This window comes from Marinifilum sp. RC60d5, from assembly GCF_052400665.1.
Classification (GTDB): Bacteria; Bacteroidota; Bacteroidia; order Bacteroidales; family Marinifilaceae; genus JBQTGK01.
This window is the reverse complement of the sequence record NZ_JBQTGK010000006.1, coordinates 1-115,343: the sequence shown is the minus strand read 5'-3', so window position 1 is coordinate 115,343 and position 115,343 is coordinate 1. Positions and strand designations below refer to the sequence as shown.

General features: G+C 34.6%; 96 protein-coding genes and 1 tRNA gene (1 of these 97 running past the window's edge). 54 read left to right on the top strand and 43 right to left on the bottom strand.

The window, feature by feature from the left end; genetic code table 11:
- The 15 genes from ACT3CE_RS14120 to ACT3CE_RS14050 form a co-directional block, all read right to left on the bottom strand.
- Window positions 1-778, bottom strand: the 5' portion of a protein-coding gene (locus tag ACT3CE_RS14120) for an electron transfer flavoprotein subunit alpha/FixB family protein (protein WP_444710412.1). Its footprint begins 215 nt before the window's first position; only the first 778 of its 993 coding nucleotides appear in the window; it begins with the start codon at window positions 776-778; its stop codon lies beyond the left edge, outside the window.
- A 9-nt stretch (window positions 779-787) separates the two neighbouring features.
- Entirely contained in the window at window positions 788-1,573 is a 786-nt protein-coding gene (locus ACT3CE_RS14115) for an electron transfer flavoprotein subunit beta/FixA family protein (protein WP_444710411.1), read from the bottom strand.
- Between the two features lie 59 nt (window positions 1,574-1,632).
- A complete protein-coding gene (locus ACT3CE_RS14110; protein WP_444710410.1) occupies window positions 1,633-2,772 on the bottom strand; it encodes an acyl-CoA dehydrogenase in 1,140 nt (379 codons plus the stop codon).
- 77 nt (window positions 2,773-2,849) lie between these two features.
- Window positions 2,850-4,055 carry an acetyl-CoA C-acetyltransferase gene (locus ACT3CE_RS14105; RefSeq protein ID WP_444710409.1) on the bottom strand — a complete coding sequence of 402 codons (1,206 nt, stop codon included), beginning with the start codon at window positions 4,053-4,055 and terminating at the stop codon, window positions 2,850-2,852.
- 90 nt (window positions 4,056-4,145) lie between these two features.
- Window positions 4,146-4,808 carry a 3-oxoacid CoA-transferase subunit B gene (locus tag ACT3CE_RS14100; RefSeq protein ID WP_444710408.1) on the bottom strand — a complete coding sequence of 221 codons (663 nt, stop codon included), beginning with the start codon at window positions 4,806-4,808 and terminating at the stop codon, window positions 4,146-4,148.
- Between the two features lie 100 nt (window positions 4,809-4,908).
- Window positions 4,909-5,697, bottom strand: coding sequence for an OAM dimerization domain-containing protein (locus tag ACT3CE_RS14095; protein WP_444710407.1), 789 nt, complete (start codon window positions 5,695-5,697; stop codon window positions 4,909-4,911).
- 103 nt (window positions 5,698-5,800) lie between these two features.
- Window positions 5,801-7,369, bottom strand: coding sequence for a lysine 5,6-aminomutase subunit alpha (locus ACT3CE_RS14090; protein ID WP_444710406.1), 1,569 nt, complete (start codon window positions 7,367-7,369; stop codon window positions 5,801-5,803).
- A 66-nt stretch (window positions 7,370-7,435) separates the two neighbouring features.
- Entirely contained in the window at window positions 7,436-8,845 is a 1,410-nt protein-coding gene (locus ACT3CE_RS14085; RefSeq protein ID WP_444710405.1) for a MutS-related protein, read from the bottom strand.
- The gene (locus ACT3CE_RS14080; protein WP_444710404.1) at window positions 8,832-9,854 is read right to left on the bottom strand and encodes a hypothetical protein; all 1,023 of its coding nucleotides are present in this window, start codon (window positions 9,852-9,854) and stop codon (window positions 8,832-8,834) included. Before ACT3CE_RS14080 ends, ACT3CE_RS14085 begins: the two co-directional genes overlap by 14 nt.
- The gene (ablA, locus tag ACT3CE_RS14075; RefSeq protein ID WP_444710403.1) at window positions 9,841-11,103 is read right to left on the bottom strand and encodes a lysine 2,3-aminomutase; all 1,263 of its coding nucleotides are present in this window, start codon (window positions 11,101-11,103) and stop codon (window positions 9,841-9,843) included. Before ablA ends, ACT3CE_RS14080 begins: the two co-directional genes overlap by 14 nt.
- Window positions 11,103-12,137, bottom strand: coding sequence for a zinc-binding dehydrogenase (locus tag ACT3CE_RS14070; RefSeq protein WP_444710402.1), 1,035 nt, complete (start codon window positions 12,135-12,137; stop codon window positions 11,103-11,105). The genes ablA and ACT3CE_RS14070 overlap by 1 nt, the downstream gene beginning before the upstream one ends.
- A 60-nt stretch (window positions 12,138-12,197) precedes the next feature.
- A complete protein-coding gene (locus tag ACT3CE_RS14065) occupies window positions 12,198-13,022 on the bottom strand; it encodes a 3-keto-5-aminohexanoate cleavage protein (RefSeq protein WP_444710401.1) in 825 nt (274 codons plus the stop codon).
- Window positions 13,023-13,078: 56 nt separating this feature from the next.
- Complete coding sequence (locus ACT3CE_RS14060) at window positions 13,079-13,462, bottom strand: hotdog domain-containing protein (RefSeq protein ID WP_320117280.1); 384 nt, start codon at window positions 13,460-13,462, stop codon at window positions 13,079-13,081.
- 13 nt (window positions 13,463-13,475) lie between these two features.
- The gene (locus ACT3CE_RS14055; protein WP_444710400.1) at window positions 13,476-14,126 is read right to left on the bottom strand and encodes a CoA transferase subunit A; all 651 of its coding nucleotides are present in this window, start codon (window positions 14,124-14,126) and stop codon (window positions 13,476-13,478) included.
- Between the two features lie 467 nt (window positions 14,127-14,593).
- Window positions 14,594-15,274 carry a zinc metallopeptidase gene (locus tag ACT3CE_RS14050; RefSeq protein WP_444710399.1) on the bottom strand — a complete coding sequence of 227 codons (681 nt, stop codon included), beginning with the start codon at window positions 15,272-15,274 and terminating at the stop codon, window positions 14,594-14,596.
- Window positions 15,275-15,566: 292 nt separating this feature from the next.
- On the opposite strand from ACT3CE_RS14050, the gene ACT3CE_RS14045 reads away from it, so the two are divergent.
- The 4 genes from ACT3CE_RS14045 to ACT3CE_RS14030 all read left to right on the top strand — a co-directional run bounded on the left by ACT3CE_RS14045 (window position 15,567) and on the right by ACT3CE_RS14030 (window position 17,827).
- Window positions 15,567-16,739 (top strand): 1-acyl-sn-glycerol-3-phosphate acyltransferase, encoded by a 1,173-nt coding sequence (locus ACT3CE_RS14045; protein ID WP_444710398.1) that lies wholly within the window; start codon window positions 15,567-15,569, stop codon window positions 16,737-16,739.
- Between the two features lie 103 nt (window positions 16,740-16,842).
- On the top strand, window positions 16,843-17,064 hold the full coding sequence (locus ACT3CE_RS14040; RefSeq protein ID WP_444710397.1) for a hypothetical protein: 222 nt from the start codon (window positions 16,843-16,845) through the stop codon (window positions 17,062-17,064).
- A 169-nt stretch (window positions 17,065-17,233) separates the two neighbouring features.
- Complete coding sequence (locus ACT3CE_RS14035) at window positions 17,234-17,428, top strand: hypothetical protein (protein ID WP_444710396.1); 195 nt, start codon at window positions 17,234-17,236, stop codon at window positions 17,426-17,428.
- A gap of 132 nt (window positions 17,429-17,560) precedes the next feature.
- Entirely contained in the window at window positions 17,561-17,827 is a 267-nt protein-coding gene (locus ACT3CE_RS14030; RefSeq protein WP_444710395.1) for a hypothetical protein, read from the top strand.
- Between the two features lie 118 nt (window positions 17,828-17,945).
- Here ACT3CE_RS14030 and aspS read toward each other — a convergent pair whose 3' ends face one another.
- Window positions 17,946-19,703: an aspartate--tRNA ligase gene (gene aspS, locus ACT3CE_RS14025; RefSeq protein WP_444710394.1), complete on the bottom strand. Its 1,758-nt coding sequence runs from the start codon at window positions 19,701-19,703 to the stop codon at window positions 17,946-17,948.
- Between the two features lie 329 nt (window positions 19,704-20,032).
- On the opposite strand from aspS, the gene ACT3CE_RS14020 reads away from it, so the two are divergent.
- Together ACT3CE_RS14020 and deoD are read left to right on the top strand one after the other, a co-directional pair.
- Window positions 20,033-20,500 carry a nucleoside deaminase gene (locus ACT3CE_RS14020; protein WP_444710393.1) on the top strand — a complete coding sequence of 156 codons (468 nt, stop codon included), beginning with the start codon at window positions 20,033-20,035 and terminating at the stop codon, window positions 20,498-20,500.
- 262 nt (window positions 20,501-20,762) lie between these two features.
- Window positions 20,763-21,479 (top strand): purine-nucleoside phosphorylase, encoded by a 717-nt coding sequence (gene deoD, locus ACT3CE_RS14015; protein ID WP_444710392.1) that lies wholly within the window; start codon window positions 20,763-20,765, stop codon window positions 21,477-21,479.
- Between the two features lie 138 nt (window positions 21,480-21,617).
- On the opposite strand, the gene aroA is transcribed toward deoD, so the two are convergent.
- Entirely contained in the window at window positions 21,618-22,844 is a 1,227-nt protein-coding gene (aroA, locus tag ACT3CE_RS14010) for a 3-phosphoshikimate 1-carboxyvinyltransferase (RefSeq protein ID WP_444710391.1), read from the bottom strand.
- Window positions 22,845-22,947: 103 nt separating this feature from the next.
- Window positions 22,948-23,478, bottom strand: a complete 531-nt coding sequence (locus tag ACT3CE_RS14005; protein WP_444710390.1) for an adenine phosphoribosyltransferase — start codon at window positions 23,476-23,478, stop codon at window positions 22,948-22,950.
- A 312-nt stretch (window positions 23,479-23,790) separates the two neighbouring features.
- Between ACT3CE_RS14005 and ACT3CE_RS14000 the strand changes: the two genes are divergently transcribed.
- The 21 genes from ACT3CE_RS14000 to ACT3CE_RS13900 all read left to right on the top strand — a co-directional run bounded on the left by ACT3CE_RS14000 (window position 23,791) and on the right by ACT3CE_RS13900 (window position 49,483).
- On the top strand, window positions 23,791-24,258 hold the full coding sequence (locus ACT3CE_RS14000; protein ID WP_444710389.1) for a hypothetical protein: 468 nt from the start codon (window positions 23,791-23,793) through the stop codon (window positions 24,256-24,258).
- 57 nt (window positions 24,259-24,315) lie between these two features.
- Window positions 24,316-24,906, top strand: coding sequence for an outer membrane beta-barrel protein (locus ACT3CE_RS13995; protein ID WP_444710388.1), 591 nt, complete (start codon window positions 24,316-24,318; stop codon window positions 24,904-24,906).
- A gap of 46 nt (window positions 24,907-24,952) precedes the next feature.
- On the top strand, window positions 24,953-26,056 hold the full coding sequence (gene dprA, locus ACT3CE_RS13990) for a DNA-processing protein DprA (RefSeq protein WP_444710387.1): 1,104 nt from the start codon (window positions 24,953-24,955) through the stop codon (window positions 26,054-26,056).
- A 205-nt stretch (window positions 26,057-26,261) separates the two neighbouring features.
- Window positions 26,262-27,596 carry an NADP-specific glutamate dehydrogenase gene (gene gdhA / locus ACT3CE_RS13985; RefSeq protein WP_444710386.1) on the top strand — a complete coding sequence of 445 codons (1,335 nt, stop codon included), beginning with the start codon at window positions 26,262-26,264 and terminating at the stop codon, window positions 27,594-27,596.
- A gap of 101 nt (window positions 27,597-27,697) precedes the next feature.
- Window positions 27,698-28,465, top strand: coding sequence for a TatD family hydrolase (locus tag ACT3CE_RS13980; protein ID WP_444710385.1), 768 nt, complete (start codon window positions 27,698-27,700; stop codon window positions 28,463-28,465).
- Window positions 28,466-28,476: 11 nt separating this feature from the next.
- Window positions 28,477-29,511: an asparaginase gene (locus tag ACT3CE_RS13975; protein ID WP_444710384.1), complete on the top strand. Its 1,035-nt coding sequence runs from the start codon at window positions 28,477-28,479 to the stop codon at window positions 29,509-29,511.
- Window positions 29,512-29,761: 250 nt separating this feature from the next.
- Window positions 29,762-30,532, top strand: a complete 771-nt coding sequence (locus tag ACT3CE_RS13970; RefSeq protein WP_444710383.1) for a MotA/TolQ/ExbB proton channel family protein — start codon at window positions 29,762-29,764, stop codon at window positions 30,530-30,532.
- Complete coding sequence (locus tag ACT3CE_RS13965; protein ID WP_444710382.1) at window positions 30,533-30,991, top strand: hypothetical protein; 459 nt, start codon at window positions 30,533-30,535, stop codon at window positions 30,989-30,991.
- 44 nt (window positions 30,992-31,035) lie between these two features.
- Window positions 31,036-31,617, top strand: a complete 582-nt coding sequence (locus tag ACT3CE_RS13960) for a biopolymer transporter ExbD (RefSeq protein WP_320117300.1) — start codon at window positions 31,036-31,038, stop codon at window positions 31,615-31,617.
- Complete coding sequence (locus ACT3CE_RS13955) at window positions 31,617-32,090, top strand: ExbD/TolR family protein (RefSeq protein ID WP_444710381.1); 474 nt, start codon at window positions 31,617-31,619, stop codon at window positions 32,088-32,090. Before ACT3CE_RS13960 ends, ACT3CE_RS13955 begins: the two co-directional genes overlap by 1 nt.
- Before the next feature lie 390 nt (window positions 32,091-32,480).
- A complete protein-coding gene (locus tag ACT3CE_RS13950) occupies window positions 32,481-33,491 on the top strand; it encodes an L-rhamnose/proton symporter RhaT (protein WP_444710380.1) in 1,011 nt (336 codons plus the stop codon).
- Between the two features lie 35 nt (window positions 33,492-33,526).
- Window positions 33,527-34,660: a mandelate racemase/muconate lactonizing enzyme family protein gene (locus ACT3CE_RS13945; RefSeq protein ID WP_444710379.1), complete on the top strand. Its 1,134-nt coding sequence runs from the start codon at window positions 33,527-33,529 to the stop codon at window positions 34,658-34,660.
- Between the two features lie 5 nt (window positions 34,661-34,665).
- Entirely contained in the window at window positions 34,666-36,102 is a 1,437-nt protein-coding gene (locus ACT3CE_RS13940; RefSeq protein ID WP_444710378.1) for an NAD-dependent succinate-semialdehyde dehydrogenase, read from the top strand.
- 3 nt (window positions 36,103-36,105) lie between these two features.
- Complete coding sequence (locus tag ACT3CE_RS13935) at window positions 36,106-36,786, top strand: bifunctional 4-hydroxy-2-oxoglutarate aldolase/2-dehydro-3-deoxy-phosphogluconate aldolase (RefSeq protein ID WP_444710377.1); 681 nt, start codon at window positions 36,106-36,108, stop codon at window positions 36,784-36,786.
- Between the two features lie 42 nt (window positions 36,787-36,828).
- The gene (locus tag ACT3CE_RS13930; RefSeq protein ID WP_444710376.1) at window positions 36,829-37,920 is read left to right on the top strand and encodes a sugar kinase; all 1,092 of its coding nucleotides are present in this window, start codon (window positions 36,829-36,831) and stop codon (window positions 37,918-37,920) included.
- 147 nt (window positions 37,921-38,067) lie between these two features.
- A complete protein-coding gene (locus ACT3CE_RS13925; RefSeq protein ID WP_444710375.1) occupies window positions 38,068-39,531 on the top strand; it encodes a sulfatase family protein in 1,464 nt (487 codons plus the stop codon).
- Window positions 39,532-39,558: 27 nt separating this feature from the next.
- Window positions 39,559-42,792, top strand: a complete 3,234-nt coding sequence (locus ACT3CE_RS13920) for a glycoside hydrolase family 2 TIM barrel-domain containing protein (RefSeq protein WP_444710374.1) — start codon at window positions 39,559-39,561, stop codon at window positions 42,790-42,792.
- Window positions 42,793-42,833: 41 nt separating this feature from the next.
- Complete coding sequence (locus tag ACT3CE_RS13915; protein ID WP_444710373.1) at window positions 42,834-43,154, top strand: hypothetical protein; 321 nt, start codon at window positions 42,834-42,836, stop codon at window positions 43,152-43,154.
- A 156-nt stretch (window positions 43,155-43,310) separates the two neighbouring features.
- Complete coding sequence (locus tag ACT3CE_RS13910) at window positions 43,311-44,168, top strand: AraC family transcriptional regulator (RefSeq protein ID WP_444710372.1); 858 nt, start codon at window positions 43,311-43,313, stop codon at window positions 44,166-44,168.
- 405 nt (window positions 44,169-44,573) lie between these two features.
- Entirely contained in the window at window positions 44,574-47,720 is a 3,147-nt protein-coding gene (locus ACT3CE_RS13905) for a SusC/RagA family TonB-linked outer membrane protein (RefSeq protein ID WP_444710371.1), read from the top strand.
- Window positions 47,721-47,782: 62 nt separating this feature from the next.
- Entirely contained in the window at window positions 47,783-49,483 is a 1,701-nt protein-coding gene (locus tag ACT3CE_RS13900; RefSeq protein WP_444710370.1) for a RagB/SusD family nutrient uptake outer membrane protein, read from the top strand.
- A 445-nt stretch (window positions 49,484-49,928) separates the two neighbouring features.
- On the opposite strand, the gene ACT3CE_RS13895 is transcribed toward ACT3CE_RS13900, so the two are convergent.
- Entirely contained in the window at window positions 49,929-51,563 is a 1,635-nt protein-coding gene (locus ACT3CE_RS13895; protein WP_444710369.1) for a helix-turn-helix transcriptional regulator, read from the bottom strand.
- Window positions 51,564-51,715: 152 nt separating this feature from the next.
- Here ACT3CE_RS13895 and ACT3CE_RS13890 point away from each other — a divergent pair, with 152 nt between their 5' ends.
- On the top strand, window positions 51,716-53,341 hold the full coding sequence (locus ACT3CE_RS13890) for a sulfatase (protein ID WP_444710368.1): 1,626 nt from the start codon (window positions 51,716-51,718) through the stop codon (window positions 53,339-53,341).
- 75 nt (window positions 53,342-53,416) lie between these two features.
- Entirely contained in the window at window positions 53,417-55,351 is a 1,935-nt protein-coding gene (locus tag ACT3CE_RS13885) for an FAD-dependent oxidoreductase (RefSeq protein ID WP_444710367.1), read from the top strand.
- Between the two features lie 178 nt (window positions 55,352-55,529).
- Here ACT3CE_RS13885 and ACT3CE_RS13880 read toward each other — a convergent pair whose 3' ends face one another.
- The 6 genes from ACT3CE_RS13880 to ACT3CE_RS13855 all read right to left on the bottom strand — a co-directional run bounded on the left by ACT3CE_RS13880 (window position 55,530) and on the right by ACT3CE_RS13855 (window position 64,376).
- Window positions 55,530-56,258: a DUF6261 family protein gene (locus ACT3CE_RS13880; protein ID WP_444710366.1), complete on the bottom strand. Its 729-nt coding sequence runs from the start codon at window positions 56,256-56,258 to the stop codon at window positions 55,530-55,532.
- A gap of 627 nt (window positions 56,259-56,885) precedes the next feature.
- Window positions 56,886-57,014: a hypothetical protein gene (locus ACT3CE_RS13875; RefSeq protein ID WP_444710365.1), complete on the bottom strand. Its 129-nt coding sequence runs from the start codon at window positions 57,012-57,014 to the stop codon at window positions 56,886-56,888.
- Window positions 57,015-57,155: 141 nt separating this feature from the next.
- Window positions 57,156-58,697: a sulfatase family protein gene (locus ACT3CE_RS13870; RefSeq protein WP_444710364.1), complete on the bottom strand. Its 1,542-nt coding sequence runs from the start codon at window positions 58,695-58,697 to the stop codon at window positions 57,156-57,158.
- A 49-nt stretch (window positions 58,698-58,746) separates the two neighbouring features.
- Entirely contained in the window at window positions 58,747-60,810 is a 2,064-nt protein-coding gene (locus ACT3CE_RS13865; RefSeq protein WP_444710363.1) for a glycoside hydrolase family 127 protein, read from the bottom strand.
- A 7-nt stretch (window positions 60,811-60,817) separates the two neighbouring features.
- Complete coding sequence (locus ACT3CE_RS13860) at window positions 60,818-62,182, bottom strand: sulfatase-like hydrolase/transferase (protein ID WP_444710362.1); 1,365 nt, start codon at window positions 62,180-62,182, stop codon at window positions 60,818-60,820.
- Window positions 62,183-62,348: 166 nt separating this feature from the next.
- Complete coding sequence (locus ACT3CE_RS13855) at window positions 62,349-64,376, bottom strand: glycoside hydrolase family 127 protein (RefSeq protein WP_444710361.1); 2,028 nt, start codon at window positions 64,374-64,376, stop codon at window positions 62,349-62,351.
- A 402-nt stretch (window positions 64,377-64,778) separates the two neighbouring features.
- Between ACT3CE_RS13855 and ACT3CE_RS13850 the strand changes: the two genes are divergently transcribed.
- The 7 genes from ACT3CE_RS13850 to ACT3CE_RS13820 all read left to right on the top strand — a co-directional run bounded on the left by ACT3CE_RS13850 (window position 64,779) and on the right by ACT3CE_RS13820 (window position 77,186).
- Window positions 64,779-66,161 (top strand): sulfatase, encoded by a 1,383-nt coding sequence (locus ACT3CE_RS13850; RefSeq protein WP_444710360.1) that lies wholly within the window; start codon window positions 64,779-64,781, stop codon window positions 66,159-66,161.
- Window positions 66,162-66,163: 2 nt separating this feature from the next.
- Window positions 66,164-68,188: a glycoside hydrolase family 127 protein gene (locus tag ACT3CE_RS13845; RefSeq protein ID WP_444710359.1), complete on the top strand. Its 2,025-nt coding sequence runs from the start codon at window positions 66,164-66,166 to the stop codon at window positions 68,186-68,188.
- Between the two features lie 167 nt (window positions 68,189-68,355).
- Window positions 68,356-70,377: a glycoside hydrolase family 127 protein gene (locus ACT3CE_RS13840; protein WP_444710358.1), complete on the top strand. Its 2,022-nt coding sequence runs from the start codon at window positions 68,356-68,358 to the stop codon at window positions 70,375-70,377.
- A 162-nt stretch (window positions 70,378-70,539) separates the two neighbouring features.
- A complete protein-coding gene (locus ACT3CE_RS13835; protein WP_444710357.1) occupies window positions 70,540-72,561 on the top strand; it encodes a glycoside hydrolase family 127 protein in 2,022 nt (673 codons plus the stop codon).
- Window positions 72,562-72,818: 257 nt separating this feature from the next.
- Window positions 72,819-73,883, top strand: coding sequence for an SMP-30/gluconolactonase/LRE family protein (locus ACT3CE_RS13830; protein WP_444710356.1), 1,065 nt, complete (start codon window positions 72,819-72,821; stop codon window positions 73,881-73,883).
- A 332-nt stretch (window positions 73,884-74,215) separates the two neighbouring features.
- Complete coding sequence (locus ACT3CE_RS13825; protein ID WP_444710355.1) at window positions 74,216-75,859, top strand: sulfatase; 1,644 nt, start codon at window positions 74,216-74,218, stop codon at window positions 75,857-75,859.
- A 58-nt stretch (window positions 75,860-75,917) separates the two neighbouring features.
- A complete protein-coding gene (locus ACT3CE_RS13820) occupies window positions 75,918-77,186 on the top strand; it encodes an MFS transporter (protein ID WP_444710354.1) in 1,269 nt (422 codons plus the stop codon).
- A gap of 52 nt (window positions 77,187-77,238) precedes the next feature.
- Here ACT3CE_RS13820 and ACT3CE_RS13815 read toward each other — a convergent pair.
- Window positions 77,239-77,312, bottom strand: a tRNA-Arg gene (locus ACT3CE_RS13815).
- A 211-nt stretch (window positions 77,313-77,523) separates the two neighbouring features.
- On the opposite strand from ACT3CE_RS13815, the gene leuS reads away from it, so the two are divergent.
- From leuS to ACT3CE_RS13795, 4 genes are all read left to right on the top strand, one after another.
- Entirely contained in the window at window positions 77,524-80,283 is a 2,760-nt protein-coding gene (gene leuS, locus ACT3CE_RS13810; RefSeq protein ID WP_444710353.1) for a leucine--tRNA ligase, read from the top strand.
- An 87-nt stretch (window positions 80,284-80,370) separates the two neighbouring features.
- Window positions 80,371-81,231: a YitT family protein gene (locus ACT3CE_RS13805; protein WP_444710352.1), complete on the top strand. Its 861-nt coding sequence runs from the start codon at window positions 80,371-80,373 to the stop codon at window positions 81,229-81,231.
- A gap of 11 nt (window positions 81,232-81,242) precedes the next feature.
- The gene (locus tag ACT3CE_RS13800; protein WP_444710351.1) at window positions 81,243-82,115 is read left to right on the top strand and encodes a YitT family protein; all 873 of its coding nucleotides are present in this window, start codon (window positions 81,243-81,245) and stop codon (window positions 82,113-82,115) included.
- Between the two features lie 185 nt (window positions 82,116-82,300).
- The gene (locus ACT3CE_RS13795) at window positions 82,301-83,572 is read left to right on the top strand and encodes a peptidoglycan DD-metalloendopeptidase family protein (protein ID WP_444710350.1); all 1,272 of its coding nucleotides are present in this window, start codon (window positions 82,301-82,303) and stop codon (window positions 83,570-83,572) included.
- Here the strand turns inward: ACT3CE_RS13795 and purN are convergent.
- Window positions 83,564-84,124, bottom strand: a complete 561-nt coding sequence (gene purN / locus ACT3CE_RS13790; protein WP_444710349.1) for a phosphoribosylglycinamide formyltransferase — start codon at window positions 84,122-84,124, stop codon at window positions 83,564-83,566. The genes ACT3CE_RS13795 and purN overlap by 9 nt on opposite strands.
- Window positions 84,125-84,324: 200 nt before the next feature.
- Here purN and ACT3CE_RS13785 point away from each other — a divergent pair, with 200 nt between their 5' ends.
- The 5 genes from ACT3CE_RS13785 to rprY all read left to right on the top strand — a co-directional run bounded on the left by ACT3CE_RS13785 (window position 84,325) and on the right by rprY (window position 89,172).
- The gene (locus ACT3CE_RS13785) at window positions 84,325-84,561 is read left to right on the top strand and encodes an acyl carrier protein (RefSeq protein WP_054718918.1); all 237 of its coding nucleotides are present in this window, start codon (window positions 84,325-84,327) and stop codon (window positions 84,559-84,561) included.
- A gap of 21 nt (window positions 84,562-84,582) precedes the next feature.
- On the top strand, window positions 84,583-85,836 hold the full coding sequence (fabF, locus tag ACT3CE_RS13780; RefSeq protein ID WP_444710348.1) for a beta-ketoacyl-ACP synthase II: 1,254 nt from the start codon (window positions 84,583-84,585) through the stop codon (window positions 85,834-85,836).
- A 3-nt stretch (window positions 85,837-85,839) separates the two neighbouring features.
- Complete coding sequence (gene rnc / locus ACT3CE_RS13775) at window positions 85,840-86,580, top strand: ribonuclease III (RefSeq protein ID WP_444710347.1); 741 nt, start codon at window positions 85,840-85,842, stop codon at window positions 86,578-86,580.
- A gap of 392 nt (window positions 86,581-86,972) precedes the next feature.
- Entirely contained in the window at window positions 86,973-88,481 is a 1,509-nt protein-coding gene (locus ACT3CE_RS13770) for a sensor histidine kinase (RefSeq protein WP_444710346.1), read from the top strand.
- 4 nt (window positions 88,482-88,485) lie between these two features.
- Window positions 88,486-89,172 carry a response regulator transcription factor RprY gene (gene rprY, locus ACT3CE_RS13765; RefSeq protein WP_320117329.1) on the top strand — a complete coding sequence of 229 codons (687 nt, stop codon included), beginning with the start codon at window positions 88,486-88,488 and terminating at the stop codon, window positions 89,170-89,172.
- A gap of 261 nt (window positions 89,173-89,433) precedes the next feature.
- Here rprY and lepA read toward each other — a convergent pair whose 3' ends face one another.
- Complete coding sequence (gene lepA / locus ACT3CE_RS13760; protein WP_444710345.1) at window positions 89,434-91,221, bottom strand: translation elongation factor 4; 1,788 nt, start codon at window positions 91,219-91,221, stop codon at window positions 89,434-89,436.
- A gap of 826 nt (window positions 91,222-92,047) precedes the next feature.
- Here lepA and ACT3CE_RS13755 point away from each other — a divergent pair.
- Complete coding sequence (locus tag ACT3CE_RS13755) at window positions 92,048-92,767, top strand: DUF6261 family protein (protein WP_444710344.1); 720 nt, start codon at window positions 92,048-92,050, stop codon at window positions 92,765-92,767.
- Between the two features lie 603 nt (window positions 92,768-93,370).
- Here the strand turns inward: ACT3CE_RS13755 and ACT3CE_RS13750 are convergent.
- From ACT3CE_RS13750 to ACT3CE_RS13715, 8 genes are all read right to left on the bottom strand, one after another.
- Window positions 93,371-95,311 carry a carboxypeptidase-like regulatory domain-containing protein gene (locus ACT3CE_RS13750; protein ID WP_444710343.1) on the bottom strand — a complete coding sequence of 647 codons (1,941 nt, stop codon included), beginning with the start codon at window positions 95,309-95,311 and terminating at the stop codon, window positions 93,371-93,373.
- Between the two features lie 466 nt (window positions 95,312-95,777).
- Window positions 95,778-96,152 carry a hypothetical protein gene (locus ACT3CE_RS13745; RefSeq protein WP_444710342.1) on the bottom strand — a complete coding sequence of 125 codons (375 nt, stop codon included), beginning with the start codon at window positions 96,150-96,152 and terminating at the stop codon, window positions 95,778-95,780.
- Window positions 96,149-96,937 (bottom strand): lysostaphin resistance A-like protein, encoded by a 789-nt coding sequence (locus ACT3CE_RS13740; protein WP_444710341.1) that lies wholly within the window; start codon window positions 96,935-96,937, stop codon window positions 96,149-96,151. Before ACT3CE_RS13740 ends, ACT3CE_RS13745 begins: the two co-directional genes overlap by 4 nt.
- 59 nt (window positions 96,938-96,996) lie before the next feature.
- The gene (locus ACT3CE_RS13735; protein ID WP_444710340.1) at window positions 96,997-97,170 is read right to left on the bottom strand and encodes a bacteriocin; all 174 of its coding nucleotides are present in this window, start codon (window positions 97,168-97,170) and stop codon (window positions 96,997-96,999) included.
- A 223-nt stretch (window positions 97,171-97,393) separates the two neighbouring features.
- On the bottom strand, window positions 97,394-97,756 hold the full coding sequence (locus tag ACT3CE_RS13730; protein ID WP_444710339.1) for a CPBP family glutamic-type intramembrane protease: 363 nt from the start codon (window positions 97,754-97,756) through the stop codon (window positions 97,394-97,396).
- Between the two features lie 6 nt (window positions 97,757-97,762).
- Entirely contained in the window at window positions 97,763-98,218 is a 456-nt protein-coding gene (locus ACT3CE_RS13725) for a CPBP family glutamic-type intramembrane protease (protein ID WP_444710338.1), read from the bottom strand.
- Window positions 98,219-98,310: 92 nt separating this feature from the next.
- A complete protein-coding gene (locus ACT3CE_RS13720) occupies window positions 98,311-98,478 on the bottom strand; it encodes a class IIb bacteriocin, lactobin A/cerein 7B family (protein ID WP_444710337.1) in 168 nt (55 codons plus the stop codon).
- A 22-nt stretch (window positions 98,479-98,500) separates the two neighbouring features.
- Window positions 98,501-98,635 (bottom strand): hypothetical protein, encoded by a 135-nt coding sequence (locus tag ACT3CE_RS13715; protein WP_444710336.1) that lies wholly within the window; start codon window positions 98,633-98,635, stop codon window positions 98,501-98,503.
- A gap of 1,287 nt (window positions 98,636-99,922) precedes the next feature.
- Here ACT3CE_RS13715 and ACT3CE_RS13710 point away from each other — a divergent pair.
- From ACT3CE_RS13710 to ACT3CE_RS13695, 4 genes are all read left to right on the top strand, one after another.
- The gene (locus ACT3CE_RS13710) at window positions 99,923-100,873 is read left to right on the top strand and encodes a hypothetical protein (protein ID WP_444710335.1); all 951 of its coding nucleotides are present in this window, start codon (window positions 99,923-99,925) and stop codon (window positions 100,871-100,873) included.
- Between the two features lie 103 nt (window positions 100,874-100,976).
- Window positions 100,977-101,462 carry an RNA polymerase sigma factor gene (locus tag ACT3CE_RS13705; protein ID WP_320117338.1) on the top strand — a complete coding sequence of 162 codons (486 nt, stop codon included), beginning with the start codon at window positions 100,977-100,979 and terminating at the stop codon, window positions 101,460-101,462.
- Window positions 101,463-102,335, top strand: coding sequence for a FecR family protein (locus ACT3CE_RS13700; RefSeq protein WP_444710334.1), 873 nt, complete (start codon window positions 101,463-101,465; stop codon window positions 102,333-102,335). It begins immediately after the preceding gene.
- Window positions 102,332-104,827 carry a TonB-dependent receptor gene (locus tag ACT3CE_RS13695; RefSeq protein ID WP_444710333.1) on the top strand — a complete coding sequence of 832 codons (2,496 nt, stop codon included), beginning with the start codon at window positions 102,332-102,334 and terminating at the stop codon, window positions 104,825-104,827. Before ACT3CE_RS13700 ends, ACT3CE_RS13695 begins: the two co-directional genes overlap by 4 nt.
- A gap of 396 nt (window positions 104,828-105,223) precedes the next feature.
- Here the strand turns inward: ACT3CE_RS13695 and ACT3CE_RS13690 are convergent, their stop codons facing one another.
- A complete protein-coding gene (locus ACT3CE_RS13690; RefSeq protein WP_444710332.1) occupies window positions 105,224-105,586 on the bottom strand; it encodes a hypothetical protein in 363 nt (120 codons plus the stop codon).
- A 171-nt stretch (window positions 105,587-105,757) separates the two neighbouring features.
- On the opposite strand from ACT3CE_RS13690, the gene ACT3CE_RS13685 reads away from it, so the two are divergent.
- Together ACT3CE_RS13685 and ACT3CE_RS13680 are read left to right on the top strand one after the other, a co-directional pair.
- A complete protein-coding gene (locus ACT3CE_RS13685) occupies window positions 105,758-107,305 on the top strand; it encodes a hypothetical protein (protein ID WP_444710331.1) in 1,548 nt (515 codons plus the stop codon).
- Between the two features lie 185 nt (window positions 107,306-107,490).
- The gene (locus tag ACT3CE_RS13680) at window positions 107,491-108,129 is read left to right on the top strand and encodes a hypothetical protein (protein WP_444710330.1); all 639 of its coding nucleotides are present in this window, start codon (window positions 107,491-107,493) and stop codon (window positions 108,127-108,129) included.
- Between the two features lie 48 nt (window positions 108,130-108,177).
- On the opposite strand, the gene groL is transcribed toward ACT3CE_RS13680, so the two are convergent.
- The 6 genes from groL to ACT3CE_RS13650 all read right to left on the bottom strand — a co-directional run bounded on the left by groL (window position 108,178) and on the right by ACT3CE_RS13650 (window position 113,465).
- A complete protein-coding gene (gene groL, locus ACT3CE_RS13675; protein ID WP_444710329.1) occupies window positions 108,178-109,812 on the bottom strand; it encodes a chaperonin GroEL in 1,635 nt (544 codons plus the stop codon).
- A 32-nt stretch (window positions 109,813-109,844) separates the two neighbouring features.
- Window positions 109,845-110,123: a co-chaperone GroES gene (locus ACT3CE_RS13670; protein WP_444710328.1), complete on the bottom strand. Its 279-nt coding sequence runs from the start codon at window positions 110,121-110,123 to the stop codon at window positions 109,845-109,847.
- A 248-nt stretch (window positions 110,124-110,371) separates the two neighbouring features.
- Window positions 110,372-110,713, bottom strand: a complete 342-nt coding sequence (gene secG, locus ACT3CE_RS13665) for a preprotein translocase subunit SecG (RefSeq protein WP_444710327.1) — start codon at window positions 110,711-110,713, stop codon at window positions 110,372-110,374.
- Between the two features lie 12 nt (window positions 110,714-110,725).
- Window positions 110,726-111,670 carry a hypothetical protein gene (locus ACT3CE_RS13660; RefSeq protein ID WP_444710326.1) on the bottom strand — a complete coding sequence of 315 codons (945 nt, stop codon included), beginning with the start codon at window positions 111,668-111,670 and terminating at the stop codon, window positions 110,726-110,728.
- Window positions 111,671-111,675: 5 nt separating this feature from the next.
- Entirely contained in the window at window positions 111,676-112,188 is a 513-nt protein-coding gene (locus ACT3CE_RS13655; RefSeq protein WP_444710325.1) for an LptE family protein, read from the bottom strand.
- A 35-nt stretch (window positions 112,189-112,223) separates the two neighbouring features.
- A complete protein-coding gene (locus tag ACT3CE_RS13650) occupies window positions 112,224-113,465 on the bottom strand; it encodes a sigma-54 interaction domain-containing protein (RefSeq protein ID WP_444710324.1) in 1,242 nt (413 codons plus the stop codon).
- A 662-nt stretch (window positions 113,466-114,127) separates the two neighbouring features.
- Here ACT3CE_RS13650 and ACT3CE_RS13645 point away from each other — a divergent pair.
- Window positions 114,128-114,373 carry an ATP-binding protein gene (locus ACT3CE_RS13645; RefSeq protein WP_444710442.1) on the top strand — a complete coding sequence of 82 codons (246 nt, stop codon included), beginning with the start codon at window positions 114,128-114,130 and terminating at the stop codon, window positions 114,371-114,373.
- Between the two features lie 101 nt (window positions 114,374-114,474).
- Window positions 114,475-115,224, top strand: coding sequence for a 3-deoxy-manno-octulosonate cytidylyltransferase (kdsB, locus tag ACT3CE_RS13640; RefSeq protein WP_444710323.1), 750 nt, complete (start codon window positions 114,475-114,477; stop codon window positions 115,222-115,224).
- Window positions 115,225-115,343 lie beyond the last annotated feature (119 nt).

Genomic DNA, 115,343 nt, shown 5'->3' with positions numbered 1-115,343 from the left:
GACGATCATGTCCAATGTATCCAGCATCAACCATAGCACGAGAAGCAGAAACTTCTGCATCCAATGTATGAGCAAGGCCATCCATAGCTTCAAAGCCTTCTTTGTTACCAATACCACGACCACCAGAAACCAAAATTTTAGCTTCGGTAATATCAATTAAATCGTTATCCTCCTTAACGGTTTTTAACAACTTCACCTTGAACTTTTCAGTCTTAAATTTAACTTCATAGTTTACAATATCACCATTACGACTTTCATCGGCGTCCATAGCGAATAAAACTCCCGGACGAACAGTTCCCATTTGCGGACGATGATTCTTACAAACAATTGTTGCCATGAGATTACCCCCAAAAGCCGGACGAGTCATTAACATCTCTCCTTTTTCCCCGATCTCAATTTTAGTACAATCGGCTGTTAAACCAGTACCCACTCGAGCCGATACTCTTGGACCCAAATCACGACCCAAAGTAGTAGCACCAATCAACATCGATTCAGGCTTTCTCTCTTCAATAATCTGGCAGATTGCCTGAGCATACGGTTCTGTAGTGTAATTTTTTAGTTCGGGAGCATCCACAACAATTACTTCATCGGCACCACGAGCAATTAATGCCTGAGCCTGATTAGCAATTCCATGTCCCAATAACATTGCATACACTTTGTTGTTCAACTGATCAGCTAATTTTCTAGCCTGTCCTAACAACTCTAAAGCTACATTTTGAATTACACCTTCACGTTGTTCTATGAAAACGTATATACCTTTGTAATCTTCTAAATTCATGGCTATAAATTAGTTTAGAATGAATTTCTCTTTTAATTTCTTGATGATGATTCCTACGGCCTCATCGGTCTCTACTTCGTACAATTCTCCTGCTGGTTTTAAACCGCGGGCAAATGCTTTGTGTACACTTGTTGGAGAACCTTTTAAGCCCAGATTCTTCTCATCAACTTCAATTTCGTTGAATCCCCAAACTTCAACTTCTTTCTGGTAAGCATCAACAATTCCACCCACATTCATATAACGAGGCGTATTTGCCGATGAAAGAACAGTTACCACACAAGGTGCTTCCACCTCCAGCATTTGATATCCTTCTTCGATATGACGTTTCATAGTGAATGTCTTAACGCCATCAAATTTTAAATCTTCAAGATAAGATACCTGAGGTAAATCAAGATGTTCAGCAATTTGAGGGCCTACCTGAGCAGTATCACCATCAATTGCCTGACGACCTGTAATTAAAAGATCAAAATCGAGCTTTCTTAATGCACCAGCCAAAGCGTGTGAAGTAGCCAAAGTATCTGCTCCGGCAAATTTTCTATCTGATAAATGAATTGCACGATCAACTCCCATTGCAAAGGCCTCACGAAGAATTAAATCGGCCTGAGGTGGTCCCATGGTAATTACAGTAACATGAGCTCCTTTTTCATCTTTTAATTGAAGTGCCATTTCCAAACCACTCTTATCATCGGGATTCATAATACTTGGCACTCCATCACGAATTAAAGTACCCGTTTTTGGATCTATTTTTATTTCGGTTGTATCCGGTACCTGCTTAATACAGACAACTATTTTCATTTCTTTTGATTTTATTTAAACAATACAAACATGTCATGCCCGTACATATAATTAAATCCTTATTTCAACATGTTCGCTGAAATTACCATTTTCTGAACTTCTGATGTTCCCTCGTAAATCTCGGTAATTTTTGCATCACGCATCATACGCTCAACAGGATATTCTCTTGTATATCCGTATCCACCATGAAGCTGAACTGCTTTATTGGTAACTTCCATAGCAGTTTCGGCAGCATAAAGTTTACACATTGCAGCATCAACAGAATAAGGAATTTTAGCATCTTTTTTATAAGCAGCCTTACGAACCAACATACGCGAAGCTTCGGTTTTGGTATTCATATCTGCTAACTGGAACTGTGTATTCTGAAAACCAGAAATTGAACGTCCGAACTGTTTTCTCTCCTTCACATATTTCACAGTTTCATCAATAGCTCCCTGAGCAATTCCCAAAGCTTGAGCAGCAATACCAATACGACCACCATCAAGTGTTTTCATGGCAATACCGAACCCTTTGTTCAATTTTCCAAGCATGTTCTCTTTTGGAAGCACTACGTTTTCGAAAATTAATTCGCAGGTTGCTGAACCACGAATACCCATTTTCTTCTCTTTTTTACCGATAGAGAAACCAGGAGTTCCTTTTTCAATAATAAAAGCAGAAATCCCTCGAGTACCTTTCGATTTATCGGTCATTGCAAAAATCACGTAAACGTGAGCAAATTCGGCATTAGTAATAAAAATTTTACTACCATTAATAATATAGTTATCACGGTCCTCAACTGCCATTGTTTGTTGACCTGCAGCATCGGTTCCTGCATTAGGTTCAGTCAATCCAAAAGCACCAATCCACTCACCAGAAGCAAGTTTTGGAAGATACTTTTGTTTTTGAGCTTCGGTTCCATTCTCCATAATAGGAGCAGCACACAATGAAGTGTGAGCCGATACAATAACACCTGTAGTAGCACAAACTGCCGATAATTCTTCAACAGCCATAGAGTACATTACATTATTTCCGCCAGCACCACCGTATTGTTTAGGAATTGGAATGCCCATGATTCCAATCTTAGCCATCTTCTCTACTGTTTCAATCGGGAAACGTTCCTGTTCATCTACTTCAGCAGCCAACGGCTTTACCTCTCTTTCAGCAAAATCCTTTATCATTTGCTGAAACAACATTTGTTCTTTTGTTAAGCTAAAATCCATTCTTTAATATAGATTTGAGATGTGAGATATTAGATGTGAGATTTTCTCATTTCTCATATCTAGAATCTCATTTCTATTTATACATTTTTCAAAATAATTGCAGTTCCCATTCCTCCACCAATACAAAGCGAAGCCAGGCCATACTCATTTCCGCTTCGTTTCATTTCGTGTAGTAAGCTAACTGTAATACGAGCACCTGAAGCACCAATAGGATGACCTAAAGCAATAGCACCACCATTTACATTACATTTTTCTTTAAAGAAATCTGGATTAACAGCATGTTCTTCGCACAATTGCTTAACCACTCCTAATGATTGAGATGCAAAAGCTTCGTTCAGTTCCAGAACTTCCATTTGTTCTAGTTTCATATCAGCTTTTTTCAAAACATTAGCTACAGCAGGAACTGGTCCCATACCCATAATTGCAGGATCAACACCACCTTGGCCGGTTGCTACAATTTCGGCAAGAGGAGTTAAATTATGCTCCTTTACTGCTTCTTCTGATGCAAGTAATACAAATGCAGCACCATCGTTAATACCAGAAGCATTACCGGCAGTTACAGTTCCATCTTTCTTAAATGCTGGGCGCAATCCGCTAAGTTTTTCTTCGCTGGTTCTTCTGTTAATAAATTCATCAGCATCGAAAGTGATGGTTTCTTTTCTTGTTTTGATCTCAACAGGAACAATTTCATTTTCAAAATGTCCTTTGTCTTGAGCAGCCATTGCTTTTTGCTGTGAAGCAAAAGCAAAAGCATCCTGCTCTTCGCGAGTCAAATTATATTTGTCAGCAATATTTTCTGCTGTAATTCCCATGTGATATTTTCCAAAAGCATCAGTTAAACCATCATAAACCATGTGATCGACCGATTTCAGCTCCATCATTCTATGTCCGGTACGCACAGCTCCCGGCATTACGAAACCAGCATTCGACATATTTTCTGTACCTCCGGCAAGAATCATATTTGCTTCTCCAGCTTTAATATTTGTATAAGCTAAATTAATAGATTTCATTCCCGATCCACAGATCATATTAATTCCATAAGCTGGAACTTCCTGAGGAATACCGGCGTTAATGGAAGCCTGTCGAGCAATTCCCTGCCCCTGTCCGGCACTTAGAATATTTCCCACAACCACCTCATCTAATTTCGATGTATCGATACCTGTTTCTTCAACAATATTTTTAATAACTGTAGAAGCTAAATCAGCTGGTTTAACTGGGGTTAAAGCTCCTAAAAATTTTCCGATTGCAGTACGCTTAGCTGCAACTATATATACTTTGCTCATAATTTTTGTGATTTTGTAAATTCGTGATATTGTGAATTTGTTTCATTATGAATTTGCATTTTCGTAATTACGAATACACAAACTCATGAACTACGCCACTCTCATTTCAATTAAATCCTCAGCAATAATCAATTTTGCATCAGTAGCTTCCTGAATTTGCTCTATGGTAAAAACAGGATTGTATTCCTTTAACAGGATTCCTTCAGGTACTATTTTCATTACACCCATTTCGGTAATAATCATATCAACCTGACCGGCAGCAGTTAAAGGAAGATTGCAGTTGCTCATAATTTTATGATTTCCTCTTGCAGTGTGTTCCATAGAAAGAATCACTCGTTTGGCTCCAACAATTAGGTCCATAGCTCCACCCATACCAGGTGTCTTTTTACCAGGAATAATCCAGTTCGCAAGATTTCCTTTTTCGTCTACCTGCAAAGCACCTAAAAAAGTAACATCAACATGACCCCCTCGAATAATTCCAAAAGAAACAGAACTATCGAAACTACTAGCGCCTTTTTCACAGGTAATGAATCCTCCTCCTGCATTAATAAAATCAGAATCTTCTTCTCCTTCAGCTGGAGCGGCACCCATTCCCAGCAATCCATTTTCCGATTGTAGAATAACATTCACATCAGCTGGCACATAGTTAGGAATGATAGTAGGTAATCCAATTCCCAGGTTTACTACATCTCCATTGTTTAATTCGAGAGCAGATCTTTTAGCAATCACCTCTCTGATTTCTTTTTTATCCATGTCTTATTAGTTATTGGTCATTAGTCACCAGTCAAATCGTTAATTTGTCATTGGTCATTAAAATCAAGACAAGTAATGACCAGCGGCAAGTGACTATATACTATCCATTTATTCTTCTGCTTAATTCCTGTGCTGCATAAGATGCAACATCATCGGCATATTTGTTCATTCCGAATCCTGCATCGTAGCCCAACTCTTTTGCAAGTTCGTGAGAGATTCTTGGTCCGCCACAAATCAAGATTACTTTATCGCGTAATCCTTCAGCTTCCATAAGCTCTACCAGTTCGGTTAAATTTTTAATATGAACATCTTTCTGAGTTACTGTTTGCGATACCAAAAGAACATCAGCTTCTAACTCAATAGCTTTAGCAATAAATTCTTCGTTTGGCACCTGACTACCCATATTCAGGGCTTCCATCATTTCGTATCTCTCCAAACCATAATGACCTGCAAAACCTTTCATATTCATAATTGCATCGATACCTACTGTGTGAGCATCGGTACCTGTGCTGGCACCAAGTACACGAATAGGGCGACCAATATTTTCTTTTATAAAATCGTCGGTTTCATGCATATCCATAGTTGTAGATTCAACTTTTGGCACATGAATATCTGTATAATCAACAGTGTGAGTACAGTTTCCGTAGCAATTAAAAAAAGTAAATCCTTCCATTAATTCCTGTACCATAACCACCTGAGGGTTTTCAAAACCCATTTTACGCATCATTTGCTTAGCAGCCTCAATAGCTTCTTCGCCCTTTTCTACAGGCAAAGTAAAACTAACCTGGGTTTTACCATCGTTCATGGTATCTCCGTAAGGTTTAATTTTGGTTAGATCCAGGGTTTTATCAAAATCGTTGGAATCGGTTGAATAAAGACCTCCACTCATTTTTTTGTCTCCTTATATTTAAGAAGTATCAAGACTTTAGTGTCGAATATCTAGATAATTTATTTTCTGATATTATTACTTGATACTTTGAACTTGATACTTATTACTTTTTATGCAAAATTTCGATAAACGGATTAAAATAGTTGCTTCCTTTTTCCACAACACCATCTAATCCTTTACCCCCATCTTTCGGACGTTTTATATCCGCAAAAATTCCTTTTTCAAGGGCAGTAAACAATCCTTCTTTCTCAATTTTCTCAACTAATTCGGTTGCATCATCGAGAACCTTGGCCGCTCTTTGGCGAATAATACCTCCTTCTTTAAATTCTACTTCGTCGCCAATATTCTTCATATTATTAAAGATATATTTAGCATTTTCGATAGAAAGGTATCTGTCCGACATAAAAGGAGTATGAATTGCTTCGGTAAGCATTCCTAATAATTGAATTCCTTGTCCGGTCCAAATTGAAATCTGATTAAATAAAGCATCCTGCACCTGACCTTTAAAAATATTACCTGTCATAAATTTTGTTGGAGGCATATATTTTAGAGGAGCCTTAGGAAAAATTTCTCTGATCATTTGTGCTTGAGCAAGCTCGTAAAGGAAACCATTTTCCAAATCGGGATTCATCTCAAAAGCATGACCTAATCCCATTTGTTCTTCGGGTAAGCCTGCAACCAAAGCCAGCTGCTCGTTAATAAAATCGGAAGCCAACACGGTATGCGCCTCATCGAAAGCATCAGCAGTAGTTAAGTAGTTATCTTCTCCGGTATTAATAATCACACCCGCAAATCCATTCAATAATCTCGAAAAGTACTGATCTACAATGGTACGTTGCATGTTAATATCGCGAAAAAGGATGCCATACAATGCATCATTCAGCATCACATCTAAACCTTCAATTGCTCCCATAGCAGCAATTTCGGGCATACACAAACCAGAACAATAATTACACAAGCGAATGTAACGACCTTCTTCTTCCCCTACCTTATCTAAGGCAGTTCGCATGATTCGGAAATTCTCTTGTGTGGCAACCGTTCCACCAAAACCTTCGGTGGTAGCGCCATAAGGAACATAATCAAGCAAAGACTGACCAGTAGTACGAATTACTGCAATAATATCGGCTCCCTGACGAGCTGCCGCTTCGGCCTGAACAACATCTTCATAGATATTACCCGTTGCTACGATTACATATAAATATGGTTTTGGTCCTTCGCCAATAGTATCAATATAATTATCTCGTTTCGCTTTACGATCTCTAATTACATGAATGCTCTTTTCAACAAAAGGTTGAATTGCCTTTTCAATTTCTTCCTTAGAGTGAAGAGGAAGAGTCGTAATATCGAGCTCTCCGGCAGTAATTTTTTCGGCAATTTGCTGTGGATTCAATCCTGTTTCCAAAATAGCATTTCCTAAAAAGAACATTACTCCTTCGCTCAACACACCTTTATCCTTTAATTCGTCGACCACAATATTAGGAAGCGGCACCTCATTATTATCGACACCATCGATTCCCAAAAGACGACACAAAGTACGCTCAACAGCTACGGTTGAGTAGTTGTTTACGAAATTCTGAACATCGTCTGCAATTCGCTTCGACACCTCTTTGGCGTGTCCCACTTTTTCAAAGTCAAGACCTAGTTTACTCTTTTGCATATTCAATTTATCCATTTTTCTTTTAGATTAGAGATTTAACAAGAAGATTTACTCATGCCTTATCAATCTCATTTCTAACATCTAATTCCTATTAATACTAGCTTCTTTATTCAATTGATTTTTAGCTCCTTCTATAATCTCTTTATCAATTCCTAATAAAGATGCAATTCGAAGTGCTTCGTGAGGAACCTCCCCTGTATTGTCCTCTATCAACGAATAATCCATATAACTGTTTATATTCTTTTGGGTAATCACTTTATTACCAAAATCCTTATCCAAACCTTTTACCCGTAACTTTCTGAAATAAGAATTTAATCCACTGTAGTGAGTGGTTATTACACTTCTAATTTTATTCTGATAAAAAATATCTGCAAGAGCATTTACAATTGCTAATCCTTCTACCGGATTTGTTGTTCTTGCCAATTCATCAACTAAAATCAATACGTTGTTATTATTTTTTGACTCTTCGAGCATCTTGCTTACGTTCATCATTTCGGATGCAAAAGATGACAAACCATTTAATTCTGATTGCTCATCGCCCACCGAAATCATAATTTTATCAACCAAACTAATTTGTGCCGATGCAGCTGGAACAAAAAATCCGAACTGACATAGGTACTGACAAAGCGCCAATGTTCTTAATACAACAGTTTTACCTGCCATATTGGCTCCTGTAATTAAGCAAACTGATTTTTGAATCTCAATATCAATATCCTGATATTTCTTATTCTGCTTTTGAAGTTCATTTTTTATTAAAGGATTAAATATCCCTTTATATTTTGTAGTTCCCTGAATTAAGCGTGGGCGATTAAAATTCATATTAATAGCCTGCAATGCCTTTGCGATTAACAAATCTAAATGTGCAAGTTGTTTTAAGGCCTCTCCCAAATTATCGGCAAAACTTTTTATCTGAAAACACAGATTTTCTCTAACCTTCTGTTCTATTTCATGTGCTTTAGTAAACAAATCTTCCAACTTATCCTCGGAGTTTCCATTCTCAGATTTAGCAACTCTTAGATTCTTTCTTGCCTCGGCCAGTTCTGCTGAGTAATCATCATAAATATAAAACGAAGGAATCCCCGAATTTTGCGGATCCAATATTTTAATGAGATCTGCGAAGTTTGGTAATTTTATAATCTCTTGTTTTGATTCTCGTTGCAAATTCAATATTCGCTGAGAGTGCATTATAAAAGACTTAATTTCAAACAATTCAACATCATCTAAAATTAAATTTACTTTTAAGTTGGCCACAGTACCCCGAATATCTCTAAGGTGAGACAACTCGTTCTGAATCGCTTTACTTGTCTCAATATTTACTTTAATAAGTTGAACAAATTGCTCTAACAAAGAAAATTCAACATTTAAATCAATTTCAGAATACAGCATTTCAGTATCCAACAGGAATCTTTTTCCCATTGGCGATTTCAAGTCTAACTTTTCAGTTAAATATTGTAATCCTTTTATTTCTGATATGGCATTACGAAACTTCATTCTCAATTTTTTTAACGTCGTAAACCGGCACTTGTAATTTTGCTTCCAAAGCCAGTTTCAATTCCTCTGAATTTAATTTGTAACCATCAGGCGAAACCGGATTAATGGTAACCGCCAACAAATTGGTCTTATCTAACACCTGAATTTTTCCGCCTCTTTTTATAAAGGCATAGTAAGTTTCAGAATTTGCAAAGACTCTTGTAAAGTCTCTTACTATTAATTTTATATTTTTAACCTGCTTTTGATTTTTCAGAAAATCTAAAAACTGATCGGTAATTGCACCATGAATAAAAAACACAGTTCCGAACTTAAAAAGCTGATCTTTTTTATTTTTGATCATCAATACAGAAACAATCCCCGTATCTTTTATTTTTCCTGATTCATCAATAGCCCAAATGCCCTTTGTGATTCCTTTGAGTTTGTTTTTTAATTCAGTTTCGATTTCTGCTAACTGAATTAAATCATACGCAAATTGCGTTTTAAACACCAACTGAGGAATATTTGCCGACAAAGCTGCTCCTGTGGCCAAAATCATGGCTTCAGTAACTGTTGGAGAACCTAAACTCTTGCGAGACAATGCCCCATCTACAATAGTCAGATCAACACCTTTTTGCTTTAAATCATCAATTAACCGAATTAGTTCGCTATTATTAGCAGGTCCTGATAACATTATTTTACCCGAACAAATTGCTTTTGCTGTTACCAATCGTCCTAAACTTGTAAACTGAGAAGAAACATCGATTAACTCGGAAAATAATTTACGTTTTGCATAATGAATTTCCGAAGTCACGAACATCATTCCTTTGCTAAGCTCAATTTCCGGCTTATGCGTTTGCGAAACCTGATCGCGATTTTCTCCGTCGATACCTATGGAAGTTAAAGCAATTTGTTTATGGCTGCCCCTTAATCGGGACAGCACATAGTTTAAACACTCAGTTTTCCCGGTATTTTTCTCAAGTCCTACAATAGAAAGACTTTTATATTTTTCTATGTCATTAAGAAATGGCATCTACTTTTTTATTTCTTTCTTTACGTGCCAGGTGATCTGGTTCGATAGATAACTGATCGCCATGCAATAGAGAAGCAACACCTTCACGCTTCTTGTCATTTGTACAATCGGGACAAGTGCATTTATTATCGTAATGTTCTGGCTCGGTATAAGTGGTAATAACCCCTTCGAAGTTTCGGAGGATTACTTTTCCCGGACTCTGAGACACAACATATTGAGGCATAACCGGAGTTTTTCCGCCACCACCAGGAGCATCAACAACAAAAGTTGGTACTGCCAAACCTGAGGTATGCCCACGAAGGTTTTCGATAATCTCTATTCCTTTAGAAACCGGCGTTCTAAAATGCTCTAATCCCATTGAAAGGTCACACTGATAGATATAATAAGGACGAACACGGTTCATCACCAAATTATGCACTAATTTTTTCATAATATGAACACAATCGTTCACTCCACGAAGAAGAACCGATTGATTCCCTAAAGGAATACCAGCATCGGCCATTCTAGCCAAAGCATTTTTCGATTCCTCAGTAATTTCATTGGAATGATTAAAGTGTGTATTTAACCATATTGGATGATATTTTTTAAGCATATTCACCAAATTATCGGTGATACGCTGAGGCAATACTACTGGAGTACGACTTCCAATTCTAATAATTTCGACATGCGGAATTGCTCTTAATCGGCTAATAATATATTCTAATTTATCATCGCTAATTAATAAAGCATCACCACCAGAAAGAACAACATCTCTTACCTGAGGAGTATTGGCAATATATTCTATTGCTTTTTCGATATTATCTTGTGGAGTTGACGCATCGGACTGACCTGCAAAACGTCGACGGGTACAGTGACGACAATACATCGCACACATATCTGTAATCAGAAACAAAACACGATCCGGATAACGGTGTGTTAATCCCGGAACAGGAGAATCTTCATCTTCATGAAGCGGATCTAAAAGATCGGCATCGGCATGATGCACTTCTGCTGCAGTTGGAATGGCCTGCTTACGAATTGGACAATTTTGATTATCAGGATCAATCAATGTTAAATAGTATGGCGTAATTGCCATGCGTAAAGTTGCCAGTGATTTCTTAACTCCTTCTTCCTCTTGGTCCGTTAAACGAATATATTTCTTTAACTGATCTAAGGTCTCAATACGGTTTCTTACCTGCCATTTCCAATCGTTCCACTGTATATCAGTTATCTCTGGAAATAATTCGCTGCGTCTGTTATTATTAGTCATTATACGTATAGTTTTTCGAACAATTCTCTAATTCCTTTTGAATTTCTAATGATATTTAATGTTAGGTCGGCATGCCCAATTGCATAGCCATTACCAACAATCATGTCAACATCTTTACCAACGCCTTCAGCTCCAAGAGCGGCTTTGCTAAAAGATGTAGCCATAGAGAAAAAGTAAACGCATCCTCTGTCTTTAGTAATCAGAATAGATGACATTTCAGTAGAAGCAACATTTACATTGTTAATTACAACATCACAAGCCTGTTCGCCAGTAATTTCGGTTACTCTATTATAAACATCCATTACATCGGTTGCATCGCCAACAACAACATGAGTAGCCAATCCAAGGTCTTTAATGCGTTGTGCATTTTCTTTAGAATATTCCACAACAATAACTTTACCTTTTGGACCTACATTTTGCATTGCCTGATAGCAACACAAAACACCCGATTTACCACCACCTCCGATAATACAAACCGTGTCGCCCTCTTTCACCAGGCGATCAACCTGAGCAGGAGCTCCCGCAACATCTAAAGCTGCTAAAGCTAGTTTCTCAGGAATATCTGTCGGAAGAACAGCATACAAACCACTTTCGAATAAAATTGCTTGTGCATCAACATCAACCTGATCGTTAGAAAGATTAATGTTTTTAATTTTTTTGATCTTTAAAGGAGTTAAGGAAAGAGAAACCAATGTTGCAATCTTATCGCCTACCTTTAAATCCTGATTTGGAAAATTAGGTCCAACTTGCTTAATGGTGCCAATTAACATTCCACCCGAACCCGTTACCGGATTCTGCATTTTACCTCTTTCGCCAACAATTGAAAGAATCATTTCTTCCATTTTAGCAGTATCGGCATTACAAGCACCTTTTATTTGTGTAAAACTCGCCGAATCGATATTCAAAGTCTGAACATCAATCAACAACTCGTTGTCGTATACCGACATGGTATTATCCAACTTCTGAGCTGGTTGTGGAAGAGTACCTTTTGGTTCAAGGACTCTATGTGTTCCGTATTTATTTCCTTTGTTCATTTCCTTTTATAGATATGAGATATTAGATGTGAGAAAATCAAGTCTCTCTACAATCCAATCTTATTTTTGTTTTAATCCTAAAATTTCTCTTGCTTCAGCTGGAGTAGCAATTTCGCGACCTAATTCTTTAGCCAAACGAACAACTTTCTCAACCAACTGTCCGTTCGATTCTGCTACAACACCTTTTGCAATCATCGTATTGTCTTCGAATCCTACACGTACATGACCACCATCGATAATAGCAGCAGCAGCTAAAGGAAATTCGAAACGACCAACACCGGCAACCGTATAGGTAGCATCGGCAGGAATACTTCCTCTTAGGAAAATAAAATCACGAAGAGTACCTGAAATTCCACCGTTCACACCCATAACAAAATCGAAGTGCATAGGCGATTTAATGTATCCTTTCTTGTGCAGGCGAAGTGCCATATCAATCATCGACTTATCAAACACCTCTAATTCTGGTTTAATATTTCTTTCGATCATTTTCTCACCAAAATACTTAATTGTATTTTCGGTGTTTTCGAAAATTTCGTCTCCCCCAAAGTTTAATGTACCACAATCGAGGGTTGCCATTTCCGGATTCAACTCTGTTGGCTGTAATCTTTCATCGTTGGTCATACCAACAGCTCCTCCGGTTGATGGTTGAATAATTACCTCCGGATATTTTGCATGAATCGCATCCATTACAGCTTTAAAACGATTCTTATCCTGAGTTGGAGTTCCATCGTCTTCACGAACATGAAGGTGAATAATGCTGGCTCCTGCTTGGTAAGCCAAACCTGCTTCGCGCACACATTCCTCAATTGTATAAGGAACATTCGGATTGTGCTCTTTGGTAACTTCGGCGCCACAAATAGCAGCTGTGATGATCAATTTTTCCATGGCATTCTTTTTTTTGATCTGAGAACTTATTTTTTGAATAAGATCTCACTTCTCATTTACTTTCTTTGATTAGCTTTAGGTGTAACACAAGTTCCGGTAGCCCGGCAAACTACAACAGCCTCATCAAGAACATCAGCTGCCGATTCAGAAATATCGGTTCTGGGAACAATTACTTTTCTGGCTTCGAAAGTCATTTTACGACTTGAATTTCCTTCTTTAATTATCTCTCCAACAGCTTCGATATAATCGCCTGCATAAACAGGAGCTAAAAATTCAACATTCTCATAACCTGCAAATAATCCCTCATCACCATCACGACGGATTAATAATTCTGTTGCCACATCGCCAAATAACTGAAGCATTTTAGCTCCATCTACAAGATTTCCACCATAATGAGCATCATGAGAACTCATACGCATTCTAATCATTGCCTTTTCCATTTGTTTATATATGTTAGTTGTTGTTTACTATAAAATCCACAAAAATTGAAGGAGTTTTAATTTCCTCTGGTCTTAGAGACCCCACTTCAACTATTTCTTTTACTTCAGCAATTACCAGGTCGGCAGCAGTTGCCATTAATGGATTAAAATTTTGAGAAGTCCCTTTATAAAGAAGATTCCCCAGAGAATCACTAATACTAGCACCTATAATCGCAACATCTGCACGCAAAGGCTTCTCTAACAAATATTCCTTCCCATCAACAGTAATAATCTCTTTTCCTTCGGCAACCATAGTACCCAAACCTGTTGGTGTTAAAACACCACCCAAACCAGCACCACCCGAACGTACGCGCTCTGCCAAAGTACCCTGCGGACTAAATTCAACATGAATTTCTCTACTATTCATTTGCTCGATTGTAGCAGGATTAGTTCCAATATGAGAGGTAATTACTTTTTGAACCTGCTTATTAGCAATCAATTTACCAAGACCTTTATCTGCAAAAGCAGTATCATTACAAATAATAGTTAAATTCTTAACATTCGATAAAACGATCTGATCGATCATATTATTTGCAGTTCCTACCGATAAAAAGCCTCCAATCATGATGGTCATTCCATCTTCTAATTTTGCAACAGCTTCGCTAATTGAGATTATCTTGTTCATTGAAATATTTTTTTACAAATTTCCACTAATCCTTCTGATTACTACGATATCAGAATATTTATACTTATATTTTGAACAAAGATAATTGAATTATCAAATCATGAAAACGTTTGCAGTCTTTCGTATTAAGACTGTTTCTAAATGGAAAATCTTAAATAGGATTATTCCGTAAAATCATTCTAAATAGCTTTAGAAAATCATATTTTAGTGTTAAAAAACAAACATTTATTGTTGTATATTTAACACATATCGTATTTTTTACACTTATATCAATAAATAATACATGCTATACAACATGTATTTTACATCAAAATAAATTCATGTTATAAAACAGGAATTATGAAAACTAGACAAAACAGTATCATTCTTTTTAGAATTAATTTAAAATATTGGCGAGAGGAAAGCGTATAAAAAAATAGATTTTCCCCGAAAGCAAAATCTATTCTATAAGCAATTTTAGTATTGTACTAATCTCTTCGTCCCATATATATCATTACGTAATACAATAAAGTAGCAAGAGAAGATAAAGCAACAATTACATAAGTATAAGCTGCCCAACGCAATGCATCGCCAGCACTTTTTTGGGATTCATAAGTTGTAATTCCTGTTGTTTTTAACCAGCGCAAAGCTCTGTTACTTGCATCGATTTCTACTGGCAAGGTTATTAAACTAAATAGCGTTGTTGCAGCAAACATCACAATACCTACCAATAATAGCTGAGGAAAAGAATTTACCATTAAGATACCTGCCAACAATATCCATTGCACCCATTTTGAACTAAAGCTAACCACAGGAACAAGGGTCGATCGCATTTGCAACCAAGTATATTCCTGAGCGTGCTGAATGGCATGACCTGTTTCATGCGCGGCAACTGCAGCAGCAGACACATTACGACCATGGTACACTTCCTGACTCAAATTAATAGTTTTCTCGGATGGATTGTAATGATCTGACAACTGTCCACCAACCGATCCAATTCTAACCCCAGTTATTCCATGTTCTCTTAACATTCTTTCGGCAACCTCCCTGCCACTCTCACCATTTGCAGTTGGTATTTGTGAATATCTTTTAAATCTCGACTTTAACTGACTACTCACCCACCAACTTAATGCCGTAAAAGCAATAAATATAATCCAAATTCCTATCATACATCTAGCATATTTAATTCTTACTAAGTCTAAATAATTTATAAAAGTACCGTCAAAATGTTTGCCAAGCTTAAATAATACCTTTTTGGATGTCGATTTGTCAGAAAATAAGGCCCTCCTCATTTCAATTGTAGTACAAATGTCCAATATACAAGCAGAATAACGCATGATAAGCCTTTGAATTTAAGACAGATTAACATAGTGCTAAGGCAAAAAGTAAAGCCTTTTAAGTAGACTTTCAATATAATTTGCTTATTTTTGCCTCACCTAAAAAAACTAATTCAACCAAATAATGATCACCGAATCAGATTTTGATGACATAAGACCATATAACGATTCAGAAGTAACTGAAGTTATAGAACGTCTGCTTAACGAAGAAGAATTTATTCGCTTTGCTCAAAAATTATTCCCTAGTTTTACTAAGGAAATAATTGAGAAAACACTAAGCCAAGTGAGCAGTATTAAAGAGTTCCAGGGTAATTTTATTATTCGTTTGGCTCAACATATTATTGATAAAACCACAAAAGGAATTACAATAGAAGGGCTAGATAATCTCGACCCTAAACAAAGTTATTTATTTATATCTGATCATCGAGATATTATTCTGGATTCTGCATTGCTAAATGTAATGCTTCATTTTAATGGATTTGAGACAACAGAAATAGCTATTGGCAGCAATTTGTTAATTCAACCATGGATTGCCGATTTGGTAAAATTAAATAAAAGCTTTGTTGTAAACAGAAACACTACTGTTCGTCAAATGCTTACAAAATCGAAACAACTTTCCTGTTATATCAACCATGCACTTAACGAGAAAAAGTCGTCTATATGGATTGCTCAGCGTGAAGGAAGAACCAAAGATGGTGATGACAGAACACAACAAAGCCTTTTAAAAATGCTACAGATGAGTAGCGACAAAGAATTTGCATCTCACTTTAGAAATTTGAGAATTGTACCTGTTGCTATTTCTTATGAATATGAACCCTGCGATGGCATGAAAACGTTAGAGGTTTATTTAAAAGAAACAGAAAGCGGATACTCTAAAACTGCAAAAGATGATTTACGTAGCATGTTTTACGGATTGATTAACGATAAAGGTCGTGTTCACTTCCATATTGGAAAGCCAGTATCTGAAATGCTAGATGTTATTGAAAATTTTGACGAAGACAAAGATAAATATAAAGCCCTAGCCGAAATTATTGATTATAGAATTCATAAAAACTATAATCTGTGGCCAGATAATTATATTGCTTACGACATTGTACATAAAAGCAATGATTTTTCAGATAAATATTCGCTGGAAGAAAAGGAATTATTCTTAAAACATATGGAAAAGAAACTTGCCACAATTGAAGACAAAGGTGGCGATAGAACAAGGTTAAATCAGATTTTTCTAGATATTTATTCCAATCCCGTTAAAAATAGATTAGAATTAACTAGACCGGATTTTATACCCGAATCATAATTTCAAAGGCTTTCAGTAAGAAAGCCTTTTTTATTGAAATCAAACAAAATTTTTTATTGATCCGATTTTTTAATAATTTCAATCAACAAAAAAATACATACCGATGAAACTAATAAAGTTCCTACTAATTATGTCTACCTTTTTAATAATGGTAGCTGCCATATTCAATCTTTTAGGTGCAAGTGCCGAAAATCCGGATAGAACTGGCGTATACATCGAATTGGTTGTAATGTTTATTCTTACCCTTTCCATGGTACTACTAAACAATGTAGAGAAAAAAATGAAAAAACTGGAAAGTAACCAAGAACAAGAAGAGGAGCTATAAGCTCCTTTTTTTATGTCCTGAATCTGAAAAAAAAAGAATTGTAATTATTAAAAAAAAACAAATTATCCTAAATGATAAATAATGTTAAGGCTTGTTAATATTCTTACTATTAAAAAAAGAATTAAGTAAATTCGTAAAACAAGCTTCATCATAAATAAAATAAAAACTCATGCTTGAACAAACAAAAATAGTTTTGTCTAATGTTAGTTTTGACTTAGGCCTATTCAAAAAAGAATTGATTAAAGCAATTAAATGGCTGCAACCATCAGAAATTCTTGACTTGAAAAATTGGTGCTCCAATAACTTCTCAGGACAATACGACCAACTCGTATCTGAGGTAATGCAGGCACAACTATCTAATTAAGTATTTAAATTATTTTTATATAGAGAGAATCGCTAAAGTGATTCTCTTTTTTCATGCCCTTTTAAATCCGAATCTTAGCTATATTTCTTTCAAAAAATAAGCTTAACTTTGCAATTGAAAAACACATAGAAAATGATAAAATTTAAGCGACATATTAAAGTAGATGAACAGGTTTTTGAAACCTGGTTCGGTATGGAAATAAAAAAGAAAGGAAATAGACCCAGTGTTAGCATTTTTTACTACACCAATGACCCCAACGACGAACTTAGCGTTCACCAATTAATTAAAGGGAACTTTGCAAGTAAGGATGAAGCTGTTCGTTTCGGCACTAAATATATGCGAAGCATGTATAAGGACATGATTAAAAGAGAAAAATCGGTTCCTGCTGAAGAAAAGTAGCAACACAATTCCACAATAGTGAGAATAAAAAACTTTAATCCTTTCTTAAGATGTAATGCACAAAGAAGAGGGTGTCCAAAACAAAGGACACCCTCTTAATATTTACTTTAATAGGTATTTACTTAGAGTTTTTTCTATAGTCAAGACCTAATTCAATCATTTGTTCTTCGGCAATTGTAGATGGTGAATCAATCATCACATCGCGACCCGAATTATTTTTAGGAAATGCAATTACATCACGAATTGATTCGATTCCTGCAAATAATGAAGCTAAACGGTCGAATCCAAAAGCAATTCCTCCGTGTGGAGGTGCACCATACTGGAATGCATCCATTAAGAAACCAAACTGAGCTTGTGCTTCCTCATCGGTAAATCCAAGATGTTTGAACATTTGTGCCTGAAGATCGGTATCGTGAATACGAATAGAACCACCTCCAATTTCAACACCATTAATAACCAAATCGTAGGCGTTAGCACGAACTTTTCCCGGATCTGTATCCAGCATGTGAAAATCTTCTTGCTTAGGTGAAGTAAATGGGTGGTGCATTGCATGAAAACGTTCTGAATCCTCATCCCACTCCAAAAGAGGAAAATTAACTACCCAAAGAGGAGAAAATTTATTGTTATCGCGCAAGCCCAACTGAGACCCCATCTCTAAACGTAATTCGCTTAGTTGTGGTAAAGTTTTAGCTTTTTCACCAACTAATACTAAGATCAAATCGCCTGGTTTCGCACTACAAGCTTCTGCCCATTTCTGCAGTTGCTCAGCTCCGTAAAATTTATCAACTGATGATTTAAATGAACCATCTTCATTATATTTAACGTAAACCAAACCTTTAGCACCAACCTGTGGTTTTTTCACAAAATCAGTTAATCTGTCTAATTGCTTACGAGTATAGTTTGCACATCCGGTAGCACAAATTGCTCCGATATATTCTGCTTCATCAAAAACTTTGAAATCATTTCCCTTGGCAATTACGCTAAGATCAACAAATTTCATATCAAAACGAATGTCAGGCTTATCATTACCATAAAATTCCATGGCATCAGCATATTCCATTCTTGGGAAACTATAGTCAATATCTACATTCTTCAATTTCTTGAATAAATGTTTTGTTAGTCCTTCAAATGTGTCTAAAATATCATCTTGCTCAACAAAAGACATTTCGCAATCAATCTGAGTAAACTCAGGCTGACGATCGGCACGTAAATCTTCATCGCGGAAACATTTTACAATTTGATAGTAACGGTCGAAACCAGAAATCATCAACAATTGCTTAAACACTTGTGGTGACTGAGGCAATGCATAAAACTCACCTGCATTCATTCTCGATGGGACAATAAAATCTCGAGCTCCTTCTGGAGTAGATTTTATTAAAACAGGAGTTTCTGTTTCGATAAAATTTAATTGATCCAAATAATTACGAACCTCGATACCCATTTTATGACGCAAAACTAGATTTTCACGAACACAAGAACGACGCAAATCAAGGTAACGATATTTCATTCTCAACTCATCACCACCATCAGTATTATCTTCAATGGTAAAAGGAGGCAAAACCGATTTGCTTAAAACTTCCAACTTCTCGGCAATAATTTCAACTTCTCCCGTTGGGATTTTATTATTTTTACTTTGTCTCTCGGCAACTTTTCCTGTAATAGCAACAACGAACTCACGACCAAGTTTTCGGGCCAATTCGCAAAGCTCTGCATTGTTTTCCATATCGAAAACAAACTGGGTAATTCCGTAACGATCTCGAAGATCGACGAAAGTCATTCCACCTAAATCGCGTGCTTTTTGCACCCAACCGCTTAGTGTTACCGTATTGTTTACATTCTCAATTCTTAATTCTCCACAAGTATGAGTTCTGTACATTTTTTACCAAATTAATAATTTAACAAGCTATCTATCAATCAGTTAGCTTTCTTATCCTCTAAAAAACCACATATCACTGCAAGGAATAAATTTTCGGTTTTTAAAACAAAAAGCCTTAATCATTCACCATCAGTCTTATTGCAGGTTTTCTTAACTTTGCGAAAATACTAACAATTTGTGAAACAGAATAACGTTTCTTTAACAGATTTATAAAAAAGATATTACACTTAATAGTATTTGATAAATCACATTAAATTGAGACTGTAATTTGATTAAATCAGATATCTTTCGAAATAAATTATAGACTTTTATTTTTAACACAACTTTAAATGGACCAAAACACAAATATATCACCTTTCTCCGACGAATATTTTATGAAACAAGCCATGCAGGAAGCACACAAAGCTTTCGAAGCAGATGAAATTCCTGTAGGCGCAATTATTGTATGCAATAATAGAATAATTGCACGTGCTCACAACCTTACCGAACGATTAAATGATGTTACAGCACATGCCGAAATGCAGGCAATTACTGCTGCTGCCAATTATCTAGGTGGAAAATACCTTATCGATTGTACTTTGTACGTAACACTTGAGCCTTGCAACATGTGCGCAGGAGCCCTGGCTTGGTCGCAAATATCAAAAATCGTTTATGGCGCAAGCGATGAGAAAAGAGGATACAGTCGCCTCACTCCCAACCCACTTCACCCCAGAACAGAAGTTGTTACGGGGATTATGGAAGATGAAAGTACCGACTTAATTCGTAGTTTTTTCGCTAAAAAAAGAAAATTACGTTAACTCATACCATTCAATTCCCCAATAAATGCAAAATTGCAAATTTTAACACCTCTTGTTTTGTTCTTAAATAAAATTATTACTTTTGTTGTGACTTATTCAGAAATTCAATCAGAATAGTGGATAATAAAGTCAACTACCATCCAACCAATTTTACCATCCAATCTCTTTTTATAGAAAGCGAGCAAAGCGTAATGCTTTTAACAGGTATTGCATACGCATAAATATGTTATCTTTATTTGTAAATAACTAAATTAAATATATCATGAGCGCACACAACGAAGCTAAAATGGGCGATATTGCCGAAACCATTCTATTGCCAGGAGATCCTTTAAGAGCAAAATATATTGCAGACAATTTTCTTGAAGATGTAGTATGTTACAATAAGGTAAGAAACATGCTTGGTTTTACAGGTACTTACAAAGGAAAAAGAATTTCGGTTCAAGGTACAGGAATGGGAGTTCCTTCCATTTCAATTTACACTCATGAATTAATTACTCAATATGGCGTAAAAAATCTAATTCGTATTGGAACTTGTGGTTCTTTTAACGATGATGTACACGTACGCGACGTAATTTTAGCAATGACTTCATGTACCGATTCCGGCATTAACAAAAATCTTTTTAGAGGTATGGATTATGCTCCATGTGCTAATTTTGGCTTATTAACTGATGCTCACAAAGCCGCTGAAGAACAAGGTGTAAACATTAAAGTGGGAAGTACTTTAACTTCTGATATCTTTTACCATGATCTTGACAATAATCCTGAACCATTTAAAATTTGGGCCGACTATGGAGTTTTAGCTGTAGAAATGGAAGCAACTGCACTATATACAATTGCAGCAAGAAATAAAGCAAAAGCATTAGCTATTCTTACAGTTAGCGATCATATTTTAACAGGAGAAGCAACTAGCGCAGAAGAGCGACAAACGACTCTTCATACCATGATTAAAATTGGTTTAGAGACTGCTATTAAGCAATAAGCTTAAAATATTACACATTATTATAAAGAGGAACTTTTCGAGGTTCCTCTTTTTTTTTGTAAAAAATATCAAAGGGTAACTAACTTACAAAATGTAAATAATTACCCTTTGATTTACTACAGAATATCTTTATCAGAATTATTTTACTTCAACAGTAAAGCCCAATTCTTTTAGTTGCGCCCAAAAATTTGGGTATGATTTATTAACTACATCAGGAGTGTCGATTACAACATTAGCCCTAAGCATAGCCACAGGAGCAAATGCCAATGCCATTCTATGATCATGATAGGTATCAATCACCACATTTTCATCTTCTTGTTTTCGTTCCCCATTCCAGGCCAATTCTCCCTGCGCCGGCTCACTTAATACATACCCCAACTTCGCTAGCTCGGTAATTAATGCAAAAATCCTATCGGTTTCTTTAATTTTAAGAGTCTCTAATCCTGTAAAGTGGAATGGAATATTTTTTAAACAAGCACAAACTGCGAAAGTCTGAGCTAAATCGGGCATCTGATTAAAATCAAATTTCAATTTTTTACAATCTGTTGAAACTTTCTCGATAAACATACCACGTTTGGAAAGCTGAGTTTTCACACCCAATTTTTCGAAAACCGGAACCAATCCCGAATCTCCCTGAAAACTATGTTTTTTCAATCCATCCAAATACAATTTTCCTTCTTCGGCCAAAGCCATAAAAGACCACCAGTACGAGGCTCCCGACCAATCTCCCTCTACGGTATAAGGAATGCATTTATAGGCTTGATTTGCCACAAATATTTCCTGTCCTTTAAATTCCGATTTTACCCCAAACTCTTCCATTATTTTCAGAGTCATTTCTATATAGGAACGCGAAACAATTTTTCCTTTCAATTTTATTGTCAGGCCATTTTCTAAAGTAGGTGCTATTAAGAGCAATGCTGATATATATTGCGAACTCGTATCGCCTTGTAATTCTACCTCTTTACCTGTAATATTCGAACCAAAAATTCTAAGCGGAGGATATCCATCCTTCTCTAAATATGAAATTTGTGCCCCAATAGAATTTAAAGCATCAACCAAAACACCAATGGGTCTTTCTTTCATTCGATGCGAACCAGTTAATGTCCACTCTCCAACAATTTTAGAAAGATAAGCAGTTAAAAATCGCATTGTGGTTCCAGCATGCCCAACATCAAAAGTATTGGTATTCGAAAAAAGAATATTCTGCATCGCTTTCGAGTCATCACAATCCGATAAATTCTTAATTGGCTCAAAACTATTGCTTAATGCATTAATTATTTGTACTCTATTCGAAATACTTTTCGAAGAAGGCAATACAACTCTTCCTTCAATAACTTTACCAGATTTAGAAATAGAATATTTCATCTAACTTAAATTTTACAAGAATGAAAAACAGGAATAGCACAAAACAGGTTATCAAAAAACCATAATTGGTATTGATAACCCGATTAAACAGTTCATACTTTAATTAAAAGTGAAACAAAGAATCAACATCATACTTAGTCGCCAGTTTATCACGACCGTTCAGAAAGTCTAATTCCACTAAAAAATTTAAGTATACATTCTTAACAGCAAAACGATCCAACAAATTAATTGTTGCTTTTGCCGTACCACCTGTTGCTAACAAATCGTCGTGTAACAAAACCACATCTTCTCTATCTAAAGCATCCTGATGAATAAAAATTTCATCTTCTCCGTATTCTAAAGAATATTTCTCAGAATAAGTAGGTGCAGGTAACTTTCCTGGCTTACGAACCGGAACAAATCCTGCTCCCAATTTATAGGCCAAAACAGTTCCTAAAATAAAGCCACGGCTTTCTAAACCAACTACCTTAGTAATTCCTTTGTCTTTATATTGATCGTAAAGAGAATCAACTAAAGTTGCAAGATGTTTCTCATCTTTCAACATCGTAGTGATATCCTTAAATACAATTCCCTCTTTGGGAAAATCAATAACATCTCTTATCGAATTTTTTGCTTCCTGAAGTCTTGCTTCCATCTAATTTTCTTTTTCTGAGAGACTAAATTCCTAAACCTTCAAACTTGTTAATAAAACACAACAAGCCGGAAGAAGTGGAACGTTCACCCCCTCATCACTAATTATTCAAAAATATTTACTTGATCTAAGTGTGGGATAATTCCGGGTAAAAATAGGAAAGTCAAAACAAATAACAATTATTAATTGTGAAAATATCAAACTCTTTTTACTGACAACTCAATTATTTATGCGAATCGACAAGCTCAAATAAAATAATCGTTGTTCAACTCTAGATTAGTTTTTACCTTTGATCAAACAAAATATTCAAATATCATGACAATTAACAATCAAAACAAAGCTGCCTGGATTAAGTTTGCTTATTACTTGTTTACATTTCTTTACCTAGCAGCAATTGTTCTATTTTTATATTTAGATATCGATAATCAATACATTGTTATTGGGTTAATGAGTGCAGTATTTGTAGCTGCCATTATTATTTCGTTAAGCCTAAGCCTTAATTATATTATTTATAAGGTATCTGATAACAAAATTATTCTCAGATATTACCCCCTTCATCCTTTTCACGAAAACTTCAAATCGATCGAAATTCCTAAAAGCAGTTTTGCTTATTTCGAAATCAATTCAAAAATTATGGGACTTAAACCCGAACTTATTCTATTTCAGCAAACAAAAAATGGAATTGCAAAATATCCTCCTATCTGCTTATCGGCCTTAGCAAAAAAAGATGTTAAAAAAATAACAAATTCACTACAACATCTTAGCACAATAAAAAAGCATTAATTAAGGAGTTATACATAAGGTATAAACCTTATCCAATTACACACTAATATCTACAATATGAAATTAAGAACTCTTGCTCTAGTACTATTATCAGTACTGTCTTTTTCTTCTCTTGCACAAACGAAAAATTTAAAACTAAACATAGGTATTCCCTTAGGAAAGTACGGTAAATTCGACCACAATTTTTCAGGTTCAGATGTTACTAACAATCCGTCCTTATTAATACAGTTAGAAAAAGAATGGCAAGATAACTTTAGCATAGGTGCATATATTGGATACACAGGACAGAAGCATGAATACAACTTTGGTCAAAACGAAGCAAAATACAATTACTACCGAATAGGTGCATCCTTAACTTATGAACTAAACGAAAGCTTGGCACAAATGAATATTTCACCGGGAGCTGACATACAAATCTACACAAGTATAAAAACAGGACTTTCTCTTGAAAATAAAAAATTTGAATCCTTACAAGCCAATTCGAGTTTAAACCCAGTATACTCAAGTAAAAATAAAAACAATCTGCTTCTAGATCTGGGAATTATCTTAGGATCAAGATATTATTTTACAAATCAGTTTGGAATATTTTCGGAACTTGGCTGGGCTAATGCAGGATTTTTTACCATCGGAACTACGTTTACTTTATAGATATTTTGTAAATTCATTTCCAGACCTTATTTACCATTTATAATGTATGGAAACAATTTATAAAGTTGCCCTTAGTTTTATTACAGGCTTAGGTCCTGTTAATATTAAAAAAGTTATAGCCTACACTGGTGGCCTGGAAGGATTCTTTAAAGAAAATAAGAATAATTTGTTAAAAATTCCAGGCATCGGAAAAGTTGTAACAGATAAACTCGATCGACAATCGGCATTAATACAGGCCGAAGAAGAATTAAAATTCATTGTAGATAACAACATTAACATTTGCTCCTATTTAGATGACAATTATCCGCAAAGACTATTAAACTGCTTCGATTCTCCTTGCACCTTATACTATAAAGGGAATGCCGATTTTAACACTACACGCAATATTAGTATTGTAGGAACACGAAATGCTACCGAAAACGGACGCGAATTGTGTAATCAGCTTATTGCAGATTTGTCTCACAAGAAAATTAAAACTACAATCACCAGCGGCCTTGCTTATGGAATCGACATTTGCGCGCACAAAGCCGCACTTAAAAACACACTTCCAACCATAGCCGTGATCGGACATGGATTTCATCAAATGTATCCAGCCCAACACAAGCAACATGCTGCAGATATAATACACCGCGGAGCATTAATCAGTGAGTTTACATCTAAAAGCAAGTTCGATCCCAAACATTTTGTACGACGAAACAGAATAATTGCAGGAATGTCGGACGCTACAATAGTTATCGAGTCGGCTATTAAAGGCGGATCACTTGTAACAGCCAATATTGCCAACTCATATAATCGCGATGTATTTGCATTTCCAGGACGAGTAGGCGATAAATTCTCCATGGGCTGCAATCATCTAATCAAAACAAATCAGGCAAATTTAATCGAAAGCATAAAAGATTTGGAATATATTTTAGGATGGAAAGACGGTAGCGAAAAAATAAAAGAAATACAAACAAAGCTATTTGTTGAATTATCAACAGAAGAAGAGAAAATTGTTAATTATTTAAAAAAGGAAGGAAAAACCCCAATCGATCTACTTTGCATTGGAACTTCTTTTCCCATGAGTAAGGTTTCATCTCTACTCTTAAAATTAGAATTTGATGGCATTGTTAGGTCACATCCGGGCAAAATTTACTCCCTAAATTCATAAATTTTACCATTTTTTATCGATTCATGTTGTAGAGCAGATCTAAAGCCAATTCAAACCACTAATTATTAATGCTTTACAAATAACGAAAACGTTGTAAAAAAAATCGACTTTTAATTTGTGATTATGAAAATTTGCCTACATTTGAAATCAAGAACTAATAATAAAAACACAACAAACAAATTTAATTTCATAACATAGTTTGGATATGGAAGCAAAGATTAATGAATTCATGGATGGCCTTAAGGCCAAGACTCCGGGTGAAGCAGAATTCCATCAGGCAGTACAAGAAGTAGTAGAAACAATTTGGGAAACCTATGATGCAAATCCTAAATATAAGGCTGCTAAAATTCTTGATAAAATGTGTGAACCAGAACGTACAATTATGTTCCGAGTTCCATGGATCAACGATAACGGAGAAGTTGAAATCAACCGTGGATACCGAGTTGAATTCAATAGTGCTATCGGACCATATAAAGGTGGACTACGTTTTCACCCATCGGTAACATTAAGTGCATTGAAATTTTTAGGTTTCGAGCAAACGTTCAAAAACTCTTTAACTACACTTCCAATGGGTGGTGGTAAAGGAGGTTCTGACTTTAATGCAAAAGGAAGATCTGACAATGAAATTATGCGTTTTTGCCAAAGCTTTATGACTGAGCTTTGCAAGCACATAGGTCCTAACACCGATGTTCCTGCTGGAGACATAGGAGTAGGTGGTCGTGAAATTGGATACCTTTTTGGACAGTATAAAAGAATCCGCAACGAATTTACAGGTGTATTAACTGGTAAAGGACTTGAATTTGGTGGTTCATTAATTCGTCCTGAAGCTACTGGTTTTGGTTCTGTTTATTTCGCTCAACACATGTTAGCTGAACTTAACGAAACTTTAAAAGGCAAAACTGTTGCTCTTTCTGGTTTTGGTAACGTAACCTGGGGTGCTGCTCTTAAACTTGTAGAACTAGGTGCTAAAGTAGTTACAGTTTCTGGTCCTGACGGATACATTTACGACAAAGAAGGTTTAAATGCTGAAAAGATCGATTACTTATTGGATCTTCGTGCTTCGAACAATGATGTTGTTGCTCCTTATGCAGAGAAATTCGGTGCTGAATTCTTCGCAGGTAAGAAACCTTGGGAATGTAAAGTTGATATCGCTTTCCCATGTGCTATTCAAAATGAGCTTAACCTTGATGACGCTAAGCAATTAGTTAAAAATGGATGTAAATTTGTAGTAGAAACCTCAAATATGGGTTGTACTGCTGAAGCTTGTACTTATTTAATCGAGCATGCTTCATTTGCTCCTGGAAAAGCTGCTAATGCTGGTGGTGTTGCAGTGTCAGGGTTGGAAATGTCTCAAAATTCAATGCGTTACAACTGGTCGGCTGAAGAAGTTGATGAGAAATTGGGTCGTATCATGAAAGATATTCACCATACATGTGTACGTTTTGGTAAAGAAAACGGAAAAATCAACTACGTAAAAGGTGCGAATGTTGGTGGATTTGTAAAAGTTGCCGAAGCTATGCTAGCTCAAGGTTGCGTATAAGAAAATACAATCACGCCTAAATATAAAAAGCCGGCAAATGCCGGCTTTTTTTGTCAATCTTTTTTCCTTTCTCTAAGTTTGTGATTTAAAATTAAATCTACATGAAACTAATCGATACACATTCACATATTTACGCCAAGGAATTTACTGATGATATTAACGATGTCGTAAAAAGATCCCAAAAAGCAGGAATAGAAAAAATTCTATTGCCAAATATCGACTCTGAATCAATATCGGCAATGCATAAATTAGTAACCTCTTTTCCAGGCTACTGCATTCCTATGATGGGCTTACACCCAAGCTCGGTTAAAGAAAACTATAAAGAAGAACTTGCGATATGCAAAAAATGGCTTGAAACAGAAAAATACTGTGCCATTGGTGAAATTGGCATCGATTTATATTGGGATAAAACATACATAAAAGAACAACAGATAACATTCGAAACACAAATTAACTGGGCTTTAGAAAGCAACTTACCAATTGTGATTCATGCCAGAGAATCATTTAATGAGATTTTTGAAGTCCTTGAAAAATATCAGAACTCAAACCTGAAAGGTGTATTCCATAGTTTTACGGGCAATCTGCAACAAGCAGAAAAAGCAATTGAACTTGGATTCCTATTGGGGATAAACGGCATTGTAACATTTAAAAATTCGGGTTTGGATAAAACCGTAAGTCAAATTTCTTTAGATAAACTATTACTGGAGACCGATGCACCTTATCTGGCCCCTGTTCCTAAACGAGGCAAAAGGAACGAAAGTTCATTTATTCTGCACACAGCAAACAAAATTGCAGATATTTTTCAGGTAGATTTATCTGAAGTAGCCGAAAAGACAGGTAGAAATGCAGAAAAATTATTCAAACTGTAACTCTCTCTAAAATGACAACTCCTAAAACTTCAATTCTACTAATATACACTGGTGGAACCATTGGAATGGTAAACGATCCTTCAACAGGCTCGTTAATACCTTTTGATTTTGACCACATCATAAAACAGGTTCCTGAATTAAGAGAATTTGGATATGAACTAAATTCTATTGCTTTTACTCCTCTTATTGACTCATCGAACTTAAATCCTTCTGTTTGGATAAAAATAGCAGAGCTCATAAAACAAAACTATGAGAAATATGATGGTTTTGTGGTATTACATGGAACCGATACAATGTCTTTTTCGGCATCCGCATTAAGCTTTATGCTCGATAACCTTCAAAAACCTGTAATATTTACCGGCTCACAGTTACCAATTGGTACCTTAAGAACCGACGGTAAAGAAAACCTAATTACTGCAATAGAGATTGCTGCAGCATATAAAAATGGGCAGGCAATGGTACCCGAAGTATGCATAGTATTCGAGAACCAATTACTAAGAGGCAACAGAACAACCAAACACAATGCAGAACACTTTAACGCTTTCTATTCCTATAACTATCCTGACCTGGCAAAAATAGGAATCAATATCAATTACAATTATTCCGCAATCCATTATCCTAGTCATACCCGTGAACTTGAAATTACGACCAAAATTGACACTAATATTGCTATTTTAAAGATATTTCCTGGAATCACAGAACAAGTAGTAAATTCAATATTAAATATTCCAGATTTAAAAGGAGTAGTAATGGAAAGTTATGGAGCCGGAAATGCCCCGACAGACAAATGGTTTATTAATTCAATAAAAAAGGCAATTAATAAGGGTATTATTATATACAACATTACTCAGTGTGCAGCAGGTAGTGTTAAAATGGGGCTCTATGAAACAAGTATAGAGCTACTTAAAGCAGGAGTTATAAGCGGACGAGACATTACAACAGAGGCTGCAATAACAAAACTAATGTTTATACTCGGGAAGCAGCTGAATAACGAACAAATCAAATTGCTTTTAAATAAATCTCTAAAGGGAGAATTAAGCCAATAGAATATTTGTTTTTCACATTTTTTTTGTAATTTGGTGCACTGTTTAGAAAGCTCTATATTACATAAAACACTTCCAGCAAGAACTCAAAAGGCAGATAAATAAAGACTTTTTAAATAATAATAAGCAGACAACTAAGAAATTAGTTGTTTATAAGGTCGCAATCGTTTAATTTTGTAAAAAATAATTTCGTTAATTAAAATTTGAAAAACAGACTATGAAAAAGTTATTTGCATTTATAGCAGTTATTGGGATGCTAACTTTAGGAGCATCATCTTATGCAGTTGCTCAGGATGAGACTACGACTGATACTACTCAAGTTGCTGAAGAAGCTACTCAAGAAGTTGAAGAAGCTACTCCTGTAATGGAAGAAGAAGTTGTTGAAAGCACTTCATTCCATAAAATTGTTAAAAAGCAGTTCATCCAGGGTGGTGCTATGTTTATGAGCTTTGTATTATTAGCTCTTATTTTAGGTTTAGCTCTTTCTATCGAAAGAATTATTTACCTTAACATGTCAACAACTAACACTAAAAAGTTATTTGCAAATCTTGAAGATGCATTGAACAATGGTGGTGTTGAAGCAGCTAAAGAAGTTTGTAGAAACACTCGCGGTCCTATCGCAAGCATTTTCTATCAAGGTCTTGACCGTGTTGATGAAGGAATCGAAGTTGTAGAAAAATCAGTTGTTTCTTACGGATCTGTTCAAATGGGTCTTTTAGAAAAAGGTCTTTCTTGGATTTCTTTAATGATTGGTTTGGCTCCTATGTTAGGATTTATGGGTACTGTAATTGGTATGATTGGAGCATTTGACTCTATTCAATCTATGGGTACTATTTCTCCAGCAGCTGTAGCAGGTGGTATTAAAGTAGCATTGATTACAACTGTATCTGGTTTGATCGTAGCAATGATCCTACAGGTATTCTTTAACTATTGTACTGCTAAAATCGATAGCATTGTAAACAACATGGAAGACGCATCAATCACTCTTCTTGATATCCTTGTAAAACACAACTTGAAAAAATAATTGAAGACTATGTCAAATACATTGAGTAAATATTTAAATATTCTTACCTATGTAATGATTGGTCTTACAGCTGTTTTTGTGATCATGTTTTACCTAGGTGGAGAAATTCCAAACCAAGCATACACTACGCCTGTTTATAGCGATCTTTTGATCCGTTGGGCGACAATTTTGTTTTTCGCAACAGCTGCATTAGCAATCATTTTTCCAATTATTCAATTGATTGTTAACCCTAAGGGTGCAATTAAAGGTCTAATGGGATTGGTAGGACTTGGATTGATTATCCTTGTATCATACGGTATGTCTGATGCAACATTGTTAAACTTACCTGGTTATGCAGGAGCTGACAATAACCCTGACACTCTACAATTTGCAGATACAGTATTGTACACCATGTATATTTTAGGTGTTGGTGCTATTGTAGCAATTGTAGGTACTGAGATTATTAGAAGATTACGTTAAGAATATGATCCGAATTTAAGGATTCGGATCGCAATACAATTATTATGGCAAGACAAAAAACACCAGAGATTAACTCTAGTTCGATGGCCGATATTGCATTCTTGTTGTTAATTTTCTTCTTGGTTTCAACTACTATGGATGTGGATACTGGTATCTATAAAAAGTTACCTCCAATTCCAGAAGACCAAACAGTTGATGACGACATTAAAGTTAAGAAACGTAATGTTTTAGCTATATTGGTAAATCGTAACGACGAGTTGTTGGTGAATGGTGAATTACTTGATATTTCACAATTACGTGAAAAAACCAAAGAATTTATCCTGAATCCTACAAACGATGAAAATCTTCCTGAGAAAAACATAAAGACTGTCCCATTTTTTGGAGATGTTCCGGTTTCAAAAGGATTAGTTTCATTACAGAATGACCGTGGTACGAGTTACGAGATGTATATTAGAGTTCAGGATGAACTTGCAATTGCAGCTCGTGAGTTAAAAGACCAAAAAGCAATGCAAAAATGGAATAAAAAATTTAACGAGCTTGATGAAGATCAACAAGCAGCAGTTAGAAAATATGTTCCAATGGCAATTTCTGAAGCAGAACCTAAAAATACGGGAGGGAAAAGATAATGTCAAAATTTAAAAAAGGCGGAAAAAAAGAACTTCCTGCAATTTCAACAGCATCTCTTCCTGATATCGTGTTTATGCTTTTATTCTTCTTCATGGTTAGTACAACCATGCGTGATGTAGAACTAAGTGTAACATACGTGCAGCCAACTGCTAAAGAATTAGTAAAACTGGAAAAAAAGGACTTGGTAAGTAACATCCATGTTGGTGTTCCATTACCAAAATACCAAAAAACTTTTGGTACTGAGCCAAGAATCCAGTTAAATGATCAATTTGCAACAGTTGACGATATTCAGGCTTTTATTGCTTCTGAAAGGGAATCAAGAAAAGAAGAACAACGTAACAAGTTGACAACATCTCTAAAAGTTGACAGATACACTAAAATGGGTATCATTGTTGACATTAAACAAGAACTAAGAAAAGCAAGTGCTTTAAAACTGAACTATTCAGCTTTACAAGCAGCCGAAGAAAAATAAAACTTTTAAGCTTTTTTTTAAGATATAAAGGAGTCCTAATTGGACTCCTTTTTTTATACTCCCCTTTTTAAGTACCAAAAAAAATCGGAGAAACATCCCTTCCGTCTACACATTATATTCCATTTACACATCTAAATCATTACAATAAGGATAAAATAGAAGAATAAAGCTCTCCAAAATTTCTTCATATTTAGTGTAAGGATCATATTACCAAAACAGACATAATCATTACAATAATAGTTACCCTAAAAAATCAAACTGTAAATTCTATTACTAGGAAATTACCTCTGATTAATTAAACAGGGTAATATAATGTAAATGCAAGGTAAATTTCAAGAATCTTGCACGCACACGATTCCTTTACTTTGTATAAAATAAATAGATTATATTATGGAATTTGTATTTATACCCTTCGTTTTAGTATTAATTGCAAGTATTTTTCAAGGCTCATTTGGACTTGGAATGAAATTTATGGCACCTCTTAAATGGGAAGCCTGGTGGTTAGTTCACGCTACAATTGCAATGTTATTATTTCCATTAGCCTGGGCATTGTTTGTTATTCCCGATTTATTTGGGGTAATTTCGCAAGCACCAACACAAGCAATTATTATTGGAATGTTATTTGGTTTCTTATGGGGAATTGGAGGAATCATGTTTGGAAAAAGCATTCCTTACATAGGAATATCCTTAACCTATGGCATTGTTATGGGTGTATGCTCGGCTGTAGGTAGTCTTATTCCCTTCTTTCAACTCGATAATGTAACAGATCTTACAGCCTTCCCTTATGTTATTTCTGGCGTAGCAATAATGTTAATTGGTGTTGCCATAACTGCGTATGCTGGCATTCAAAGAGACAAACAAACTCAATCTGAGAACAGCACAAAAATTAACCTTAAAGCCGGACTAACAATTGCAATTATCAGTGGAATACTATCAGCATTATTAAATGTTGGCTTTGTAAATGCTCAAGCAGTTGGAAAAGCAGCAGAAGCTTCAGGAGCAATTGCAAGAAACAGTAGTTTGGCTATTTGGGTAGTAGTTTTAATGGGAGCCTATATTATGAATGCAGGCTATGCAATTACCCTTCTTTTTAAAAATAAAACCTGGAATTCATTTTCTGTTCCAAAATCTGGCAAAGCATACGCATGGTCTATTGCCGCCGGATTATTATGGTTTGGTGCATTAGGCGTATACGGACAAGGAGCAACACTAATGGGAAAAATGGGACCTGTAATTGGGTGGCCTATTCTATTGGGAGTTTCTCTTATTGTTAGTAATATTTGGGCATATAGCAATAAAGAATGGAAAGGTGCTAAACAAGCTTTTTCATATCTATTATTAGGACTGTTTGTGCTAATAATAGCAACAATTATATTAGGTTATTCCAATGCTTTAAATTAAAAAAAATCAATCAACAATATTGATACCATATAGTTATGAAGATTAAATCAATTGAGAGTTACATTCTTTCAGACAAATTAAAAGAAAGCTTTTATTTTTCACAATGGGAATATTCAGAAAGACGAATTTGCATTGTAAAAATTACAAGTGATACTGGTCATGTTGGTTGGGGCGAAGGTTATGGTCCTGCAGGTGTTATAAAAGCTGGCATAGAAAACCTTACTCCATTTTTGTTGAATCAAAATCCACTTGAAACAGAAACAATATGGAGTATTATGTATCGACGCACCTTAGACTATGCCAGAAGAGGTGTTCTTGTGGCAGCTATGAGTGCTATTGATGTGGCTCTTTGGGATTTAAAAGGAAAAATATTGCAACAACCCGTTCATTTACTACTAGGTGGCAAAAAACGTGATTATATTATCCCATACGCAACAGGACTTTACTTTACCAAGTGCGACAATCTATGTGAAAAACTAATAGATGAAGCCAAAGAGTATGTAAAACTCGGATACAAGGCTATGAAAATGAAAGTTGGCCTAAGTATAGAAGAAGATATTCATCTTGTAAAAAACATACGTAAAGCAATTGGACCTGATGTAAAATTAATGATTGATGCAAATCACGCTTATAATTTAAGGGAAGCAATACAATTATGTAAATCGGTTGAGAAATATGATATCGGATGGTTTGAAGAACCTATTTCTCCTGAATACTATGGCCAATACGCCGAATTAAGAGAAAAAACCAGCATACCTATCTCAGGTGGAGAATGCGAATATCTTCGCTTTGGTTTTCAAACCCTCTTACAATCAAAGTGCGTAGACATAGTACAACCCGACATTTGTGCAAGTGGAGGACTTACCGAAGCAAAAAGAATAGCAGCACTGGCTTCTACTTATGGAGTAGAATTAGTTCCTCACACTTGGGGTACAGGTATTGCAATATCGGCAGCTTTACACTTTGTAGCTAATCTAGATGTTCTTCCAGGTCGATTAAGAACACCACAATGCTTTATCGAATATGATCGAACAGAAAATGGCTTACGTGAGGAATTAACTTCTACAAAAATGATAGCCGAGAAAGGTAAAATATTTATTTCGGACGATCCTGGCCTTGGATTTGAATTTAATGAAGATGCATTACACAAATACGCCTTAAAAGAATAATAATTATGAAATTCGGATATAAAAAATTATACATCAACGGACAACTAGTTGATGCAACAGAAAAAACCAAATCAAAAGTAATTTGTCCCGGAACAGAAGAAGCTGTAGCCGAAATCGCATGGGCAGGAAAAAAAGATGCTGAATTAGCCCTCGATGCAGCTCAGCAAGCTTTCAAAAAATGGTCCAAAATGAGTGTAAACACTCGTAAAATGTGGATGGACAAATTACGCAATGCGGTTATAGAAAAACAACACGAAATACGCGAAAGCGTAATGTACGAAATGGGGAAAACTTATAACCAAGCAGTAGAAGATTACGAAACGGTTATTAATGCATTAGAATGGTACCCTCAGGAAATGTTGCATAGAAGAGATGAAATACTACCAGATCCTGATGGTTCACATTCTCATCAAATTATTAAACAAGCAGCAGGTGTTGCAGTTGGATATCTAGCCTGGAATTTCCCTTTATTAAATTTAGGATTTAAAATTGGCCCGGCATTAGCCGCAGGTTGTACTCTTATTTTAAAACCTTCGGCCAACGCTCCTCTTTCGGCATACTTAATAGGAGAAATAATGGAAAGTATTAATTTTCCAAAAGGTGTTGTTAATATTCTTGCCGGATCTAACGAAGAAGTGGCCTTAACTCTTTCTTCGAGTAAAATACCAAGAATTATTACCATGATTGGATCTTCCACATCTGGAAGAATGGCAATGCAACAAGCCGCAACTTCTATAAAACACTTTAGCATGGAACTTGGAGGTAATGCTCCTGCTATAGTTTTTGACGATGCAAATATATCTCAGGCTGTTAACGACTTATCGGCATTAAAATTTGGTAACTGCGGACAAGTTTGTGTATCTCCAAACAGAATATTTGTTCATGAAAAAATCTATAAAGAATTTGTAGACCGTTTTGTTAAAAAAGCTAAAAACTTACAACTAGGTTTTGGCAAGGATTCTAAAATCGATATGGGTCCTATAGTTGATGCCCGTTCCAGAGATAGAGTAATAAAATTAGTAGAGACAACTATTTCAGAAGGTGCCAAGCTCGAATGTGGAGGTAAAATTCCTGATGATAAAAAGAAAGGATTTTTCTATGAACCAACAGTATTCACAGGGCTAAACCGTAATATGACAATCTTTAAAGAAGAAATATTCGGTCCTATAGCTGCAATTTATCCATTTAAAACAGAAGAGGAAGTTCTGGATATGGCTAATGATTGCGAAGTAGGCTTATCTAGCTATCTATATACAAATGATATTAAGCGTGTTCAAAAATTCTCTAATGAATTAGAAGTTGGTGAAGTTCATGTCAACGGTTTTAAGTATGCAATTTACCTGCCTCATGGTGGAGTTAAAGAAAGTGGCTTAGGTCATGATTGTTCATATCTGGCCTTAGATGATTATCTAGAAAGAAAACGTATCACAGTAAGAATTTAAGAAATGCAACCTATAGCTCAGAAGGCGATGACGCCTGAAATTATAAAAAAAATTGACAACAGCGGAGTAATCGCTGTTTTGGTAATTGACAACGCAAATCATGCTGTTCCTCTGGCCGAAGCATTACTCGAGGGTGGTGTTGATTCCATTGAATTAACACTTCGCACACCTGCTGCAATTGAATCAGCACTGGCAATAAAAAAAACGTTTCCACAAATGAACTTAGGTTTTGGAACAGTTTTAACTGTTGAACAGGTAAAAGCAGTAGTAGATGCAGGAGCTGATTTTGCAGTAGCACCCGGTTGTAACCCCACTGTACTCGCAGAAGCAGGAAAACAAAGTTTATCTTTCGCACCTGGAATAATGACTCCAAGTGATATTGAAATTGCAATTGAACATGGATGCAGAGTGTTAAAATACTTTCCTGCCGAAACATCAGGAGGTATGAATCACCTTACAAATATGGTTGCTCCATATCAATATCTGGATTTAAAATTTATTCCTCTTGGAGGATGTAATATGAATAATGCTGCCTCATATCTTGAGTCTCCACTTATTACAGCTATTGGTGGATCCTGGATTGCAAAACGTCCATTGATTCAGACTGAAGATTGGAAAACAATCACTCAAAATGCAAGAGAAATTCATGATTTAATTCAAAAAATCAGAACAAGTAGAAAATAAATAGTACGAATTAGCTATCGTACCCTCAAACATCAAATTTAAATGAAGACAATAATAACATTTGGCGAAATAATGGGGCGAATTTGTCCTGAAAACTTTCAACGATTTCATCAAAGCATGCCCGGTAAACTTGATATGACATTTGCCGGTGCCGAAGCAAATGTTGCTGCTTCGATAGCAATGCTTGGTGGAAAAGTAAAATTTGTTACTGCCCTTCCCGATAATGAAATGACAGAAGCCTGCTTATCAGTACTTAAAGGCATTGATGTCGATGTATCTGGAATTAAAAAAACTAAAAATGGAAGGTTCGGACTCTATTTCGTAGAACGCGGAGCAAACCAGCGTCCGAGCCGTGTAATGTACGATCGAGATTTTTCTGCAGTATCGATGACACGTGGCGAAGACTACAATTGGGATAAATTATTAGTTGATGCTGGATGGTTACATACAACAGGTATTACTCCTGCTCTATCTGAAGTATCAGCTACAGCTACCGAAATTGCAGTTAGAACAGCAAAAGCAAAAGGTTTAACCGTTTCCTGCGATCTAAACTTTAGAAAAAAATTGTGGCAATGGCAATCGGGTACTTCGGCAGCAGATCTGGCTCAAAAAACAATGCGTGCAATTCTACCTTACGTTGATGTTGTAATTGCCAACGAAGAAGATGCTCATGATGTTCTGGGAATATCTGCTGAAAATACTGATATTGAAGGTGGAAAACTTGATGTTGCAAAATACGTTGATGTTGCAAAAGAAATTATTCGCCAATTTCCGAACGTTAAAAAAGTAGCAATTACTTTACGCGAAAGTATTTCGGCAACCCATAACAATTGGGGAGCTATGTTGTACGATGCAAAAAGTGAAACAGCTCACTTTGCTCCATTAAATAATGGGGAATATGCTCCTTATCAGATAAAAGCGATTGTTGACCGAGTTGGAGGTGGTGATTCTTTTGGAGCTGGTTTGGTTTATGCTATGAATACTGCTGAATTTACAAATCCTGAAGATACCATTCGATTTGCAGTTGCATCTTCTTGCTTATGCCACTCTATTAATGGAGACTTCAATTACACATCAAGAGCCGAAGTAGAAGCGTTGATGGGTGGTTCCGGATCTGGTCGGGTTGTCCGTTAAAACACACTCTGAATCATTCAATCATTGGATAGTCATTTGTTATCCAATGATTGTTTTTACAATCTAATTTAATCGTTCTTATAATTATTTCTCGCTATTCTTTCGACAACTAACCACAAAAGCAGGAAATAAAAAATAAAAAGCGAAATGAACTTATTTAAATCAATACAACTTACTTGTTGTGCAATTTTATTAATACTCGCTAGTTGTAATACAAAAAAATCAACACAAACGAAGTCTTCAGATACACGTCCAAACATTCTTGTTGTTTTATGCGACGATTTAGGATATTCCGATGTTGGATTTAACGGCGCCAAGGATATCACAACTCCTGCTTTGGATAAATTAGCTAACGACGGTACCATATTTACTTCAGCCTATGTAACACATCCATTTTGCGGTCCAAGTAGAGCTAGTTTAATGACAGGTCGTTATCCTCATCAAATGGGAGCTCAATTCAACCTTCCTCCTAATTGCGAAACAATAGGAAAAGGAATATCTGTTGATGAAACTTTTATCAGTAAAGTACTTCAGGATAATGGATATTATACCGGAGCCCTTGGTAAATGGCACTTAGGTTCAGTTTCAAAATATCATCCTAATAACAGAGGTTTTGATGATTTTTATGGATTTCTTGGAGGTGGTCATGAATATTTTCCTGAAATTTATCGTAAGAAATTCGAAAAGCGTAAAAAAGCAGGTGATAACGTTATTTTTGAATATTTACATCCTCTAGAACACAATGGAGAAGACGTTAAAGAGACAGAATACATTACTGATGCTCTTTCTCGTGAAGCTGTTCGTTTTGTTTCTGAGGCATCAGAAAAAGAAAAACCATTCTTTTTGTATTTAGCTTACAATGCACCACACGTTCCGTTGCAGGCTAAAGAGGAAGATCTTGCCAAATTCGCTCATATTAAAGATGAAAAAAGAAGAACTTACGCAGCAATGGTATATGCTGTTGATAGAGGTGTTAATAAAGTTGTGAAAAGCTTAAAAGAAAACAAACAGTTCGAAAACACTTTAATTGTATTTCTAAGCGACAATGGTGGTAAACTAACCAAAGGAGCAACAAATTATCCTCTTCGCGAAGGAAAAGGTAGTGCATGCGAAGGAGGATACAGAGTACCTATGTTTTTCCACTGGCCAAAGAATGTTCCTTCCGGTCAACGTTTTAATCAACCAGTTTCATCAGTAGATTTCTACCCTACTTTTGCCAAACTTGCCGGTGCAACAATACCAGCAGGCAAAGTGCTTGATGGAAAAAATATGTGGGATAATTTTCAAAATGGCAAAGGCTCGCACACAGGAGAGTATATTTACTGTTTACGTCATAGAACAGGATATACCGATGTAGGTGCTCGTCGTGATTCAATGAAAGTATTGAGAGTTAATCAAGAATCATGGAAATTGATTAATTTAGATAAAGATATTAATGAACAGCATGATTTAAGTGCTAAATACCCTGATTTGCTGAAAGAAATGGTTGCAGATGCTGAAAAATGGAGCCAAACTCATGCACAACCACTTTGGTGGCACGATGAACAAACTGGCGTGGAATGGAAAGAATACAAAATGCCTAGATTTGATGAAACTTTTAAACTTGACTAGCCTTAAATTAGACTAAAAAAAATTAAAATGAAGAAAACACTTTCAATTATAGGATTAATTTTATTTGCTTGTTCGCATTTATCCATTGCCCAAAATGACTGGGAGAATGAGATTATGTTTGAACAAAATAAAATGAATGCTCGTGTTCCATCTTATTCTTACAAAAATGTAAAGGATGCATTAAATGGAAATAGAGATAAGGCGAGAATAAAATCTTTAAATGGGATTTGGAAATTTAATTACGTTGGAAAATCGGAAGATCGTCCAAATGATTTTATGAAAGAAGATTTTGTAGGGAAAGATTGGAATGATATTGAAGTGCCTTCTAATTGGGAATTGAAGGGATTTGGTCAGCCAATTTATTCAAATATTATTTATCCATTTACACCCAATATTCTCGATACGACTTTAAAATTTACCTGGAGAGGTCCGCAACCTCCACGACCACCAAAAATTTATAGAGACAATCCGGTTGGAAGTTACTTTCGTGATTTTGAAGTTCCAACTGATTGGGAAAATCAATCAATTATTCTTCATTTTGGAGGAGTTTCATCAGCTTTTTACTTATGGGTAAATGGGAAAAAAGTAGGCTATAGTCAAGGAAGTCGTTTGGCAGCCGAATTTGATATTACCAAGTATGTGAAAAGTGGCAAAAATAGACTTGCAGTTCAGGTGTTTCGTTGGAGTGATGGCAGCTATCTGGAAGATCAGGATATGTGGCGTTTGAGCGGTATTCATCGCGAAGTATTACTTATGGCTCAGCCTAAAATTGCACTGAATGATTTTTTCGTTAGAACTAAATTTGATGTAAATCTTCAGGATGCCAAATTGGAAATTCGTCCTCGTGTTTGGGTCAAAGAGAATGAATCGAATTTGGAAGGTTGGAAAATTACAGCTCAGCTCTACGATGCAGATAAAAATGCTGTTTTAAACGAATCTTTATCTGTTCCAGTTAAGGCAATATACAACGAAAGATGGCCACAAAGGGATATTACCAAATGGGCAATGATGGAAGCTAATATTCGCTGTCCTCAAAAATGGTCATCAGAGCATCCATATCTATACAAATTGGTATTTAGTGTTTTAAATCCTGAGGGAGAACTCGTTGAAGCAAGAAGTCAGAATGTTGGTTTCCGCAAAGTTGAGTTTAGCGCTAAAAATGAATTACTGATTAATGGAAAGCCAGTTGAGATAATGGGCGTGAATCGTCATGATCATAGTCCTGTGCATGGAAAAGCGCTAACAAGAGAAGAAATGCGTAAGGATGTTCAATTACTTAAGCAATTTAATTTTAATGCCGTTCGTACTTCACATTATCCAAACGATCCGTACTTTTTAGAACTTTGTAATGAGTATGGTTTGTATGTAATGGGTGAAGCAAACATTGAGTGTCATCATTTGGGAAGTTTTATTCCTCAAAGTCCAACTTGGCCAGCCGCTATTTTAAGCCGATGTATTCGAATGGTTGAACGAGATAAAAATGAGCCATGTATTATTTCATGGTCGCTTGGTAACGAGGCCGGAACGGGTCCTGCTTTTGCAGCAGCTGCAGGTTGGGTTAAAGATTATGATCCTTCTCGTTTTATTCATTATGAAGGAGCTCAAGGCGATCCAACAGATCCTGACTATGTTGAAGGAATTGCATTTAAAATGTCGAGAAAACCAGTTTATGCAAATCCTGACGATCCTAAATATGTTGATGTATTAAGTAGAATGTATCCTGAATTGAGTCAATTGGTAGGTATGGCAAAAAGTGGCCATATCGATCGACCAATAATTATGTGTGAGTACATGCATGCAATGGGAAACTCTATTGGTGGCCTAACTGACTATTGGAAGGAAATAAGAAACAGACCAAATCTTATTGGTGGATTCATTTGGGATATGATCGATCAAGGGCTTGAGAAGACAATAGAAAACGGCGAGAAATTTTATGCTTATGGTGGCGATTTTGGAGATATTCCAAATGATGTAAACTTCTGTATGAATGGTGTGTTTGCTTCCAATCGAACGCCACATCCTCATGCATGGGAATGTAAGCATGTCTTTCAGCCTGTCGTATTTGAAGATGCAGCTATTAAAAATGGGCAAGTTCGAATTATCAATAGATTTAACTTTACAAATTTAAATCAATACGAAATTCGCTGGACTTTGTCGGAAAATGGTAAAAATTTGCAATCCGGAACTCTTCCAGATCAGGATATTGATGCCTATGCTAGTTCGGTGGTGAAAGTTCCTTTTAAAGCTGTAAAATTTAAATCGGACTCTGAATATTGGTTGCGATTAAGTTTACATGAAAAAAATGATCGTTTGTGGTGTAAAAAAGGATATGAAATTGCCAGTAATCAAATTGCTTTAAAAGCTAGAGAAGATTTACCAGCTTACGTTTCTTCTTCAAAAGAAAAAATTTCATTGACAGAAACAGATGCAGAAATTGTGATTAAGAGTAAAGGTTTCTCAACGCGTATATCCAAGATTAATGGAGAGCTAAGTTCCTATTTGGTAAATGGGATTGAACAATTAAAATCGCCTTTGCATGCAAATTTCTGTCGACCATCTGTTGATAACGATGTTAGGGGAGCGAGCAGTAAAGCTTTTAAAGAATCAGAAAAGGTTTGGCGCAATTTGGAAACAAAATTAGAAACCAGAAAAGTAACTGTAAATGCTGATAACAATAAATTTGTAAGTGTTTCTATTGAGCAAAACTTTAAAGATAAAATAGAACTTGCAACGATCTATACCATTTTTAATGATGGAAAGATTCTTGTGAAAATGGATTTGAACGCTGATGAATCACTTCCTCGTATGATACAGTTTGGTGCTACTATGGGCGTTTCATCAAACTATGTAAATACATCTTATTACGGAAATGGTCCTTGGGAAAGCTATTGCGATAGAAAAACAGCTTGCGAGGTAGATGAATATCATTTTAAAACTGACGATATGTTTACTAATTACGCTAAAACTCAAGGAAATGGTAATAGAACCGATACTCGTTGGTTGAAGTTGATGACAGAAAATAAAAAAGCAGGATTAAAGATTTCTGGACAAGCAACATTTGGATTTTCAGTTTGGCCTTATTCTGCAGATAATATTGAAAAGTCAAATCATCCATTTGATTTAGAGAAGCAAGGATTTTATACGCTTAACATCGATTGTGTTCAAGCAGGTGTTGGAGGAACATTGTCTAACACTTTACCAAAATATATGCTGAAATCAGGCAAATATGGCTTTGAGTTTATTATTGAGCCATTGGATTAATTATTGATTTAAATAATGTTTTAACCTTTAAAAATATTCAAATGAATTATAAATTTAGTCATATAGGAATACCAACAACAGAAGAGAAAAATTGGGATGGTTTTTACGAAGCAGGGAAAATTCATTTTACCGACTTTAGTAAGGATGAGTTTGGTATTGAATGGGTAAAATGTGATGCAGATAGTCCAATGCCAGCCATGTTTCAGAATGTTGCGCATGTGGCTTATTTGGTTGATAATATTGAAGATGCCATAGAGGGAAAAGAAATTCTTGTTGATACATTTTCACCAGGAGAAGGTGTACGTGTTGCGTTTATTGTGCACAACGGTTCTCCAATTGAGTTTATGGAACTTTCAAAATAGTAGTAATTATCTTCCTTTATAGTTTAAACAGTTCATTGCTTTCTGTGCTCTGAACTGTTTTTTTTTATAAGCATATAGAATTCTATATTTTTTATTTATATTTATTCCAGACTAAGAGTGCTTAAAACTTATAAATATTTCTCGGAGTTTTAGTTTATGAAACTAATATTGAAAAATACTGATAGTTCAGCTAACGAGCGTTTAGATATTACGAAAAAAGAAATTCCATGTCTTGATTCTTCATGGCACTACCATGCTCAGTATGAATTAATATATATATCTAAAAGTAATGGCATTCGATTTGTTGGTGATAGCGTAGCTCATTTTTCACCAGGCGATTTGGTTTTAGTTGGCCCTTACCTACCTCATTTATGGCGCAACGATGTTTCTTATTATGGAGAAAATGATCAAAATAAAGTGAAAACCATCGTCATTAAATTTACAAAAGATTTTATTGGAGAAGGAACTTTTAATATTCCTGAATTTTCGCAGATAAACAGTTTACTTGAAGAATCAAAATTTGGCGTTAGCTTTGGAGGTAAGGAAAACAAAAAACTGCACAAAGAATTAATTGGTTTAATTGAACTATCACCTGCCCAACAATTAATTAAATTACTAGATATACTATGTAAGCTTTCAACTATCGACAATAAAATAATTCTATCCTCATCAGACATGCGTCAATACACCACCGATAGTTCAGATCGCTTAGACTCAGTAATTAAATTTGTTTCGGATAATTATGCCAGAGACATTAGCTTAAATGATGTTTCGGATATAGCTTGCATGACAACAAATTCTTTTTGTCGTTTTTTCAAAAAAACAACCAATAAATCTTTCACACAATTTTTAAACGAAATTCGTGTTCGCAATGCTTCCCGCCTACTTGTCCAACAAGATATTCCAATATCTGAAATTTGCTATATGGTTGGATATAACTCAATTACAAACTTTAATCGCCAGTTTAAAGAAATAATGGGAAGCACTCCTAACAACTTTAGAAACACAATTTAGCCAATTTACACCCTATTTTAACACCATTTTACCTCTTATTTTTAAATAAGGGTAAAATAATGTAATTACATGGTAAATTTCACCAACCCACCTTTTTATCTTTTCAGTTACTTTACATTAATAATTTAAACACTAGAACTATATCTAATATAGAATGCAATAATTCAATAAATATAGACTATTGTAATATATATTAGATTTAATACTCTCTCAACAACTAATTATTCATCAAAATTAAATTTTTATCTACTACATAAAACACTTCAATATATAACATAAACTTATCTACACAAACGATATAAATAAAACTGGAAATATCAAACTTGCAGAATTACATCATCTCAATATCTGCAAAAAACACAAAAATTAACTAATCAATTTTATTCACTTCAACATGAATGACTTATGAAAAAACCAAAAAATTTAACGAAATTTTTTAGGATTGCTCAATTTTCAGCCTTAGGAATATTTTTAGGAATATCTCAAGTAATGGCGACAAATTCAAATTCTCAAAATTCATCAGAAACTGTTATTGCTCAAACATCAGTAAGCGGTACAGTTAAAGACAATACCGGAGCTACTCTTCCAGGAGTAAGTGTGGTAATAAAAGGAACAACCACAGGTACAATTACCAATATCGATGGATATTTCGAAATGTCGAACCTAAATCAGGGTGATGTTTTAGTAATATCTTTTGTGGGTATGAAAACACAAGAAATTGTATATACTAATCAAACATCTATAGATGTTGTATTGGAAGAAGCTACAATTGGTTTGAATGAGGTTGTTGCAATTGGTTATACAACTAGAAAGAAAGGTGAAGTTACCGGATCAATTAGTACGATTAAAGCAGAAGAACTTTCTAAAACATCCAATAAAGATTTAGCTAAATCTTTAGCAGGTAAAGTTACCGGTTTAATTGTATCCGATAGAGGTGGTTACCCTGGAGATAATGATATGACTATTTTAATTAGAGGAAAATCAACTTTAGGGAATAATGCGCCTTTAATCTTAATTGATGGTGTTACGGCATCTAGTTTTTCTAATTTGGCACCTCAAGATATTGAGTCCTTAAATGTTTTGAAAGATGGTGCGGCTGCTATTTATGGTGCACGTGCTGCTAATGGTGTAATTTTGATTACAACAAAAAGAGGAAAAGCAGGTAAAGCAAAAATTAATTTGTCTAGTTCAATTAACTTTTCTTCTTTCTCTGCGACTCCAGACCTAATGACTTCGGAGCAATATGCAATCTATAATAATGAAATAGCTGAAACTGCAGGAACTAAATTGCCTTATACTGAAGAAGAAATTGCTAAGTATGCTGCTGGTAATGATCCTAACTATCCAAGTACAGACTGGGCAGATTTGACTTTTGCAGATTCTGCACCAGAAACAAGAACCTCTCTTTCAATTTCAGGAGGTAGCGATAAGGTTAATTACTTTGTTAGTGGTGATTATATGGATCAAAAGGGAATGTTTGAATCTGGTGATTTGAAATTTAAGCAATATCAGGTTCGTTCGAATATTGATATGAAACTGCATGAGACTTTTACTTTAGGACTTGATTTATCTGGACGCTTTGGAAATAGAAAAGAACCAGGTGTAGATGCGTCTTATATTTATAAGTTAATCTATACAAATGAACCAACTGAAGTTGGGATTTATCCCAATGGTTTACCTGGTTGGGGTGGTGAAAACGGAGGCAATCCTTCAGTAATGTCAAGCTCTAAGTCTGGCTTTGCTAAGCAGTTAGATAACGATTTACGTGGTAAACTATCTTACGACTGGAAATTAGATAAGCTAACACCAGGTCTAAGAATTAAAGGTTTTGCAGGATACAGAAAACAGAGTAACGATGTGAAAACTTGGTATACGCCTTGGTCTGTTTATCAGTCTCAAGAAGGATCAGATGAGTATGTAGAAATTCCTGGTTTTACACATGATGGTAATAATAGAATTTTAACTGAGAGCTTTTGGAAATATGATGAGTTGATGTTGAATTCAACAATACATTATAAGAAAACTTTAGGAGAAGATCATAACATTAGTGCATTTGCTGGTTATGAATATTTCTCATCACAGCAACGTTCATTCTCTGTTCAGAAAAAGGGTTTTCCAAGTGATCATCATGCTGAATTATTTGCAGGAAGTGATGAAGGAATGCAATCTACAGGTACCTCTTATGAATGGGGAAGAGTGAATTATTTTGGGTCTTTTTCTTACGATTATCAGAAAAAATACTTTGTTGATTTTACGATACGTCGAGATGGTTCAAGTAATTTTGGAGAGAATAAATTTGGTACTTTCCCAGGAGTTGCTGTTTCTTGGGCAATCGATAAGGAATCGTTTATGAATAATTTTTCATGGGTGAATTCTTTGAGATTAAGAAGTTCATGGGCTCAAATGGGTAACGATCGTATTGCAGGATTTCAATACTTGACTAAGTATGAGTATGGTGGAACTTCTTGGACCGCACCTAATTCCTATATTTTCGGAACACCTGGAGTTCAATATAACTCTTATAGCAGTAGTAATGTTCCGAACCCTGATATTACATGGGAAAAGGCGGATATGAAAAATATTGGTTTAAGCTTTAGTTTATTTGATTATAAACTATCGGGTGATATCAACTATTTCTATCAAAAAAGGGAAGATATCTTAATTACAAGAAGTGCTTCAATTCCTGATGTTGTTGGGATTACTTTGCCAGCGGAAAATTTAGGCAAAGTAGATAATTACGGTTTAGAATTTGAATTGAACTGGAAAGATAAAATCGGTGAAGTTGATTATAATTTAGGTTTTAACTTTACTCAGGCTAAGAACGAAATTGTTTATATGGATGAGGCAGCTGATGTGACTGATGCCATGAAGAGAGAAGGGCATGCAATGGATTCTTATGTAGTTTATAAAACTGCAGGGATCTTCCGCGATCAAGCTCAAGTTGATGCGACAACTGTAAAGAAAGCCAATACAGTCCCTGGTGATCCAATCTATTTAGATACAAATGGAGATGGAAAAATTAATTCGGGTGATAGAGTTCGTTCTTACGATTCTAATGTTCCAGAAATTCAGTTTGGTGTGCATGGTGGTGTAAGCTATAAGAACTTCGACGCAAGTTTCTTATTCCAAGGACAAGCTAAAGCTAAAATGTTAGTATTCTTTGATCAATCTGGAGCAAAACCAGACTATGTGTTTAATCAAAGATGGACTCCTGAAAATCCTGATTCAAAATATCCAAGAGCCTTTGTTCAGGATGATGCCAATTGTGGAAACCAAAGTGGCAATGCTGCTAATTTTGAAGGGGCCGATTTTTGGTTAAAGGATGCTTCATTTGTGAGATTAAAAGAAGTGCAATTGGCTTACACATTCCCTGAAGACAAAATTAAGTTTGGAACACTTAAGGTGTTTGCTCGTGGATTTAATTTAGTAACCATGTTCTCGGATGTTTATGATTTAGGTTTAGATCCTGAAGCTAGTGGTTATAATAACTTTAGAGGTAGTAGATATCCATCTTTAAAATCTTATACTTTCGGATTTAATCTGAACTTCTAATTAATAGTTAATAAATACTCCATTTACTAGGGAATAATTTATTCAATATAAAAATAAAAGAGATGAAAAATTTTAAATATATATTTATTGTATTTACACTGTTTGCAACATTTGGTTGTGAAGATGTGTTGAATACAGAAGCATCAGATGCTTTTGCTGAGGATCTAATTTATAGCGATCCTGGTCAATTGGAAACATTGGTTTTCACATCATACAATAGTACAGAAAGTTGGGGTTTGAATCGTGCTAATTGGTGGGGACGTCACTTCAATATTGAAAATGCATCTTTCGAGGCTAAGTTTAACTTTAAGGATAAAGATTTATTAAGAGTACGAGCTGGTTGGACGCCTAGTAACGTTGGTACTTTCAAGGACAAATGGGTTCAATATTGGGATTATGTACGTTCAACCAATGAGTTTTTAGATCGCGTTGATGATAGTGAAGCGATGAAGGTTGATGCGGATAAGGTAAATATTCTTAAAGCTGAAATGAAATTTTTAAGAGCCAATCTATATTCTAAATTAATTCGTTTTTATGGTGGCGTACCAATTATGGAACATGCTCTAGGTCTTGAAGATAATTTTAATTTGGAAAGAAATTCTTACGCAGAATGTGTTGCTTTTATTGTGAAAGAATTAGATGAAGCGGCTGCAGTGTTGCCACTTACTCGTCCTGATACTGAATTTGGTAGAGCGACTAAACTGGCTGCTTTAGCTGTTAAATCGCGTACTTTGCTGTATGCAGCAAGTAAACTTCACGATCCAGCAACAGTGCCGAATGGTCCACTTTACGACTATGATAAATCATCGAAATGGCAAGATGCTGCCGATGCTGCAAAAGCCGTTATTGATTTAGTAGGAGCGAGAGACTTAATCTCAGTAGCTGATGCAAAAGCTTATCAGGAATTATTCTTGTCTCCTAATAAGGATATCCTATTCGCAAGACCTTTTGGTTCTACTTATTACGATTTTGGTACTGATGTTAATACATTACCAGATATGGCAATGTCTCCAGGAGGATATGGTGGTTGGGGGTTATCATCTCCAACTCATAATTTTGCAATGGAGTTTAATATGGCCGATGGAACACGTACTGATGGAGCTTCTTTTGATCCTGCCAATCCAAATGATGGTAGAGAGATGAGATATTATTCAGATCTTTTATTTAATGGAGCTCAATTTAGGGGTCGCGAGGTACAGTATTATCTTTCAGATGATGTGGATGTTAATATCCATGGATCAGATTCTCCTAAGGGTATTGGAAATGTCGGTCATTCATCAAAAACAGGTTATAACATCAGAAAATTTCAGGATGAAAATGTTGACGTAACTGGAGGAATATCAGCTGAACGTCCTTATATTTTGTATCGATTGGCTGAAATTTATTTGAATTATGCTGAAGCGCAGTATCATCTAAATGCAGAAGAACTTGCAAGAGAATATGTAAATAAAGTTTCTAGTAGAGCACTTCAACCAGCTATTACCGCAACAGGAGAAGATCTTTTGGAAGCGATAAAAAGAGAAAGACGTGTTGAACTTTGTTTTGAAGGCCACAATTTCTTTGATGAAAGAAGATGGATGAATGAAGCTCATTTAGGTTTTGATATTAAGGGGCTAACATGGACAAAGGCTGAAGATGGAAGTTTGTCTTTCGAAGAAAGTACAGTTGTTACAAGACCATGGTATGTGAGACATTACTATTTGCCAGTTCCTTCAACAGAGATTGAAAAAGCTCCTGCATTGTTGCAAAATTATGGATATTAGTATAGTAAAGTTTAGTTAGTGTTAGATTTTATACTGTAATTTTTAGTCTTTGACTATTAAATTGAATACCGGGAGGAAACTTCCGGTATTTTTTTGTGGGGTAAAATACGATCGCCTTGGGTAAATGACTTTTAATGTGACAGAAAGTACCTGTACAGCTAAAATAGTAAAGGATGTTCATCAAATAAACATCCTTCTTGTCTTGGGTTTGTTGCAATTTTAATCCTTATTTCTGAGACAGATGGGCTTAATTCTGATAGTCCAAGGTAGATGAGTGAACTAAGTGTTACCTTCGTATAGGTATGTAGAAGTAAGTACCGACTCAAGTGAAAGAATCATTTGCAAAGCAATTTGAAGTTGCGGCAGAATAGCATAAGTTTATTGATTAAATTTTAGTCGAAACGAGGTTTGGGTCGTGATTCGAGAAATTCATCATTGGAATTAATTAAATCGAATTGATGTACTGCACCAAATTTGTTTCCCTGTCTATTTCCAATTTTTTTCGTAACCGATGTCGGGCTACATTGACACTACCTTCCGAAATACCCAATAAGTAAGCCATTTCCTTACCAGAAAAGTTGAGTTTTATTAAGGCGCAAATTTTAAGATCGGCAGCACTTAGGTTCGGAACTTGCTTTTTAAGGCGATCATAAAAGTCCTTGTTAAGTGCCATAAATCGAGTGTTAAACGCTTCCCATAAACTTACAGAACGTTTTTCAATGGAAGATAAAAGGGTTTTGTTACTTGGATCTTTTTTTAATTGATCACTAAGGGTCTTAATGATTTCATCTTTTTCTATGAGCTGTAACATGCTTGATGTAAGCTCTTTATTTTTGAGTTCAATGAGTTCTTTGGCTTGTTGCTGTTTTTTTTCATTAATAGCATTTTCTTTCTGATGTTTAAGATGTTGAGTCCTGTAACGAAAAATAAAAATGACAACAATAATTAGAAAAATAGCAATGAAGAAAAATATTTTGAAACGTAAATTTTCTTGTTTGCTTTCTGCTAATTCAAGATTCTTTAGGTTAATTTCTGCATTCTTTTTATTGATCTCTTCGTTGTATCGATTTTTTATGGAAATAAAGTTATGGTTATCATCATTTCTAGGATTCAAATATTTATCGTTAATTTCCTGAGCACGTAATAAATTTGCATACGATTTTTTGAACTCGCCAATATCATATAATAGTGTAGCATAGGATTTGTAGACAAAAGATTTGTAAAACGTGTGTTCACCATAAAGATCTTTTGCGTGAAGTGATTTTTCTAGGCATAACTTTGCTTCGTCCATCTTTCCTTGTGACCTATAAATGCTACCTTTTGTTGCATAAAGGATAATTAGGAAACTTTTTTGTTTCAGAAACAATTCCTCATTTGTTTTGAGATTTTCTAAAGCCAGAATTGATTTTTCTATATAGGTAATTGCTTTTTCAAAATCGGAATTCCATCTACATAAATTTGCTCGTTTTTCATTTAAGAAAATTCTTTCAAAATTTATTAATCCCTTTGACTTCGTGATGTAACTGCAGGAATCGATATAGACTTTAGTTTTTTGACTATCTTTTATTCGCTGATAGTAAAGCAATAGATTATAATATGGATGAAGAAGACTTTGCTGATTGTTGATGCTTTGGCTTTTTTTATAAAAGAGCAAAGAATTCTTAAAATGTATGCCAGCGCTATCGTCCTGTTTAAATAGGTAATTCAAAATACCAAGTTCCTCATGTGCTTTTGCGATTAGTAAAACGTTATTGTATTGTTCAGCCAAAAATAAAGCCTCCCCTGCGCGATCAAATGCTGTTCTATAATTGAGGTTAATCCGTTCAAGACTGCTTAGTAATATGAGTTTTTGAATAATACTTGCTGTATCTTGTTTTTGTACGACTTGTTTATACTTTTTAGTTACAAGTTTTATAGCTGATTTGCCATCTGTTTTAAATGGATGAAATGATTCTGGAAGATAATGGTTGAATTGTTGCGCTTGTAATGGTGTATTCGAGCCACAAGTAATAGTCAATATTCCGATAATAAAAATACAAAAAAGAAGTTTGATGTGTAAGCATCTAGTTATGTGAATCATATATTTTATGTATTGAGTCTGTTTTAAAGGTATGTTAATATGTTGTAATATGAAAAAATATGAATGTTAATATTTTGTAATGGCTTTTTAGAGGTTTTACAGGGAGCAAAATTCTACTTTTAAATCATCGCAAACTTATAATATTTAATTAGATGAATAAATTTTTTATTGTTCTGTTTTTAATGCTTACAACATTGAGTTGTGAAGCTCGTAATGAAAAAAAAGGAAGTCCTAATGTACTTTTTATTGGTATAGATGATCTTCGTCCAGAATTGGGCTGTTATGGATCAAATATCGCGATAAGTCCAAATCTGGATAAATTGGCAGGGCAAGGTTTACTTTTTAATCGAGCCTATTGTCAGGAAGCTATTTGTGGACCTTCTAGGGCAAGTTTAATGACAGGTATCCGACCTGAGACTAGTGGTGTTACTCATAATTATATTCGATTTCGTGATAAAAATCCTCAAGCTCTTACGATAGCTCAACATTTCATGAATAATGGATATCAAACTGCTTATTATGGTAAAATATTTCATCACGGTGATGAAGATCCAATATCATGGAGTCGAGAGGCATTAACATCCATTCCTGGATTGGAAAAACCTAAGGCCTTTCATTTGAAAAAAAATAGTAAAATTAAAGCTGATACAAAAACTAAGATGTTGGCGAAATATGGCAAGGTTGCTAAGTTTGGTTTGTTTAGTGGACCTGCTTACGAATGTGCCGATGTAAAAGATTATGAGTATAGTGATGGTTACAATACACGACTAGCTATTGAGACTTTAAAAGATATAGTAAAAGAGAAAGATGGTAAGCCTTTTTTCTTGGGTTTAGGTATGCACAAACCACACTTAAATTGGACGGCACCTAAAAAATATTGGGACTATTACGATAGAGATAATATTCCTTTGGCGGAACATGTACAAGCACCTAAAGGAGCTACTGCAATGGGTTTACATCCTTCTTTTGAACTTCGAGTTCGATCAGGTATTCCTAAATCTGGTGATATTGATCCAGAGATGTCTAGAACCCTTAAGCATGCCTACTTAGCTTGTGTTAGTTATGTTGATGCACAGATTGGTAAAATGATTGACGCTTTAGAAGAGGCTGGTGTGCGTGACAATACCATTATAATTGTTTGGAGTGATCATGGTTGGCATCTTGGAGATATGGGGATTTGGGGTAAGGCAACTAACTATGAAATTGCTACTCGTGTTCCACTGATGATTTGGACTCCCGATATGCCAAAAGGAAGTAGAGGTAAAACCACAGATGCTTTAGTCGAGCTTGTTGATATGTATCCTACTTTATGTGATCTTACGGGAATTGATAAGCCTAAAAATTTAGAAGGAACTAGCTTTAAGCCATTGTTGAAAAATCCAGATCGTGAATGGAAGAAAGCAGCTTTTAGTCAGTTCCCTACTCCTGCTTTAAGAGAATGGGGTGCATTCCCTCTCCGACCTGCCATGCGAGAAACCTATTTTGGTCCTCTTATCAAAGAGATGGAAGCACGTATCGAAAAGGAACAAAAAGAAAAGTGGGATCGTACAGTATTCGAAAACGATGTGATGGGCTATGCCATGAGAACCAAGCAGTATCGATTAATTGTTTGGAAGAACACTAAAAAACCTAATGAGAAACCTTTGGCGATTGAGCTTTATGATCACAAAGTAGATCCTGATGAAACGCTAAATATTGCAAATGCTAATCCAGACTTGGTAGATGAGCTTATGATTCAATTTAATGAGGGTTGGATGGGTAGTATTTCTGAATTGTAGAATGAGGTAACTATTTGAGTTCCTGAATGTGCAGAAAGTTTTTGAACATTCAGGAATCAAAAAAAAATTAAAAAGATGAAAAGAAGAGATTTTTTTAAAAAAGGAGCTGTTGGTGCAGTTGCTGCGAGTGTTTTGCCTCTATCACTTAATGCTATAAACCAAAGTGCAACAAAAGAGGAAGGCGACAGGGAAACGGATAAGTGGCAGCAAATGGGAGAAGGCAAAGTGCGTATTCCTGATCGTAAGAAAGACGTATTTTACGATGTAGCAGTTTTAGGAGGAGGATTAGCAGGAATGTGTGCTGCGGTTTCTGCAGCACGTAACGGTGCTAAAGTGGTATTGGTGCAAGATCGTCCGGTTCTTGGAGGGAATGCTTCCAGTGAAATGCGGGTACATGTTAATGGGGTAACTCATCTTCATCCAGATCGTATTCCAGAGAGGGAGACTGGTGTAATTGAAGAAATATTGTTACACAATCGCTTTTATAATAAACAAGAATCTTTTCCGATGTTTGATCATGTGATGTATGATTATATAACACGTGAACCCAATTTGGATTTGATGTTGAATACCCAAGCTACAGAAGCCGTAATGGATGGTTCCACAATTAAAGCGGCCAAATGTTGGCAATTAACTACCGAAACGGAATATACCATTACTGCTAAACAGTTTATCGATTGTTCTGGTGATGGCTTATTGGCAGCTACAGCTGGTGCATTGTATCGTACTGGTAGAGAAGGAAAGGATGAGTTTAACGAGAAATATGCACCCGATAAGCCAGATGGATGGCAGATGGGAGCAACCCTTTTATGGTCGAGTAAAGATATGGGAAAGCCTGTGCCTTACGAAGCGCCTCCTTTTGCAATAAAATACGAAGCAGAAAAATCACATCCCAAACGTAATTTTAAAGGGTTTAAGGATGGAATCTGGTGGGTAGAGATTGGTAGTGACAATGATATAATTGGTGATGCTGAAGTAAATAGACATAAGTTAATGGCGTATTTGCATGGTGTTTGGGATTACATCAAAAACTCAGGGAACTTCCCCGAAGCGGAGAATCATGCTCTGGATTGGTTGGGTTCACTTCCTGGACGACGAGAATCACGACGATTTATTGGAGATTATATTTTATCGGAAAAAGATTTAACAGAGCATAAACACTTTAGCGATGCAGTTGCCTATGGCGGTTGGTCTTTGGATGAGCACTGCTGGGGTGGAATTGAGAATTTGCAGGATCCACCAAGTTATTTCCATTATCATTTTAAAAAGGTATATGAAATTCCTTATCGAAGTTTATATTCGAAAAATATAGGTAATCTTTCTTTTGCAGGAAGGAACATCAGTCAAACGCATATTGCACTTTCTTCGTCGCGCGTTATGGCTACTTGTGCTACTATGGGACAAGCGGTGGGAACTGCTGCAGCGCTTTGTGTTCGGAAAGGTATTAATCCGAGGGATATTGCTAAGAAGCATGTAAATGAGTTACAGGAGCAGTTGCTAAGAGATGATGCCTTTATTCCTAACAGACCAGCAACAGATAAGGACAATTTAGTTAAGAAGGCACAAACGGTATTTGCTTCGTCTACATTGACGGGAGATACTGCATTATTAACGGATGGTATGTCGCGTGATTATGCAGGAAAAGAGCACCATTGGCAGTCGGATGGTTTACCTGCAACAGTACAAATAGAATGGAAAAAGCCGATTTCGCTTTCAAAGCTTGAAATAAAGTGTGATACCAATGTTAAGAGAAATATTTTGATGCGTAAGGATTCAAGGGTGAGTGATACTTTTTGGAATGATGTCCCTCATGAACTATTGAAATCTTTAGATGTTGAGGCTCGTGTTAATGGCAAATGGCTTAAAGTTGGTTCTAATGATAAGAATAGAAAGCGTTTGATTAAATTTAATTTTGAAACCCTTAAGGTTACTGCGGTACGTATTAATATGAAGGAGACCTATGGAGCTAAAAATGCTAAACTATTTGAAGTTCGTTGTTACGAATCCTGATTCCAAAATTTTAGTCTTCTATACCAAGACTAATGTATGCCGGAGTTAACAAAAAAAGAGAATGTAACTACACTTACATTCTCTTTTCTGATCGGAATACTGATAAACAAATTCCTAGACTTATATCGTTTTTCTGAACGTGGGGTTTCACCTATTGTGAACCCCTTAATAAGTCGCTTTAAACTATTTCGGTATCTGGTTCGTCGGTTCTGTAACGGCGTTTCACCAATTCGTTATTTTTATCTATCAACTCGGCAAGTATTCTGGCTGTAGCCTCGTAGGTTGCAGGGTTTACTTTTGCCATGGTGTTCATATACCCCACAAGGTTAGTATTAATCTCAACAATGGCATTTTTCTTCAACTGGCTTGCCGATACCAAATCATTCTTCACACTCTCGCCCTCTGCTTGTTGCAAGACTACATTTTCAAAATCTTTTTGACTTGCAGCCAAAGCCGAAATGGTTTCGGCTACGCCTTGTATTTTGGCAATAGCTGTCACAACATCGGGCTTCGCTAAGTCGTTAAGTAAGGATTCAATATCAGCCGACTCTTCGGCATAATCGACGTTTTGTATGCCCATGCCATATTGCTCTAGCACAGCTTCTACAACTAAGGCAGCTTCTTTCATTTCAGGAATAGGAATATAAACATAGCCCTCTACCAACTGAAATAAGGCTCTAATTGCCATATCGCGCGTAAAGTCTTTCTCTGCCATTTGGGAATAAACTTTCAAACGTCTTAATGCCTCAATCAGAGAGGTATTGGTTTCACTTATCTTAGCAATTATAGGCGTTAAGTAAAGGTCTGCACTCCAATCATTGCTTGCAAATGCTTTTAGAATAAGAGTTAATAATGCACTCGTGTCGCCATTGCGACTACTTGTTGATACTTTCTTAATTAATGCCATTGGCTCTAAATTTTAATTAACATTTATTGATTATAAAAAATATTGTTTTCTGCTTTTCCTGTTTAGGAATGAATCAAAAAACCAATTTTTCATGTTTTTCCTGTTTAGGAATAAATCAAAAAACCAATTTTTCATGCTTTTCCTGTTTAGGAATGGATCAAAAAATCAATTTTTAAGCTTTTCCTGTTTAGGAATGGATCAGAAAACCAATTTTTCATGCTTTTCCTGTTTAGGAATGGATCAGAAAACCAATTATTCATACTTTGCAGATATCAGTAAATTGCAAAAACAATTTCGGGCTTTCTACTATTTGCATTGACTAATATAATATTATTTGATATTACTATTGATCTCAATATCACTTGTTAATACCTATTATCTATTAAGCTTAATAAATCTAGTGAATATTATTACTAAACAAAAGAATATGTGAAAAAAAATTGTTATGATGTTTTATCGTAGGAGGAAAGGATGACGTTTACCAAAGACTTTCATCGTTGTGTATTTTGTGAAATAACTTTGCGCCTTTGTGTGAAAAGAATTGTGGGAGGAGGTTTTTTTGATGACAACAGCATACCAAAAAGCTCGACTTGTAGGTCGAGCTTTCTTTATCTAATAGGTATGGGTTTACTTCTCTTCAATCTTGAATACAACTTCTTTTAATGGTTCCCAAAAGTTTGGGTGCGATTGATTCACGACCATGGGATCTGCAATTTTAATCTCAGAACGAAGCACTGCCATTCTATGCTCGTGCATTTATACACGCCAGTAAACAAGAACAAAACCCTTGTGTACTGCTGTGTTAAAATGCCAACTCGTAGTAGATTGAATAGTTCCAATGTTTTTTTAGGCTGATTCTAAGCCTAAAAAAACATCATGAGTCTAAGAGGAAATGAATTATTTTTCACATTTAATGTAACGTTCCATTATGGCTTTAACCTTAAAGTCTTTTACATCATCTAAATGTTTAATCAATAAATCACGCATCGTTTTTAATTGATTCGCATAGGCTTTATTCCTATAAAGGTTTACCCTCTCTTGAGGATCATTTTTTAAGTCATATAACTCATCATCACCGCAAGGATTGAAACAATACTTCCAATCTGGAGTACGTACTGCACGTTCACCAAACCAATGCCCATTGTACCATTCATAACGATAAAAAGCTACATCCGGAACCTCATCCCAAGCCTCATTACCATTTTTCAAGAATGGTAGTAAAGAACGAGAATCAACATTCGAAACAGTAGGCTGTAAATGCATATATTCTACTAAAGTCTGATTTAAATCAATAAGACTTACCTGGTGTTTAATTTTCTGAGGAGCCGTGTTAGGCGCTTTAATCAACATAGGAATACGCATTAAACCATCGTAAGCATACGGTCCTTTGTCATATAGTCCATGTTCTGAAAGCATACTTCCCTGATCAGAAGTAAATACGATTAACGTATTATCCCACATGCCTAAGCGTTTAATCTCATCAAAAAATTTACCCATTGATTGATCGCACATAGTCATTAACCCCATTGAATATGACATTGTCTTACGCCAATCATCATCACTCATATGGCCTACATTCATCCAGGGCCATAGTACATCGTGTTGATATTCGAGTCCCGGTTTATTCTCTTTATAAGACTCTGGCAAATCAACTTTACGATAATCATACATCTTATCAAAAGGGGCTGGTACTTTATAAGCTGGATGTGGTGTGTGAAAACCTACGGTCAAATAAAATGGACGTGGGTCTTTAGCTGCTTTACGTAAAAATTTAATACCCCCGTTTACCTGAATTTCAGGTTCACTCGTTTCGAAGGTTTTTTTCTTATCAGTAGAATAATATTCTGGTTTTTCTTCAAAAGTTTTCCCTTTTTCGTAATACTTATCAAGTGATTCAAAATTAGGGCGCTTAAATTTTTTCATTAAACTAGCACCATTACGACCGATGAACATGTCTGCACCTCTATCTCCTGGAGTAATATATCCAACATGCCATTTGCCAATATACCCTACATTGTAACCCGCATTTTTAGCCCATTCAATTATGGTAGGTTGGTCTGCCGGGAGTGTAGCTGCAGGAGAATGCCACAAGTGTAAATTATCATCTAATCCGGTACGATGACCATAACGCCCTGTAAATAGAGCAGCGCGTGATGGACTACAAAGGCCTGTTGTAGTACAAGCTTCTGAGAAATAAGTAGATTCGGATGCTAGTTGATCCAAATTCGGAGTTTTCATTTTACCACCACCAAAACCGGCCATATCTAAACGCATATCATCCATGATTATAAAAATGACATTCCGTTTTTCTGGAAATGCTTTTTTAGATTCATTTCCAGATTTTACTTTTTTTAAATTTTTTGCAAAAACAGGACTCACTAAAGCACCAGCCAAAACAAGTAAGGCTAGTAAAGTGAGTTGTTTAATTTTATTATTCATGATTACCAATTTTTGATTTTTTATTTTCTAGTATTGGTTTGAGATTTTATTACCATTTAATAGGGAAAAACACCGACATTTTACCTTCACCTCTATTTGCCCAGGCATAGTAAGGAATAAAAGTCATTTGAGTCTGGCGCGTTTTCATAACTTCCGTATCATACAATTGATCTTTATGGAAAGCTTCTGTCCTATGGTAAATTGTAGGAATAGTGATAATATTAATTCCACCCAAAAGTTGATCTTTGTAAATCACTTTAAATCTGGATTTTGCACCTAACATCACATCTTCAAATTCCATATAAGGTTTAATGTAATCGATTCCTTCTGCACAATAGATTATAGGGCCATTAGCTACAGCGGCTTGATTAACGAGTTCTTCAACCCGATTATTAGCAACGACTAAACGAGGTTTCATATTTAAGTTTAGTGATATCTTATCTCCTTTTTTCCATGTGCGATTGATACTAGCAAATGTTCCTGATTCTATTTCGATTGGCTTATTGTTGACCATTAATTTAGCACCTTCAGCCCAACTAGGAATGCGTAATTTTAAATCGAAAGACGCTGATTGGGCACTTTCGTAACTTATAGCAATCTTACCATCCCAAGGGTAATTGGTTTCCTGTTTTAATGCTACAGGCTGGCCATTAACAGTTGTTTTAATCTCATTGCTACCATAAAGCGTAATAAATAATGATTTTTTGTTTACGGCATAAGCATAATTGTTAGTTTCTGTTAGAAAACGAACCAAACTTGTGGGACAACAAACACAGGATACTTCATTGGTCCAACGTTTAGCATGGTCCATCGACTTAAGATCAGAACGAGTACCATTCCGACGCAGAGGATTTGTATAAAAATAACTGGTGCCATCTATAGACATACCCGACAAATCATTATAGAAACCGATCTCCATTTGATCTACATATTTCGAATCGCCAGTGATCATAAACATTCTCCAGCTAAAATATGCGCCATAAAGAGTCGCACAGGTTTCATTATATGCGCTCGCATTTTTCAAACTATAAGGTAAGCCAAAAGCTTCGTGAACAGTAGTAGTTCCCATTCCCTTACGAACTTCTGGATCTATTCCATCATGAACATTTCCAAGACCACCTGTTACCGATGCTTTACGTGTATAAATATCATCCCATATATTTTTTAAAGGTTTCAAAAGAGTTGTGTCACCTGTTTCTACATAAAGATCGGTAGCGCCATTGTAAAGTACTGGAGCCGTAACGGCGTGACCAACAGCTTGATTTTCTTTTCTAAATGGAGTCGCATTCTGATAAAAAGATGTTTTAATATGACCTTTACCCGTTACAAAACGATCAGCTAAATCCAAATATTTTTTGTTTTGAGTACAACGGTAAAGTTCAACCAAACCCATTATCTGAGTTGAATTAAAATCAGCTTTTGCTTTTTCAGGACTTACCTTTGCAAATGCTTTATCTAAACAATCGGCTGCTTTAATTGCAACGTCGAGTAAAACACGTGATTGAGTAACTTTGTAATGAGTACAAGCTAATGTTAGCAAATGTCCAATATTGTAGGTTTCATGATATCCTCTCACCGAAAAATGAGGCTCTTTATGCTTAACTTTATGTGTTTTAAACTGACTAGGACCTTGCAAACCATATCCTAATTGAACATGAGTTGTTATATAGCCATCTTCATCCTGAGCATTTGCAATAAGTTGTGCACAATCGTTTATTCTTTTTAATAAATCAGCACTAGGATGAACGGCATAGTAGGCCACTTGTGCTTCAACCCATTTGTAATAGTCACCATCTTGCCAATTTGTTCCAAAGGATCCAAATCCAGGTTCCATTTCACCGGCAACTTTTCTGAAATTATCTTCAGATTCTTTTAAGAAATAATCGTATTCTGCAGGGACTACACTATCCATAGCCAACTGAAAACGATCAGCCCAAAATCCTTTTGTCCATTTTACACTACCCATATTTACATTATGAGCTACGACATGAGAATTAGGGCTTGCCTTTATATAGGGTTCACTGGGTACAACTTGTGAAAATCCGTTTTGAGACATCATACAAAGAAATGCTAAAGCTAGTCCTTTGCTGATCTTTATTATATTGTTTGTCATCACTTTATTATTTGTAAATTAAAGGATTAAGCTTATCAAGATATCTAGGTTCGTTATATTTCTTCATTTGCGCTAGTAAAGATTCCATCAAAGTATCACTGACAGTCTTATAGGCTGGATCTCTGAAGCAATTTTTCATTTCTAAAGGATCTGTTTGTAAATCGAATAACCAAGGAATATCAACAGATGAAAGAACTAATTTGTAACGACCATCAGTGGCCATTACCCAATTAAAAGTACTTGTTTCGTAAACGATCCTTTTAGTATCTACCTGTTTAGCTTTGGATGTTAATGATGATGCAAAAGCTTGACCATCCATTCCTGGAACTAGAGGAACATTCATAAGTTGCAATAAGGTTGGCATTAAATCAACATTTATATGAGGGGTTGAAATAACTTTGCCCTTTCTTATTTTGTCTGGATAACGAATTAGCAAAGGTACGTGAGCAGAAGTCTCAAAGGGTAAACCTTTGTTTATGCGATGATGTTCGAAGTTTAACTCTCCGTGATCGGCAGTAAATACGATAATTGTATTGTCATCGATCTTGTATTTTTTTAAGGCTTCTAAAATACGACCAACATTATCATCTATATCTGTAACCATACCAAAATAATTGATAATATGATTTTTATCAAACTCAACAGTTGACTCATTATCTAGTTCTGAGCGCGCCCATTTGGGTCTGTCTTCCACTTTTTGATGAAAAGTAGAAGGAGCATGGTAATCTAATCCAGCGTACATTTTATCGTAAGGAGGTACAGCAATATCAGGAGAATGAGGATCTGGAATACTAAGGACTAAACAAAATGGTTGATCTTTATTTTCTTTTATTACATCCAAAGCTTTATCGGTTAAAAATTTTGTGCAGGGCACAACTAATTTTCCGGGTACTTTTTTAGGATTATTCGTAAGCGCAATATGCTTCGGATCTTTACCTACTACATAATATTTTTGATGACCAGTATTAAACATGTAGGTATTGTCATCGAAACCCAATGATGGTGTAAATTGCCATCCTGGGATAGGTTCATTATCAGCCAGGTGCCATTTGCCAATATAAGAAGTTGCATAATCTTGATCCTTAAGAGCCTGTCCTATAGTTGTTGCATCATGACGTAAGCCACAACCATTTAACGGTACGCCTACTTTGTCAGGATAACATCCCGTAAATATGGAAGCACGAGATGGTGAGCATACTGGTGATGAGGCGTAATACTTTGTGTATATAGCTCCCTCTTCTGCTATTTTATCTAAATTTGGAGTCTTAGGCGCAATATTTTTTCCCCATCTACAAGCCAATTCTTCTGGTAAAAAATTTCTATAGCTACCAATGGTAAGATAAGATTGTTCATCGGTCATAATGAAAATCAAGTTGGGCTTTTTTTTATTGTTTTTTGCCTGTAGATTCTGATTGCTTAGAATCGGAGCTATAAAACTGATTAATAGAGTTAATATTAATCCTTTACATAGTAATCTGTTTGGATACATTTTTTTATTTCAATTTATAGTTAAACCTAGAAAAGTATCAGATTGTATTTTATTCCCATTTTATAGGTAAAAAGACGGTCATTTCACTTATACCTCTATTACTCCATGTGTAATAAGGAATAAGCTTAAGTTTTGTTTTCGTAACTGTTGGATTTAATTTGCTATACAATTTATCCTTTGGAGTTATTGATTCGCGCATATACGCATTCTCTACTGTAATCTCATTTATACCTCCTAACAGATCTTTTTTGTATTGAATTTTAAACTCTGGATTTGTAGGAATTAATAGGTTCGGTAATTTTACAGATGCTTGAATATTTTCATTTGTCTCTGCACAATAGATAAGTGGACCATAAGCTACTGCAACTTGACCTCGAAGTTCTTCTACTAAAGGATTTGCTTGAATAAGTCTAGGTTTCATGTCGATGTATAATTCTACTTTATCTCCATGTTTCCAGATGCGTTTAACCTGCGCAAATGTTCCTGCTTCTACATTATGCTTCTCACCATTTATGGTATAGTAAGAGTTTTTAGCCCAAGCTGGAATTCTTAGCATCAAAGAAAAATCGTTGTGAAGTTCCCCACTAAAGTTAAAGGTTGATTTACCACTAATAGGATAATCAGAAGTCTGATCGAAAGTTACTCGTTTGCCATTAATTTGTGTACTCATAATGTTACTACCATAAAGAGTAACAAATAATTTACCTTCTTTTTTAGCGTAAGCATAATCGTTAGTTTGGGCTAAAAACCGAGCGATACTTGTAGGACAACAAACACATGTTTCTTGATTGGTCCAACGTTGGTTGTGATCCAGAGAAAGCTTTGGGTGATTTTTTCCATACCAACGAAGTACATTGGTGTAAAAATAACTTTTCCCATCAAGTGCCATTGAGGATAAATTATTGTAAAAAGATGTTTCCATTTGATCTACATATTTAGCATCGCCTGTTAATAGGAACATTCTCCAAGAGAAAAAAGCGCCATAAAAGGAAGCACATGTTTCATTATAAGCGGTTGAGTTTGCAAGACTATAAGGCGCACCAAATGCTTCTTGAACTGTTGTATTTCTATTTGTTGGTGATACGCCATTGTGAACATTTCCGAGTCCACCAGTTACCGATGCTTTACGAGTATAAATATCTTCCCAAATAGCTTTTAAAGATTTTAGTAAGGCTTTGTCATTTGTTTCGGCACATAAATCTGCGGCTCCGTTGTATAAAACGGTTGCTAAAACGGCGTGACCAACAGCATCAGTTTCTTCGCGAAGTGGTGTTGCATTTTGGTTCATAGCATCGTTTCCCATACCACGAGAACTTACAAATCGATTTGCCACTTCTAAATATTTTTGATCTTTGGTGCATCTATAAAGTTCCATTAATCCCATAATTTGAGTGGGATTAAAATCCATATTAGATGTTTCCTTGCTTGTGGTAGGAAATTGTTTGTCTAAAAAGTCTCCTACTTTTATAGCTACATGAAGCAAAGTACTGTCTCCTGTTACACGAAAATGTGTTGTAGCTAGTGTCATTAAATGTCCCATGTTATAAGTTTCATGGAAACGACAAGTTGCAAAACGTTTAGGGTGTTTAAATTTATGTAACTGATAAGATTTGGGTCCCATTAAACCATAACCGATTTGAGTATGAGTCGTCAAATAACCATCTTTAGCTTGAGCATCAGCAATAAGGTGGGCACGACGCTGAATCTCTTTTAATAGTTCAGGACTTTTAGTTATGGCGTAAAGAGAAACCTGAGCTTCTAACCATTTGTAATAATCTCCGTCTTGCCAGTTTGTTCCTTGAAAGCCAACCTTTGATTTCTTTTCTCCTGCAAGGATTTTAAAATTGTCTTCTGAAAAATTCATAAAATAATTCCATTCTGCTGGGATTACATTGTTTTCGTTTAAGTCAAAACGATCTTTCCAGAAACCTGGCGTCCATTTCACCTCTTCCATTCCAAGTCCTCTTACTGCTACATTAGCACTAGAAGTCGGATTGATATAAGGTTCCACAGAGCGTTCTTGAGCAAAAAGAGTCGTTGCTAGCAAGCAAAAAACGACTATCATCCAATTTTTCATTATAATTTTATCTGTTTTAGTTAAATATTATTGACTTTAAAGTAAGGCAGATTATATGTAATTGTGTAACTCATTTTTATCACGTGATGGGCTATTTTTAACCTTGTTTAAGCTTGTTTTGTTAAAAGATAATGTGTCATGCGAGTTGTAAGTTAAAACAACTTGGCTTCAAAGAAAAGTTTAATTATGTTGTGAGTAATCAAAACCTTGCATTTACGACTTCACTTTAACTTTGGTGTAAAAGCAAAGGGTAAAATAATGTAATGACGAGGTAAATTTCATCAATCTAATTTGTATCGATTTGGTTTTCTTTGTTAATGAGAAAATCTATAACGGTTGCGAAATTGCCGTATGGATCATAATGACAGATTATAAAAAGTTATAAATATTTAATTTACTACGATGAAATTTAAAGCATTATTTGTTGCACTATTGCTTGTTCAGCAGTTTGCATTTGGTCAAAAACAACCTAATATAGTTCTTCTTTTTTCTGATGATGCAGGATATGCTGATTTTGGTTTTCAGGGAAGTCAAGTTATGCTCACGCCAAATTTGGATAAATTAGCTTCTGAAGGTGTGAAGTTTACGCAAGGGTATGTTTCTGCATCGGTTTGTGGTCCTTCTCGTGCCGGTTTAATGACAGGTCGTTATCAACAACGTTTTGGTTTCGAAGAGAATAATGTACCATCATATATGAGTGCTAATTCTGCTTTAGATGGCGAGAATATGGGCGTACCTCTTGATCAGGTAACCATTGGAAATTATTTGAAAGATTTGGGTTATACGACAGCTGTTTTTGGAAAATGGCATTTGGGAGGAGCTGATTGCTATCATCCATTAAAACGTGGGTTTGATGAGTTTTATGGCTTCAGAGGTGGCGCACGTAGTTACTATGAATATCCAAATATTCAGAATGTGCCTCGTGAAAATCACTTGGAACGTAATTTTGAAGGTTATGCAGAACCAGAGAGATATTTAACCGATAGACTTGGTGAAGAAGCTGTGGATTTTATTGAAAGAAATCAGGATAAACCATTTTTTGCTTTTGTGTCGTTTAATGCCGTTCATACCCCAATGGAAGCCGAGCAAAAAGATATGGATAAGTTTCCTCAATTATCAGGAAAAAGACAACAGGTTGCCGGGATGACTCTGGCCTTGGATCGTGCTTGTGGTTTAATTCTTGATAAATTAAAAGAACTTGGCCTGGATGATAATACGATTGTTGTTTTTACAAACGATAATGGTGGACCAACCGACAAAAATGCGTCTATTAATCTGCCATTGGCTGGAACTAAATCGAACCATTTAGAAGGTGGTGTGAGAGTTCCCTATATCATGCGTTGGCCTGGACAGATAAAAGAAAATACAGAATATGATTATCCGGTAAGTACAATGGACTTGTTGCCCACTTTTGTAGCCGCAGCAGGAGGTGATTCCAAAGCCCTGAAAAATGTAGATGGAGTTGATTTATTGCCTTTTATTCAGCATAAAGATACCAGTAGACCTCACAATGTTTTGTTTTGGAAAAAAGCCTGTCGTGCATCTGTACGCATGGGAGATTGGAAATTATTACGTTTCCCAGACCGTCCTGCTGAATTGTATAATATTGTTAAGGATGAATCTGAGCAAAACGATTTAGCCGCTAAGTATCCCGAAAAGGTTCGTAAAATGTACAAGATGATATTCGAATGGGAATCTTCTTTAGAACGTCCTCGTTGGTTGTTGCAACGTAAATTCGAAAATGTTGATATTGATAGAATGGATAAATATAAAAACGTAAAATAATCATGACAAAGAAATTATTACTTATTGCTTGTGGAGTAACACTTTTATTCTCAAGCTACGCGCAAGAAAACGGAATCATTAATAATGCCAAGAGTCCCTATGTGAAACTCAAAAGTATAGACATGGGCGACTGTGTTTGGACGGATGGATTTTGGGCTAGCAAAATTGAAAATGCAAAAGATAGTATGGTTCCATATATGGGGAATCTTTTATGTGGCGATACGGGACATGCTTTAAATAACTTCAAAATCGCAGCTGACCTTCAGCATGGAGAACATAAAGGTATGAACTGGCATGATGGTGATTTCTATAAGTATATGGAGGCTGTTTCGTATTTGTATTCTCAAACCAAAGATGAAAAATATCTTAAGGAATTGGATGGGTATATTCGTATAATCGGAAAAGCTCAGGAAGAAGATGGTTATTTAGAAACTCAAATACAGCTAAATCCGAAGGTAGATCGATACGAGAATCGAAAATATCACGAAATGTACAATACAGGGCATTTGTTTACAAGTGCTTGTATTCACTATAGAATTACTGGTCAAAGAAACTTTTTGGATATTGCGATTAAGCAAGCCGATTTGTTATACACGATCTTCATGCCCGAGGATAAAAAGTATGGTCGTTTTGGCTTTAACCAAACTCAGATTATGGGATTGGTTGAATTGTATCGTACCGTTGGTGATAAGAAATATCTTAAACTAGCAGAGAAATTTATTAATGATAGAGGTAAATACAAAGTTGAAGAAACGCCTGCAACAGAGGGGCGTCCTATGGGTGATTATGTGCAGGAATACACAGCATTGCGTGAAGAAGATGAAGCAGTTGGTCATGCAGTTTTAGCATTGTACTATTATGCCGGAGCTGCTGATGTTTATGCTGAAACTGGAGAGAAAGCCTTAGTTGATGCTTTGGATCGTTTATGGGATAATGTAACCAATAAAAAAATGTATGTGACTGGTGGTGTGGGGCAAACGCATTTTGGGGCTTCCACAAATCACCAGTTGATAGAAGAAGGTTTTATTGATGAATACATGATGCCCAATATGACTGCTTATAATGAAACGTGTGCTAATATCTGTAACTCGATGTTCAGTTATCGTATGTTAGGAATTCATGGTGAGTCAAAGTATGCTGATATTATGGGATTAGTAATGTATAACAGCGGACTTTCAGGGATAAGCATTAATGGGAAAAATTATTATTATGCTAATCCTCTTCGTGTAATTGAAAATACAAGGGATTATGATCAAATGTTTACAGAGTTTCCTGTACGCCAACCTTATTTGAAATGTTTTTGTTGTCCTCCAAATTTAGTGCGTACTGTTTGTAAAATCTCAGGATGGGCATATAGTAAATCGGAGAATGGTATTGCAGTTAATCTATTTGGAGGAAATAAACTTTCAACAACTTTATTGGATGGTTCGAAAATTGAACTAAGCCAAGTTACTAATTATCCTTGGGAGGGTACAGTGACTATTACTGTAGATAAATGTAAAAAACAGGTTTTTGATGTCATGCTTCGTATTCCTGATTGGGCAAAAAAATCTAAAATATTGGTAAATGGTAAAGTTACAGATGTTGATGTAATACCAGGGCAGTTTGCGACAATTACTCGTAAATGGAAAAAAGGAGATGTCATTTCGCTTGATATGCCAATGGAAATTACAATGGTTGAGGGACATACTCGTATTGAAGAGGTGCGTAATCAGGTTGCTATTAAACGTGGACCAATTGTTTATTGTATTGAAAGTGCAGATTTACCTGAAGGTACAAAAATTACAGATGTGTACTTAAGTTCAGCAAATGAGATGAAAGCAGTTTATAAAAAAGATTTGTTGGATGGTGTTACTGTAATCGAAACCGAAGTGTTGATTCGTACCAACAATAACGATGAAACGATGTATAAAACAGTGCAGAAGCCAGAATTTACAAAGTTCAAAACTCAGTTGATTCCTTATTATGCATGGAGTAATCGTGGACAAAGTGAAATGACTGTGTTTTTACCAATTATCTGGAAATAAATTTCTAATAAGAAAAGACTTTTCGTATTCATAGTTAAGGTGTAACGATTAATTTATAATTATAAATAAGCAAGAATGAATCAGTATCTCATGTAAGTAGGAAACGATCAAGTGAGGTATTGATTTTTTTTGTCTTTAAGCTACTATTCTACTTAATAAATAATCCAATGAAAAAATTACTACTAATTACGCTGAGTATTATACTATTTGGTTCCTCTTTTGCACAAGAGAAAGGTATTATTAATAATGCTAATAGTCCGAATGTAAAATTGAAAAGTATAAACATGGGCGACTGTGTTTGGACGGATGGTTTCTGGGCTGAACGATTTGATGTGTGTGAACACCATATGGTTCCTTATATGGGGAAATTGTTATGTGGAGATGTTGGACATGCTTTGAATAACTTTAAAATTGCTGCCGGTGAAATGAAAGGTCAACACAAAGGAATGCGTTGGCATGATGGTGATTTCTATAAATTTATGGAAGCTAAAACTTATGTTTATGCTCAAAATAAGGATCCAAAACTTTTAAAAGAATTGGATGAGTACATTCGTATAATTGGAAAGGCTCAGGAGGAAGATGGTTATTTGCAAACGCAAATTCAATTGAATCCGAAGGTAGATCGTTACGAAAATAGAAAATATCACGAGATGTACAATACAGGGCATTTGTTAACAAGTGCTTGTGTTCATTACAGAATTACTGGAAAAAGGAACTTTTTAGATATTGCGATTAAGCACGCCAATTTGTTGTATACCCTTTTTATGCCTGAAGATAAAAAGTATGCTCGTTTTGGTTTTAATCAAACTCAAATTATGGGATTGGTTGAACTGTATCGTACTGTTGGCGATGAAAGATATTTAAAATTAGCACAAAAATTTGTTGATAATCGCGGAAAATACAAAGTAGAGGAAACGCCTGCAACCGAAGGGTATCCTATTGGTGATATGGTTCAAGAATTTACTCCTCTTCGTGAGTCGAGTGAAGCTGTAGGGCACGCAGTACTTGCTCAGTATTACTATGCAGGAGCGGCTGATGTTTATGCTGAAACTGGAGAAACTGCTATTGTTGATGCTTTGGATCGTTTGTGGGAAAATATTACCGATCAGAAAATGTATGTAACTGGGGCTACCGGACAAACGCATTATGGTGCATCTACCAATCGCCAGATGATTGAGGAAGGTTTTATTGACTCTTATATGATGCCAAACATGACAGCTTATAACGAGACTTGCGCAAATATTTGTAATGCCATGTTTAGCAAGCGTTTGTTAGATATTCACGGTGAGTCGAAATATGCTGATATCATGGAATTGGTTGAATTCAATAGTGGTTTATCAGGTATTGGTTTAGAAGGAGAAGATTATTACTATGCTAACCCATTGCGTGTAATAAACGGTACTCGCGATTATAAAAAATTAGTAACAGAATTCCCAGAACGTCAGCCTTACTTGGAGTGCTTTTGTTGTCCTCCTAACTTGGTTCGTACTGTAGCAAAACTTTCGGGTTGGGCTTATAGTAAATCGGAAAATGGTATTGCAGTTAATTTGTATGGTGGAAACGAGTTAAAGACTACTTTGTTAGATGGTTCTAAACTTGAATTGGCTCAGGTAACCAACTACCCTTGGGAAGGTGATGTAAACATTACCATTCAAAAATGTAAAAAAGATGCTTTCGATATGCTATTTCGTATTCCACGATGGGCAAAAGGAACTTCAATTAAAGTCAATGGTGAAACAACTACTACTGAAGTGAAAGAAGGACAATTTGCAAGCATTAATCGCAAATGGAGAAAAGGCGATGTTATCACTATCGATATGCCAATGGAAATTACAATGGTTGAGGGAAACACTCGTATTGAAGAAGTTCGCAACCAGGTTGCCATTAAACGTGGACCAATTGTTTATTGTATTGAAAGTGCAGATTTACCTGAAGGTACAAAAATTACAGATGTGTACTTAAGTTCAGCAAATGAGATGAAAGCGGTTTATAAAAAAGATTTGTTGGATGGTGTTACCGTAATTGAAACCGAAGTGTTGATTCGTACCAATAATAATGATGAAACGATGTATAAAACAGTGAAGAAACCAGAGTTTACGAAGTTCAAAACTCAGTTGGTTCCTAACTATGCATGGAGTAATCGCGGACAAGGTGAAATGACTGTGTTTTTACCAATTATTTGGAAATAAATTTTCGATAGCTGAAAAAATGCTTCGTATTCATTTATAAGATTTAATATTCACTTTCATAATTATAAATAGGCTAGAATGGATCAGTATCTCATGCAAGTAGGAAACTATAAGGTGAGGTACTGTTTTTTTCAAATCAAGTTGTACATAATAAATAATCTAATGAAGAAATTACTACTACTTACTCTGAGTATTACATTGTTTGGTTCCTCTTTTGCACAAAAGAAAGGAATTATTAATAACTCGGAAAGTCCGAATGTGAAATTCAAAAGTATTGATATTGGAGACTGCACATGGACCGAAGGATTTTGGGCTGATAAATTTAAAGTGTGTGAAGAAACAATGGTTCCCTATATGGGAGAATTGTTGTGTGGAGATATTGGTCATGCTCTTAATAATTTTAAAATTGCGGCTGGTCTTAAAGAGGGAGATCACAAAGGAATGAAATGGCATGATGGAGATTTCTACAAATGGATGGAAGCCGAAATGTATGTTTATGCTCAGAATAAAGATAAAAAAATTCTAGCTGACCTTGATCAATATATCGAAATTATAGGGAAAGCTCAGCAACCCGATGGCTATTTGCAAACACAGGTTACTATTCCTGGCAGGGAACGTTACGGAAACAGACAGTATCATGAGATGTACAATAGTGGTCACCTATATACAAGTGCTTGTATTCATAATCGAATTACAGGTAAAACAAATTTTTTAGACATAGCAATTAAGCATGCCAATAATTTGTACGATACATTTATGGTGGATAATCTTTCAGATAATTTGAAGCGATTTGGTTTCAATCAAACACAGATTATGGGTCTGGTGGAGTTGTATCGTACAACAAAAGATGAAAAATACCTTAAACTGGCTGAGTTGTTTATTAACCTGAGAGGTGAGTCTAAGGTGCAACCAAGTGAAGTTGCGAACTACAAGTTTATTGGTGATATGGTTCAGGAACGCACGCCATTGCGTGAAGAAAAGAGTGCAGAAGGACATGCTGTACTTGCTTTGTATTTTTATGCCGGAGCGGCCGATGTTGCAGCAGAAACAGGCGAAAAAGCATTAGTTGAAGCTTTAGATCGACTTTGGGATAATGTAGTAGAGAAAAAAATGTATATAACCGGAGCATGTGGTCAAACTCATCATGGTGTATCATCGCATGTCGATATGGTTCACGAAGGCTTTATCAATGAGTATATGATGCCAAATCTTACAGCCTATAACGAAACCTGTGCAAATATTTGCAACTCGATGTTTAGTTATCGTATGTTAGGTATTCATGGGGAATCAAAGTATGCCGATATTATGGAGTTGGTTTTATTCAATAGTGCTCTTTCGGGTATTAGTATCGAAGGGAAAGATTATTTCTATGCAAATCCACTGCGAGTTTGTAATCATGCTCACGATAATCCTGATGCAGCAACAGAATTCGACCAACGTATTCCTTATGTAAAATGTTTTTGCTGTCCTCCTAATTTAGTTCGAACCATTGCAAAAGTATCTGGTTGGGCATATAGCTTAACAGACAATGGTGTTGCAGTAAATTTATATGGTGGAAATAAGTTGACTACGAATTTATTGGATGGATCAGATATTCAACTTTCTCAGGTTACAAAATACCCTTGGGAGGGTACTGTGAAAATTACAGTAGATAAGTGTAAGAAAGATGCCTTTCAGCTGAGATTACGTATTCCTGATTGGGCAAATGGTAGCAAAATATTCGTGAACGGTAAGGATGCTGGTGTCAATGTAAAAGCTGGAACTTACGCTTTGGTAGATCGCAAATGGAAAAAAGGTGATGTCATTTCATTGGATATGCCAATGGAAGCCAAGTTGATGGAAGGGAATCCTTTAATTGAAGAGGTAAGAAATCAAGTGGCTGTTAAAAGAGGTCCGGTTGTTTATTGTGCTGAATCGACAGATCTTCCTAAAGAGACAGGTATATTGGATGTTTTTCTTCCTTATAAATCAAAATTAAAAGCGGAGTATAAGCCTAATTTCTTAGGTGGCGTATCCACGATTAGTGCTGATGTAAAACTTCGTAAAGTTGATGAAAATGAGATGTACAGTGAGGTGAAGAATGTTGAGTGGGAAACATACAAAACACAATTTGTCCCTTATTTTGCATGGAGCAATAGAGGTCAATCTGAAATGACAGTTTGGATGCCAATTCTTTGGGAATAAACAGTTATGAAAAAATAGCTTTTATACATTTACCATTTGTTGGAAATGAATAAAAGAGTAAACTGTTTTTATTGTTTATTAATAGTTTTTGCAGCTATCTAAATCCAAAATGCTTATTGTCATTTTAAACTTGACAATAAGCATTTCATGTTTATTCCATGTGGCGCTGTCTCCAATCTTAAAGATTTTCGGGTTGATTTTGGAATAGGATACATCAGGGTATGGATAAAAAATACAAATCAAAAATGATAGACAGAATGTATAAATTTAAAAGTAATTCGATTTCAATACTTGTGTTTCTAACGGTCGTGTTTTTTTTCATGATAAGTTTATTCAGCTGTTCTGAAGAGAATAGAAACTTGAATACTGCGAAACTCTTTGTTGAATTACCCGATTATTGTCCTACTCCCGATGCTTTTGCACTTGCACCTGATGGTAGCTTGACCTTATCATGTCCAAATTATGCCGAAAAAACAAAACCGGGAGTGTTGGTGCGAATAACAAAAAATGGTGTGGTTTCAAAGCTTGCCCATGTTGAAGGAGTAAAGCCTGGAACCTTTTCAAATCCAATGGGAATCGATTATGCTCCCGATGGTTCGCTGTTTGTTTGCGCAAACCAGGGGGCAAATAATGGGCGAGTTCTTCGGATGGTTTTTAGTGAAGGTAAATTGATGTCAACTGAAATTATTGCGTCGGGAATTAATGGACCTAACGGTTTAAAATATTACGATGGAGCAATTTATGTTACGACTCCAAAGCTGCCTATGTTTAAAACCGTAAAAAATACCAGTGGTGTTTATCGCTTTTTGGTGTCCGACAGAAATATTGAAGTTCGGAATGACAGTACCGATGCGAATCTGATATTTACAAATCAAACTCAAAATCCAAGAAAGCAGTTTGGATTGGACGGTTTAGCTTTTGATAATAGTGGACAGTTGTTTGTTGCTGACTTTGGCGATGCCACTATTTTTAAATTGAATTTAGATACAACAGGCAAGGTGATTGATAATGCAGTGTATGCTTGTTTGCCTGATTCTACAGGAATAGATGGTATGACTGTGGATGAAATGGGGAATTTGTATGTTGCCGGTTTTTCGCAAAACCAGATTTGGAAAATAGATGTAGATAGAAAGGCATCAATTATGGCACAATACCCCGACAATAATGGCGCAAATGGCGAATTGGATCAGCCTGTCGATGTTGTGATTTTTGAAAATAAGCTACTCGTTTCTAATTTCGATTTAATGACAGAGTCTGGTATGGTTAATAAGTCGCATGGCAAGCCATATACACTTTCATTTTTTGAAATGGTTTTAGAATAATCTAAATAGTCGTAAAGACTAAATGCAGTTTAACAAATGAATGAAAAATATCTTCGAAACTATAAGTGAATCCTAACTTATTTCTGAATAATACGGGGTAAAAATAGACCATAGCCAGATAAATAATAGGAACTTACATAGAAAATTCTCTATTAAATTAGTATGCTGTGATTCTACAAATATTAGAACTAGAAGTAAAATAGAAATATATGAAACGAACATAAAAAAAACAAGCATTTATTAATCTACGAAACTGATTAATCTTTTCGTTGGAGTTATCTGTTCGTCAGACAGGATAGCATCTTACAAATGAAAAATAAAAAAACAAACAAATGAAAAATTTAATACCACTTATTCTAATTTCCTTGATAACATTCAGTTGTAATTCGGGTTTGAAGCAAAAAAAAGCACTTAAGAAAAAACCAAATATTCTTTTTCTTGCCGTAGATGATTTACGACCAGAATTGGGATGTTATGGTTCTAAGATTGCCGTAACACCAAATTTAGATGCTTTGGCTGGTGACGGATTGTTGTTTGATAATGCATATTGTCAACAGGCTATTTGTAGTCCTTCACGAGCAAGTTTAATGACGGGTGCTCGTCCAGAAACGATTGGTGTAATTGAGAATTATACTGATTTTCGTGATGTTAATCCTGACATCGTAACTTTACCTCAACAATTTAAAAAGTTTGGTTACGAAACAGTTTGTTCGGGAAAAATATTTCATGGTAAGTATAACGATCCAAAATTTTCGTGGAGCAGATTGCCTGTAAAACCTAAGGTTGAACGTACACCAACTAAAGGCGGTTATGCATTAAAAGCAAATCAGGAATTCTATAAAAAGCAACGTGGCGTAATGATTGCAAAATATGGTCCTGATGCGCCTAAAAATGGTTTAGTTCAGGGTCCTGCTTACGAATGTGCAGATGTGTCTGATGTAAGCTATGAAGATGGTTACAATACAATTTCTGCCATTGCAACATTAAAAGATATGTTGGCGAAAAATCCAGATAAGCCTTTCTTTTTAGGATTAGGTCTTAAAAAGCCTCACCTGAGTTTTATTGCGCCTAAAAAATACTGGGATCTATATAATCGTGAAGATATTCCATTGGCAGAAAATGATGTGGCTCCTATCAATGGTGCTGCAATGGGATTGCATCCTTCTTTTGAACTTAGAGCAAGAGCCAGTATTCCTAAGTATGGTTCTATTAATGACTCTTTGGCGAGAACATTAAAGCATGGTTATTTGGCTTGTGTGAGTTATGCCGATGCTCAAATTGGGAAAATGATAAAAGCATTGGATGATGCTGGTGTGCGTGATAATACCATTATTATTCTTTGGGGTGATCATGGTTGGCACCTTGGAGATATGGGTATTTGGGGAAAGGCAACCAATTACGAAATTTCTACTCGTGTTCCTTTAATGATATGGACACCTGATATGCCAAATGAAAATAGAGGTGTAACTACAAAGGCATTGGTTGAATTAGTTGATATGTATCCAACTCTTTGTGAATTGGCTGGAATAGAAAAACCTGCTCATTTGGAAGGACAAAGTTTTGTTCCTTTATTAACAAATCCTGAGAAAGAATGGAAGTCTGCAGTTTTTAGTCAGTTTCCAACTCCGGCATTAAGAGAATGGGCTGCAAACCCACTTTCACCAGGAATGCGCGAAACGTATTTTGGTCCACTTATAAAAGATGTTGAGGGTAAAATTATTGCGCAACAAAAGGACAAATGGAATCGCGATTTATTTGAGAATAATTTGATGGGTTATGGTATGAGAACCAATCATTATCGATTAATTGTTTGGAAAGATTATACGAATCCTAAATCGGAACCTGTGTTTGTTGAGTTGTACGATCATGTTAATGATCCTGAAGAAACAGTGAATATTGCCGATGAAAAACCAGAATTGGTAAAAGAACTTTTAGTTCAATTCAACAGTGGTTGGAAAGGTAATTTGGCAAACTAAAACAAAGCTTAATCGGTTTTTTATATTTAAAAATACTAACACAACTTCCTTTTTAATTATGAATACCTCAACTACAAACCCCAAAAAATCAGCCCTGGTTGTTTTTACAACCGGCGCATTTTTCTTTTACAGCTTTATTCAAATGACTCTATTCAGCACTGAGGCTATGAAAGAATTTTTTATGCAAATACTAAATCTAAATTCAACCGCTGAATTTGGAAACTTTGCCGGAACATATCTATATGGAACAGTTCTTCTACTTCTTCCAATAGGAGTAGTACTCGATAAAATATCCGTTAAGAAAATTGTTGTTGGAATGATTGCTGTTGTGGTGCTATGTGTTCTTAGCCTTAGCTTCACAACAAATCTTTATGTTGCCATGATTTTAAGATTTATCATGGGAATAGCTCATTGTGTAGCCTTTATGGCCCCTTTCAGATTAGCTCCTCGTTGGTATCCATCTAAACAACTAGCTTTGGTGGCAGGTCTTTTGGTCACTTTTGGTGTATTTGGCGGTTGGGTATCTGGTGCTCCAATGCTTGCTTGCTTAACTGCTTTCGGAGGACAAAGCACAATGCTTTTAAATGCAGGTTTAGGAGTTATAATTTTAATATTAGCTATAATTTTTATACAAGATTTTCCTTCGAAAGAGGATACTTCAGAAGAAATTACTAATGATACTGGGCTAATAGAAGGATTAAAATTAGCTGCGAAAAACAAACAAAACTGGTTAGCAGGACTATTCATTGGACTTCTAAATTTATCTGTTTTATTGCTAGGAGCAGTATGGGGAACTACCTATCTAAAAATTGTAAACCCCGAATTCTCAGAAGCTACTTTTACAGGAATAATTGGAATGATTTTTATTGGGACCATGATAGGATCACCAATCTGCGGTTGGATATCAGATAAAATTAGATCCCGTAAAAAAGCAATGATAGGCGGTGCGGTATTGTCTTTGGTAATTATACTTTTAATTATTTTTCCTCCATCAACCAGTTCTGGTTTCTTCTATGTTTTGTTCCTATTTTTAGGAATTATTACAGCAGCACAAAGCATAGGATATCCAGTAATTGCAGAGTCAAACGAAGACAAAATTCTTGGAACCGCAAATGGATTATCATCTGTAATTTTAATGGGAATTGGAGCTATTGGCCAACCTTTATTTGGGCAATTGGTTGCCATGTTTGGTGGAGATTCTTCCGCAAGCGCAATACAAATGCAAAAAGCATTTCAAACAGCAATTTGGCTAATGCCAATTGCATTTGTCGCATCTATTCTTTGTGCAATCTTGTTAAGAGAAACATTCCAAACAGACTCGAAATAAACGTAAAGAAGTTCATAAAAAAGCCTGAAGTATCTAACTTCAGGCTTTTTTGTGACCCGTACAGGATTCAAACCTGTGACCTTCAGAACCGGAATCTGACGTTCTATTCAGCTGAACTAACGGGCCATTGTGAGCACAAATTTAAAAAATTATTTTGTTCTGCATCAGTACATTTTGATACAATCCTAATTTGTTTTTCCACAATAGATCTAATGTACTATTAACCAATTTTTAATAATAATTTCAGTTCGGAAAAAAAGCACTCTTTTTTTTCTAAACTTTTACTAATTTTGCGATCTGAATACATAGAATAACCATATTTTATCAAAATATTACAATGGAGTACACATTTAAAGAAATAGAACAAAAATGGCAAAAGTACTGGAACGACAATAAAACCTATAAGGTTGATGTCGATGCAGACAAACCAAAATTTTATGTGCTAGATATGTTCCCATACCCATCAGGAGCGGGATTACATGTTGGTCACCCACTCGGATACATTGCTTCCGATATCTATTCTCGTTACAAAACTCTCAAAGGGTTTAATGTACTCCACCCAATGGGATACGATGCTTATGGTTTGCCTGCAGAGCAATACGCGATTCAAACCGGACAGCATCCTGCAATTACAACAGAACAAAACATTACCCGATACAGAGAACAATTAGACAAAATTGGATTCTCGTTCGATTGGGATCGTGAAGTTCGTACCTGCAACCCTGATTATTATAAATGGACTCAGTGGGCATTTATTCAAATGTTTAACCACTATTACGATAACAATATTGAAAAAGCTCAGCCCATTTCATTATTAGTAGAGAAATTTGAAACCGAAGGAAATGCAAATGTAAATGCAGCTTGCTCCGAGACTGACATTTTCACTGCCGAAGAATGGAAAGCTTTATCAAACACACAACAGCAGGAAATTCTTTTGAACTACCGATTGGCTTACCTGGCCGACACACTAGTAAACTGGTGTCCTGAATTGGGTACCGTTTTGGCAAATGATGAAGTTAAAGATGGTTATTCTGAGCGTGGTGGCCACCCTGTTGAGCAAAAGAAAATGCGTCAGTGGTCTCTTCGTGTATCTGCTTATGCAAAACGCCTTTTAGAAGGAATGGAAACTTTAGAGTGGACAGATTCTTTAAAAGAGATTCAAAAAAACTGGATTGGCCGTTCGGTTGGTGCTGAGGTAAATTTCGACGTAAAAGATTCCGATATTAAAATGGAAATCTTTACCACACGTCCCGATACCATTTTTGGTGTTACCTTCATGGTACTTGCTCCGGAAAGCGATTTGGTTAATGAACTAACAACACCTGATTGTCAGTCAGATATTGATGCTTATATCGAAGCAACTAAAAAAAGAACCGAAAGAGAACGTTTAGCCGATGTTAAAACCGTAAGTGGAGCATTCACTGGCGCTTATGCAATTCATCCTTTTACAGGCGAAGAAATTCCTATTTGGGTAAGCGATTATGTACTAGCTGGATATGGTACCGGTGCTATTATGGCAGTTCCTGCTCACGATAGCCGCGATTATGCATTCGCTAAAAAATTCGAATTGCCAATTATTCAGGTAGTTTCTGGTGGCGATATTTCCGAAGAATCCTATGATGCTAAAAGCGGACAAGCGATGAATTCCGATTTCTTAAACGGATTAGAGGTAAAAGATGCAATTGTAAAAGCAAACGAAGAAGTTGAAGCTCGTGGCTTAGGTAAGAAAAAAATAAACTACAGATTGAGAGATGCAATTTTTTCTCGTCAAAGATATTGGGGGGAACCATTCCCAGTTTATTTCAAAGAAAACATGCCATATATGATGGATATGGATCAACTACCTTTGGAATTACCCGAAATTGATAAATATTTGCCAACCGAAAGTGGCAAGCCACCTTTGGGACGTGCAAAAAACTGGAAAACAGAAGAAGGCCATCAGATAGAATTAAACACAATGCCAGGTTTTGCAGGATCATCAGCATATTATTTGCGCTATATGGATCCTCGTAACAATGATGCTTTGGTTTCGAAAGAAGCTAATGAATACTGGCAAGATGTTGACTTGTATATCGGTGGAACCGAACATGCTACAGGTCACTTAATTTATTCTCGTTTCTGGAATAAATTCTTATTCGATATTAATGAAGTATGTAAGGATGAACCTTTCAGAAAATTAATTAATCAGGGAATGATACAGGGACGTTCGAACTTTGTATACAGAGTTAAAAATTCGAACAAATTTGTTTCTTACGGGTTAAGAAAAGAACACGATACCACAGCAATTCACGTTGATGTAAATATTGTTAAAAATGATATTTTAGATACAGAAGCATTCAAAGCCTGGAGACCTGAGTTTAAAAATGCTGAGTTTGTTCTCGAAGATGGAAAATATCACTGTGGATGGGCTGTCGAGAAAATGTCTAAATCGATGTTTAATGTCGTAAATCCCGATGTTATTGTTGAGGAATATGGAGCAGACACTCTTCGTTTGTACGAAATGTTTCTTGGACCATTGGAAGCTCATAAACCTTGGGATACCAATGGAATTGATGGAGTTCATAAATTCTTAAAGAAACTTTGGAGATTGTTCCACAATGGCGAAACTTTCGAAGTTTCTGAAGGCAATGGAAGTAAAGAAGAATTAAAAGTTCTTCACAAAACCATCAAGAAAATTCAAGATGATATTGAGCGTTTTTCATTCAACACATCAATTTCTGCCTTTATGATTTGTGTAAACGAGCTAAGCACTTTAAAATGTAATAACAAATCTGTTTTACAGGATCTTTTAATCTTACTTGCTCCTTTTGCTCCTCATATTAGTGAAGAACTTTGGGCAAAATGTGGAAACAAAAACAGCATAACCAAAGCTAGTTTCCCTGTTTTTAACGAAAGCTATGTTGCCGAAAATACTCATTCTTATCCTGTATCATTTAATGGTAAAATGAGATTTAAATTAGAATTATCGCTTAGTTTAAGTAAGGATGAAATTGAACAGGAAGTTTTAAAATGTGAACAGGCTAAAAAATGGATCGCCGATAAAACGCCTAAAAAAATCATCATTGTTCCGAAAAAAATTATCAACATCGTAGTCTGAAAAATAAGTTAAAATAAAACTCGAGAGCTTTAACTTCATTAACTACAAAAATGATGGTTAAAGCTCTTTTTTTTACATTATAAGAAAGTGAAAATAAATTATTCTGAAATCAGATCCTTTCTGATTATTGCAATTGGTCTGGCCATTTATAGTTTCGGCTGGACAGCATTCTTAATTCCTTCAGGAATTATTGGAGGCGGAGTTAGTGGTATTGGTACCTTAATATATTATGCCACCGAAAAATCTATACCAGTAGGTTATTCGTTTTTTGTAATTAATGTATTTCTGATAATTATTGCATTAAAAATTTTAGGGAGCAAATTTGGTCTTAAAACAATATTTGCAATTCTTGTAGGTTCAGTTCTGCTCTCAACCTTCCAAAAATTTATTACAGCACCTTTAGTCGACGATAAATTTATGGCTGCAATAATAGGTGGTGCTTTAGGTGGTATTGGTGTTGGCTTAACCATTTCGCAAGGAGGAAGTTCTGGTGGAACCGATATCATTGCAATGATTATTAATAAATACAGAAACATTAGCCCGGGACGAATTATTTTATATCTCGATATATTTATTATCGCTTCCTCCTATATTGTATTTGAGGATGTTCCTACAATTGTTTACGGATATGTAGTAATGTCAATTGCCTCCTACTCTATTGATATGATGATTTCAGGATCAAAACAGTCGGCACAGGTATTTATTATATCCCGAAAATACGAAGATATTGCTGCAAGAGTTAGCGAAGAAACCGGACGAGGCATTTCTATGCTTCACAGTACAGGTTGGTACACACGAAAAGAAACCAAAATGCTAATGATTGTAGTACGAAAACACGAAACTCAGCACATATTTAAAGTAATAAAAGAAATCGATCCGGAAGCATTTATTTCAATGGCATCGGTAATGGGAGTATACGGACTTGGCTTTGAAGAAATAAGAGCATAAAAACTACACTAATGAATAAACTATTTCAAACAAACAACTTAAAAGAATCAATAAATTCCTATCTAATAATTACAATAGGTTTAATCATTGGTTCATTTGCATGGACAGGTTTTATTATTCCGGCCGGAATTGTAGGCTCGGGAGTAAGTGGAATCGCCACAATGATATTTTTCGTAACCGGACTTAAAGTTGGTTATAGTGTATTCCTAATTAATACAGTACTCCTATTACTATCTCTAAGAGTATTAGGTTTTGCTTTTGGCATTAAAACCCTTTATGGAATAATTGTAATCTCCTTTTTTCTTTGGCTGTTTCAATCATTAATTACAGAACCTCTAATTACAGACCGGTTTATGAGTGCCATTATTGGAGGAATTATGGCAGGTGCGGGCGCAGGTATTATCCTTTCAAGAGGTGGCAGTACAGGTGGCACCGACATACTTGCCATGATGATTAACAAATATAAAAACTATAGCGTAGGACAATTATTACTTACTATCGACGTTCTTATTATCTCTTCCTCTTACTTTTTAGAACATTCAATCGAACAGGTAGTTTATGGTTTTGTAACCATGGGTGTAAGTGCATATTGTGTCGACCTAATTATAGAAGGAAGTAAACAATCGGTGCAATTAATTATTTTTACCCGAAAACCCGAAGAACTTCGAAAAGAAGTAATTCACAACCTAAATCAAGGTCTTACCATTATAAATGGTACCGGCGGTTATAGCCAGGATGATGTTAAGGTATTAATGCTTTTAGCTAAAAAGAAAGAGTCTCAATCGATACTGCGAATGGTTAAAATGGTTGACCCTGATGCCTTTATATCTTTAGGAAGTGTTATGGGGGTTTACGGACAAGGTTTTGATAACATAAAATCCTAAGATATTAAAAAAACTTAAAATTTGAATAATCGCCGCTCCTGTGTTGTAACACGATAAAAACAGTTATACCTTTAAGACGTAAAACTATATTAATATAATAATGATCGATATTTTTTTGAATTACATCATTATAATCTATATTACATAAGCATATTTACAATTTAAACTGGGACTAAAATCAGAAAATGAAAAAGTACTTTAATTACAAAACTCTAATTATCGCAGGTCTTGTTCTTGCAGGATTATACCTTTTATCAACTAAACTAAAAGATATCCCCGAAGAGGTAAAAACGGAAGAACATCAGGCCATCGACTCGGCAGAATTAAAACTAGTTAATTTAAAGTACGGATTCCCAATTGATGATTTTAAAGTTGAAACCAGTAAAGTAAAACGAAATCAAAGTTTATCTACTCTGCTGCGCCAATACGAAGTCTCTTTTTCCACTATCGATAAAATAGCCCGAAAAGCAAAAAAAGTTTTTAATGTTCGCAAAATAAAATCGGGTAAAGAATATTCTGTTCTATTTACCAACGATAGCATTAAAAATCCAGAGTATTTTATCTACGAAAACACACCTGTAGAATATATTGTTTTCGATCTTCGTGATACTTTACATGTATATAAAGGAGAAAAAGAAATTAAATACCTCAAAAAACAAGTAAGTGGCGATATTGAATCTTCTCTTTGGAATGCAATGGTAAGCGTAAAAGCAGATCCTCTGCTATCAATAGAATTGTCAGAAATATATGCCTGGACCATTGATTTTTTTGGAATTGGCAAAGGCGATCGTTTTAATATTATATATGAAGAAGCATTTGTAGACGATAAACCAATTCATGATATTAAGGTATTGGCCGTTAATTTTATTCATCACAACTCGGATAATTACGCTTTTGCTTTTACCGAAGGAGAAAAAAAAGGATTCTTCGATGAAAAAGGAAATAGCTTACAAAAAGCATTCTTAAAAGCCCCATTACGCTATTCAAGAATTAGTTCCCGTTTTTCGAACAGACGATTCCACCCAGTTTTAAAAAGGTACAGAGCACATCATGGTATCGATTATGCAGCTCCAACAGGAACTCCTGTACATACGATCGGCGATGGAGTAATTATTAAAAAAGGCTATCAGAAAAATGGAGGAGGAAATTACATTAAAATAAAACACAACAGTGTTTACTCCACAACCTATATGCACCTTTCCCGCTTTGGTAAAGGAATGAGAACAGGCGTAAGAGTTAAGCAAGGCCAAACAATTGGCTACGTAGGTTCAACAGGTTTAGCTACCGGACCACATTTAGATTTTAGAGTGTTTAAAAACGGATCAGCTATTAATCCTTTAAAAATGAAATCGCCTCCTGTAGCACCCGTTAAAGAGGAAAACAAACCTGCTTTTGAAAAACTAAAAAACGATTTCTTAATAGAATTAAGTAGCGAAAAAGCAATTAGCTTACAGTAATTGCTCTATAATTTTAGGAAAATGTTCATACTCTAGCTGATGAACTTTTTTGGCCACACATTCGGGGGAATCATCTTTTTCAAGTTTGCATTTAGCTTGAAAAACGATTTTTCCCTCATCATAATTTTCATTTACCAGATGAATGGTGATGCCCGATTCACTCTCTCCATTTTCAATTACGGCCTTGTGAACATTCATTCCATACATTCCTTTTCCACCATATTTTGGTAAAAGTGCAGGATGAATATTTACAATTCTATCGGAGAATTTACGCACAAAATTCGAAGGAAGAAGCAATAAAAAACCTGCTAAAACGATAAAATCAACCTTTTTTTCATCTAAAAAATCAATAATTTTATCCGTTTTCATGAAATCTGACTTCGAAAACACCAAACTTTCAATATTTAGTTCTTTCGCTCTGTTTAGTACAAAAGCATCAGCATTGTTGGTTAATATAACAACTATTTCAACATTTGGATTCCCCTTAAAATAGCGAGCTATATTTTCAGCATTACTCCCTGACCCAGAAGCAAGTATGGCGATTCTATTCATTGTATTTTTATAAATATTTAAGAGATCACCCAAAGATAGATAAAAGCCATTTCCAATGGAAATAATTTCGTGGAAAAAGAAAAAGAATTACCTTTGTTCGCAACTTTGTAAAAAATATTTGAATTATTTCAAGTAAATTCATTTCTTTGCACCGTTGAAAATTAATTAGTTTTAATATTAATCATTTAAATTTAAAAGTTATGTCTGATATTGCATCTAGAGTAAAAGCTATCATCGTTGATAAGTTGGGTGTAGACGAAACTGAAGTAACTCCGGAAGCTAGCTTCACTAACGATCTAGGAGCTGACTCATTGGATACAGTTGAGCTAATCATGGAATTCGAAAAAGAATTTAACATCGCAATTCCGGATGATCAAGCAGAAAACATCGGTACAGTAGGTGACGCTGTTTCCTATATCGAAGAAAACGCTAAGTAATCATTAACCAGAACCTTTTTTATGGAATTTAGAAGAGTAGTGGTAACTGGTCTTGGAACAATTAATCCAATTGGTAATAATATTGCCGAATATTGGGAGAATTTGAAGAACGGAGTCAGTGGTTCAGATATGATCACTCATTTTGATGCTTCTAAGTTCAAGACTCGGTTCGCCTGCGAAGTTAAAAATTTCGATCCAAAAGATCATTTTGATCGTAAAGAAGCACGCAAACTTGATTTGTATGCTCAGTATGCTTTAGTTGCTGTTAAAGAAGCTATGGCAGATTCAAATCTTGATCTTGAGGCGGAAGATTTAACAAAAGCCGGAGTAATCTGGGGTTCTGGTATCGGTGGTATTAAGACTTTCTTAGATGAAGTTACAGGATATGCAAACGGGGATGGAACTCCTCGTTTCTCTCCATTTTTCATCCCTAAGATGATTTCTGATATTGCTGCCGGCCATATTTCAATGAAATATGGATTCCAGGGACCAAACTACGGTACAGTTTCTGCATGCGCTTCCTCTTCTCACGCTATGATTGACGCCTTAAACTACATACGTTTAGGAAAAGCAGACCTCTTTATTACTGGAGGTTCTGAAGCGGCAATTAATGAAGCAGGATTAGGTGGATTTAGCTCAATGCAGGCAATTTCTTCAAACAATGATGAGTGTAAAACTGCATCTCGTCCTTTCTGCAAAACTCGCGACGGTTTCGTTATGGGTGAAGGCGGTGGATGTTTGATTCTAGAAGAATACGAACATGCAAAAGCACGAGGAGCAAAAATTTATGCTGAACTTGTTGGTGGAGGAATGTCTGGTGATGCTTACCACATAACAGCAACTCATCCTGAAGGTAGAGGAGCTATTAACGCCATGAAAATGGCATTAAGCGATGCGAACATATCTCCTGAGGAAATCGATTATGTGAACGTTCATGGAACTTCAACTCCTGTTGGAGACATTCCAGAAACGAGAGCTTTAAAAACGGTTTTCGGAGAACATGTGTACGAAATGAACATTAGTTCGACCAAATCAATGACTGGACACTTATTAGGTGCTGCTGGTTCTGTTGAAGCAATTGCTTGTATTCTTGCAATGAACAACGAATTAGTTCCTCCTACTATTAATCATAGAGAGAAAGATCCGGAAATTGATGAGAAACTAAATCTCACACTTCACAAAGCTCAAAAGCGCGAAATCAGAGCTGCTTTGAGTAATACTTTTGGTTTTGGCGGACACAATGCATCCGTAATTTTCAAATCATTCACCAAATAATTTGTGATTAAGTCTATTTATCAATCCATAAAACTTTTTTTCTTTCCTGAAAGGGAGTTTTATGGATTGTTATATGATTTTTTAGGGTTTTACCCCAATAAACCCGATTTGTATGAATTAGCTTTCATACACAAATCTGCTACCATACAAAAAGATGGTTACGGCATGAATAACGAACGCCTGGAATATCTTGGCGACGCTATTTTAGGTGCTATTATTGCAGATATCCTTTATAAATTTTTCCCAAATAAAGATGAAGGATTTCTTACTCAAATAAGATCTAAAATTGTAAGTAGAGAATCTCTAAATAAGCTGGCCATAAAAATTGGACTAGACAAACAGGTAATCTCAAATGTGAATATGAATAATAATAAACACATTTATGGAGATGCTTTTGAAGCTTTAATTGGAGCAATTTATTTAGATCAGGGATACCAAAACACCCGAATTTTTATTGAAGATCGTATTTTCAAAAAACACATCAACATAGAAGAAGTAGTTACGGTTGAAACCAATTTTAAAAGCAAACTAATTGAGTGGGCACAAAAAAACAAAAAAGATGTTTTTTTCGACACTCAGGAAGATGGCTTAGACAAAATATTGCGTTTGCCTGTATTTATTTCGGAAGTTGAAGTCGAAGAAGTAAAAATGGGTAAAGGAATTGGAACCTCCAAAAAAGAAGCTCAGCAAAAAGCCGCCTGCGAAGCCTTAAAAAGAATCAACCAAAAAGAGATGGCATCTTAATCTTTCAATTTTCTCGTATAAATTCTGTTTTTAATGTTCTTCTCAAAGAACACATATCAACACGCACATATATTAACAAAAGGCATAAAAAAAAGGACGGTAACCACAACCGCCCTTTCATCTAACTATTAACCAAAATTTTTAATCAAGGAGATTGTTCCTTATAGATTCATTCTCCAAGGACAAATATAGTATCAAATTATAAATTTCAAAGCCGTTTTAAGTGAAATTTTACTCAAATGATCTATTTTTAGCTTAATTATATCGAATCCGAATTTATAAAGTCATTCTATCACAAATCATTTATTATCTAATCAATAGAAATAAACACTCTTTTGTTAAAGATTGTTAAGTAGTAATTGTCGGTACATGATTTTTTTATCTTTGTAAATATGAATCAGAAGTATATTTGGCTTGTTACAATAGTTTTGTGCCTATCCTTGTTTGGACTAATACTGGTGCAGATAAATTATTTTCAATCGGCCTCTAAAATAAAAGAAGAGCAATTTGCCCTTACCGTTAGTAAAGCACTCGATCAGGTTGTTTCTAAACTGGAACACGACGAAGAAACTCAAATCATTCTTAAGGGAGATATTGAATCCTACTCAAATGCATCGGGTCAGCAAACTATTATTTCAAAAAAATCTGAAGTAATTTTTAATATTCCTATGGATACTAAGCACGATAAAGCAACAGTAAGTATCTCATCGGAAAATAAAAAAATAAGTATCGCTGAGGGATACCTTAATAAGGGTGGACTATCGGCCGTAAATAAAAAACTACACGAGAAATATAAAAAAAGCTTATCGGGTAGCAATTACAGATCGGGCCTTTTACCTGGCAAACTAAAACAGGAAAATTTAAAGATAACCGAACGAATTGACATGCAATTACTCCCTAAGCTGATAAAAGAAAAACTTAAGGATAATGGCATAAAATTAAAATTTGAATACGCCGTAAAATCCAACTCATCAAAAGTTGAACAACGATCTCGAAATTATTACCAAAATCCTTCGATAGAAAAATTTAGCAAACAACTTTTTCCTAACGACTTATTTTTCAGTTCAAATCTGCTTTACATTTATTTTCCAGGGCAAAAGAAATACATGGTACAATCTTACTCCATGCTTTTTCCTTCTTTTATTTTAACTCTGGTTTTAATTCTTTGCAGCGCATTTACAATTTTCATCATTTTTCGTCAGAAAAAATTATCAAAAATTAAGAATGACTTTATCAATAATATGACCCATGAGTTTAAAACTCCGATCTCAACCATTTCGTTGGCTTCGCAAATGTTAAAGGATAATACAGTAACAACAACTGCATCAACCATCGATCATATTGCAAAAATTATTAACGATGAGAGCAAAAGATTAACCTATCAGGTGGAGAAAGTACTGCAAATGGCTGTTTTTAACGAAGACCGAATGAGATTGAAGTTAAAACCCATTAATGTTCATAAAATAATTCAGAATTTATTACCTAACTTTACAATTAGAGTAGAAGACAAAAATGGTAATATGTACAACAATCTCGATGCCAACGATGATTTAATAATGGCCGATGAAGTGCATATTAGCAATGTAATTTCCAATTTACTTGATAACGCAATAAAATACAGCAAAGATAATCCTGAAATTAGTATTAGTACTCGCAACAAAAACAAAGGAATTGTTATTGCCATTACCGATAACGGAATTGGAATCTCAAAAGAAGATCAGAAAATGGTATTCGAGAGATTTTTTAGGGTACACACCGGAAATGTCCATAATGTTAAAGGATTTGGACTAGGTTTATCTTATGTGAATAAAGTTGTTGATGCCCATCATGGAGAAGTACAGGTTGACAGTATTCTCGATAAGGGATCGAAATTTGAAGTATATCTTCCATTAAAAAAATAAACGCATGGAACAAGTTAGAATTTTATTAGCCGAAGATGATGCAAATCTAGGCCTTTTGCTTAAAGAATATTTAATAGCTAAAAATTACAACACTACGCTTTGCGAAGATGGTGATAAAGCTTATGATGAATTCTTAAAGAACCCTTACGATCTGTGTATTTTTGATATTATGATGCCTCATCGCGATGGATTTACTCTGGCAAAAGATATTCGATTAATAAACAGCGAAATTCCTATTATCTTTTTAACAGCTAAATCGATGAAAGAAGATGTTTTAGAAGGATTTAAGCTGGGGGCCGACGATTATATGACCAAACCATTTAGCATGGAAGAACTACTGGTTAGAATTGAAGCTGTGCTAAGAAGAACTTCGGGAGTAAAATCTGAAAATACTCAGGAAGAATTTAAATTAGGACATTTACTTTTCGATGCAAAAAAACAATTTTTGCAGGATGGTGAAAAAACAATTAAGCTGACTACCAAAGAGTCTGAACTTCTAAAACTTTTGTGTAACAATGTAAACAAAGTATTAGAACGTAATCTGGCTTTAAAAACAATATGGTCGGATGATAATTATTTTAATGCCCGAAGCATGGATGTTTACATTACCAAACTTCGTAAACACCTAAAAGCAGAACCTAGCATCGAAATTATTAATGTTCATGGTAAAGGATATAAGCTAATTATGTAAGAACATAATTCAAAAAACAACAACAAACTAAAAGGTGCTGCTCAATTTGGGCAGCATTTTTTTTATGCCTGATATAATTCTATTTGCTTCCTTTTGTTTCCCTTTCTTTCCATTAACTTGTGCACACAGCACTTCCTAAATCTCTCCAAAAAAATGAGTAAGTTAAAAAATAGCTATAAAAAAAGCTGCCCGAAAAATCGAACAGCTTCTATATATTATTTTAATGCAGACAGAATCTATAAAAACGATCTGATTACATATTTAATCTAATTTAAGAACCGCTAGGAAAGCCTTCTGTGGTACTTCAACATTACCAACCTGTTTCATACGTTTCTTTCCTTTTTTCTGCTTCTCAAGCAATTTACGCTTACGCGTGATATCACCACCATAACATTTTGCGGTTACATCTTTACGAACTGCCTTAACTGTTTCACGAGAAATAATTTTCGCTCCAATTGCTCCCTGAATGGCAATATCGAACTGCTGACGAGGAATTAAATCTTTCAATTTCTCACACATGCGTCGTCCGAACGATTGTGCATTATCGAAGTGAATTAAGGTAGAAAGAGCATCAACACCTTCTCCATTCAACAGAATATCCAGTTTAACCAATTTAGCCGGACGGAAACCAATCTGGAAATAATCGAAAGAAGCATATCCTTTTGAGATACTCTTTAGCTTATCGTAAAAATCGAATACAATTTCACCTAGTGGCATCTCGTAAGTCAACTCTACCCTATCGCTGGTTAAATATTGCTGATTGGTCATAACGCCACGCTTGCTCATGCAAAGGTTCATTAAAGGACCAATAAATTCTGATTTAGAAATAATTTGAGCACGAATGTAAGGCTCCTCAATAAAATCCAATGCATTAGGATCCGGCATATCCGAAGGATTGTGCATTTCGAATTCTTCACCTTTATTGGTATGTGCAATGTACGAAACGTTAGGAACGGTTGTAATCACATTCATATCGAACTCACGATCTAAACGCTCCTGAATAATTTCCATGTGTAATAAACCAAGAAATCCACAACGAAAACCAAAACCAAGTGCCATCGACGATTCCGGCTCAAAAGTAAGAGAAGCATCATTCAGCTTCAATTTTTCCATTGCCGCACGCAAGTCTTCATAATCTTCCGAAACAATAGGATAAACTCCGGCAAATACCATAGGTTTTACCTCTTCAAATCCATCAATACCTTCTTCACAGGGTCTATCTCTATGGGTAACCGTATCTCCTACTTTTACCTCGGTAGAAGTTTTAATACCTGAAATAATATATCCTACATCTCCGGTTTTTAGCACATCTCGAGGTTCCTGTATTAATCGCAATACTCCAATTTCATCAGCCTGATATTCTTTATCTGTATTTACAAATTTTACAGTATCGCCTTTCTTAATTTCCCCGCTCATTACGCGGATATAAGCAATAATTCCTCGAAAAGAATTAAACTCCGAATCAAAAATCAAGGCCTGAAGTGGTGCATCAGCTTCTCCTTCAGGAGCTGGAACACGATCAACAATGGCTTCTAAAATATCAGGAACACCTTCGCCGGTTTTTCCACTGGCGGCTAAAATATCATCAATATCGCATCCCAAAAGGTCTACAATTTGGTCTTTTACATCTTCAGGATTCGCATTTGGCAAATCGATCTTATTTAATACCGGAATAATTTCCAGATCATTCTCAATAGCCAAATACAAATTTGAAATTGTTTGTGCCTGAATTCCCTGTGTAGCATCTACAATTAGCAAAGCACCTTCGCAGGCAGCAATGGAACGTGAAACCTCGTAAGAGAAGTCGACATGACCAGGAGTGTCAATCAGGTTTAAGGTATATTTTTCACCATCGCGCATGTAATCCATTTGTATGGCATGACTCTTAATGGTAATTCCACGCTCACGTTCCAAATCCATATCATCGAGTACCTGAGCTTGTTTCTCACGATCGGTAATGGTATTGGTTACGTCTAACAAACGGTCGGCCAAGGTTGATTTACCATGGTCGATATGAGCTATAATGCAAAAATTTCGAATATTCTTCATACTATCAATTACGAATTACAAAATCAATTACAAATCTTCAAATCAATTACGAATTATTTATAGTTCGTAATCTGTAATTTACTAATTCGTAATTGGATTCGCAAAGATATTCAAATCCTTTGAATAAATGGAATCTGTAAATGAATCTAGCGTAAATAATAAGAAACTTTTGTATAAAAAGTACAAAATTAAAAATAGTCCAATTCAATCGTTAAGGTAAATCTACTGCAAGCAAGAACTAAAATTTTACTTTTTGAATTGCTCCATTGGTTCTCCTAACTATCAATTCAACATGTAAAATTGCTAGTCCCGAACTCCAGGGCAGTGATTTTACACGTAAAATTGCCTCCTTGGTTCTCCGGAATGCCAATTTAAAATGCAAAATTGTACGATCCGTAAATCGGTATTCTCAAATTCAAGCGTAGAATTGCTCTCTTGGTTCTCTGGTCAACCTAATCAACACGCAGAATTACTACTCCCGAACTCCAGGGCTGAGATTTTACACGTAAAATTACCTTATTGGTTGTCCGGGCAACTTATTTAAAACATAAAATTACAATTCATCTATAACATAATTATAAATCCAGATTCTTGAAAGGCCAATATAGTTACACAACAAATTTAGATTGATTATGAATAGTTTTAGATCTCTCTATTTTCAACACAACTCACGCTTACAATCATAACTCTTTGATAATCTGATGTTATTTTTAACCATTATCTATTGTGGAATTATTTCTTTATTCATAACTTCATGTAAGTGTTAAATAACTAATTGCTAGATCTTAAATTTTAAAGTATGTTCAATTCTATTAAATTTCACAAGATGCATTTGGCAGACTATCTTTTATTAGGTTCCAAAACATCGAACATTTTGGGTAAATACGACGAAACAGAACTTCAGTTAATCAAGCCAAAAACCAAGGTAAATGTTACCGTAAATAATTTGGAAGATAATATGAAGATCTCCCAAAGTAGTATGCGTACCAGCGAACTAGCAGCCAAAGATCACAGAAGAGACGACGGCTGGAAATGTTTCATGTACCTGGTAATTTCTCAATCGTACAAAGAAGATGATGAGATACGTACCAATGCCGAAAAATTATTAAGTATTGTTCGCTCACCTGAAATGCGCATTTACGATATGGGTTATCAGGATCAGACTGCCAATATGATTAATTTTTTTAATAAAATTGATTCCAGTGAAGAGCTAAAAGCTGCCATTACAGCCATTGGCGCCGATAATCATTATGCTTTCCTGAAAACTTCTCAGCAAGATTTTATTGACAAGGAAGAAGAGAAAATCAAAGAAGAGGCCGAAAAGCCAAATGCAGAAGGGGTAAAAGCCGCTAAAGAAGTACGCAAGGCCATTGAAGCATTAGATCGCTTTTTAATGGTAATGAAAGAAATGACCGATAAAACAGAATACGACGATATTGCTGCTGAAATTAACGAGGTAATTAAAGACATTAACTCACGAATTGCAGCACGAATAACCAGACAAGAAAACTCTAAAGAGGAAGAAGAAGCTTCAATGCAAGAATAATCATTTTGTTTTCGTTTTAAGTTTAGGAAGGATGCCTTGGGTGGGTGTCCTTCCTTTTTTACCTTAATTCGAACCAAAATTACTCCTTCAGCAACTATTTTAATATCGCACCCATCGCAGATAGTGCGAGCGTATTTTGGGGGCTTAAAAATACACAGTTCTTATTTTCACCATAATTAATGACTCCTCGTAAGTTTTGAGTTTATTGAGCTAGAACAGCTCCTATTTTTCCTCCAATCTCAAAAACTATAATACCAACTATTGCCATTAAAATTAATACGTACTTAAGTTGCTTTTTTGTTAATTCAATTTTCATAGTAATTTAAATTTATTATACAATTAAGTCCTTTCGTGTGGCAGCTACATACCCACAATAATTCTTGCCAAAATTTATTTGTATTTGAATCGAGAAAATGCAGCACTCCATTCAATTAAGCTAAAACTCACATAATAAAACATTCGGAGTTCTTGAATATGTAATTTCTGTTTGTAATTTCTTAAAATTTAGATACAGATAGCTAAAATAATTAATTCTTACGTTTTTAACAAAAAATTAATTAAATAATTAATACAATAAACCACACGAAAGGATTCGTGCGGCAGTTAGAAAGCAAAACGAATTCCTGCTTTAAAGTAAAAATCTTTGGTATCGAAACTAGTTGTAGTGGTTTGCACTCCATTTTCGAAATATTGAATTGAAGAATCCTTTAAAGAAATATCTGTTGTTTTACGAGTTAAAAAGAATCCTGATTTTTCTTTTATAAATAATCGGTCTCTATCATTGATATCCACCCGATATCCCCCGGTAATAAACAAAGAATAAAATTGATAAATTCGTGTTTTCAAACCCAAATCAAACGAAATCCCTTGCTTTTTCTTTCCTACAAAAAAAGCCACCTTATCTGCCCTTATTTTCTTTCCGCCAGTTTTAAAATCCGACTCCGATTTAAAATCACCAATATGCTGACCATTATTTGAAAAATAATAGTTCATTCCTGCAACAAGTAGCAATTGATTCCCCCTATTGATTAGAGGTGTTTCATAAGCGAAACCTATTGAATTAAGACTAGCAAAATTCTTGCTAATTGATTCCTGCATCTCAAAATTCACATCCCAATGAGGGTTTAACTTATAGCCCATTTTCATTCCAAAAGTATAAAAGGGATCTGAGCTACTCATTGACTTATCGAATATCTGATATTCTGTTGGAGAAAATTGAATACTCGCATTGTTAATTTTATCATTTGATTTAAATTCAAAACTAAGATCAAAATACATTTTGGTAATCACTTGAACCATTTTTTTTCGAAATTGATAACCTTTTGGCAACTGATGCTTTTTATGTAGTATTTTTTGAGCTTTACCAGGGCTATATTCTATTAATTTATTTAGTGAGCTATCTGCAATAATTATATTTTCTTCCTTCCAATTAGAATCCTTAATATCATTTGCAGTCACATAAAATACATCTCTATATTCTGTTTGCTCCGGAAAAGGAATTGGTTTTACATTCTCTATTTGTATATCAGTACCAAGAAATTCGTTGAATTGAATTAATTCAGATTTTGTTTTTTTATTATAAAACTTCTCTTCATCAGAAATATATGAAAGAAAGTATTTACCCTTCCAGTTTCTGTATTTTGTTATTAGTTTTCTTTGCTTCACTCGCAAAGCATTTAATACAAGTTCACTGTTTCTTTTTTCGAAACCATAATCAGAATATTCACATTCGCAATACAAATAAGCTAATGAGTTAATATCTAAATAAAACTCCCCTTGATATGATACCTTAGCATTTACTTTAGGTTTAAAATTTATTCTATATACAGCTTGACCATCTAAAACATCTTTATAAATACTATAATCATAGTTTTTAAAATTATTGGGAGATAAATAATTTGCCCTAATTTTTACATCATCGTAATTTATAGGCATGTGAACTCCTCCATACCACATTACAGAGCTGTAATCCTGATATAACGGATGTTTATTCATTCGACTTTTGTCAATTTTAACTTGCCCTTTTAAAGATTTAGTATATGAAGTTTTAAATACATCAAGAATTGCCTCTCCAAAATATAAATATTCATTATTTTCCGACGAATAATATGCTTCCCTATAAAAACCTTTCATTCTTGTATCAAAATCAGGGTAATTGTCTTTAATTTTTCCATAAGCACGACGAAGCAAGGCAAGCAGCGTATCCTTAGGCATAACCAATACTTCTGCCAAATCACAAGTATCTTTTTGTAAACTAATCTGTATTGGAGAATGTATTTTATCTATAGCCAATTCCTGCATTTGATAACCAATACATGAAATACACAATTTACCGGATTGTAGGTGTTGTGGAATTTTAATGGAGAACTTCCCATCTCGATTTGAAATGCTTCCTATGTAAGAATCTTTTACGAAAATTGAACTCCCGGGTATTGGTTTTCTATCCTGATCCAACACATTCCCTTTAATATTTATTTGTCCAGATATTTCACCAGAACAAAAAAATAAAAAACTAAAAAGACAACTTAAAATAACTTTATTCATTAAAAACAATTATAATTAGAAAAGCTAGAGCCTTTTAAATAAATGAAAATTGCTAATTTTTATTTATTTCTCAGGATCTTTACTCAAAAGTTTTACAAGTACACCTACAATGAATAAAACATTCGCTGCCATTCACCACTGCACAAATTCTTTCCTGTGGTAGCTACATACCCACTATAATTCCTTCCAAAATTTATTTGTATTCGAATCGAAAAAATGCAGCACTCCATTCAATTAAGCTAAAACTCACATAATAAAACATTCGGAGTTCCTAAATATGTAATTTCTGTTTGTAATTTCTTAAAATTTAGATACAGATAGCTAAAATAATTAATTCTTATATTATTAACAAAAAATTAATTAATACAATAAACTACACGAAAGGATTCGTGTGGCAGTTAGGGGTTAAAAATTAATTCAACCCATTTACACACTTTTCAGGATAGTGTCGGAAAACACCTTCTTTTTACTCAGGACATCTTTCTAATAAAATATTAATCTCAGAATGTAATGAGAATCTGCCAAGGTCATAATTTGTACTTACTACATCTGCCTTAGCCAAAAATCTACAAGCTTTAAGAAATACATCTTTTGCCTCGTATTTTTTGTTTTCTGCCAACAAAATTTCACCTTCCTCTTTTAGTAAAATTGCATAAGCTTGTAGTTTCTGTTCACTTTGCTCTAACTCTAAATCGATATCTTCGAAATAGGTATTATAAGCTTCATTTACTTGCTCCATAGCCTGAACGTATTGTCCACACTCTTTCATTTGAACAATTTTAGCAACACCCCTACTTAAATCCTCTAACAATCTCTCTATAAAATCTTTGGATTGTATCATGCTATTTCTTTTAACTCAGTAAGCTTTACTTTATGAATTAATTTTTTCATTAAATAACCCAATAAAGCCAACGATACTAAAATAATATAGATTGAATAATCACCATAAATATCAGAAACGCTAGTAATTTGATTACTACCCAATTTAAAATGAACATACGAAGTGAAAAGTCCCGTTAAATTGGCAACTGAATGTAAAATAATGGTAACACCAATACTTCTGGTTTTGTAATAAATCCATCCAAAGAAAAAGCCTAGTGGTATAGCTCCAATTAACTGATGTGGATAAATATGTAGTAAACCAAATATTATTGCTGAACTTATTATTGCTTTTTGAGGCGAATATGTATTTAACAAACCTTTTAAAATATAATTCCTAAATATAATTTCTTCGAAGAATGGAGCAAGAATAACAGGTCCAATGAAAGCTATTACTGATACAAATGGAGAAACATTCTGGCTTGCTGGATAAAATATAAAGGTTAAAAACTTTGAACATGGACTATAAAATCCAACTTGAAATAAAACTACCACTATTAATGATAAGGGTAATATAAAAAGTTTACTCAATTTAAAATCATAAGAGAACCCCCTTCTTCTATTAATAATATGAAAAATACCTATCCCGCTAAGAACTCCTGGAGCAATCATAAAATTAATCAATTCCTCAAAAGGTAAATGCTTTAAATATTGATTTGAAATAAATACAAAAGGAAATAAACAAATAAAAAAGATTATTACTAAAAATATCGATTGCTTAATTGTACTAGGAAAAAAATTTTTCATGTCTAAATATATTAATAGCAAATGCGCAAGCTTTGACTAAGCTTGCACATTAATTTTTATTAAAGTTGATTAGCAACCCATGCTACACCTCTTTCAACTGCGACTACTGCATTTGCAGCTGCACATGCAAGTCCTACAAAAGGATTTGTAGTTGCTTTGTCACTCCATACCCAATCCCAGTATTCCATTCCACCATTAATTGCTTTCAATTCTTTTTCATTTAAATCTTTCATTTTCACAAAATTTTAAATTGTTAATAATTCATTTAATTTTGTGCAGGCTTTATAGCTAAGTCCGATTAACAGCAATAGTTTTTGCGAACACTTCTGTTTTTCGGGCTTTTTTTATTGTAACCTACACTTTTTTGTATTTGTATTGGCCAATTCTAAATACGACTATAAAGATAATCGCAAACAGTCCAGTTAACTTGGACTTTACAATATTTTTAACTAAAAATTAATTAATACAATAACACGAAAGGATTCGTGCGGCAGCTAGAGGGTAAGAATGAGATAATGCGAATAATAGTGAAGAAATAAGCAATGCATATACAAATTGTTTTGTTTTGTTCTTAATTATTGTTTGGCAAATAGATATTATTGTTGTTTGAAAAACAATCGTTTCCCACAAAGGTAAAACGATAACTGTAAGAATTAATGATGGAATTAGTCCTATATTATCCAAAACATTAATCATTTCATTATCAAATTGAATATTACGAAAAATGAATAAAACATTTGGCAAAAATATTAACCCCAATAATACAATAAACAGCCAAACAACATTCGACCTATTCAGAAAAACAGTTAATCTCTTCATAAATTTTTACAATACTAATGCTATAAAGTTGTGAATCCCATGAATACTTACTACTAAAAAAAAACCATATTTCTTATAAAAAGCAAAGTAAGTTGCAATGGATAAAATTACTCCAGCTATTATTGCATAAGCCGTATAAAAACCACTACTATCATGAATAAATCCGAAAATAATTGAAGATAGCAAAACATAGGGTACTAAGTTGAATTTTGGCCTTTGTATAAATTTTCGTACTAATTTTAAAACTAAGTATTGAAAGCAGAAAGTCTCAATTATAGGATCAATAGTAATAACCGTTATAATTGTTATCCAATAGCCTAATTCCCTAAATGATCGATCAACTCCTGAATTAATAAAATACTCAGATGGTAGCATAATAACTACCATATCTAATATAAAAAAAAATAACAGAAAAAAACCAACATACATAATTGGTTTTGCACGAAGTAAAAAACTCACCATATTAGTTCATAATGTTACAGCCAATTCATTTTATCGCAAAAAATTACATTTAATATAAAAGGATGCTTTTATGGCATCCTTTTAATTCAAAATTACATACCACCGCGAGTAGTCCATAATAAACTTCCATCGATTTCAGAACAGTTTCCAGCATGCCCTTTTGCCAGATATCCAAAAGCATATCCAATCCAACCAGCAACAGTTCTACCACCTCCACCTTCAACTCTTCGCAATTCCTTTTTTGATAATTCTTTATACATATCTTTACTTTTTTATTAAATATTATTTTTTCCCTGCATCTTTCCAACCATCCTTAAAACCTTCGACAAACTCCCAAAAAGTATCTTTAATGTCATCAAGAACAGGAATTCTACCGCCATCAATAACTCTTAATTCATTTTCATTTAAATCTTTCATTTTCACAAAATTTTAAAATATTAATAATTCAATTAATTTTGTGCAGGCTTTATAGCTAAGTCCGATTAACAGCAATAGTTTTAGCGAACACTTCTGTTTTTCGGGCTTTTTTTATTGTAACCTACACTTTTTTGTATTTGTATTGGCCAATTCTAAATACGACTATAAAGATAATCGCAAACAGTCCAGTTAACTTGGACTTTACAATATTTTTAACAAAAAATTAATTAATACAATAACACGAAAGGATTCGTGTGGCAGCTAGGGGTAAATTCATAATTACTAAAGCCCATGTGACACATGAGAAAAATTTTCTCCAAGAGTTATCCAAAAATTCCTAATATAACTTTCTAATGAATAAGCCCAACCGTAAGATCCTTCCATCGCCTTTCCTCCTCCATATTTGGCAACTCTCCTCTATACTTTAAGATCTTACACTATAATTTTGTAATTATTCCATAATCTTTTTTTTTAAATACATTTATTTAGACTTAATCTTTAATCCACTTAAAATTAATATTAAGGCTAATGAAAAAAGTATAATTAAATTAACATTTTTACTAGTAGGAATTGATAAAAAACTATAATTCTGAGTTTTCACAGACAGCATTGTATCAAAAAAAAACACTAAACATACTATTCCAAGTACGAAGAATATGTTCATAATAAATTTATATTTTTTCATTTTAAAATATTTTTATAAATCGCTGACTCATTGCCCGCCCATTCTATTATTAATTCTACAGTAAAACTATATTCATTAGACTTAATCTTTAATCTACTTGAAATTAAAACTAAACTGCCGGCTTGTTGCCCATTAATCCATCATAAACCCCATGGGCAAAATACATAATAGCATCAACACATAAAATTGTAGAAACTAAATTGGTTTCCAATGTTTTCCTGGATTGATTGAATATGGAGATCTCGAATAGTTAAGTATATTTTTCATTTCTACCCCTTTATTCCCTGTTTTATAAAAAGGTAACCCTAAAAATAGATTTTTTTTTGAACAATAATATTACACATCTGTAAAATACAATAACACAGTATTTTACATATCTAAAATTTAAGGTACTTTCTACTCTCAATTCTTAAAAAATATTTTTCCTAAAATGTAGGGTAAGAATACTCTTAGTCGGTTCATTAACAAACGAGCTCAATACCGATTCGTATTTTAACTATCATTTGTTACAAATAGTATACAACTGATCCTAAAATATCTATCGATCTAATACTTACGTAATTTAATAAATCATTAATCGTAAAATCATAAAAATTATAATCATGAAAAAATTTTCTTTAATCTTAATGGCCGCACTTGCCTTTACTTTTTTCTCTTGTGATAATTCCGACGATGTTGAAGAAATTAAGGCCGACAGTAATGTGAAATTAAATACTACTGTTGCAACTGTTGTGGAAACCGAAGAAGCATCGGAAGCTGTAATGGAAGTAGCAGATTATGAAGTTGACCTTTTTTCTTTTATGGAAAGTGAATACACTGAGGCTACCGGCACAAAAAGCGGAGACAGTAATCGTTATGGACAACTGTTTAAACAATGGAACCGCTACAAAGGAAACGAAATGCCAGATATAAGTATTGAGTTTGGCGAAGATGGAAAATTCCCAATGACAATTACTATTGAGTATGACTCGACAGAGGTGAATAGTGGTAAAATTATTGATGGACTTATTACCATTGTTATGAATGCTGCTCCCTGGAGCGATGATGCCGTTCGTGAAATATCAATGAATTTAATGATCGATTCTGTTGCAATTGAAGGAACAAAACGTGTTGAATTTACTGGCGAACAAGGTGTATCTAAAAAATGGGAAATTACCAGCGAAATAACTTTCACCTACCCCGATGGAACAGAACTATTCAGATCGGCAGAAAGAACAAGAGAATGGATTTCTGGTTTAGATACAAAATGGGATTTAAGCGACGATAAAGTTCAAATTACTGGTTCGGTAACTTGTGTTGACACCGAGCAAAATGAATATTCAAAACTTATTGATCCTGAAAATCCATTAATTAGAATTGGTACATGCCGCCTTATTGTACAAGGAGTTGTAATATTCTCGCAAAATGGAGAAGAATTTGCAAGATACGATTATGGAAATGGCGAATGTGATAATTTTGCTACTTATACCTACATAAATAAAGATGGTGAGCAAGTGAGCGAAGAAGTTGAAATTGGCAAATGCACAAGAAAAATAAACTCTGCTAACAACTAAAGTTTAATACAAGCCTTGAAGGTGCAGAAATACTATTTTTAATTACTTCTGCACCATTCATTCGCTAAAAACACTTATATTTACTCTAACCAATCCTCTAAGTTTGACACAAGAAGAATTTAAAATCTTATTTGATAAACACTTCGACAGTATCAGAAACTATATTTTTTATCGATCTGGAAACGAAGAGTTAGCTACTGATATTGCTCAGGAAAGCTTCATGAAAATATGGGAAAAGGATTTAATCTATAATGAAAAACCAATTAAATCTTTATTGTATAAAATATCAAACGACATTTTTATCAGTAAATACAGAAGAGAGAAAGTAGAATTAAAGTATTTAACAAAACTGGAACCTTCGGTAAACAACCATTCTCCCGAAAAACAATTACAATACAAAGAGCTAAAAGATACTTACGAATCAGCTTTGGCAAACTTATCGGAAAAACAAAGAGTGGTTTTTCTAATGAGTAGAAACGAAGGTTTAAAGTATCAGGAAATTGCCGACAGACTGGAATTAAGCGTAAAGGCAGTTGAAAAAAGAATGAGTCATGCATTATCGTATTTAAGAAATGCTTTAGGAAAATAAATGGAAAAACAGGATAAAAATATAAACTCAAATTCGGATTTGAATTTTATAAATTCACTTCCCAAAATCGAAGTCAGCTATTCCAAATCTAAGCAAGAGGCTTGGAAAGAACTTTCGGCTCTTACCTCTGTGTCGAAACCAAAAGCAAAAACCATTTCACTTTCGTGGATAAAATATGCAGCTGCTGCCTGTATTTTAATATTACTAGGTTTAAGTAGTTTTATTTATACATATACAACAACAATAAATTGTCCTAAAGGCGAGCATTTAAGTGTTGTATTACCCGATAATTCGACAATTGAATTAAATGCAAACTCGAGCCTTTCGTACAAACCATATTGGTGGAACTACTCCCGAAAAGTAAAATTCGAAGGAGAAGCATTTTTCGATATCACTAAAGGAAGCAAATTCGAAATTGAATCGAACTATGGAAAAACTTTTATTTTAGGAACAAGTTTTAATATTTATGCTCGAGGCAATAATTACAAAGTAACTTGCTATACCGGAAAAGTAAAAGTCGTATCAAAAGTCACATCCGACAAAATTTTACTACATCCTAAAGATCATGCTTATCTTACCAAAAACGGTAAACTAAAGGTTTTTAATGATGAAAAAGCCAAGGAAAAAATACTTTGGCGCAATCATCTTTTCTTTTTTACCGATACCCCTTTAAAAACAGTTTTTGAAGAAATAGAGCTACAATATGATATAAATATCGTAGAAAAGGGTAAATTTAATCAAACGCATACCGGTAACTTTGGCAAAGAAAAATCTGTTGAAAAAGTATTATATAATGTTTGTAAGCCTAATGGTTTAAAATTTGTGAAAGGTCCGGGTAAAAATTATATTATAACCAAAATTTCCCCTAAGTGAAACAGTTTATAGCCCTTATATTCTTTGTTTTCGGATTACAAATAGCGAATGCTAATGCTCAAAAAATTGAAATAAATACAAACGAAAAGGAACTTAGTGAGATACTTATTAAGCTAAGAGATAGCTATGATTTTCAGTTCTCCTACAATAACGATTTACTTTCCTCTTATAGCCTCAGTGTAAACAAATCGTTCTCTTCAAAAGAGAAAGCCGTAGCTTACCTTTTAAAACAATTTCCCCTTAAGTATGAACTTTCGGGTGATGTTTTTCTAATCTATCCCGAAAAAAAAAGTAAACAATATCGCATTTTTGGCCAATTTCTCGACAAAGAAAGTCTGGAACCACTTCCCTTTTCTCACCTATCAATTAACGGACAACAAATGGCTACCGACGAAATGGGCAACTTTTCTTTCACCTCACAAACCGATAGTGTTTATAGAGTTCTTGCCTCTCATTTAGGTTATTTTATACACGATACTATTGTTAAATATGGCGATAATCAGAAATTTTACCTTACAGCAGCCACTACCGATTTAGACGAAGTAATAGTAAGCGATAAAATTGTTCAAACCTTTATTAAAGAAAATAATCAGGCCGGCAACTTAAAATTAAACCATAAAATTGCAGGCTTTTTACCTACAAACAACGACAATTCTGTTTTTGAATTATTGCGCTTACAACCAGGAATTTTAGCAGCAGGAGAACAAAAAAACGATATCAGTATTTGGGGATCCTATGAAGGTGAAAGTCAGGTATTATTTGATGATATTACCCTATGGGGACTAAAAAATTTTTATGAAGATATTGGGCCTGTCAACCCTTTGGTTGTTAAAAACATTGAAGTTCTTAAAGGAGGTTACGATGCCCGATATGGCGATAGAGTTGGCGGAATTGTTCACATTACTGGCAAAAATGGTAACAAAATAAAACCTACTCTTAACTTAGCTTTAAATAATATTACTGCCAGCGGATCTTACGAACAACCTATCGGAAAAAAATCTTCGCTCCTATTAGCATTCCGGCATACTTATTACAATTTATTTAAAAACGAGCAAATTAAATTTACTTCATCAAATGCAGATTCCGATCAGCTAAATAATCAGTCCTTTTCGGCTTTTAATTTAGATGTAGCTCCCAATTATAAATTTCGCGATGCAAACATAAAATTCTCAAGCAACTGGAACAATGGAGATCAATTAAGCATTAGCCTTTTGGGTGGTGAAGACCGATACTCATACGATATTACCAATAAAAACCTTACAAATGCAAAAAAATACAGATTCGAAGGAAGTTATCAATACGGAGGATCGGTAAAATATAATAAAGTATGGAACAATGGAAACACCACAGCTATTTCTGTCTCTAGATCCGAACTCGATAAAAACACAACCGATCAGACAATAATTGAAAATGATCGCTTTAATTACCTTCGAATACGAAAAGACGATAGATCGTATAATAACATAAAAGAATACAGAGCAAAATTAATGAATCGATTTGTTCTGTCTGAAAATCTGGCGATAGAAACCGGTATTAATTACACGCAAAATAATGTCGATTTAAAAGAAGATTCTCTGGGTATTAATATTCTTCATATCAATTCTAAAATTGATAAAATCGGAGCCTATTTTCAGAATATTTTTAATATCAATAAAAGTATTGCACTTAAAACAGGTTTTCAGGCAAATTATCCGGTACACTTAAAAAAACTTTATTGGGAACCACGTGCTTCGCTTAGCATAAAAGCCAATAACGAACTGTCATTTAACGGCGCTTTTGGTTTGTACAAACAATTTATTTCTAAGAGTTCGGTTCTTAGTAATAATGGTAGTTACCGATACATTTGGGTAGGCTCAAATGAAAATATTCCTGTGGTTAAAGCAGAACATTATGTTTTAGGTGGATCGTATCACCAAAACAATTTTACATTTAGTGTTGAAGGATACTATAAAAAAACCGATGGACATACCCGTTACTATAAGTATAGAACAGTAGAAAATATATCGCTAGGTAAAAGCAAAAGCTATGGTATCGACTTTTTTGCAAAAAAAGATTTTGGAGAACATACTTTCTGGGTTTCGTACTCCTTGAGTAAAACCAAAGAAAATTTCGATTATTTCCGCGAAGAAGGCGAATATGTAAGAGCATTACACGATCAAACACACGAAATTAAAACCGCAGGTTTACTTTCTCTAAAACCATTTTACTTGTCAGCAAATTATATTTATGGGTCGGGTTTTCCCATATTTTCTGCTTATAATACAATTATATCAGAACCTAATTACCAAAGATTAGATGCAGCGATAATCTATAAATTTAAAGTTAAAAAGCTAAAATCGGAAGTTGGTATTCTATTTCATAATATTTTAGATAAGAAAAATATTACCACAGAATCGTTCGAAAAGGTTCCCTTAAACCAAATTAATAGCATTAGTGTTTATACCGAGGCAATTCCAAGTTCAATTCGCTTGTATTTTAAAATTTCAATTTAATTTTAAGACAAAAAAAATACCGGACAAGAAATTATTCCTGTCCGGTAATCACAACTAAATATTAAAACATAATCAAAAAGATGGTCAAATTAATTATACCTCGTCATTAAAGACTTTTTCAAGGTATATATAACAAGAAGAATCTAAGCGATCCGATAAAGTTTGGAATGTTTCTTCAAAAAGTATAATCACACCTAACTTACTTTTAAACTACTAATTCTAACGGATTGGATTTGTTTGATAACAAACAAGCCAAAAAGAAATATAAAATCCTCACTCACCGTCACAACTTAGCTTCTTCATGTTGGTTAATAGTCAGATTCATAAAAGCACAAGGGGGATAGTGCTTTTAATTCACTGTCTAAAGCAATTGAGCTAACAATCACAAATGGTTTTTCAAAGTACGCTATCACCAGAAATTTCTTCGAAACAACTTTTTAAAGTGTCCATGCGTTTCCGGTAAATTGGAGTTTTTGTTGCACTTGCAGTCTTATCCTTAAGTTTAACAACAATTTCGTGTTTAAAGTTTTCAAGCTCTTCTCCACTAATTGTTTCTTTTATTGATTTAGCAACACTTTCCAAATCGATTAAATCGGCAAATTTTTCTACAAGAACTCTTCCAACTTCTTTTGCCTGATATCTACTTAGGTTGTGTAAATCATTATTTACTCCAATACATTCAAGAGCCTGATTTATTCCAATAACTATTTCAGGTTTATCAGAATTTGTTAATTTTGATAACAGATTTGTTGTAGTCATATTCTGTTTCTTCTTTATTTTAAAGTATCATTCTCTTGATTTGATATTTCAAAAGTAAGCGATTAAACAAGTTTGTGAAAATCGTTTTTTAATAGAATATACGAAGTTCAAACAATATGAAAACCAGAAACACTACTGTATACCAAGTGGTTAACTTACACATTTATTACAATGCCTAAACAACAAATAGATCCTCTGTTTCAATTAATTAAATCGATTTCGAAATCTGAGAAAAGGAATTTTAAATTGTATGCTAACAGAATTAGCAGCGATAAAGAGACAAAATTCTTACAGCTTTTTGATGTTTTGGATAAAATGGATGAGTATAACGAACTTATAATTTTAAAAAAAGCAAAGGATATTAAGCAGTCGCAACTTCCGAATCTTAAAGCTCATCTTTACAAACAACTTTTAACCAGCTTAAGGTTAACTCAGGTTAATCACGATATTAGCATTAGTATTCGTGAGCAAATTGATCATGCAAAAGTTTTATACAATAAAGGATTATATCAGCAAAGCCTGCGTATTCTGGATAAAACCAAAACATTAGCACGCAAAAACATGAAAAACATTCTTGTTTTTGAGATTATTCAGTTCGAAAAACTAATAGAATCGCAATATGTAACCAAAAGTATTGAAAACAGAGCCGAAGAAATAACACGAGAGGCAAGCCAAATTAGTAAAACGATGGAGGGTGTTGTGTTTTTCTCCAATATGTCGATCCGATTATACGGTTTATACCTTAAAGTTGGCTATGTGCGTAACGAAAAAGACATGTTAATGGTTAAGGAGTTTTTTAATACCAATCTTCTTCCGTACGATATTCAAACACTTAGTTTTTTCGAAAAACTTTATTTGTACCAATCCTATGTTTGGTACTATTTAATTGTTCAGGATTTTTTAATGTGCTATAAATATGCACAAAAATGGGTCGATTTGTTCTTAACAAATCCCGAAATGATACCTGTTCATACCGATTTATATTTAAAAGGACTAAACAATGTTTTAGTAGCCCTATTCTATACAAACCATGTAAGCACTTTCAAGAAAAATTTACGTTTACTCCGAAAATTAGAGACAAAAGATCAGTTCAAACACAATTCCAACTTAAATATTCTGCTTCAGATGTTTTTGTTCGTGCATCGAATTAACAGACATTTTATGGAAGGAACGTTTAATAAAGGAATTCATCTTGTTCCTAAAATTGAGAACTTTCTGGCAGAACATAAAGTCGGAATGGACAACCATAGGGCTTTGGTATTTTATTATAAAATAGCCTGTTTATATTTTGGAAATGGACAATACAAAGAGGCTATAAAATATCTAAATCGTATTTCAGATGTTCGCGATACTTCGCTACGCGGCGATATTCACTGTTTTGGCAGAATTCTTAATTTAATTAGTCATTACGAACTGGAAAATACCGAATTACTAGAATATCAAATACGATCTACATATAGATTCCTTGCTAAAATGGATGACTTACAGGAAGTTCAAAAATATATTCTTCGCTTTCTTAGAAGATTAAGCTCAATTAGTCCAGATCAGCTAAAAGATGAATTAAAAAAATCGAGAATAGATCTGCAAAAGTTAGCTAACGATCCGTATGAAAAAAGAGCATTTTTATATCTTGATATTATTTCCTGGCTCGATGCTAAAATAAAAAATCGCCCGGTTCAGGAAGTTATTATGGAAAAAATAGAAAAAAATAAAAGATAAATTGAAGAGGATAATTACTATCCTCTTTTTTTATTCTTTCAGCGTGCTATAAATATTTAATTCTAAAAATTATTTACCATTTAATTTCCTAATTCATTTTTATTTATTTTTTCGATACGTGTATACCAACATTAAATTGTCATATCTACAAACAACAATGGTTCGTATTTACAAAATCGATAAACATGAAAAATTTATTAATAATATGCCTTTCTTTTTTTGTTAGCAGTTGTGCTAGTTCCTATGTTACCTTTGAAAATATCGAGGAAGCTCAAAAAGCATATCAGCAAATTTTTGTTGTAAGTATATTTAATGATATTAATCTTAAAACATTAAACAGAGAAACTTACAACGATTATTTTCGCGATAATATTAATAACATTGAAAATATGGATAGCAGAAAAATAATGGAAAACTGCATCTATGATAAAATTGCCAATTCAAGAACATTACTTACAAGATCGAGTCAGGAGTTTAAAGTTAATGTTGATATAAATTACTCCGATTTTATGCAAAAACTAAAAGAATCGGATTGCTCTGCAATTTTAGTAGTTAACCAAACCTCCTATTATTATGATGTTAGTGAAAGAATTAACTCCTATGGTGAAATTAAAAAATCGGAAAGTCCAAATGCAGTATTTCATGCCTATTTAGTAGATGCTAAAAGCCTGCAACCTGTTTGGGTGGGTAAAATTTACTCTTCGGGAACATCATGGGATTATGCGGAAACAATATACAATAGCATGAGTAAAAGACTAAACAAGAGATTAATAAAAGATCATTTTTTAATGCCACCTTTAGTTATTCACAAATACAAGTACTAAAAAAGGCGACCAATGGTCGCCTTTTATAATATATCGATGAAATAAATTTTACATCATACCTGGCATTCCACCACCCATTGCTGGAGGAGCCATTGGAGGAGTTTCTTCTGGTTCGTCGATTAAAACACACTCGGTAGTTAAGAACATACCTGCAATTGAAGCAGCATTCTCAAGAGCTACACGTGATACTTTAGCAGGATCGATTACTCCAGCTTCAAATAAATTTTGGTACTCATCCATGCGAGCATTGTATCCATAATCTTTAGTCCCTGCTTTAACTTTATCAACCACAACAGCACCTTCGCCACCTGCATTTGCTACAATCTGACGCAATGGCTCTTCAACAGCACGTTTCACAATTTCGATACCTGTTGTTTCGTCCTCATTATCGCCTTTAAGACCTTCTAAAGCTGAAATTGCACGAATATATGCAACACCCCCACCAGGAACAATTCCTTCTTCTACTGCCGCACGAGTAGCGCTTAATGCGTCATCAACACGGTCTTTTTTCTCTTTCATTTCTACTTCCGAAGCAGCACCTACATAAAGAACAGCAACTCCACCAGCTAGTTTAGCTAATCTTTCCTGAAGTTTTTCTGTATCGTAATCAGATGTTGAGTTCTCAATTAAAGTTTTAATTTGAGCAACACGAGCGTCGATAGTAGCTTTATCACCAGCACCATTTACAATGGTTGTATTCTCTTTATCAATTGTAATTTTCTCAGACTGACCAAGCATATCTAAAGTAGCTTGCTCTAATTTCATTCCTTTTTCTTCAGAAATTACAACCCCTCCGGTTAGAATCGCAATATCTTCCAACATTTCTTTTCTTCTATCGCCAAAACCAGGAGCTTTTACAGCAGCAACTTTAAGAGAACCTCTTAAACGGTTTACAACTAAAGTAGCCAAAGCTTCACCTTCTACATCCTCAGCAATAATCATTAAAGGACGACCTGCCTGAGCAGCTGGTTCCAATACCGACATTAACTCTTTCATTGTAGATATTTTTTTATCGTACAATAAAATAAATGGATTCTCAAGATCAGCTTCCATTTTATCGCCATCGGTAATAAAATATGGAGAAATATAACCTCGATCGAATTGCATACCTTCAACCACTTTAACGTGAGTTTCGGTTCCTTTTGCTTCCTCTACAGTAATAACTCCTTCTTTAGTTACAGCTTTAAAAGCATCAGCAATTAATGCTCCAATTTTTTTATCATTATTGGCTGATATCTGTGCTATCTGCTGAATTTTATCCGAATCTTCACCAATAATTTGTGATTGCTCTTTAATGTTTGCAACTACAGCTGCAACAGCAGTATCAATACCACGTTTTAAATCCATTGGATTTGCACCAGCAGTAACATTTTTTAAACCAACATTAACAATAGATTGAGCCAAAACAGTAGCTGTAGTTGTACCATCACCAGCATCGTCACCTGTTTTTGAAGCAACTTCTTTTACCATTTGTGCCCCCATGTTTGCACCTGGATCTGAAAGCTCAATTTCTTTAGCAACACTTACACCATCTTTAGTAATTTGTGGAGCACCAAACTTACGATCGATAACAACATTTCTACCTTTTGGTCCTAAGGTTACTTTAACTGCATTTGCCAACTCGTCAACACCTTTTTTTAGTAGGTCGCGAGCTTCGATATTGAATTTTATTTCTTTAGCCATTTTTAATTAATTTTGAAAATTCTTTGTTCAGATTAAACAATGTATAAAATATCCGACTGTGACATTAACAAATAATCTTCGTTGCTAATGCTTAACTCTGTACCTGAATATTTACCGTAGAAAACAACATCTCCTACTTTGATTTCCATGGGCTCGTCAGTTTTATCACCACCTGTTAAAACTACTTTTCCTTGTAATGGTTTCTCTTTTGCAGAGTCTGGAATAATAATACCACTTGCAGTTTTTTCTTCAACTGCCATAGGCTCAACTAAGATCTTTCCCGCAAGAATTTTACCTTTTAATTCTGCCATTTTTCAAAATATTTAAAGTTATTATTTACATTTTCGACTCACACTCCTTCATATTCTGTGCCAATTGAATTTTATTGACAATATTTCAGAATATAAAATAAACTAAAGAGATGTATCTTACTATGCATTCACATATATTTAAAAAGAAAATATAAATATACTGATTTGCAGCAACATATATATACAAAAAAAATGTCAGTATGTATGACATACTGACATTTTTAATTTTGCTTAATTAAGCTAATATCTTAATTTGCTGTGTCCTTTGAAGTTGCCGCAGCATTCGTTGGAAAAGCAGGCATTTCAGGAGTAGTTTCCTGTTCTTGCAATTGTTGTTCGATTGCAGACTTGTCTTCTCTTACTTCCTCTTTATCAATAGTTAATACTGAACCAAGACAAAGAAGTAATAAAGCTACAGCTAAACCCCAGGTTGCTTTTTCAAGAAAATCGGTAGTTTTTTTAACTCCCATAATCTGATTAGAAGAAGAAAAGTTAGATGCCAATCCACCTCCTTTTGAGTTTTGCACTAATACGATTAACACCAATAGCACACAAACAATTAAAATCAATACTGAAACAATGGTATACATACTTATATTTATTTACTGTTTTTTTAATTTTTCTATTTTCTCAATCTGACTCGCAAAGTAAACGTTTTTTTCGGGATTTTTCAACACTAATTTCTGATAAACCGAAATTGCTTTGTCGAAAAGCTTCTGTTTCACATATATAGATGCTAAAGTTTCACTCATAAAACCGTCATTTTCACGTATACTGTCCACAGAAATATCTTCTTGTTTATCAACAACTTTTACATTTCTCTGAATATTCGGTTCATTTTGAATAAAATTATCAATAAGATCATTACTTTTTAGTGATTTTTTCTTCTTTTTAGTTGAATTATCACCCCTATTATCGGATGTCATTTCTACCTCTTCACTTATATTTTCACTACTATGCTTATCTGATAATTTATTTTCTTGAATTAAATTTTCATCGGAAAGTGTATATAAATTTCCTCCATAGCCAATATGATAAACTTCGGTAGCCGAAATTAAAAGATCTTCTTTTGTCGAATCCTTATTTTCTAATTTATCAGATTCTGAAAGCTCAAGAATATCTTCATCACTATCAATTGCTAAAGATTGATAATCTGGTTCTTTAGCGTCCTCTATCTCCAAGCCTTCCGAAAATTCTAATATTTCATCCTTATCGCTTTCTTTATTCCCTTCTAAATTTGTAGTCGAAGTCTTTAAACCTTTCTCTTTATCAGTTTCTTTATCTGTTACTTCCTGTTTAAAAACCTTTAAATTTAGCCTATCGTTTAGAAGTAAAAAAAGCTGTCGCCTATCCGAAATTTGCAAAGATGAATTAAGTAATTCTTCCTTAAAACGAATGCTATTGTTATCCTTTAAATTCTTTAGCAACAAAGCATGTGCGATCTCAAAAAAAGGATATTTATTAGTCAGGTCTTTTAATTCCCTATAACTGTTCTTATCCATTTTCTTTATATCTTTCACCCAATCCTGTAACATGCCTTGCTCCATAATCATTACCAGTTTACCACTGCTTCATTGTAAATATCATCAATAATTTGTTCTAAAATTTCTTCTAATAATGAATCTTCAACATCGGTTAACTGCTTGGTACTGTCATAATCAGCAAAGGCAGAAAAACTCTTGTCAAAATCATTTTCACTTTCTATTTCGTTGGTAAAACGAACTTTTATAGTTACAGTTAAACGGTTAGTAGCTGCAATTTCATCAGCTTTAATATCTAGTGCCTGAGTCCTGTAACCTGTTATCTCGCCTTCAAAATTTAAATGTCCATCAGCATCTACAACTTCATCTAAAGACGTCTGACTTCTAAATTTCTCCTTCAAATCTTCTACAAATTGATCGCTCAAATTTGGATTAACCAATGGAGCACGATTTGGAAAATATTGTACCGAAAAAGTTTTTACATTCGTTGATAAGGTTCCTCCTGTAAGAGAATAGGATACTTTGCAAGCGGTAAAAACAACAGCAATGACAATGCCTATTATTATAAACTTAATCTTATTCATATATTAAAAATAAAAATAGCAATAATTTGTTAATATTAGTTGATTTCGTACTCTTTGATTTTACGATAAAGTGTCCGTTCCGATATTCCTAAGTCCTGAGCTGCGTACTTACGTTTCCCATTATGCTTTTCGAGAGCTTTTTTAATCAGCTCTATCTCTTTTTCTTCCAAAGACAAAGATTCTTCAACAAATACCTCAGTATCCTGAATAACAGAATTATTATCAGTAGAAATATTTACAGGAGCTTTCTGAACAGACTGGTTTTGGAGAATATCAACATCCTGGTCTTCATATAGTTTCCTAATAAGAACTGCATTATCCTTCTGCAAATCAGATGAATCACCACTCGTTTGCATTAGATCAAACACTAATTTTTTTAAATCCGACATGTCTTTTTTCATATCGAATAATACTTGATAAAGAATTTCTCTTTCCGATGAAAAACTCTGATCCTGCTTTTTATTATCCGTATAAATTGCAGGTAGTAATTGTTCATCATTTACAGGTAAATAAGCTTGTAAATTAACCGCACTTATCAACCTCTCTTTTTCTATAATAGAAATTTGTTCAGTAATATTTTTTAATTGCCTGATATTACCTGGCCATCGGTACGATTTTAAAACCTGCTGTGCTCCTTCATCCAAACGCAAAGGAGGCATTCTATATCTCTCGGCAAAATCCTGTGCGAACTTTCTAAATAATAAGTAAATATCGTCCTGCCTTTCGCGCAATGGTGGCATAGTAATAGGCACAGTATTTAATCGGTAATACAAGTCTTCTCTAAACCTACCTTCTCTTACCGAAACTGGAATATTCACATTGGTAGCAGCAACCACTCTCACGTCGGTTTTTAAAACCTTTGAAGAACCTACCTTAATAAATTCTCCAGTCTCTAACACCCGCAATAATCGTACTTGTGTAGATAAGGGTAACTCTCCAATTTCATCTAAAAAAATAGTTCCCTTGTTTGCAACCTCAAAATATCCCTTCCTATCGGATAATGCTCCGGTAAAAGCTCCTTTTTCATGTCCAAATAATTCTGAATCGATCGTACCTTCAGGTATGGCCCCACAATTAACAGGAATATATGGAGCATGCTTACGAGCACTAAACTGATGTATTATTTGCGGAAAAACTTCTTTTCCCGTACCACTTTCTCCAGTTATCAATACTGACAAATCAGTAGGTGCAACCTGTACTGCAATATCAAGTGCACGATTTAATTCATAGGTCCTACCAATGATTCCAAATCTTTGCTTAATTTTTTGTACATCCATCAAATAAGAAATCTTTTAAATTATAAAAACCTGTAATTTTAACAGACTACCTGACAAAATTACTACTTTTTAAATTTATTTAATTCTTTTACTTAGCTTAATATTCCTAAAGTATGTTAATTTTTTAGTATTCTTTGTAAGTTAAAAGCATAAGAGTACACCATTTTATAAACAAATTAACATATTCGGTGACCTTAGAATTAACAAACCTAAAAGAATCTAACGAATGCCTTACTATTCTATTTTAAAATATCACTTCCACTATTTTTATTGTTGATGAATCGATACAAGTAAACAATTTTAATGATTCTTTTTCTATCCTATTCCAAAAAAGAAAAAACAAATTATGTGCTAACGCAATTGGTACTCATTTGCTGTTTAGGCCAATGCCGACAATGGAACTACACCCTACTGTAAAACCTGTACACTTTGAAAAAATATTATTAAAACAATGTCACAAAAAATCCCAATTTATAAACAAAGCTTAAGTCGTGATTTTTATGGCAATAAGAATAAAATACCAAGCACTTTATCTACACAACCAAATCTATTAACCTTCATAATAATAATTACATTCTAATAATGGTAGATTATACTGAATTAGAAGAGCGAAAAAAAAGACTTGAAGATCGAAAACAAAACATTTAAGTTTCGATAAAAGTATAATTGAACAAGTACTACATAATTTAATCAGTAATGCAATAAAGTATTCTACTCCTAACACAACTATTTCAAATACAATTGCTGAAAATAACTCAAACATTACTATTGCAATAAAATATCAAGGAGTAGATATACCCGAAGGTGAACTTTCAAAATTATTTACTGAATTTGGTAAGACCAGTGCAATAACAAAAGCGAATGAAAGCAGTACTGGATTAAGCACACAATTGCAAAAAAAATTGTAGTTGGACATGGAGGTAAAATAAATGCAAAGAGCAAATTGGGGGAAGGTTCTGAATTTTTATTTACTTTGCCAAAGTAATTTAACTACGGTAAAACAAATCGAATGAAATTTTTAGGAATTATTCCCGCCAGGTATGCATCCACAAGATTCCCTGGAAAACCTCTTGCGGTTATTAATGGAAAATCAATGATTCAGCGAGTATACGAACAAACTAGCTTAGCAATAAAAGAAGTTTGGGTAGCTACTGACGATGAGAGGATAAAAAAAACAGTAGAATCTTTTGATGGCAATGTAATTATGACCTCTGCTAATCACCAAAGTGGAACTGATAGAATAGCTGAAGCCGTTTCTAAAATTTTAGAAACAACATCAAATAAACACGATGTTGTAATTAATATACAAGGTGACGAACCATTTATTCAACCAGAACAAATAAAAGCTGTAATGAAGTGCTTTAATAACTCTTCTACACAAATTGCAACCTTAGTTAAAGCAATTACAGAACAAAACGAAATTTTTGATCCTAATAAAGTAAAAGTAGTTATTAGCAATGAAAAAAAAGCACTCTACTTTAGCCGTTCTGCAATTCCTTATTTGCGAGGAATAGAAAAAAACAAGTGGCTAGAAAAAAGTATTTTTTACAAACATATCGGAATGTATGCTTATAAATTAGAAACATTAATGGAAATAACTAATTTAAACCAAAGTCCACTTGAATTATCCGAATCACTCGAACAATTAAGATGGCTGGAAAATGGTTACTGGATACAAACTGAAATAACCTCTCATGAATCGATAGGAATAGACACCCCCGAAGATTTGGAAAGAATTAAGAAAATGGGACTTTTATAGTCTCATTTTTTATTAAACTAAATAATCTGCGATTATAATAATATACTTCAAACTAAAGCAAAAAAAAAGAGTCTTATTCGTAAAGAATAAGACTCTTTTAAAGGTTGGCGTCGACCTAC

What these genes read in the sequence shown, in the direction of transcription:
- ACT3CE_RS14115 (WP_444710411.1), bottom strand. Translation starts at nt 1,573, where the DNA reads ATGAAAATAGTTGTCTGTATTAAGCAGGTACCGGATACAACCGAAATA.
- ACT3CE_RS14110 (WP_444710410.1), bottom strand. Translation starts at nt 2,772, where the DNA reads ATGGATTTTAGCTTAACAAAAGAACAAATGTTGTTTCAGCAAATGATA.
- ACT3CE_RS14105 (WP_444710409.1), bottom strand. Translation starts at nt 4,055, where the DNA reads ATGAGCAAAGTATATATAGTTGCAGCTAAGCGTACTGCAATCGGAAAA.
- ACT3CE_RS14100 (WP_444710408.1), bottom strand. Translation starts at nt 4,808, where the DNA reads ATGGATAAAAAAGAAATCAGAGAGGTGATTGCTAAAAGATCTGCTCTC.
- ACT3CE_RS14095 (WP_444710407.1), bottom strand. Translation starts at nt 5,697, where the DNA reads ATGAGTGGAGGTCTTTATTCAACCGATTCCAACGATTTTGATAAAACC.
- ACT3CE_RS14090 (WP_444710406.1), bottom strand. Translation starts at nt 7,369, where the DNA reads ATGGATAAATTGAATATGCAAAAGAGTAAACTAGGTCTTGACTTTGAA.
- ACT3CE_RS14085 (WP_444710405.1), bottom strand. Translation starts at nt 8,845, where the DNA reads ATGAAGTTTCGTAATGCCATATCAGAAATAAAAGGATTACAATATTTA.
- ACT3CE_RS14080 (WP_444710404.1), bottom strand. Translation starts at nt 9,854, where the DNA reads ATGCCATTTCTTAATGACATAGAAAAATATAAAAGTCTTTCTATTGTA.
- ablA (WP_444710403.1), bottom strand. Translation starts at nt 11,103, where the DNA reads ATGACTAATAATAACAGACGCAGCGAATTATTTCCAGAGATAACTGAT.
- ACT3CE_RS14070 (WP_444710402.1), bottom strand. Translation starts at nt 12,137, where the DNA reads ATGAACAAAGGAAATAAATACGGAACACATAGAGTCCTTGAACCAAAA.
- ACT3CE_RS14065 (WP_444710401.1), bottom strand. Translation starts at nt 13,022, where the DNA reads ATGGAAAAATTGATCATCACAGCTGCTATTTGTGGCGCCGAAGTTACC.
- ACT3CE_RS14060 (WP_320117280.1), bottom strand. Translation starts at nt 13,462, where the DNA reads ATGGAAAAGGCAATGATTAGAATGCGTATGAGTTCTCATGATGCTCAT.
- ACT3CE_RS14055 (WP_444710400.1), bottom strand. Translation starts at nt 14,126, where the DNA reads ATGAACAAGATAATCTCAATTAGCGAAGCTGTTGCAAAATTAGAAGAT.
- ACT3CE_RS14050 (WP_444710399.1), bottom strand. Translation starts at nt 15,274, where the DNA reads ATGATAGGAATTTGGATTATATTTATTGCTTTTACGGCATTAAGTTGG.
- ACT3CE_RS14045 (WP_444710398.1), top strand. Translation starts at nt 15,567, where the DNA reads ATGATCACCGAATCAGATTTTGATGACATAAGACCATATAACGATTCA.
- ACT3CE_RS14040 (WP_444710397.1), top strand. Translation starts at nt 16,843, where the DNA reads ATGAAACTAATAAAGTTCCTACTAATTATGTCTACCTTTTTAATAATG.
- ACT3CE_RS14035 (WP_444710396.1), top strand. Translation starts at nt 17,234, where the DNA reads ATGCTTGAACAAACAAAAATAGTTTTGTCTAATGTTAGTTTTGACTTA.
- ACT3CE_RS14030 (WP_444710395.1), top strand. Translation starts at nt 17,561, where the DNA reads ATGATAAAATTTAAGCGACATATTAAAGTAGATGAACAGGTTTTTGAA.
- aspS (WP_444710394.1), bottom strand. Translation starts at nt 19,703, where the DNA reads ATGTACAGAACTCATACTTGTGGAGAATTAAGAATTGAGAATGTAAAC.
- ACT3CE_RS14020 (WP_444710393.1), top strand. Translation starts at nt 20,033, where the DNA reads ATGGACCAAAACACAAATATATCACCTTTCTCCGACGAATATTTTATG.
- deoD (WP_444710392.1), top strand. Translation starts at nt 20,763, where the DNA reads ATGAGCGCACACAACGAAGCTAAAATGGGCGATATTGCCGAAACCATT.
- aroA (WP_444710391.1), bottom strand. Translation starts at nt 22,844, where the DNA reads ATGAAATATTCTATTTCTAAATCTGGTAAAGTTATTGAAGGAAGAGTT.
- ACT3CE_RS14005 (WP_444710390.1), bottom strand. Translation starts at nt 23,478, where the DNA reads ATGGAAGCAAGACTTCAGGAAGCAAAAAATTCGATAAGAGATGTTATT.
- ACT3CE_RS14000 (WP_444710389.1), top strand. Translation starts at nt 23,791, where the DNA reads ATGACAATTAACAATCAAAACAAAGCTGCCTGGATTAAGTTTGCTTAT.
- ACT3CE_RS13995 (WP_444710388.1), top strand. Translation starts at nt 24,316, where the DNA reads ATGAAATTAAGAACTCTTGCTCTAGTACTATTATCAGTACTGTCTTTT.
- dprA (WP_444710387.1), top strand. Translation starts at nt 24,953, where the DNA reads ATGGAAACAATTTATAAAGTTGCCCTTAGTTTTATTACAGGCTTAGGT.
- gdhA (WP_444710386.1), top strand. Translation starts at nt 26,262, where the DNA reads ATGGAAGCAAAGATTAATGAATTCATGGATGGCCTTAAGGCCAAGACT.
- ACT3CE_RS13980 (WP_444710385.1), top strand. Translation starts at nt 27,698, where the DNA reads ATGAAACTAATCGATACACATTCACATATTTACGCCAAGGAATTTACT.
- ACT3CE_RS13975 (WP_444710384.1), top strand. Translation starts at nt 28,477, where the DNA reads ATGACAACTCCTAAAACTTCAATTCTACTAATATACACTGGTGGAACC.
- ACT3CE_RS13970 (WP_444710383.1), top strand. Translation starts at nt 29,762, where the DNA reads ATGCTAACTTTAGGAGCATCATCTTATGCAGTTGCTCAGGATGAGACT.
- ACT3CE_RS13960 (WP_320117300.1), top strand. Translation starts at nt 31,036, where the DNA reads ATGGCAAGACAAAAAACACCAGAGATTAACTCTAGTTCGATGGCCGAT.
- ACT3CE_RS13955 (WP_444710381.1), top strand. Translation starts at nt 31,617, where the DNA reads ATGTCAAAATTTAAAAAAGGCGGAAAAAAAGAACTTCCTGCAATTTCA.
- ACT3CE_RS13950 (WP_444710380.1), top strand. Translation starts at nt 32,481, where the DNA reads ATGGAATTTGTATTTATACCCTTCGTTTTAGTATTAATTGCAAGTATT.
- ACT3CE_RS13945 (WP_444710379.1), top strand. Translation starts at nt 33,527, where the DNA reads ATGAAGATTAAATCAATTGAGAGTTACATTCTTTCAGACAAATTAAAA.
- ACT3CE_RS13940 (WP_444710378.1), top strand. Translation starts at nt 34,666, where the DNA reads ATGAAATTCGGATATAAAAAATTATACATCAACGGACAACTAGTTGAT.
- ACT3CE_RS13935 (WP_444710377.1), top strand. Translation starts at nt 36,106, where the DNA reads ATGCAACCTATAGCTCAGAAGGCGATGACGCCTGAAATTATAAAAAAA.
- ACT3CE_RS13930 (WP_444710376.1), top strand. Translation starts at nt 36,829, where the DNA reads ATGAAGACAATAATAACATTTGGCGAAATAATGGGGCGAATTTGTCCT.
- ACT3CE_RS13925 (WP_444710375.1), top strand. Translation starts at nt 38,068, where the DNA reads ATGAACTTATTTAAATCAATACAACTTACTTGTTGTGCAATTTTATTA.
- ACT3CE_RS13920 (WP_444710374.1), top strand. Translation starts at nt 39,559, where the DNA reads ATGAAGAAAACACTTTCAATTATAGGATTAATTTTATTTGCTTGTTCG.
- ACT3CE_RS13915 (WP_444710373.1), top strand. Translation starts at nt 42,834, where the DNA reads ATGAATTATAAATTTAGTCATATAGGAATACCAACAACAGAAGAGAAA.
- ACT3CE_RS13910 (WP_444710372.1), top strand. Translation starts at nt 43,311, where the DNA reads ATGAAACTAATATTGAAAAATACTGATAGTTCAGCTAACGAGCGTTTA.
- ACT3CE_RS13905 (WP_444710371.1), top strand. Translation starts at nt 44,574, where the DNA reads ATGAAAAAACCAAAAAATTTAACGAAATTTTTTAGGATTGCTCAATTT.
- ACT3CE_RS13900 (WP_444710370.1), top strand. Translation starts at nt 47,783, where the DNA reads ATGAAAAATTTTAAATATATATTTATTGTATTTACACTGTTTGCAACA.
- ACT3CE_RS13895 (WP_444710369.1), bottom strand. Translation starts at nt 51,563, where the DNA reads ATGATTCACATAACTAGATGCTTACACATCAAACTTCTTTTTTGTATT.
- ACT3CE_RS13890 (WP_444710368.1), top strand. Translation starts at nt 51,716, where the DNA reads ATGAATAAATTTTTTATTGTTCTGTTTTTAATGCTTACAACATTGAGT.
- ACT3CE_RS13885 (WP_444710367.1), top strand. Translation starts at nt 53,417, where the DNA reads ATGAAAAGAAGAGATTTTTTTAAAAAAGGAGCTGTTGGTGCAGTTGCT.
- ACT3CE_RS13880 (WP_444710366.1), bottom strand. Translation starts at nt 56,258, where the DNA reads ATGGCATTAATTAAGAAAGTATCAACAAGTAGTCGCAATGGCGACACG.
- ACT3CE_RS13875 (WP_444710365.1), bottom strand. Translation starts at nt 57,014, where the DNA reads ATGCACGAGCATAGAATGGCAGTGCTTCGTTCTGAGATTAAAATTGCA.
- ACT3CE_RS13870 (WP_444710364.1), bottom strand. Translation starts at nt 58,697, where the DNA reads ATGAATAATAAAATTAAACAACTCACTTTACTAGCCTTACTTGTTTTG.
- ACT3CE_RS13865 (WP_444710363.1), bottom strand. Translation starts at nt 60,810, where the DNA reads ATGACAAACAATATAATAAAGATCAGCAAAGGACTAGCTTTAGCATTT.
- ACT3CE_RS13855 (WP_444710361.1), bottom strand. Translation starts at nt 64,376, where the DNA reads ATGAAAAATTGGATGATAGTCGTTTTTTGCTTGCTAGCAACGACTCTT.
- ACT3CE_RS13850 (WP_444710360.1), top strand. Translation starts at nt 64,779, where the DNA reads ATGAAATTTAAAGCATTATTTGTTGCACTATTGCTTGTTCAGCAGTTT.
- ACT3CE_RS13845 (WP_444710359.1), top strand. Translation starts at nt 66,164, where the DNA reads ATGACAAAGAAATTATTACTTATTGCTTGTGGAGTAACACTTTTATTC.
- ACT3CE_RS13840 (WP_444710358.1), top strand. Translation starts at nt 68,356, where the DNA reads ATGAAAAAATTACTACTAATTACGCTGAGTATTATACTATTTGGTTCC.
- ACT3CE_RS13835 (WP_444710357.1), top strand. Translation starts at nt 70,540, where the DNA reads ATGAAGAAATTACTACTACTTACTCTGAGTATTACATTGTTTGGTTCC.
- ACT3CE_RS13830 (WP_444710356.1), top strand. Translation starts at nt 72,819, where the DNA reads ATGTATAAATTTAAAAGTAATTCGATTTCAATACTTGTGTTTCTAACG.
- ACT3CE_RS13825 (WP_444710355.1), top strand. Translation starts at nt 74,216, where the DNA reads ATGAAAAATTTAATACCACTTATTCTAATTTCCTTGATAACATTCAGT.
- ACT3CE_RS13820 (WP_444710354.1), top strand. Translation starts at nt 75,918, where the DNA reads ATGAATACCTCAACTACAAACCCCAAAAAATCAGCCCTGGTTGTTTTT.
- leuS (WP_444710353.1), top strand. Translation starts at nt 77,524, where the DNA reads ATGGAGTACACATTTAAAGAAATAGAACAAAAATGGCAAAAGTACTGG.
- ACT3CE_RS13800 (WP_444710351.1), top strand. Translation starts at nt 81,243, where the DNA reads ATGAATAAACTATTTCAAACAAACAACTTAAAAGAATCAATAAATTCC.
- ACT3CE_RS13795 (WP_444710350.1), top strand. Translation starts at nt 82,301, where the DNA reads ATGAAAAAGTACTTTAATTACAAAACTCTAATTATCGCAGGTCTTGTT.
- purN (WP_444710349.1), bottom strand. Translation starts at nt 84,124, where the DNA reads ATGAATAGAATCGCCATACTTGCTTCTGGGTCAGGGAGTAATGCTGAA.
- ACT3CE_RS13785 (WP_054718918.1), top strand. Translation starts at nt 84,325, where the DNA reads ATGTCTGATATTGCATCTAGAGTAAAAGCTATCATCGTTGATAAGTTG.
- fabF (WP_444710348.1), top strand. Translation starts at nt 84,583, where the DNA reads ATGGAATTTAGAAGAGTAGTGGTAACTGGTCTTGGAACAATTAATCCA.
- ACT3CE_RS13770 (WP_444710346.1), top strand. Translation starts at nt 86,973, where the DNA reads ATGAATCAGAAGTATATTTGGCTTGTTACAATAGTTTTGTGCCTATCC.
- rprY (WP_320117329.1), top strand. Translation starts at nt 88,486, where the DNA reads ATGGAACAAGTTAGAATTTTATTAGCCGAAGATGATGCAAATCTAGGC.
- lepA (WP_444710345.1), bottom strand. Translation starts at nt 91,221, where the DNA reads ATGAAGAATATTCGAAATTTTTGCATTATAGCTCATATCGACCATGGT.
- ACT3CE_RS13755 (WP_444710344.1), top strand. Translation starts at nt 92,048, where the DNA reads ATGCATTTGGCAGACTATCTTTTATTAGGTTCCAAAACATCGAACATT.
- ACT3CE_RS13750 (WP_444710343.1), bottom strand. Translation starts at nt 95,311, where the DNA reads ATGAATAAAGTTATTTTAAGTTGTCTTTTTAGTTTTTTATTTTTTTGT.
- ACT3CE_RS13745 (WP_444710342.1), bottom strand. Translation starts at nt 96,152, where the DNA reads ATGATACAATCCAAAGATTTTATAGAGAGATTGTTAGAGGATTTAAGT.
- ACT3CE_RS13740 (WP_444710341.1), bottom strand. Translation starts at nt 96,937, where the DNA reads ATGAAAAATTTTTTTCCTAGTACAATTAAGCAATCGATATTTTTAGTA.
- ACT3CE_RS13735 (WP_444710340.1), bottom strand. Translation starts at nt 97,170, where the DNA reads ATGAAAGATTTAAATGAAAAAGAATTGAAAGCAATTAATGGTGGAATG.
- ACT3CE_RS13730 (WP_444710339.1), bottom strand. Translation starts at nt 97,756, where the DNA reads ATGAAGAGATTAACTGTTTTTCTGAATAGGTCGAATGTTGTTTGGCTG.
- ACT3CE_RS13725 (WP_444710338.1), bottom strand. Translation starts at nt 98,218, where the DNA reads ATGGTGAGTTTTTTACTTCGTGCAAAACCAATTATGTATGTTGGTTTT.
- ACT3CE_RS13720 (WP_444710337.1), bottom strand. Translation starts at nt 98,478, where the DNA reads ATGTATAAAGAATTATCAAAAAAGGAATTGCGAAGAGTTGAAGGTGGA.
- ACT3CE_RS13715 (WP_444710336.1), bottom strand. Translation starts at nt 98,635, where the DNA reads ATGAAAGATTTAAATGAAAATGAATTAAGAGTTATTGATGGCGGTAGA.
- ACT3CE_RS13710 (WP_444710335.1), top strand. Translation starts at nt 99,923, where the DNA reads ATGAAAAAATTTTCTTTAATCTTAATGGCCGCACTTGCCTTTACTTTT.
- ACT3CE_RS13700 (WP_444710334.1), top strand. Translation starts at nt 101,463, where the DNA reads ATGGAAAAACAGGATAAAAATATAAACTCAAATTCGGATTTGAATTTT.
- ACT3CE_RS13690 (WP_444710332.1), bottom strand. Translation starts at nt 105,586, where the DNA reads ATGACTACAACAAATCTGTTATCAAAATTAACAAATTCTGATAAACCT.
- ACT3CE_RS13685 (WP_444710331.1), top strand. Translation starts at nt 105,758, where the DNA reads ATGCCTAAACAACAAATAGATCCTCTGTTTCAATTAATTAAATCGATT.
- ACT3CE_RS13680 (WP_444710330.1), top strand. Translation starts at nt 107,491, where the DNA reads ATGAAAAATTTATTAATAATATGCCTTTCTTTTTTTGTTAGCAGTTGT.
- groL (WP_444710329.1), bottom strand. Translation starts at nt 109,812, where the DNA reads ATGGCTAAAGAAATAAAATTCAATATCGAAGCTCGCGACCTACTAAAA.
- ACT3CE_RS13670 (WP_444710328.1), bottom strand. Translation starts at nt 110,123, where the DNA reads ATGGCAGAATTAAAAGGTAAAATTCTTGCGGGAAAGATCTTAGTTGAG.
- secG (WP_444710327.1), bottom strand. Translation starts at nt 110,713, where the DNA reads ATGTATACCATTGTTTCAGTATTGATTTTAATTGTTTGTGTGCTATTG.
- ACT3CE_RS13660 (WP_444710326.1), bottom strand. Translation starts at nt 111,670, where the DNA reads ATGGAGCAAGGCATGTTACAGGATTGGGTGAAAGATATAAAGAAAATG.
- ACT3CE_RS13655 (WP_444710325.1), bottom strand. Translation starts at nt 112,188, where the DNA reads ATGAATAAGATTAAGTTTATAATAATAGGCATTGTCATTGCTGTTGTT.
- ACT3CE_RS13650 (WP_444710324.1), bottom strand. Translation starts at nt 113,465, where the DNA reads ATGGATGTACAAAAAATTAAGCAAAGATTTGGAATCATTGGTAGGACC.
- kdsB (WP_444710323.1), top strand. Translation starts at nt 114,475, where the DNA reads ATGAAATTTTTAGGAATTATTCCCGCCAGGTATGCATCCACAAGATTC.